The organism is Cypionkella sp., from assembly GCF_030652235.1.
GTDB lineage: Bacteria > Pseudomonadota > Alphaproteobacteria > Rhodobacterales > Rhodobacteraceae > Cypionkella.
Genome location: NZ_JAUSBA010000045.1, coordinates 113,652 through 200,000 on the forward strand (window position 1 = coordinate 113,652; position 86,349 = coordinate 200,000).

Below are 86,349 nucleotides of genomic sequence, written 5' to 3' on the forward strand. Positions count from 1 at the left end.
TTGTCCACGGCGGCTCGTCCGGCATCGGCACCACGGCGGTGCAGATCGCAAGCGCCTTGGGCGCGCGGGTGTTTGCCACCGCAGGCAGTGATGACAAATGCCGCGCGGTCGAGGCTTTGGGCGCAGAGACCTGTTTTAACTACAAAACCGCCGATTTTTCCGAAGAAGCCAAGCAACTCGGCGGCTTCGATCTGATCCTTGATATGGTCGGCGGCCCTTATTTGCCGCGCAACGTCCGCGCGCTGTGCGATGACGGCCGCCTTGTGCAAATCGCCTTCCTGCAAGGCCCCAAGGTAGAGTTGAACTTTGCCGAAATGATGATGCGCCGCCTGACCCTGACCGGCTCCACCCTGCGCCCACAATCGGATGCCGCCAAAGCCGCCATCGCGCATCAGGTCGAAACCAACATCTGGCCGCTGATCGCGCAAGGTAAATTCCGCGTGGTGATCGACAGTGAATACGCCCTGACAGACGCGCCCGCCGCACATTGGCGGCTGGAAAGCTCGGGTCATATCGGCAAGATCGTGATGAAGATACCGGATTAAACCGCAGACAATCCAAACAATTTATCTAAAATTGTCATCCTCTGTGCTCAAATATCCCACGGGGGTCTGGGGGTGTGAAACCACCAGCGCCAACGCCAAACTCAGTCGCCCAGCTTGGCATGCACCTCGTCCAGATCCACCTCGGCCAATGGCATCTTGTTGCCCGGATTGTCGAAGTCGTACTTAAACAGTTGGAAATCGCGCTTGTAGATCTCCCAAATCAGATGCCGCGACAGGTCGTCAAAGTAATCTTCAACCGGGTGCAAGCGCTTCGGCCCGTGGCCTTCGCTTTCGTTGAACTTCGGGATCTTGGTCAGATCAACCTTATGCTTTACCTTGATTTTCTTTAGAACCGCGCCCATGCCCTCATCGAATTTCTCGGTGAAGAAAATCTGGTCATAGCGCCCGCCATTGACGATATAGGTCGAGACATGCCCCGCCATCGCCGACCAGTGAATATCTGGCTCCATCGGCTTTTTGAACCGGATGGTGTCGCGGGCAAACAGCAGAAACCGCCGGAAGCTTTCGATCTGATCGAACTCGCCCTGCCCGTCATCACCGCCCACCTGCACGCCGTATTTCTGCACCAGAAGCGGCACCAGATTGCCGCGATAGCGCTTGCCGTTGCGCTGAATGCCGCAAATCTTATCGAAAAATGACGATAGAATGCGCGTGTAGGGGTTACGCACGCAGGTAAACGCGTAAGACTTATGCGTCTTGACGTTGCGCTCAATCAGCGGCTGGCTCGCCTCAATCGCCCATTTGTGCATCCCGCCCGTGGCATCATGGATATCGCCATCGAAAAACGTGCCATGATCGGAATAAAACATGATCTGCCCGATCGTCGAGCAAGCGCATTTCGGCACCACCCGGTAGACCACCGATTCCGACTCTGTCATCCAAGTTCCGGGGAAACCCATCCGCACACTCCCAAACGCTCGCGCCTTATCCGGCACAAACTCAATCCAGCACAAAAAAGCAAACAAACTCTGTCTTTTCAATGTGTCTTCAAGGTATTCAGGGAAACAATGTCGCGTTCAAGGGTTTAATGTTCATCAAATGGCCAGAATCGCCTACATCCTGCTTTGCCACAAAGATCCCGAGGGGATCATCGCTCAGGCCCAGCGCCTGACAGCGGTGGGGGATTATGTCGCCATCCACTTCGATGGCCGCGCCAAGCCATCCGATTTCGACAAAATCCGCGCGGTGCTGGCCGCAAACCCCAATGTCACCTTCACCAAGCGCCGCGCCAAATGCGGCTGGGGCGAATGGTCGCTGGTCGAGGCCACGCTGATGGCGGTTGAGGCTGCGGTCGAGACCTTCCCGCGCGCTACCCATTTTTACATGCTGTCCGGCGACTGCATGCCGATCAAATCCGCCGAATTCGCCCATAAATTTCTCGACCGCGAGGAAGTCGATTACATCGAAAGCGTCGATTTCTTCAGCTCTGACTGGATCAAGACCGGCATCAAGGAAGAACGCCTGATCTACCGCCACTATTTCAACGAGCGCACCCACAAGGCGCTGTTTTACGCCTCGATGAGATGGCAAGACAAACTCGGCCTGACCCGCCACGTCCCCGCCGACATCGCCATGCAGATCGGCAGCCAATGGTGGTGCTTGCGGCGCCGCACCGTGGAATCCGTGCTGGAATTCACCAAGAAACGCCGCGACGTGATGCGGTTCTTCCGCACCACCTGGATCCCCGATGAGACGTTCTTCCAAACCATCGTCCGCCACCTGATCCCCGAACACGAACTGCGCACCCGCACGCTGACCTTCCTGATGTTCACCGATTACGGCATGCCGGTGTCGTTTTATAACGATAATTACGACCTGCTGATCAGCCAAGACTATCTGTTCGCCCGCAAAATCAGCCCAGACGCCACCGATCTGAAAGACCGCCTCGGCAAGCTTTACGCCGCCAAAGGCGTGCGTTTTGCGATCTCGAACGAAGGCCGCAGCCTGTTCAAATTCATCTCCGGCAGGGGCCGGGTTGGCCGCCGTTTTGCGCCGCGGTTCTGGGAGACCGAAAGCTCGCTCGGCCGCCACCGCACGCTGATGATGGTCACCTGCAAGAAATGGCATGTCGCGAAACGCTTGGTCGAACGCGTGCGCCAAGTCACCAACCTGCCCGCGCTGGACTATCTGTTCAATGAGGCCGCCACCCCGCTGCCTGACTTGGGCGGCATCCAATCCACGCTGGAAAAACGCACCCGCCACCGCCGCGCGCTGATGCGGGTGTTGTTCGATTACTGGAAAACCGATCAACTGGTGATCTGCATCGACCCAGCCAATGTCGATCTGATGCAGGATTTCTACAACGACAAGGCCAAGGTGCGGCTGCTGGAAATCGAGTGCGACTTCACCGATGAATACTTGATCGGCCATGCCATCCGCGTCGGTCTGGCTGCAGAGTCGACCCCCAAAGCCACGATTGAGCGGTTGCTGCCTACCATCCGCTATGACGTGAAATTTGAGGGCGACCGCATCCGCGACGCGGGTTTTCCCAATCTGCTGCGTGTCCGTCAAAGTGCGAGCATTGATGAAAACACCGTGCCTCTGGCCGAGTTCCTTGATATCTCGCCCGAGAAGGCCCGCGAAATCGCCGCCACCGCTTATCTGTTTGTGGATTGAACATGCCCTACACCTATGACCCGCAAAACATCTTCGCCCGCATTCTGCGCGGCGAAATTCCCAACAAAACCGTACTGGAAACCGAGCATAGCTTGGCCTTCCACGACATCGCCCCACATGCCCCGGTGCATGTGCTGGTGATCCCGAAAGGCCCCTACGCCACTTTCGATCACTTTGCGGCCAAAGCCTCCGCCGAGGAAATCCTCGACTTCCACCGCACCTGCGCGAAAGTCTGCGAAATCGTCGGCGTCGCCCCCGGTCAAGGCTACCGCGCCATTACCAACGCAGGCCCGCATGGCATGCAAGAGGTGCCGCATTACCACCTGCACATCTTGGGCGGCAAAGTGATGGGGCCGCTGATCCAGCGTTAAGGTGGTTTGCGTTGCAGTCTCATCAAGATCATCAGACCCCGTTCGCTCTAAGGTGAACTCCGATCAAGCATAACGCCAAACCATTAACCGCAGGTTTCGGGTCGCCTGAACCCTGATCGCGGCGCTATTTGGGCCAACCCTAACCCGGAGGCTCAAATGATCCGCTTCACCGCCATCGCCACCGAAATCGCCCGCGCCTATCAGGCCGGCGGCCCTGACGCCAACGGCCAAAAACCCGAGCACCACATCTCTGACGGCGCAGGTAACCCGTGCCGCCATTGTCTAGAAATGATCCCTAAGGGCGCGGGCATGCTGATTCTCGCCCATCGCCCCTTCCCCGCGCTGCAACCCTATGCCGAACTTGGCCCGATCTTCCTCTGCGCTGATGCTTGCGCAGCGGGCGGAGGCGCAAATATCCCTGAAATCCTCGCCTCCCCCGACTACATCATAAGGGGCTACTCCGCCGAAAACCGCATCGTCTACGGCACAGGCGCTGTCGTCCCCACCGCGACGATCCCAACCGAGGCCGAAGCCCGCCTGAACGACACGCGGGTGGCCTATGTGCACATCCGCTCTGCGCGCAACAACTGCTACCAACTCCGGGTTGATCGCGCCTGATCGCTTATCGGCCCTCTCGGACCTCTCGCTGCCATTAGCGTAAGGTGCCCGACAGAAAGCGATAAGCGGTCTGAGAATAAATCATCCATTCTCAATGGTTTGAGATTGATCGCCCTCAAGTCGAAAAGATTCTCTCAGCGTCACGGCATAAAGCGCAAACGGTGCGAATTTCAAAAGTAAACGGCGCGTGAAACGCACGAAATGCGTTCGCAATTGCGAGGCAAACACTTGCTGCCAGAACAACGACGAAGGCGGTCGCGCGATAAGCCAATCCGGATCTCATAGACGTCACCCCTTAACCTATGCCAAACCCGAAAAAGCCAGCGACGTCATCGTGCATCCCAGTCTTTCAAAAACCGCTTCGGTGCCGCATCCCGCCATTGCTGGATCAGCCGTGCGCGTGCCCAAGCCCGATCAATCCGCCCCGCCCGCACCAGAACCAGATTATGCGGCGCATAATGTGGATGCAGAAAAAACGTCGCGGGCTCTGCCGCCATCAACATTTCCCGCTCGTCCCGGCTGGCTTTGAACACCGCCGCATCCTCATAATACGACCAATAGCACCACATCTTGCCAAAAGCCTTCAGCGCCTCATGCCCCCAAGGTGTGGCCAAAGTGATCTTGGGCAACGCCAGCGCCAAGGCAAATGCCTTCAACTCCGCCCAGTTCTGGATCACTTCGGTCATCCTCTGTGCTCAAATATCCTCGGGGTCTGGGGGGCGAGCCCCCCAGCCTTCACCTTAATGCGCCGCCGCCCAAGTCGCCCCCACGCCCGCCTCAACCGTCAACGGCACCTTCAGATGCACTGCCGGATGCGAAGCCCCCTCCATCACATCCTTTGCCACCTTGATCAGCGCGTCGGCAGCACCTTCATCAACCTCAAACAGCAATTCGTCATGCACCTGCAACAGCATCGTCGCCGGAATATCCGCAATCGCCGCAGGCATCCGGATCATCGCCCGCCGGATCACATCGGCCGCGGTGCCTTGGATCGGCGCATTGATCGCCGCCCGTTTGGCAAACCCCGCCCCCGGCCCCTTGGCGTTGATCTCGGGCGTGTGGATTTTGCGGCCAAACAAAGTCTGCACAAAGCCGTTCTTCTGCGCGAACGCCACGGTGTCGGACATGTATTCCTTGATCCCCGGAAACCGCTCAAAATACCGATCAATAAAGCCCTGCGCTTCCGCCCGAGGGATCCGCAAATTCCGTGCCAGACCAAAGCCGGAAATCCCGTAGATCACCCCGAAATTGATCGCCTTGGCGCGGCGGCGAATATCAGACGTCATCTGATCCAGCGGCACGTTGAACATCTCTGACGCCGTCAGCGCGTGAATATCAATGCCATCCTTGAACGCCTGTTGCAGCGACGCGATATCGGCCACATGCGCCAAAATCCGCAACTCAATCTGGCTATAGTCCAGCGAGACCAACACCTTGCCCTTCGGTGCCACAAACGCCTCACGTATCCTGCGCCCTTCCTCGGACCGGATCGGAATATTCTGCAAATTCGGATCGGTCGAAGATAACCGCCCCGTCACCGCCCCGGTGATCGAATACGAGGTATGCACCCGCCCGGTTTCCGGGTTGATATGGTCCTGCAACGCATCGGTGTAGGTCGATTTCAGCTTGGCCAACTGCCGCCAATCCAGCACCAACCCCGGCAGCTTATGCTCGGTCGCCAGATCCTCCAGCACATCCGCTCCGGTGGCATAGGCCCCGGTCTTGCCCTTTTCGCCGCCCGGCAGACCCAGCTTGTCAAACAAGATCTCGCCCAATTGCTTCGGGCTGCCCACGTTAAACGGCTGCCCCGCCATCTCTTGAATCTCGGCCTCCAACCCCGCCATCTTCTGCGCAAAGGCGTTCGACATCCGGCTTAAAGTATCGCGGTCCACCTGAACCCCGGCCATCTCCATCCGTGCCAGCACCGGCACCAAGGGCCGCTCCAGGGTCTCATACACCGTGGTCACCCGCGCCTTATGCAACTGCGGCTTGAACAACGCCCACAGCCGCAGCGTCACATCGGCATCCTCGGCGGCATATTTCACCGCATCCTCGACCCCAACCCGATCAAACGTCACCGCCGACTTGCCCGAGCCGATCAACTGCTTGATCGGAATACAGGTATGCCCCAAATACTTCTCGGACAAAGCATCCATGCCATGCCCATTTAAGCCCGCCTGCATTGCCGAAGACATCAGCATGGTGTCGTCAAACGGGCCGACCTCGACGCCATAACGCTTGAAAATCTTCCAATCATATTTCATGTTCTGGCCGATTTTCAGCACCGAAGCATCTTCCAGCACTGGCTTCAACGCCGCCAGCACGGCCCCCAAATCCAACTGACCCGCCACCAGTTCGGATGATCCAAACAGATCGCCGCCGCCCTGCTTATGCCCCAGCGGAATATAGGCAGCCTTCCCGGCATCGACGCACAAAGAAATCCCCACCAGTTCCGCCTGCATCTCATCCAAGCTGGTCGTCTCGGTATCCACCGCCACATGCCCAACCTCGACAATCCGCGCGATCCAGCCCTGCAACGCGGCCATGGTGTCGATCTTCTCATAGCCTGCCACATCAAACGCCACCTGCACGGTCTCCACCGCATCATGCGCGCCTGCAACATGCATCCCGCGCGCCGGGTCCGCCACCGGAGCCGCCACCTTCAACCGCTCGGCCACCCGCTTGGTCAGGGTAGAAAACTCCATCTCTTGCAGGAAGCCCATCACCACGTCGGGTTCAACCGCGCGCAACTCCAACCCCTCCAACGGCCAATCCAACGGCATGTCGCCATCAAGCTGCACCAAGCGCTTAGAAATCCGGATCAGATCGGCGTTATCTACCAAAGCCTCGCGCCGCTTCGGTTGCTTGATCTCGCCCGCCCGCGCCAAAAGCGCTTCCAGATCGCCGTATTCCTGAATAAGCAGCGCCGCCGTCTTGATGCCGATGCCCGGCGCGCCCGGCACGTTATCGACCGAATCTCCGGCCAAGGCCTGCACATCAACCACGCGGTTCGGAGCCACGCCGAACTTCTCAAACACCTCGTCCAGCCCCAGCCGCTTGTTCTTCATCGGGTCGAGCATATCAACGCCGTCGCCGATCAACTGCATCAGGTCTTTGTCTGACGATATAATCGTCACCGTCCCGCCAGCCTCGCGCGCGCGCCGCGCCAAAGTGGCGATAATGTCGTCGGCCTCATAGCCCTCAACCTCGATGCAGGGCACATTGAACGCCTGCGTCGCCTTGCGGGTATAGGCGAACTGCGGCCGCAAATCCTCGGGCAATTCCGGGCGGTTCGCCTTGTAGGCGCTGTAAATCTCATTGCGGAAGGTCTTCGATCCGGCATCGAAAATCACCGCCAGATGCGTCGGCGCGGTCTCTTTCCGGGTCGCGGTCAACTCGCCCCACAGCAGGTTGCAAAACCCCGCAACCGCGCCCACCGGCAGGCCATCCGACTTGCGCGTCAGCGGTGGCAGCGCATGATACGCCCGGAAAATAAACGCCGAGCCGTCGATCAGATGCAGGTGATTGCCCTTGCCGAATGCCATGATCTGCCCGCCTCTTTAACCGATATGAGGCGCAGTATTGCCACGAAGCAGCCCGGCGTTCTAGAGCGTGTCAGGTTTTGATAGCAGACCACTTATCGAAAAACGCGTTCGAGCGGATGCGAGAGGCAGTGGTTTTCGATTCAATCTAAACCTGACACGCTTAGCCTTGATGCCAGCGCAACGACAGTTCCACCGCCTGCGGCGTCGGTGTCCAAATTCCAAACGGCACCCCCGCCGCGCGCAGAGTTTCGCCCAGCCAAGCATTGCAGGGATGCAGGAGGTTAAAATCACCCTCGGCGGCAAAAAACGCGTCGTGATCGTTGAAATGTGCGTCCAAAGCCAGCGGAGCCCCGGTCTGATCGCGCTGAAAATTCGCCTCCAGACTGCCCAGCAGCGCCTGATATTGCGCGTCCGACAGGGTGAAATAGCTGATCCCCTCCACCCCGCTGACATCCCCCGCCACATCCAGATGCAGCACGGCTTTATCGCCGGTTACGGCCGTCCAAACCGCCCCCGGTTTCATATCCGCGTAGCTGCCAGCACTGGTGTAAAACGCCTCTGATCCCCAACCGACCAGCAACCACTCGGCTTGCGGCGCGTTCACGGGCACCCCCGCAGCTTCAGCAAAGCCAAAACGTGCGCGCAGTTCCGGCGACATTGGCAGCAGGAAATCATAATGGATCGGCGCGCGCGCAAGCCCGATCAGCACATCGGTGCCGGGGGCCAGATCCGCATGTTTGCCGGGGATCACAGCACCGACAAATCCAGCCGCGAAATAGACCAGCGGCAGGCAGATGATCGCCGTGATCGCCCGCAAAAACCACCGGGCGCGCAATCGCTTAGACCTTAGTGATCATCATGCGCATGGGCGCGGTCGATCTCAAAGCGTTTGTCGCAATAGCCACATTCGACAAAGCCGGTAGCTTCCGGGATGGTCAGCCAAACCCGCGGATGGCCCAAAGCCGCCTCACCGCCATCGCAAGCGATTTTCCAATGGGTGACAATCTGGGTTTCCGGGGCGTTGATCGACATGGATGCGTCCTTGGCTTGGGTTGCGGGTATTGTAACCGCTATCGCCTTACGGGCAAGAGGCGCTGCGGCTGAAAGCGCCGAAGCGCGCCGCGCGGGAGTATTTTTGCCAAGATGAAACTGCGCGGGTTTCACATTGGCCTAAATATTCCCCGCCAAAGGCTTCAACAGCGCGCCGCGCGCGCGTTAACAAAGCATGAAGATCAGGATTTTTGCCACAATTTAATCCATAGAAAACAATGGTCCCGAGTTGGGACCGCTCACGAAACCCGCTTCGGCACCTCTCCGCCAAGTGAACGCGAGGGGGGTGCAGGCGCGCCTCTGATGCCCTATATATATGGCATGAAACCGCTTCGCACCCTCCTCGCCCCGCTCGCCCTGATCCTGTCGGTCGCCCCTGCTTGGGCCGATAAGATCCCGTTGAACGATCTTTCCGCCTATCTGAACAGCCTGACCTCGGCGGAAACCCCGTTCACCCAAGTCAACGCCGACGGCTCGATCGCCACCGGAAAGCTGATCATCAAACGCCCCGGCCGGGTCCGTTTTGAATACGCCCCGCCAGATAAATCCTTGGTGCTGGCCTCCAGCGGCAACGTTGCGATCTTCGATGCGAAGTCCAACCAAGCGCCCGAGCAGTACCCCCTGAAGCGCACGCCGCTGAACCTGATCCTCGCCGCCAACGTCAATCTCGGAAGCGCCAAAACCGTGGTCGCCCATACCGAAGATAAGAACGCCACCCAAGTCACCGCCCAAGATCCGCAGCATCCCGAATACGGCCAGATCGCGCTGGTGTTCACCGCCAACCCGATCACCCTGCGGCAATGGGTGATCACCGATGATCTTGGCCAGCAAACCACGGTGATTTTGGGTGATCTAAAGACTGGCGGCAATTACAGCGCCAGCCTGTTCAACATCACCGACGAGATCGAGCGCCGGGGCCGCTAACGGCGGCAATAGCTTAGCTGTTCCTGATACATCGTCGCCCGCCGCCCAATCGCGGCGGCGACATCGACCAACCAAGGCTTCTCCAGATAGGATTGCTTGGCATACCCCGTCCGCCCCTCATGGTAAGCCAGATACTGCGCCTCAGCATCGTTGAGTGATATGCCCAACCTCTCGCTGCTTTGGCTCATGTACCAGCCCATGAAATCCGTGGCATCGTTGATGCGGTCGCGCTTGGCGCCACGGCGGCGCTGTTCGCTTTGGTATTCTTCCCAAGTGCCATCCAGCGCCTGACTGTAACCATAGGCCGAAGATTGCCGCCCCATCGGGATCACCCCCAGCGCAAACTGGTGTGGGGTACGCGCATTGCCGATAAACTTCGATTCCTGATATATCGCCGCCATCTGCACATGCACCGGCACGCCCCATTTCCGCTCTGTCGCCCGCATGGCGCTGAAATAAGCGGGGCGCTGCTGCACAATCGCGCAGGCGTCATCCATATTTTTCGGCGCCGATGAGTTTCCACCCCCGCAAGATGCAAGGGCCAGCAACAGGATCGACGCACGGAGAGTTCTGCTCATTTGCCCCTCGCGTTCTTATTTTGTAGCAAAGATACGAGAAAATCACTGCAGATGAAATGGGCATGTCTGCGTTTTCACATGACAATCCCGTGCGAAACCCGGTTTCGGCGGATTTTCGGATCGGCAAGACACTGCCAGACTAGGCCGCAGCCCAATACAGACTGTTTCCCTCGCAGCGCGCCTGTGGAATAGACACTGCCTGCGCAACCGATTACTAACCCTTATGGGGGCACATATGCTATGCTGAAGACTGCGGCCAAATATCACATCGGTCAGGTGCTTCGTCATCGAAAGCACCCGTTTCGTGGTGTGGTCTTCGATGTGGACGCGATATTTTCCAACACCGAGGAATGGTATTACGCCATTCCGGAAGACGCCCGCCCGTCGCGCAATCAGCCCTTTTATCACCTGCTGGCTGAAAACGACCAAAGCTACTATGTCGCCTATGTCTCCGAGCAGAATTTGGTGCCGGATGAGACGGGTGAGCCGATTACCCACCCCGATCTGCCCGATCTGTTCGGCGATTTTGAGAATGGTCGCTATCCGCTGCAATTCCAGTTGAATTAATTGCTCTATTGTCGACCCTGCTTACGGATCAGTAACCTCTTGAGCCTAACCTGACCCCAGTTTTCCAACAAAGGGGCCAAGCAGATGGAGCTTGTGGCAGAACACCGTGGCGAAATGATTGTGGTCAGCGCTTTGGGCGACCGTATCGACGCTGCAGGCGCGATCCAATTCAAAGACCGGATGCGCGAACTCACTCAAACGCCGTCACAGCGGGTGGTCTTGGATATGTCGCGGGTGGCATTTCTGGACAGCAGCGGTCTGGGCGCGGTGGTGGCGGTGATGAAGGCTTTGGGGCCCGATCGAAAACTGGAACTTTCGGGCCTGACCGCGACGGTGCAAAAGGTGTTCCGGCTGACCCGGATGGACAGTATTTTCACCATCCATGACCACCTGCCCGACGGTTTGCGGCAGGCGGGGTAGACCGATGGATGCCGAAGCGGTCGACTTCTCCTCGAGCACCCGACTGACGATTCCGGGGCGTCAAACCGCCGTGCGCGATGGTTTGCGCGCGTTGCTGGACACGCTTTTGTTGCGCAGCCTGCCCGAAGACGGTCGCGGCACCGCCGAAATCGTGCTGGCAGAGGCGTTGAACAACATCGTTGAACATGCCTATGCCCATCATGACGGCGAAATTGAAATCTCGCTGCAACTGCGGCGGAACGAACTGCTGTGCATGATATCGGACACCGGCGCGCCGATGCCCGGCGGCCAGTTGCCCGCAGGAGTGCTCGCCCCGCTGGGGGATTTTGCCGATCTGCCCGAAGGCGGTTTTGGTTGGCATTTGATTCGCAGCCTGTCGAAAGACCTTAGCTATCGTCGGGAAGGCGGGCGCAACCTGCTCAGCTTCCGGTTGGACACGCTACAATCGCCCGCTTGAGGCGCGATTGCTCTAACTTCGTCAGAATTGCCCCCCTTTGCCAAAATTTCCCCCCAATACAACCGCCGATAATGCCGATATCGGACCTGTAGCTGTATAGAACTTCCTTCGGCCTTGCGGATATTGCCCCAACCCAGTTCGTGGCGTCGAGGTTCATCTCTTTTTTGGAAGTCCCACAAAAACTGCTTAAATGTATGACCACGGTCTTTGATAGTGCAATCTTTTCCTTGAAATGGAAGATGGCGCGGTCGAACGGATGAACCGAGCGATCAAGAAAGCGACGCTCAAACGCTTCCACTAAGACGGCCATGATCAATTGCCAAATCACCTCGCCAGCCTTAGCAGCGCCTACCGCTTCAGGCGAAGGTTGAAGACCCCCACAGATCTTACACCCTACGAGTTCATCTGCAAACAATGGACAATCGACCCCGAAAGGTTCACCGTAAACTCCATCCATCAAATGCCGGGACTGAACACCTGGGCTTGCCGCCAACGGGAGAGTTTTTCTATGCGCGATTTTCAGGCTCCAGGCCGCTCGGCGATCTATGCCAGCAATGGCATCTGCGCCACCTCGCATCCCTTGGCCGCCAAAGTTGCGGTTGAGGTGCTAGAGGCGGGCGGCAATGCGGTGGACGCCGCCATCGCAGGCGCGGTTTTGCTGGGGATCTGCGAACCGCAAATGACGGGAATGGGTGGCGATTGCTTTGCCCTGATCAAACCTGCGGGCGAAGAACGAATTGTCGCGCTGAACGGCTCTGGTCGCGCGCCCAAGGCTTATTCGGCGCAAGCGATGCGCGACCGTGGTCTTAATGCCGTGCCGCTGCGCGGCGTCGATCCGGTCACAGTGCCCGGCGCGATGGACGCGTTTTGCCGGCTGTCCACCGATTGGGGCAAATTGGGCCTCGACCGCGTACTGGCACCGGCGATTCGTTACGCCGATGAGGGTGTTCAGGTTGCCCCCCGCGTGGCCTTCGACTGGGCGGCAGATGGCCCGGACCTGACAGGCGACGCCCGCAAGTTTTACCTGTTGGATGGTCGGGTGCCAAAAATCGGTCAAGTTTTCCGCGCCCCCGGCCAAGCCGAAGTGCTGCGCCGCGTTGCCCGCGAAGGCCGCGCCGGATTTTACGAAGGCGAGGTTGCCGCAGATATGGTCGCCTCGCTGCAGGCCATGGGCGGGCTGCACACGCTGGACGATTTTGCAGCCACCGCTTGCACTTACACCGACCCCATCGCGGGCGAGTATAAGGGTATCGAACTGGTCGAGCATCCGCCAAACGGTCAGGGTGCCACCGCCATCCTGATGCTGAACATCCTCAAGCATTTCGATCTGGCGGCGATGGAGCCGTTCGGCACCCAGCGCGCGCATATCGAGGCCGAGGCCGCCAAGCTCGCCTATGACGCCCGCAACCGCTTCATTGCCGAGGCCGCGCCCCGGCTGGATCATATGCTGTCGCCTGAAACCGCCGCCAAGCTGGCGGTGCTGATCGACCCCAAGCGCGCGATGGCAAGCGCAGCACCCCTGACCGAAGCTGTGCACAAAGACACGATTTACATCACTGTGGTGGACCGCGACCGCATGGCCGTTTCGCTCATCTATTCGATTTTCTGGGGATTTGGCGCGGGCATTGCCTCGCAAAAGTTCGGTATCAACTTTCAGAATCGTGGCGCGGGCTTCAGCCTTGAAGCGGGTCATCCGAATGAGGCTGGTGGCGGCAAACGCCCAATGCACACGATCATTCCCGGCATGTTGCGCAAAAATGGCAAGGTGATCATGCCCTTCGGTGTGATGGGCGGCGCTTATCAGCCCTGCGGCCATGCCCGCTTTGTCACCAACATGGTCGATTACGGCCTAGAAACCCAAGCCACCATTGACGCGCCGCGCTGTTTTTCGGGGGCGGAGGGGATGCAGGTGGAAAGCGGTTATTCGGCCCAAGTCCGCGCCGAACTGGCGCAGTTGGGGCATAATGTGTCGCTGTCACCCGAGCCGATCGGTGGCGCGCAAAGCATCTTGATCGACGAGTCTGGCATCCTGATCGGGGCGTCTGATGCGCGCAAAGACGGCTGCGCTTTGGGATATTGATATGCAAACAGTTACCGAAACCATCCGCGCCTTAACGCATGGCGAAACCGACACTGTGGCCCTGATGGCAACGGTGGCGTGTGAGCTGCATCACGCCCACCCCTTCGCAGACTGGACCGGATTTTACCGTGTCACTGAACCTAACCTGCTGAAAATAGGCCCCTATCAAGGTGGCCACGGTTGTCTTGTGATCCCGTTTTCGCGCGGCGTCTGTGGGGCCTGCGCGCGCACAGGTCAGGTACAGAACGTGCCGGATGTCGATGCTTTTCCCGACCACATCGCCTGTGCCACCTCGACCAAATCCGAACTGGTGCTGCCGGTCTGGAACGGCGCCGGCAAGCTGCTCGGCGTGTTGGACCTCGACAGCAACACCCCCGCCGCCTTCACACAGGCCGATGAAGATTGGCTGGTGCCGCTGTTGGCCGAAATCTTTAAGGACGCCCAATGAAGGGCGGTTGTCTCTGCGGGCAGGTGCGGTTTGAGGCCGACGCGCCCTTACGCGACGTGTTTGCCTGCCACTGTTCGCAATGCCGCAAAACCTCGGGGCATTTCTGGGCCGCCACTTCGGTTCCGCTTGATCGCTTCCGGCTGACGGAAAGCGCGGGCCTGCGTTGGTTCCAATCCTCGGCACAAGCCCGACGCGGGTTTTGCGGCACCTGCGGCTCCAGCCTGTTTTGGGACCCTGTCGGTGAAGCCCGCATCAGCATCGCCGCGGGCGCGCTGGAGGGTGCGACTGGGCTGCAAATCACCCAAGAGCTGTGCGTCGAAGACAAAGGTGATTATTACGATATTTCAATGCCTTAACTAGGATTTTTTATGTGGGATATCATCAACGGCATCGGCCTGCATAATCTGCTCGCTTTCATCGGCGGCGGCTTGGTTGTGAACCTGACTCCGGGACAAGATGTGTTCTTTGCCACCGCATCGGGCATCCAAGGTGGCCCGCGCGCTGGGGTTATGGCGGGGCTTGGCGTCGGCTTGGGTGCCTTGTGGCATGTGGTGCTTTCGGCGCTTGGCCTCTCGGCGCTGATTGCCGCCAACCCCGGAGCGCTGTCGGCGATCAAATACGCAGGTGCCGCCTATCTGCTTTATATCGCTTGGAAATCTTGGCGCGACACTGGCGAAATCACCCCCGGTAAAGGCCAACGCACAGGCTGGGCGGCGTTTCGCAAGGGGGCGCTCACCAACATGTTGAACCCCAAACCTATCTTGTTCATGCTGGCCTTCCTGCCGCAATTCGTGAACCCCGGCCTTGGCCCGGTCTGGCCGCAAATCCTGCTGCTTGGTACGATCTTCGGGCTGACCGGCACCCTGATCACCGTTGGCTATGGCTATTTGGCAGGGCGCGCGGGCCATGCTATTGGCGCGCACATGGGGCGATTGAACAAGCTCGCAGCGATACTTTTCGCGGGTCTGGCGGCCCGGTTGATCACGGAGTGAATGATGCAGATTACCCTTCTCGACGGCGGCATGGGCCAAGAACTGGTCGCGCGCTCGGGCGATGAACCCACCCCGCTCTGGGCCACCCGAGTGATGATCGACCATCCCGGCTTGGTGAAGGCCATTCATGATGATTACTTTGCGGCGGGCGCTTCTGTCGCCACCACAAACACCTACAACATCCTGCATGATCGGCTTGAAGGCGTCGGCCTCGACGCTTTGTATCACGCGCTGCACCTGCGCGCTTTGATGGAGGCCCATGAGGCGAAAGCCCAAGCCGGACGCGGGATGATCGCCGGTTCGATGGGGCCTTTGGGCGAATCCTATCGCCCCGATCTAACGCCGCCCGTCGCCGTCTCCGCCCCACTGTACGCCGAAAAAGCCCGCATCCTCGCCCCGCATGTCGACGTGATCCTGCTGGAAACCATGTCATCGCTGGACCTTGCGCGCGGCGCGCTGCAAGGCGCGCAGGCGGCGGGCCTGCCGGTCTGGCTTTCGGTCTCGGTGCATGATCGTGATGGCAGCCGCCTGCGCTCGGGCGAACCCATCACTGGCCTGCGCGATCTGATCGCCGAACACCCGACCGCCGCCGTGCTGGCAAATTGCTCGATGCCCGAGGCGATGCTGGCTGCACTGCGCGAACTGTCTACCATGGGCCTGCCCTTCGGGGCCTATGCCAATGGCTTCAGCGAAATCTCTAGCCTGCCGCTGCCCGGTGCCGTCGCTGCCCCCGATTACACCCACCGCCATGACCTGTCGCCCGAGAAATACACCGCCTTTGTGCTGGAATGGATCGCCCTTGGGGCCACCATCGTCGGCGGTTGCTGCGAGGTTGGCCCCGCCCATATCCGCCACCTTGCCGACAGCCTGAAAGCAGCAGGCCATAGCATCGTATGATCCCGGATTTTATCTACAATCCACCCGAAGTGCCGCTGGATATCTTATATCAGGATGCGCAAATCATCGTGGTGAACAAGCCTGCGGGTCTGCTGTCGGTGCCGGGCAAGCTGGAAGGGCGTGAAGATTGCCTCACATCCCGCCTGCAAGCGGCGCATTGGGATACGTTGTTGGTGCATCGTCTGGATTGTGACACCTCTGGCGTGATGATTTTTGCCCGCACCAAACAAGCACAGGGCTTTCTGGGACAGGAATTTGAAAAGCGGCGCGCCAAGAAAACGTATATCGCAGAGGTTTACGGTCAGTTAACGCCCGATCACGGACATATTGACCTGCCTCTCTGCGCCGATTGGCCAAACCGTCCGCGCCAGATGGTCGATCACACCCACGGTCGTCCGGCGCAGACCGATTGGCAGGTGATCTCGCGCGACCCCGACGCCACCCGCGTCCGCCTGTTCCCGCTGACCGGGCGCAGCCATCAGTTGCGCGTGCATATGCTGGCGCAGGGCTGCCCGATCTTGGGCGATCCGATCTATGCCACGGGAAAGGCGCGCGATTTTCCGCGCCTGATGCTGCATGCCGAAAGCCTGTCGCTGCACCATCCCGAGACCAAAGACTGGATCACCTTCAGCGCCCCGCTTCCCTTTTAATGTGACAAGACTCTGTGACATTCCGGCGTTAACCTGACTGCAATTTATTTGGCACTATATGGCGGTCAAAGGGCTGCCCAAAGGATCACAATGCAATTTCTGCGCTATCCGTTCGAGCCTCGCTATTCTGCGATTACGCTGTCAGTCGTGCTTGCTGTGATTTTTGCCGCCCTCAGCCAGCGCTGGCTGGCCTATGCCGATGTACTGGAACTGCTGGCCGTGGTGATGCTGGGGCTGCTGGCGTTGGGGGTTTATGACCTACTGCAAACCCGCCACGCCATCCTGCGCAACTACCCGATTGTGGCGCATATGCGCTTCATTTTAGAAGATATTCGCCCCGAACTGCGGCAATATTTCTTTGAGGGCGATAAAGACGGCGCGCCCTTTCCGCGCGACAAACGCGCCATTGTCTATCAGCGCGCCAAGCGCGAGTTGGACAAGCGACCGTTCGGCACGATGTATGACGTGTATCAGGAACAATACGAATGGCTGCATCACTCCATTGCCCCCAAACCTGCCGCCGCGATTGAGGCGATGCGGGTTGATATCGGCATCGGCCCGCGCGCCTATTCGGCGTCGCTTTTGAACATTTCCGCGATGAGCTACGGCGCGCTCTCAGCCAATGCGATCCGGTCTCTGAACAAAGGCGCGCAGGCTGGCGGCTTTTTTCATGACACGGGCGAGGGCGGGGTTTCGCCCTACCACCGCGAATTTGGCGGCGATCTGGTGTGGGAATTGGGTTCTGGCTATTTCGGCGCGCGCAATCTGGCGGGCGGCTTTGATGCCACGCTGTTTGCCGAGGCTGCGGCCGATCCACAGATCAAAATGGTAGAATTGAAGCTGTCGCAGGGGGCCAAACCCGGCCATGGCGGCGTGTTGCCCGCGGCGAAAGTCAGCGCAGAAATCTCAAAGATTCGCGGCGTGCCGATGGGGCAGGATTGCGTCTCGCCCGCCAGCCATTCCGAATTTTCCACCCCCGCAGGCCTGTTAGAGTTTGTCGCCCGGATGCGGGAATTGTCAGGCGGCAAGCCTGCCGGATTCAAGCTGTGCATCGGCCATCCGTGGGAGTTTATGGCGATCTGCAAGGCGATGCTGGAAACGGGCATCACCCCGGATTTCATCGTGATTGACGGCAAAGAAGGTGGCACCGGCGCCGCCCCGCTCGAATTCATGGATCATGTCGGCATGCCATTGCGCGATGGATTGTCCTTTGCGCACAACGTGTTGATCGGCGTCGGCCTGCGCGACAAAATCAAGATCGGCGCTTCTGGCAAGATCACCTCGGCCTTTGATATGGCCAAGGTGATGGCTTTGGGGGCCGATTGGTGCAACGCCGCGCGCGGCTTTATGTTTGCGGTCGGCTGTATTCAGGCGCAGTCTTGCCATACCGGGCTGTGCCCCACCGGCGTCACCTCGCAAGACCCCGCCCGCCAACGCGCCATCGTGGTCCCCGACAAGGCCGAAAGGGTGGCCAATTTTCACCGCAACACGCTGCATGCTTTGGCCGAACTGGTCGCTGCCGCAGGGCTTTCGCATCCACAAGATCTGCGCCCGCATCACTTCCAACGCCGCGCTTCGTCCGACAAAGTAATCTCGTTTGCCGAACAATATGAGCAGCTTAAACCCGGTCAACTGCTGGCTGACCCCGCATCCTCGCCGCATTTCCGCGATGCTTGGGCGCTGTCTTCGGCCAGCAGTTTTGCGCGGGTGGGTTAAAGATCAAGCGCCAGCTTGCGGCCTTCATAAAACGCATAGGCTGCCAACCGAGGGGCCACGCAGTCGCCGATGCGCAGCACTTTCTTGCCAGAAAACCCCTCGGGGAACGGATCAAACGCCCGGTTGGTGGTTGCCATCACCAGACCCGAGGCGGCAATAATCTGCTCCTCGCCCGTCAACAAATTAACCAATGTCGCGCCATTGCCATGCCAGCGCGCGATGCACGCTTCGGTTTTGAACACCACCCCCAGCTTTGCCAACCTGCGCCGCGCCGCGCCATCTGCCGCCGTCCGGGCAATTTCTTTACCGACAAACGCTTCTGGCGTCACGATCGTCACCGATTTTCCAGCCTCGGCCAAAGCCCAAGCCGTGCCAACGCCGCGCCAGTTTGACCCTTCATCATAGACAATCACCGCATCGCCCAACCGCGCCTGGCGCCGCATCACATCCTCGGGCGACCACACGCCGCCCAGTTCCAGCCCTGGCAGGCTTTCCAGATGCGGCAACCAGCGCTGAAAGGCTTTTTCGTCTGGCAGAGAGCCCGTCGCCAGCACCACCACATCCGCCTGATGATCTGCTATTGCATCAGCGTCGAGATAGGTATTCAGCCGCAGCGTCACAGCCAGTTTTTCAAACTGCCGTTCATACCAATCCATCAACTCCAATATCTGCGCCCGGCGTGGTTGCATACCGGCCAGCCGGAACTGCCCACCAATCACCGGCAAAGCCTCGGCGATTTCCACACGGTAACCACGTTCCGCCGCAGCCCGCGCAGCCTCTAGCCCAGCCGGACCGGCCCCCACCACCAGCACCGATTTCGGCACGACAGCCGCCTGAAACCGATCCCCGCCCCATTCAAACTCACGCCCCACCGAAGGGTTAACCAAGCAGGAAATCCAATAATCCCGGCTGCGCCGGCCCCAGCACATCTGATTGCACGAGATACAACCACGAATATCCTCGGCCCGACCGTCCGTCGCTTTGCGCGCCAAATGTGGATCGGCAATCTGCCCGCGCACGATAGAAACCAGATCAGCTTCGCCCGCAGCGATGATCGCCTCGCCGTTTTCCGGCGTACGCACCCCAGCCTCTGAGGTGATTTTGGCATGCTTCACCAGCGCTTTTAGCTGTGCTGTCAGTGGCGTCGTCAGCTTTTCACCATGGGTGAACGGCGGAATGATCGCGTCAAATTCCAGATAGCTGCCGGCGCCGACGGTGACATAGTCCAGATGCCCCGTCGCATCATGCAAGGCGATAATTTCACACATATTCTCGGCCGATAGCGTCGCGGAATAGGCGGTGGAATAGCTAACGGCCATGCCAACGATGAAATCTTCGCCACAGGCCCGGCGGATATTTTCGATCAAAACACGCGAAAATCGCGTCCGGTTCTCTAGCGAGCCGCCCCATTTGTCATCGCGCTGGTTCGACCACGGCGTCCAAAACTGATCCAAAAGCGAATGATAGGCTGCCCAAACCTCGACTCCCTGAAAGCCAGATTTCTGCGCCCGTACCGCCGCCGCCAGATGCGCCGCCAGCAGTTCTTCAATCTCGGCTTCGGTCATCTTATGCGAGCCGTCGCTGTCGTGATACGACGGCCCGCCCGAGGGCGACCAATGCGGCGCAAAGCTGAGGTCGGAATCGCCGTGCGCGCCGACATGGTAAAGCTGTTGGCAAATTACCGCACCCGCATCTTTCACCTTTTCGGTAATGCTCTGAAAAGGCTTGATAATATCGTCTGATCCATGCAGCATGTTGCCACGCGTCAGCACCCCGGTGCGATGTACAGGAACAGGCTCGGTCACGATCATGCCTGCACCCCCTAAAGCACGTTCAAGAAAATAGCCTTCCATCCGCGCACCCGGCAGGCCTTGATCCGCCATATTGTTGGTATGGGCACCGAAGACGATCCGATTGCGCAGGGTCTGGCCCCGCATGTGCAACGGCGAAAGCAAGCGGGGATGCGAGGTCATGTTGGCTCCTGCAGTGGCTGCCTATAGCAGAACCCGAATCGACATATGTGTCAAGTTTTGCAGTAGCCCCAGAAATGCAAAACGCCGCCCCGTGAAGGGCGGCGCTTTTGGCGATCTTTAGCGCCTAAGCCAGTTCAGGATCCCAGCCCGAGATCGCCTTGACCTCAAGGAACTCCTCAAGCCCCCAATGGCCGCCCTCACGCGCCCGACCCGACGATTTCACGCCACCAAAAGGCGATCCTGCCCCGCGCGAATTGCCGTTCATCTCAACCATGCCAGACCGCAGCTGCCGCGAAAGCCGATTGCGCCGCGCGCCGTCACTCGATTGCACATAATTGGCTAAGCCATAGGGCGTATCATTTGCAATCCGCACGGCGTCTTCTTCGGTATCGAAAGGAATTATCGACAGCACCGGGCCAAAGATTTCTTCGCGCTCAATCGTCATGCCCGGCACAACATCAGCGAACACCGTCGGCTTCACGTAGAAGCCCCGGTTGAAACCGTCTGGCAGACCCGGACCACCGGCCACCAGCCGTGCCCCCTCGTCGATGCCCTTCTGGATAAAGCCCTGAATCTGCTCCCACTGGCGTTTGTTCACCACCGGGCCGATGTGCTTGCCCGCATCATGCGCCGAGCCAACCTTAATGGAATCCGCGACTTGTGCGGCGATCTCAACCGCGCGGTCATAAATAGGGCGTTCCACCAGCATCCGGCTGGGCGCATTACAGCTTTGCCCGGAATTGTTCATCATATGCCGGACGCCACGCTCCACCGCTTTGTCATCGGCATCTGCGAAAATCAGATTGGCACCTTTGCCGCCCAATTCCAGCGTCACGCGCTTCAACGTCTGCGCTGCGGCCGCTGAAATCGCCCGGCCTGCGCGGGTCGACCCCGTGAAGGAAATCATCTCAACATCCGGGTGCGCCGACAGCACGGCGCCCACCCCCGGGCCATCGCCATTCACCAAGTTGAACACGCCAGCGGGCACACCCGCGTCATGACAAAACTCGGCGAACAGCAGCGCATCCAATGGGCTTTCTTCCGACGGCTTCAACACGCATGTGCAGCCCGCCAAAATCGCCGGGATCACCTTCAGCGCGATCTGGTTCATCGGCCAGTTCCACGGTGTGATCAGCCCCACCACGCCAATCGGTTCCAGTGCAATCCGGTCATTCGGCGCGTGCGGGCCCAGCGGGCGCACCCATTCCAGCGCATCAAACGCCGTCAGAAAGTTGGTCGCGTGCCACGGCAGGCAGGGCGCCTGAGATCTACGCGCCATATCAATCGGCGCACCCATCTCAATCGCGATGGCATGCGCAAGTTCTTCCAGACGCAGCTCGTATTGCTGCAAAATCTTCACCACAACCTCACGCCGCACCGCAGGCGGGGTCGCAGCCCAAGCCGGGAACGCTGCCTTCGCCGCCGCTACCGCCGCGTTGGTATCAGCCTCGGACCCAAGTGAAATAATCGCGCAGGCTTCCTCGGTTGAGGGGTCAATCACCTCGCAATCGCGCGGGGTGACCGGGGCGACCCATGTGCCGTTGATGTAGAAATCGCGCTTGATGATCATGCCAGGCTCCTAAGATTTGATCATAATATGGCAGTGGAAACCCATCCGTACAAGTGTGTGCCCGACAGAAAATGTCGCGAAACACCCCCCGTAAATCAAGGCAGCTTTCCTAGCATCGCAGAACAGACAGAATTTCCTTCCCTTCTGACGGCAAAGTCACGCGACATGGTGAAATTCCGTTCCAAATCGCTTACATAAACCGCATCAGACAGCCGCAGGAGAACTCATGTCTATCCGCATCAACGACCTAGCCCCCGATTTCACCGCTGAATCCACCGCTGGCACCATCCATTTTCATGATTGGCTGGCAGGCGGCTATGCGATCATCTTCAGCCATCCGCGCGATTTCACGCCCGTTTGCACCACGGAATTTGGTGCGGTCGCCCAACTTGCGCCCGAATGGGCCAAGCGCAACACCAAGGTGATCGGCGTTTCGGTCGACTCAGTCGCCGATCATGGCAAATGGAAACGCGATATTGAGGCGTTTGGGGGTGCCCCCGCCGATTTTCCGATCATCGACGACACCAACCTGACCGTCGCCAAAGCCTTCGACATGCTGCCCGCCGATTACTACCTGCCAGCCGAGGGCCGCACCCCCGCCAACACCGCCACAGTGCGCACGGTTTACATCATCGGCCCGGATAAGAAGGTTCGCCTGTCGATGACCTATCCGATGTCGGTGGGCCGCAACTTCGCCGAGATTCTACGCGCGTTGGATGCCGTACAAGCCACCGACGGCGTCCCGATTGCCACCCCAGCCAACTGGCAACCCGGCCAAGATGTGATCGTGGCACTGAGCCTGAACAACGAGCAAGCCACCGAGAAATTCGGCGCGCTGGATATCAAACTGCCGTATCTGCGGTTTGCGAAACAGCCGAAGTAACCAACGGATCCATTGCGTCCCATCGTGCGATTTCTGCAAGCATGACCGGATTGCACTCTGGTCCGACTGACTGAATAAAATAGGGGCGGTGCTGTGCAAAGCGCCGCTCTTTCGATTTTTTGAGAAACGGGAAATTCAGCGGCAGCCACACCGAAGGGTGGAGCAGCAGAATGAATTTGCGGAATTTTGGCGAGTTGATATAGGCCTCGACCTCAACACGCCAGCCGGGCTGACCATGCCGGGCAACCAGCGGGCCAATCACCTCGCCACGCTTTTGTTCCAGTTTCGCCTCTAACTGAAGCACCGCGATCAAATCAGCATCGCCGAGTTGACGCAACGCCTTCTCAACATCCGGGAAATCCCAGCGCGCGCCAATCTTGTGGCCAGCAGAGCGGAAAACAGCTGTCATTTTGCGTTCACAGCGCCGAATGGTCCACTCCCGATCACTTTGCAGGTTCAGATGCTGCCAGTAGCGCTTGAACAGCGCCGTCTCAACCAGTTTGCCGCTGAACCCAAAGGCATAGGATTGCACATAGCGGTCACTCACATGACGTTTTCGTTGTGACATGATCGCGCCGTAAAGATCGCAATCGCTGGCAAGAAGTTGCGCCAGAAAATCCTCACCGGGCAACGTCGGAAACCAGACAGAATCGTTCAGCAGCAGCAGACGGGTCACGGGCCCCGGATTATCCAGCAACCACAGGACACCGTCACGATAGCCGCCAAAATCATAGCCGAAATTCGGACGTTCGATCATGGCGAAACAATACGGGGCAAGCGCTTGGCGATCCGCTTCCGCAAGCGGCGTGTTCGACACGATCAGCGTAGAAAACCCTTTTGCGGCAAGATGCTGGCAGGTTTCAAAGGTAGAAGCCAGCAGGGCGTCTTTCTGATGCAACAGATACAAAGCCAGTTGCGCACCACGCGGCTGCAAACCCGGTGTAAAACGGCTGTTCTGGGCTTTGCTGCGATCATGCAGGTAGCGCTGGATCGGCGCAGCAATGGCATAGAACGGAAACTTCAGGTGCCGCGCGCTGCGCGCCAACTCGCGCTTGATCACCCATTTTTGCACCATAGTCAGCTCCGCTTCCCGTACCAATCCGTGTGCAGACGTATCGCAAAGGCGCTGGCAGTCCAAGCGCACAGCGCGCGCATCGCTGATGCAAAACGGCGCCAGAAAGCTCTGGCGCCGTTTCATCTGTCACAAAAACTTACGCCTCGGCAGCTTCTTCTTTGCCTTCAGCGATTTCCAGACCAGTTTCCTGATCGACCATCTTCATGCCCAAACGCACCTTGCCGCGATCGTCGAAGCCCAACAGCTTGACCTTCACTTCTTGGCCTTCTTTCAGGATTTCGTTCGGGTGGTTCAGGCGCTTGTTGGCGATCTGGCTGACATGCACCAGACCGTCACGCTTGCCGAAGAAGTTCACGAAAGCACCGAAATCGACCAGTTTTACCACTTTGCCGGTGTAAACTTGGCCTTCTTCCGGCTCTGCCACGATCGACCAGATCATGTCATAGGCCTTCTTGATCGACGCCGCATCCGACGAGGCAATCTTGATCACGCCGTCGTCGTTGATATCAACCTTGGCACCCGAAAGCTCGACGATCTCACGGATCACTTTGCCGCCCGAGCCAATCACTTCGCGGATTTTGTCGGTCGGGATTTGCAGCGTTTCGATTTTCGGAGCGTATTCCGAGAAACCTTGCGGAGCCGACAGTGCCTTGTTCATCTCACCAAGGATGTGCAAACGCCCGTCTTTGGCCTGCGCCAAAGCCTGCGCCATGATTTCCGGCGTAATGCCAGCCACCTTGATATCCATCTGCATCGTGGTGATGCCGTTGGCGGTGCCTGCAACCTTGAAGTCCATGTCGCCCAAGTGATCTTCATCACCCAAGATATCGGTCAGAATAGCAAAGCGGCCATCGTCTTCCAGAATCAGACCCATCGCGACGCCAGCCACTGGCGATTTCAGCGGAACGCCCGCGTCCATCATCGACAAGCTGCCACCGCAAACCGAAGCCATCGAGGACGAGCCGTTCGATTCGGTGATCTCGGACACCAAACGGATGGTGTAAGGGAAGTCGGTCGATGCTGGCAGAACCGCCTGCAACGCGCGCCATGCCAGTTTACCATGGCCAATCTCACGACGACCCGGGCTGCCCACACGACCAACTTCGCCGACCGAATAGGGAGGGAAGTTATAGTGCAGCAGGAAGTTCGAACGCGAATTGCCGTGCAAAGCGTCGATGATCTGCTCGTCTTCGCCAGTGCCAAGCGTGGTCACAACCAGACCTTGAGTCTCGCCACGGGTGAACAAAGCCGAACCATGGGTGCGCGGCAAAATCCCGGTTTCCGACACGATCGGACGCACGGTTTTGTTGTCACGCCCGTCAATCCGCGCGCCACCGTTGATGATGTCGCCGCGCAGGATCGAAGCTTCCAGCTTTTTGATTGCCGAACCTAGGTTCGCATCGGCCTTGTCCTCGTCAGACAACACGCCTTTGATCGCCGCAACCGCCGCCGAAATTGCCCCCGTGCGTTCTTGCTTATCGCGAATAGCGAAAGCCGCGCGCATCTGCACTTCGCCAGCCGCTTTCACGCGACCATAAAGCTCGGAATAATCCGGCGCATGGAAGTCGAACGGCTCTTTGGCGCAATCTTCGGCAAAATCGATGATCAGGTCGATCACCGGCTGCATCGCCGCATGGCCGAACTTTACAGCGCCCAGCATTTCTTCTTCGGTCAGCTCATAGGCTTCCGATTCCACCATCATCACGGCATCTTTGGTGCCAGCAATCACCAGATCCAACCGCTGATCCGGGTTGTTGCGCAGCTGATGCATGTCATCCACGCTTGGGTTCAGCTTGTATTCACCACCCGAGAAACCAACCCGCGCGGCGCCAATCGGCCCCATGAACGGCACACCAGAAATCGTCAGCGCCGCCGAAACCGCGATCATTGCAACGATATCCGGGTCATTCTCAAGGTCATGGCTCAGCACGGTCGCCATCACCAGAACTTCGTTTTTGAAGCCTTCGACAAACAGCGGACGGCACGGACGGTCGATCAGACGCGAGGTCAGCGTCTCTTTCTCGCTCGGACGGGCTTCGCGTTTGAAAAAACCGCCCGGAATTTTCCCAGCGGCGTAGTATTTCTCTTGATAATGCACGGTCAGCGGGAAGAAATCCTGCCCCGGTTTCGGCGCGCGCGCATAGGTCACGTTGGCCATGACACTGGTTTCGCCCAGAGTGGCGATCACCGAGCCGTCAGCCTGACGGGCAACCTTGCCCGATTCCAGCGTCAGCGTTTCTTCGCCCCACTGGATTGATTTTTTAGTCACGTTGAACATCTATCGTTCCCTGTATGAGAGCACCCACGACCCCTGTCGTGTCTCCCGTTTGCTAAAGCGGCCCCATTGCCGCCGCCCCCTATCCTGATGCATGCGGCCGGGGGCAGGCCTCATATCGCAGATTGCGCGCGTTTACAGGAAAAGCGGGGGTTTGGGAAGGGGGAGGGTTGACTACTGGGCCCGAGGTTGCGGCACCGAAACCCCATTGGGATAGGCGGCGCCTCGACTGCACGACCCAGTGTAGTGTGTTGTGTGCGTCGTGAGGATTGTCAGGCGGTAGGCATCATAAGTATTGTCGTAAACCTGCATCCGAGCCGATCCATCCGTCGCAATTCTAATGGTCTTGTAAGTCGGGAGGTCAAAAACTTCGACTCCACCGCGAACGGTGCGATCAAAGCAGGCCATCCCGTCGGTAAAAGTTGGCTCGCAATACAGGATATTCGGCGCTCCATCTCCATCAGAAATATACTGGCGCAACGGTTCAGCCTTTTGACCCTTTACCACAGGGTCGAAAAGACAGTCATAGATCACGCCCTCTTGAAACTCCGGCGACGAGAGATGCGCTTTGATTTCCGATTCAGAAGAATGAGGAAAGCCCATTTGAGACTGCGACCCAACACAAGCGCACAGAACACCGAGGGCAGCGACACAGAAAAATCGTTCGACTGAGATGTACACTGATTACCCATGCCCAAGACCACTAAGGCTACAAGATGTTCAATCAGCCAAGCTGTCAACTAATCCCCAAACGCAAAACGCCCGCAGCTTGCACCACGGGCGTTCCAACAAAACCTAAGCGAAAAGCTTAGCGACGCAGGCCGAGGCGTGCGATCAGCGAAGCGTAACGGGGCTCATCTTTGCCCTTCAGATAGTCCAACAGCTTACGACGCTGAGCAACCTGCATCAGCAGGCCGCGGCGCGAGTGGTTGTCTTTCTTGTGGGTTTTGAAGTGCTCGGTCAGCGTAGCGATACGCGACGACAGAATGGCAACCTGAACTTCCGGCGAGCCGGTGTCATGTTCTTTGGTGGCATATTCTTTGATAAGGCGGGCTTTTTCTTCGACGGTGATCGACATCGAAATCTCCTGTTAAGAGGGTTGCGGCACAAGCCGGGATGTCGTCCAGCAGGGCCAATGACACCGCCATCGCTGACGGATGCACGCATATAGGGGGATTCTGCGGCAAAGAGAAGCCGATTCGTCGACTACAGCCAGCTGCGCGCGCCCTGCACCTTTTCTTTACCAAGGACAGATTATCCAGACCGTCGCCCACAAAACCCTTTTGAACCACACGGGATTCTGTGATAGCGTTTCGACTGAAATATCCCATATAACCAGAAGGTTAACGGGAAATATGGTTAACGAAAGGTTAACACCACCCGTTCCCGCCGGAGGTTATCATCATGCTTGGTTTGCTCGGTCTGCTCGGAGCGGTGTTCGCTGGCGTCATGGTCGATTCGTTCACCGCACCGGATGACAGCCCGGAGGGAACCGATGATCACCCCGATGAAGCCCAAGACGACAGTGGCGATGAAAGCAACATCTTCCAGATGTTGTCTTCCCGCGATACCAACGCTGCGGCTTCTGATAATACCCCCATTGAAGGCGATGATCCCGAGCAAGACGGCGTGATCCCCTCCAATGACGGGATCGTCGCCCCCCCCGAAGACCTCTGGCTCACCGGTGATGACCTCGCCAATATGCTAAGTGGCGATGCGGGCGATGATCTGATCAGTGGCCAAGGTGGCGATGATGCGCTGGCCGGCAATGCTGGCAATGATCACCTCGATAGCGGCGATGGCGCTGATGCCCTGAACGGTGGCGCGGGCGAAGATAGCCTGTCAGGCGGTGCAGGCGCTGATCTGCTGCATGGCGAGGCGGGTAATGACAGCCTCGACGGCGGCACCGATGCCGACACCCTGCAAGGCTGCGAGGGCGACGATAACCTCGTCGGCGGCGATGGCAACGACAGCCTGACGGGCGGCGAGGGCGAAGACACCCTCCACGGCGATACAGGCGACGATCACTTGGACGGCGGCTATGGCAACGACCTTCTGGAAGCCGGGGTGGGCAGCGACACGCTCGACGGCGGGGCGGGCAATGACACGATCTGGGGCCAGACCGAAGACCCATCCGACCACACACAGGATTTCATCAACGGACAGTCGGGCGATGACACTCTGATGCTGGGCGCGGGCGATTACGGCAATGGTGGAGAAGGCGCGGATAGCTTCCACCTGCTCGACATTTGCGCGGATGACCCGCCGATGCAAATCACCGACTTCAACCCACAAGAAGATTCGCTGCTGGTAATGTATGACGCCGCCTTGCACCCCGACCCACAACTGACGATGGAAACCTCCGCCTCCGGCACCACCTTGCTGCTCGACGGCGTACCACTCGCCAATCTGCAATCCATCGCCGGGCTTGATCTGGGTAGCATCACGCTGCAGGCGGCTTAAAAAAATTGGCGCTTTCAGTTGCCAAGCACCAGAAAGCGCACTCCGCTAAGGCCAAAGGCCGCGCTTGCCGATTCCATGCCAGAGGAATGACCTATGGCCACAGCTCCGGCTGCACCTGATAGCCAATATACAACGGATGCTTCGGCGCGCCTGCAAGGGTCAGCCCCAGATGATACAGCGGCAGCCCCGTGCCCCGCAGCAATGACGTCACAGCGTCACCCCGCGCCAGATGGGCACCATGCGCGCCCCAACCGCACATCACCTGATCCGCCCAAGCTGCACCTTCAGCAATCGCCTGATCATTGAGCGGCCCCACCGGGTCCACTTGCGCCCGCATCACCTTCGGGTCGGTCGCCCGGTAAGCAAAGATATTGGTCACCCGAAACGCGCCAAACCCCAAAGCCCGCGCGCGGCGCTCACAGCGCTCTACCGTCGGATCGTTCTGCACCTCGGTGGCGGTAGATGGGTTTAGCATCACAAACAAAGCCTTACGCCCGCTCGGCCGCCAAACCCGCGTCAAACTATACCGAAATGCCTCGCAGGGCGAATACACTGCCACACTTTCCGCATCCCCCTTCAGAAACCGCCGCGTGATCATAAGCGCCCCTCACATCACCCCTGGTGCCGTCCAAACCGCCGGAGCGCGCCGCGCGGGAGTATTTCAAAAAGAGCAATTGCTTCAGGTTTGCTCTTTTCAAAATACTCCCCGCGGAGCGTCCGCACGCACAACCTGCGCACCACCCCAAACCCATCCCCCGGCAGCGCCGCCGCGTGGGGCCTCGATGGCCCCCAAGGCGGCACCCCGTTTCAGTTAAACACCCGGCTTGGGTGCAACTCGCCGGATCTATAAATCCCCACCGCCACCGCCCGACCCTGATAACTCGCCCAAGCCTCATCGCCGTAGCCAACCGACGAGGCCAAAACCATCCCCGGATTGCCATTCTTCAACCGTGCAGCACCCTCGGGCGTGCAGGGCAGTTCTGGCAAATCCGCCAGCCCCAACTCCAACGGCTTCAAAAACGCATCCAACTCCGCAGTTTTGGCCAAAGCATCAATCTGCTCCAACGAAATCCCCTCAGCCGCCGTAAACGGCCCCGACCACTCCCGCCGCAGCCAAGCCACATGCCCCAGACAGCCCAAAACTGCCCCCAGATCGCGGGCGATTGAGCGGACGTAGCCGCCCTTGCCACAAACCATCTCCAGCTCCACTTGATCCGCCGAGGGCCGCGACAGAACCTCCAGCCGCTCCACCCACAACGGCCGCGCCGCCAAATCCATCGCCTCGCCCTGCCGCGCCAGATCATAGGCGCGCTCGCCATCAACCTTCACAGCCGAAAACTGCGGCGGCACCTGCTGAATATCGCCGCGAAACGCCACCAGCGCCGCTTCAATCGCACCGTCCGAAGGCCGCAGTGCAGATTCCGAAATCACCGTCCCCTCGGCATCATCCGTCGTCGTCGTCGCCCCCAAATTCACCGTGAAGCGGTAGCATTTCAGCGCATCCGTCACATAGGGCACGGTCTTGGTGGCCTCGCCTAAAGCAATCGCCAACACCCCGGTCGCCGCCGGATCAAGCGTGCCCGCATGGCCCGCCTTCTGCGCGTCCATCGCCCATTTCACCTTGTTGACCACGGCCGTCGAAGTGATTCCGGCAGGCTTGTCCACCACCAGCCAGCCCGAAACCGCCCTACCCTTTTTGCCGCGCGCCATCGTGATCTCCTGTTGCAAACCGCCCGATAGCCCCCGCCCCCGCGCGCGTCAACGCCGAACGACAACGCCCACCATCGGCCCCATCGGAAACCCGGCATCATGCCGCCCGCTGTCGTGGTCATACAGCCGCGAGATCGAGCCATCGAAATACAGCGCATCCGGCATCCCCAGCCCATCGCGGAACAACCGCGCGAAGGTGTAGAAATTGACCTGATCATTCGAAACCGCAAACACCGCCCGGCTGCCATCGACAGAAACCCCAACGCCATTGCGGATATTCAACGAATCCGAATCAGCCAAAAACTTCGGATGCAGCTTGCCGGCAATCACCAGCATCGGCCCCGATTGCGTCGCAAAGCGGCAGGCAGGCTTTTCAGCGGCAAACGCCAAAGTCTCAATCACCCGCAGCCTGTCAGCGATACAAAACACCCCGTTCGGCACCAGCCCGAAATTTCCCGGCCCCGCCCGCGTCACCAGTGGCGTAGCCTGCACGCCATCCTCAACATAAAGCCCTACCGGCGCCAAATCGCGGTGATACATCCCGGCATTCATCGCGAAATCCAGCCGCAAACCCTGCGGCTCCAACGCCTGATCCACCGCCGCGAAACTGCCCAAAGCCCCCTCCGGCCCGGCATGAAACAGCTGCAGATCGTCAGCAGCGCTCACCTCGCAAACGGTATAAGAAGCGCCCTCAAACGCCACAACCCGGCAGCCCGCCGCAGCGTGTTCCGCCCAAACAGCCAGCATAAACGCCAGCCGCCACATGGTTATTCTTCAGTTGCAGCGGGCTTGTCACCCTCAGCCGCATCATCCGGCTTGGCAATATCCGCCTGCACTTTGGGGTCGGCAAACAACCGCCGTGCTTCTTCCAGCCGATCAAACGTATCATCGGGCCGAAAGCGCAACTCGGGCGAGTGCCGCAAAGTCATCTCGGCCGAAACCCGCTTGCGCAGCTCCCAAGCGTTCTTGGCAAGCGACGCAATCGCCTGCTCGACCGTCGCGCCACCCAGCAGCGGCATCACATACACCGTCGCCACTTTCAGATCGACCGAGACGGAAACTTCCCCCACCGTGATCGACATGTCGTTCAAGACCGGATCATGCACCTCGCCGCGTGCCAAAATCTCCGACAACGTGCGCCGGATCAATTCGCCAACCCGAAGTTGACGCTGCGAAGGCCCCTTGGCCGAATAAGAACGTGTGTTTGCCATGCCGCCCCATACGCCAATCTGCCCCGGCCCGCAACGGCGGGCTTTCATGCCCCCATCAAAACCGCTAAACCGCACAAAACTTCGGAGCACCCCCATGACCTACACCCCCGGCATCACCGTCACCGGAGCCTCAGGCCGCATGGGTCAAATGCTGGTCAAAGGCATCACCGCCCACCCAAGCGCCCACCTTGTCGGCTGCATCGAGCGCCCTGGCCACGCTTGGATCGGCCAAGATATCGGCCTGTGCATGGGCGGCCCCGCCCTCGGCGTCAAAGTCACCGACGATCCGCTGGAAGCCTTCGCGATCTCGCAAGCCGTGATCGACTTCACTGCCCCAAGCGCATCGGTCGCATTCGCCGCCCTCGCCGCCCAAGCCCGCGCCGTGCATGTCGTCGGCACCACCGGGCTAGAGCCTGCGCACCATGCCAAGCTCGATCTAGCCGCGCATCATGCCGTGATCATCCAAGCCGGCAACATGAGCCTTGGCGTCAACTTGCTCACTCGTCTCACGCAAAAAGTCGCCGCCGCCCTCGATGAAGATTGGGATATCGAAATCATCGAAGCCCACCACCGCATGAAGGTCGATGCGCCCTCGGGCACCGCTTTGATGCTCGGTCATGCCGCCGCGACAGGCCGTGGCATCGACTTCGATCAGGCGAAAGTTTCAGGTCGCGATGGCATCACCGGCGCGCGCAACCGTGGCGATATCGGCTTCTCCGCCATTCGCGGCGGCGATATCGTCGGGGAACATGACGTGCTGTTCGCCGCCGACGGCGAGCGAATCATGCTGCGCCACCTCGCCACCGATCGCTCGATCTTCGTGCGCGGCGCGTTGAAAGCCGCGCTCTGGGGCCAAAACCAAAAACCCGGCCGGTACGATATGATGGACGTGCTCGGCATCTAACTGCCTAAAACTTATCTAAAATTTGCGCTTCATACTGGCTTAACTATCCTGGGGGTTTGGGGGCGAGCCCCCAATCCACGCCTCCCAAAAATCACCCTATAATCTGATCCAAACCACTTTCCCCTACGTAAGCGCAAGGTACCCACAACAGGTGTCATCATGCGCAGCCTCGCCGCTTTCGTGCTTCTAACCGCGCCGGCTTTGGCGGAAACCTACCAGCCCATCACCGATCGCACCGCTTTTGTGGACATCATTGCCAAGCACGAGTTGCGCATCGGCCTCTATAATCTCAGCCTCATCATCACGCCCAAAGGCCAAATCACCGGCAGTGCTTTGGGCTGGCAGATTACTGGCGATTGGACATGGAAAGACGGCTATTTCTGTCGCAAGTTGGATTGGAGCGGCACACAGATCCCCTACAACTGCCAGCTTGTTGAAGCCAAAGGCACCAAAAAACTACGCTTTACCACGGACAAAGGCGCAGGCGATTCTGCCGCTTTTGATTTGCGGTGAAAACTGCACAAGCTTTTGTCACTACCAGATTTTGTAGTTAATAGGCGATAGACCACAAGTCACTCCCCGTGGGGAAGGCCAAGATCAAAAATCGACCGCAAGGCCCTTCTTCTCCCAATCGCCATAGCGCACAGGCTCTGGCCCGTTGCGCCCGCCCAGTTCTACGGGCCGCTCAACAAGATCCGCCAAACGACGACGCTCCTCGGCTTCGGCCAAAGCCCGCAGCGCTGCAGGCGGAAGTTCAGATGTGCTCATCGCGGTTTCCTTGCGGCTTCATCTTTGTTGATATACGGCCAAGCCAGACAATCTCAAGGGTGAGCAGATGGCAGAGGCAAACGCAGGCTTGGCAGCACGGGCCGCCACCTTGGCAATTCTGTCCGCAATCATGGAGGAAGGCCAGACCATGGCCGTGGTCCTCGCCAACAAAAACGGTGCGCTAAAAGGCACAGGCCCGCAAGACCGCGCCCGCGCCCAGCGCCTTGCCTTGCAAGTCATCCGCCTGCTGGAACCGATTGACCGCTTGCTGGAACCGCATTTGCGCAAAGCGCCGCCACTGGCCGTGATGAACATCCTGCGGTTGGCCGTGACAGAGTTGCATGAGGGCACAGCCGCGCATGGCGTGGTCAACGCCGCTGTTGAACTCGCCCGCAAGGGTCAGAAAACCACGCATATGGCGGGCCTGATCAACGCAGTGCTACGCAAAATCCCCGAAGGCGCGCCGCTGACTGGCCCTGCGCAGATGATGCCGCGCTGGTTGCGGCAGCCCTTGGTTCACGCCTATGGGCGCGAGGTCGTCACCGCCATTGAAACCCTGCAAGCCAAGGCCCCGCCCCTCGACATCACCCCGCGGGGCCAAACCCTGCCCGAAGGCACCGCACTGCCGACAGGCTCGATCCGCCTGACGGAACCCGGCCAAGTCTCCACCCTGCCGGGCTTCGCCACTGGCGATTGGTGGGTGCAAGACGCCGCTGCCGCATTGGCGGCACCGCTGCTGGGCGCAAAACCCGGCGAGAAGGTGCTAGATCTCTGCGCCGCCCCCGGTGGCAAAACCCTGCAACTTTCCGCCGCTGGTGCGCATGTCACCGCGCTGGATATTTCCGCGCCTCGGATGGAAAAGTTGCGCGAGAACCTTACCCGCACCCGTCTGCAAGCCAAACTGGTGGTCGCAGATGCGCTGCATTGGCAGCCCGAGCATCTGTTCGATGCCGTCCTGCTTGATGCCCCCTGCTCGGCCACAGGCACCATTCGCCGCCACCCGGAATTGCCGTTCCTGAAAGATGGCTCAGAGCTCGCGGAACTCACCGCGCTGCAAGCGGCGCTGATCGACCGCGCCTTGATGTTCCTGAAACCCGGCGGGCGTTTGGTGTTTTGCACGTGCTCGCTTTTGCCCGATGAGGGTGAGGCGCAGTTGACCGCAGCTTTGGCCCGCCACCCCGGTCTCACGGTGCAGCGCCCCGATCTGCCGGGACTAGATCCGGCTTGGATCACGCCTGAAGGCGGGCTGCGCCTGCGGCCGGATTATTGGGCCGATATTGGTGGGATGGACGGATTTTTCATGGCGCGGGTTTCGCGGCGATAATGGATGGTCCCGCGTTGGGACCTTTTCACACTCGTTTTATTTCAATGCCTTGAGAAGCCAATTTAGGGAATTTTTAATACGCTGTCCTGTCAGCTGGCCTTTTTCGGTGCGAAAATCCGATAGTAAAGCCAATCCGGCAGCAACTGACTGCCGCGGAATACCCATGAGAATACCCTCGGAAAGCTGCGCTTAAAGCGCCCCGACTTCATCAAAGCCAGCATCTCTGCCGCCGCCTGTTCAGGTTCCATCAAAAACGGCATTGAAAAGTCATTCTTCGCGGTCAGCCGTGTGCGGATAAACCCCGGGTTGGCCAGCTGCACACGCACCCCAGACCCCCGCAAATCCGCGTATAGGCTCTCGGCCAAGACCATAACCCCCGCTTTGCTGGCGGCATATCCCAAAGCCCCCGGCAAGCCTCGAAATCCAGACAACGACCCGGTAATAACCAGATGCCCAGCCCCTCGCGCAACCATCGCGGGTAGCACCGCCGCCACCACCCGCGCGCAGCCCGTGAAGTTCACATCGCACATCGCCTCTAGCTGCACGGCATCCACCGTCTGCGCGGTCATCGGCCAGTAAACCCCTGCCAAAAACACCATGCCATCGACTGCGCCCACTTCCGCCACCGCCGCCTTGACCGAAAGCCCATCGGCGACATCGACCACCACAGCAGAAGCCCGAGGCACTTTGCCACAAGCTTCGGCCAGCCGTTCGGGATCGCGGGCGGACAGGATCACCTTCGCCCCCTCCGCCGCCAAAGCCTGCGCCAGCGCCAAACCAAGGCCTTCACTTGCTCCGACCAGCCAATACCGTTTGCCTGCGAAATACATCGCCATTTCCTAACGTGAGATTTCATCGCGGGGCGGCACAGGCGGACTGCGGTAGCGCGCGCCTTTCCACCACAGTTTCAGCGCCTGCCAATGGATCAGCGCCTGCACCCGGCGCGAGCCAAACGGGCGCCGCAGACAGGCCAGCAGGATCGCCCTGTTGGTCAGCGGCGTACGCGGCCCGGTCAGGGTGGCAATCAAGCCGTTGTCACCCGCGCTATAGTCGATCCAGATGCCAATCTTGTCGGCGGCAATGTCAAAGCGGAAGCGATAGTTGCCCTCAACCGGCTGAAACGGTGAAACATGGAAGATTTTCTGTGCCGTCACCGTGTCGTCGCGGGTCAAGGGCGCCAGATCATCGCGGTGGCAAAGATAGCAGTGCCGCTGACCAAAGGTGTTTGACACTTCGGCAATCACCACCCGCAAGCCTTTGGCATCGCTGCATAACCAGAATGACACCGGATTGAAGACGTGACCCAACACCCGCGGCTGTGCGAGCAACAAAATCTGAGACGCCGCGGGTAATCCCGCTTCCGCCAACACCTGCCGCACCCAAGCCACACCGCGCCCGGCTTTTGGCGCGCCGCCATGATCGATGTCATGCAGCGAAGTCAGATTGCCACGGTTGCGCGAAAACAACCAAGGCCCGCGCGCAGTTTCCGGATTGAGCAGCACATAATCAACGCCATAAGCGAAACGGTTTTTTGTACTGCCGCGCCGACCGTGAAAGGTCATACCCGCGATATAGTCTACGCCACTCATCCAGCCAGAACCCGCGCCGCGTTCGGTTGGGCGCGCATCGCCTGCACCACATCGACCGCACTGGCAAAGCCATCTTCATGGAAGCCATTGCGCATCCACGCGCCACAGAACCAAGTATTATGCTTGCCGTTCATCGCCCGAATATCCTTCTGCGCCCGTAGCGCAGCCCCATCATAGACCGGATGCCGGAACGTCACCTGATCATAGATCAGTTTTTGACGAATTGGTTGATTGGCGTTCAGGGTCACGAACAGCGGATCATCCTGCGGGATCGGTTGCAGCGAGTTCATCCAATAGGTCAGATCAATCTTGTCTGGTCGCGCACCTTTCGGTTCGGTGTAAACCCATGACGACCAGCACTTGCGCAGACTTGGCATCACATTGGCGTCGGCGTGCAGGATCGCATGGTTTGGCTGATAGCGGATCGCCGAAAGGGCAGCGGTTTCAGCCTCGGTCGGATCAGACAACAGCCGCAACGCATCATCGGAATGAGTGGCGAGGATCAGATCGTCAAACAACTCCCACTCCCCGCCCTTCGCGCGCACCAGCACACCGTCAGGCAGACGCTTGATGCCCGCGATCGGGGTGGACAGGCGAAGTTCGACACCGTGGCGTTGCAGATGATCCGAAAGGCGGCTGACGTATTGGACAGAGCCGCCCTGCACGGTAAACCATTGGTGTTGGTCAGAGATTTGCATCAGCGCGTGGTTTTGGAAGAACGCGATCAGGGCTTGGGCTGGAAAGTCGAGAATGCCTTGCGGCGGGGTGGACCAGATCGCACCAGAAAGCGGCAAGATATAGTAATCGCGGAAATAGGGCCCCGTGCCCAGGGCTTGCAGCAGTTCAGCGATGGTCATGCTGGGGTCTTGGGCAAGAGCGCCTGCGTGTTTGTTGAAATGGGTGATGTCACGACACATCCGCAGGAATGCCGGACTGAAAAGGTTGCGGCGCTGCGCAAACAGGCTGTCGAGATCGCGCAACGCATATTGCAGCCGACCGCCGTTGATTGAGGCACCAAAGCTCATGTTGCTGGGTGCGATGGGGACGTTGAGGCTTTCGAACATCTTCAACAGATGCGGATAGTTCACCTTGTTGAACACGATAAAGCCGGTATCGACGGGCTGATCGCCACGCTTTCCGGCGAGAACGGTGCGAGCATGGCCGCCCAAACGCGGCGCGGCTTCAAACAGCACCACGGCGTTGTCGGACGCCAGTTGATGTGCGGCTGCCATGCCAGAGATGCCGCCCCCGACGATGGCAATCCGGCGTGGCGCTTGGCCGAAAGTCTCGAAGGGCATGGGGCATCCTGTGCTGCTGTTTGTAGTGATACGCGGGTGCTCTGGCGATGGATCATCTTTTATTGTGATCCAGATACGCAATCCCTGCGTAAAGGTCTTATGTTGCTTGACCTTGCCCCTCATGCGCCCATGTATGGGTCAATACCCCCGCCGATGCGGGTCGTTTTGCGTGGAATGGGTAATGCAGTGATTGAGATCGTGACCGAAACCGACTTTACGGCGCTTATGATCGCTGTGCGGGATCGTCAGGACAAGACCGCCTTTGCGGCGCTGTTTCAGCATTTCGCGCCGCGGGTCAAGGGATTCTTGATGAAATCCGGCACCGATGCGGCTTTGGCCGAAGACTGCGCGCAGGATGTGATGGCGGTGCTGTGGCACAAGGCCGCGCTTTATGATCCGGCGCGGGCGTCAGTGGCGACTTGGGTGTTCACCATTGCCCGTAACCGCCGCATTGATGTCGCCCGCAAGGCGCGCAGGCCGGAACCTGAGGAATTGGATTGGGGCGAGACTGAGCCTGATCAGGCGGATGTTTATGAGGCCGGTCAGGAAACCGCGCGGCTGGTGGCGGCGATGGCCGATCTGCCTGAAAAGCAACGTGCACTAATCCAGCGCGCCTTTTACGCAGATCTGTCACATTCCGAAATCGCGGCTGAGACCGGTCTGCCCTTGGGCACGATCAAATCTCGGATCCGGCTGGCGCTGGACCGTCTGCGTCAAAATCTAAGCTGAGGCATGTATATGAGCATCCGTCACCACCTGTCTGACCCTTTGCTGATGGCCTACGCAGCGGGAAACCTGCCCGAGGCGTTTAGTCTTGTGGTCGCCACCCATGTATCGATGTGCGACGGCTGCCGCGCCCAGTTGGCCGCGTTCGAGGCTGTGGGCGGCGCCGTGTTGGAAGGCACGGTGTTGGAAGGCGATTATGTGGCTATGGCGGATGGCGCTTTAGAATCACTGATCGCCCGACTGGGCGTGCCAGATATGGCTAAACCATTGCCAAAACGTGGTGATTTTCCGGCTCCTTTGCAGGATTACATCGGCGGCGGTCTGGCGGAAGTGAAATGGCGCAACTTGGGGTTGGGCGTGCGGCAGGCCATTTTGCCCACCGCAAAAGGGGCCACCGCGCGGCTTTTGTATATTCCGGCGGGCCAAGCCGTGCCCGACCACGGTCATCGTGGCACCGAGTTGACGCTGGTTCTGCGCGGTGCCTTCCGCGATGCCGCTGACCGCTTCGGGCCGGGCGATGTTGAGGTTGCCAATGAAGATTTGCAGCATACGCCCGTGGCGGAAGCGGGCGAGGCTTGCATTTGTCTGGCAGCCACCGACGCGCCCTTGCGGTTTAACGCACTGATTCCACGCTTGTTGCAGCCGTTGTTTCGGATTTAAACCGGTGGAGCGCTGAAGCCCACCCTACCGAAAAAGCCTGACAGCGATCATTTGGCCAGCCAGAATGGCGGGTTGATCTGTTAGAATCATGTCATAGGGGCCTATCGCGCGGCCATTCACCGTAGCTTCGGTCAGCGCGAAGATCGCCAGCATATCGCCGCCGCGCAGCTGCGCGAAGCCTGTGATAACGGCCACGTCGGGGCGTGGCAAGTGGCGGGCGGTCATCACGTTGAAATCGTCGCTGGGTGCGGTAACGGCTGCGGCGAAGATCGGGATGTCTCCCGGAAAAGCCACGGGGATCAGCGGCTTGGCGGGCAGATGCAGGCCGTCGCTGATCAGATCAAAGCCGGGGCCAGTGATGACGGTCAGGTTACGCTCGATGCCTGGAAATAGCGAGAAATCACCGTTCTCAACCACGGAAGCCCGCGACAGCCGCCACAGAAATTGGCCGTTCTCCTCGTCCTTCAACATCTCGACCGTGACACCTTTGCCATTGGCCCAAGGCATGGTCTTGTAGTCGGCGGGGGTCAGGTGACGGATCATAGGCGGATACTCTGCTAGGGTTATTCTGCGGCCTGCGGCCCTAAAAGAGGCGTCGGATCGCTGGCCTTCACGTCGACCGGGCCGAGTTCCTCAAAATCGAAATTATCCAAGCGCGCCGCACGTTTGCCTGCGCGCTCGGCGGCGGTTGAGATGCCCTCCAGATCGGCGCGGGCTTGGTTGAAATGGGTCGAGAGTTTCTCGACCCGTTCGACCACCAGTTCCACATCGCGGTGCAACTGCCGCAGGGTCATGCGGATGGCGCCCGCCTGTTCGCGCATCCGCGCATCTTTCAGCACGGCGCGCATGGTGTTCAGCGTCGCCATGCAGGTGGTGGGCGAGACGATCCAGACCCGTGCGGTGAAGCCATCGCGCACCACTTCGGGGAAGTTGGCGTGCAACTCGGCATAGACGGCTTCCGAGGGCAAAAACATCAGCGCGCCATCGGCGGTTTCGCCGTCGAGGATGTATTTCTCGGAAATCGCTTTGATATGGACGCGCACTGCCGCGCGCAGTTGCGCTTGGGCTTCGGTCACAGCACGCGGATTGTCGGCGCGGCGCAAAGCCTCATAGGCCTCCAGCGGGAATTTCGCGTCGATCACGATCGGGCCGGGTGGATTGGGCAGGTGGATCAGACAATCGGCACGCTTGCCGTTCGATAGCGTCGCTTGCATCGTGTAGGCGTCCGAGGGCAGCGCCTTTTGCACGATGTCGTTAAGTTGAATTTCGCCGAAAGCCCCGCGTGCCTGCTTGTTTGCAAGAATGTCTTGCAGGTTCAGCACGTTGCCCGACAGCTTTTCGATATTGGCTTGGGCTTTGTCGATGGTCAGCAGGCGTTGCTGCAACTCGCCCAGACTGTGCGCGGTGCGGGTGGCGGTGCCGTGCAGGCTTTCGCCCATCGCGCGCTGCACTTCGGCAAGACGCTTTTCCATCAGTTGCAGCATGGCAGTTTGGGCGTTGGTTTGGTTTTCGCTGACATGATGCAGACCACCTGCGAGGCGTTCTTGCCCCTCACCCAAAGCCTGCACCCGGCTGCCCAGCCAACCCATTTCCCGCATCAAAGGTGCTGCCATAGTGGCAGAACGACCAGCGGCACGCAGGATCAGGATGAGGAGGGCCGCAAGCGCCAGAACAGCCCCGCCAACCAGCAGGACTTCCGGCGCGTTCCACGCGTAGGTTTGGCCAAAAAGAGTGATCATCTGCGCCCGAAAAGCCTTTCGATGTCGTGCAGTTTCAGTTCGACATAGGTGGGACGTCCATGGTTGCACTGGCCGGAATGGGGGGTCGCCTCCATCTCGCGCAGCAGCGCGTTCATCTCCTCGGCGCGCATCTGGCGACCCGAGCGGATCGAGCCGTGGCAAGCCATACGGGACAGGATCGCCTCCATCTTGGTTTGCAGCGATTGGCTTTGGCCAAGGTCGGTAAGTTCATCCAACACGTCGCGCAGCAGCGCGGCAGCCGAGACATTTCCAAGGATGGCGGGGGTTTCGCGCACAGCGATGGCATTGCCGCCAAAGGGTTCGATGGTCAATCCCAATGCCGTCAAGTCTTGCGCTATGTCAAGCAGGCGGGTGGCATCGCTGGGGGAAAGTTCAACGATTTCAGGGATCAGCAGGGCTTGGGCTGTGATGCCAGTTTCCACCATCTGACGTTTCAGCCGCTCGTAAACCAGCCGCTCATGCGCCGCGTGTTGATCAACGATCACCATGCCGGTGGCGGTTTGGGCGATGATGTAGTTCTCATGCACCTGCGCGCGGGCGGCCCCCAATGGGCGGTCGGTGGTCTCTTCCAAAGCGGGTTCGATGCGCGCGGAGGGGGCTTCGGCAAAACCTGGGGTCTGAAAGCCATGCGCCTCGGGCGCTTGATAGGCGTAGGCGCGGCCCAAGCTGGCGGCGCTGGGGCGGTGCATTTGGTAGATGCGGGGGGAGTTGAGACTGGTTTGCGCTGTGGCTTCCGGGCGCATTGCGGCCAAGGTGGCATCGGCGACGGTAGAGCTGGCGCGGTGGCCTGCGGTGGACAGGGCGGTGCGCAACCCGGTGATGATCAGGCTGCGGGCGGCTTCGGGTTCACGAAACCGCACCTCGGATTTGGCGGGGTGGACGTTAACGTCAACCCGCTCGGGGTCGCAGATCAGGTTCAGCACGGCGGCGGGGTGGCGATCCCGGCTGAGAAAGTCGTAATAGGCGACGCGCAGCGCCCCGAGCAGATTGCGGTCCAGCACCGGACGACCGTTGACGCAGACGAATTGTTGCACCGAAGATCCGCGCGAATAGGTCGGCAGGGCGGCGTAGCCTGTCAGACGCAGGCCATCGCGTTCCACGTCGATTTTCAGGGCATTGTCGATGAAATCGCGGCCCAAGACATGGGCAAGGCGGCTGTGCAGCGCGTCGAAGAAATCCCCCGATTGGCGATCGGCGCGGAACAGGATGCGGGGGGAGTCGGCTTCGCTGATTTCCGTCAGGGTGAAGCCGACTTGCGGTTCGGCCATCGCAAGGCGTTTGATCACTTCAGCAATGGCTTGGGATTCGCTGCGGTCGGTGCGCAGAAATTTCAGCCGGGCCGGGGTGGCGTAGAACAGATCGCGCAGTTCAACGGTGGTGCCACGGGTGGCTGCGGCGGGGCGAACTTCGGCTTGGCGGCCGCCAGAGACGGTAAGGCTGGCCCCGTCGTAGCCTTCCGCGCGGGAGGTCAGGGTGAGGCGGCCGACAGAACCGAGGCTTGCCAGCGCCTCGCCCCGGAAACCGAAAGAACGGATGTTCAGCAGGTCGGAGCCGTCGATTTTCGAGGTGGCATGGCGGGCGATGGCAAGCGGAAGGTCATCGGGCGTCATGCCGCAACCGTCATCACTGACCCGAATCAACACCTTGCCGCCTGCGGAATATTCGACCGCGATGCGCTGAGCGCCTGCGTCTAAGGCGTTTTCGACCAGTTCTTTGACGGCAGAAGCCGGACGTTCGACCACTTCCCCCGCTGCGATGCGGTTGATGGCGGCTTCATCCAGCGCGCGAATGATGGGGCGTATGTTGGGGGCATGCAGCGTCATGCCCCCAGTTCTAGCAGCCTGCGGGGAAAACCTCCACAGATTCGCTATTCGTTCGCCACGCCAGTCGGTTGGCCCACCACGATGAAATGCAGATCATCGGGTTTGATCAAGCGGGCGGCGACGCGTTTGACATCTTCCAGTGTGACGGCTTCAACCCGGGCGTTGCGGGTTTTCGCATAGTCAGACGGAAGACCCAGATCTTGCATCCCGACAAGAATCGACGCGATGGTGTCGTTGCCGTCAAACCGCAGCGGATAGGCCCCGGTCATATAGGTTTTGGCGTTGGCGAGTTCGTCAGCCGTCACGCCATCCATGGCGATTTTCGCCCATTCGTCGCGGATGACCTTGATCGCTTCGGCGACCTTTTCATTGCTGGCTTGGAACTGGCCCACCAGCACTTCGGCATGATCATAGGCCGCCAAGCTGGTGCCGATGCCATAGGTAAGGCCGCGTTTTTCACGCACTTCGGACATCAAGCGGGCAGAAAAACGCCCGCCGCCCAGAATTTCGTTCAGCAGGCTTGCGGCGAAATAATCGGGGTCAGAGAACTTCAGACCACCTTGGCCGAAAATAATCATCGACTGCGGGCCGGGGAAGTCTTGCACGGTGATGCCGCCTTTGGTCTGCAAAGTGGCATCTGGCGGCTGCGGTGCGCCCTGAGCGGGCAGATCGCCAAGCAATTTGTCGAGAAGTTCGCCCAACTCGATCGCGGTAATGTCGCCAGCAGCGGCAACGGTGATGCGATCGCGCGCGATGGCCTCGTGAAACGCCAGTTCAATGTCATCGCGGGTGAGGGCGGTGACGCTTTTGATCGTGCCAGAGCCATCCGATGCGTAGGGATGGTCGCCAAAGCTGCGCGCGCGCTCAAGGTTTGCGGCAATGGCGCCGGGGTCTTTGGCATCAGAGCGCAGACCCGACAAAACCTGTTCGCGCACCCGGTCTACCGCGTCTTGGTCAAAGCGCGGTTTGGTCAAAGCCTCGTGCAGCAGGGCCGTCGCCTGATCCCGATTCTCGGTCAGGAAATGGCTTGAAACAGAAATGCCATCCTGATCGCTGCTGAACTGGAAGCTGGCGGCAAGGCCATCACGGGCGGCGGCAAAACCCTGGCTATCCAGCGCGCCGGCACCTTCCTCGATCAGCGCGGTCATCAGATTGACCGCACCACGGGCCTCGGGCGCATCCAATGACGTGCCGCCCTTGAAGCGAATTTCCAGCGCGGTGAACGGGATGCCGTGATCTTCGACCAGCCAGGCTTTGATGCCACCCGGAGAGGTGACAGGCTGGATATTCACCTCGGCGTGCAAAGGCGAGGTCAAGGCCAGCAGCACGGCAGCCGCGCGCCAGATCATACGCGGGAAGATGTGGCGGGTCATTGTGCGGCCTCCTTGGTGGTCAACCAGCCGGTCACGGCCTGATCGCGGTTGAAGACCAGCTTGGCTGCGGCCATCACATCTTCGGGCGTCACGGCTTGCAGCACATCGGGCCAATCCTGCACATCCTTGACCGAAAGCCCAACGGCGAGCGCCTCACCATAGCTGCGTGCCAAGCCGCCTGCATCGTCGCGGGCATAGATTTGGCCGGCGCGAATTTGGGTTTTGATGCGGGCGAAATCGTCGGCGTTGACGCCATCCTTCATGAATGTGGCGATCACTTTGTCCATCGCAGCTTCGGCATCTGCCAAGGACACACCCTCGGCAGGCACCACAACAAGGCCGAAGGTTTGCGGATCTACCGAAACGCCATCGTAATAGGCCGAGGAATAAACCGCAGTTTGGCTGTCAAACTGCAAGGCTTTGGTCAGCACCGAGGTGGTGCCAGAGCCACCCAGAAGATCGGCCAGCACCGCCAAAGCGGCGGCCTGCTTTTGGTCGCCGGGGTTGCGCTCGGGGGCCATATAGCTGCGCGCGACATAGGGTTGGGCGACACGCTGATCTGCCAGCACCAAGCGGCGCTCGGCCAGTTGTGGCGGCTCTTGCGGGCGCTCACGCGGCTTGATTTTATCAGATGGCGGCAACGGACCGTAGTATTTTTGCGCCAAAGCCAACACATCATCCGGCTTCACATCGCCCGCGACAATCAGGATGGCGTTGTTCGGCGCGTAATAGGCGCGATAAAAGTTGATCGCATCGTCGCGCGTCAGCCCCGCGATTTCTGCGCGCCAACCGATCACCGGGATGCCGTAGGGGTGGTTCAGATATTGCGCGGCGGACATTTGTTCTTGCAGCAGGCTGCCGGGATCAGAATCGGTGCGCTGACCGCGTTCTTCCAAGATCACCTGACGCTCGGTGGTCACATCTTCTTCCGACATGTTCAGATTGAGCATGCGGTCGGATTCCATCTGCATCATCAGATCAAGCCGATCAGCAGCAACCCGCTGGAAATACGCTGTATAATCCTGAGTGGTGAAGGCGTTGTCATTGCCGCCCTGCTTTTCGACCGTGGCCGAAAACTCACCCGTGGGCACTTTCGCGGTGCCTTTGAACATCAGATGTTCAAAGAAATGCGCGATGCCGGAATGGCCTGCGACCTCATCAGCGCGGCCGATCTTGTACCAGACCATTTGGGTGACAACAGGCGCGCGGTGATCTTCAATCACCACAACTTGCAGGCCGTTATCTAGGGTGAAACTGCTGACCGTGTCGGCGCTTGCGGGCATAGACAGGCAAAGAAGGCCGAGCATAGCGCGGCCAAGGGGGCGAAGCATCGCGGTCCTCCGTGGATTACAGGACGCACGCTAACCGCAATGCCCGCCCTGCGAAAGCCGGGGCAACGGGGTTGTGATCACTCGCCCTTGTTGCGCGGTGGGGCCGAGGGGGTGCGCGCACCGGCTGCCCGCCAACGTGCCAGTTCGGCATGCTGGTCCAGCGACTGTTTGGCATAGGCTTTGTAATAGACGTTCAGGTTGAACAGGCGCTCTAACGGGCGGCCATTGTTCTTCTTGCGGAATTCCAGATCTTCAGAGGCCAGCGTGGCGCGGATACCGGGGGTCACGCCCTGCCGGGTGGCATAGTTGTACAGCCCCGCATCGCTGACGCCGTTGGTGGCGGGGGGGGTGCCGCCCAAAGCGGTGATGGCGTCGCCCTGCGGGTTCGGATCTGTCAGGTTGGCACCGCCCGGCGTGGGGGCGGGCAGGTCGGCAAGCGAGATCGGCAGATCCAACGCCTTCGGCGGCAGAATTGCGAATTCATCCGGGCCGTTGCTGTCAGACCGCAGGTTCATCAGATCGGGCGCTTTGTCGCTGCAGGCCGCAAGCGCCAACAACGCTGCGCCCGCGAACGCGAGAACCACCTTTGCTGATCGCATATTGCTGCCTCCACCAAGCCTTACCATCGTCGTCTTAGCCTATGATCCCGCCCGCGTCACGGGGTCTTTCGCCGCTTGACGCGCGCGGGCTTGGTGGATTTGCCGCCAAACACCACCAAACCCAAGGCACCTGCAAAGATTGCGATATCGGCGACGTTGAACGAATAGGGGTTTTCATACCCGCAGCACGACATCGTCAGAAAATCCGCGACATAACCGTAAGCGATGCGGTCCACCACATTGCCCAAAGCGCCACCGATCAGCAGCCCGCCCGAGATCATTGCCCATTTGCCGGGGCGTTCGCGCCGCAACCAGATCAGCACCCAAGCCGAGATGGCTATGGCCACCGCGATCAGCACCCAGCGCATGAGATCAGCGCTGTTGGCGAACAGGCCAAAGTTGACGCCGCGATTCTCGGCCCAGCGGAAATTGAGCAGCGGATCAAGCACTTCGATCTCGCCACGCTCGCGGATCGACAGCAGGCGGATGACGCCGAGTTTGCTCAGCTGATCCAGCAGAAACACGACAATCGCGGTGAGGGAAAGTGCGCGCATCCTAGTGCCGGAAATGCCGCTGATCGGTGAACACCATGGCAAGGCCCGCTGCATCGGCTGCCGCAATCACCTCATCATCGCGCATCGAGCCGCCGGGTTGGATGATCGCCGTAGCGCCTGCTTCCGCCGCAGCCAACAGCCCATCGGCGAACGGGAAGAACGCATCCGACGCCACAACCGACCCCACCGTGGGGCTTTGGCTTAGGCTCAAAACGTCGGCCATATCACCGGCTTTGCGCGCCGCGATACGGGTCGAATCAATCCGGCTCATCTGGCCTGCCCCCACACCCACGGTCGCGCCATCCTTCACATAGACGATGGCGTTCGATTTCACATGCTTGGCAACTTTCCATGCAAACAACAGGTCCGCAAGCTCTGCCTCGGTCGGTGCGCGTTTGGTGACCACTTTCAGATCGGCAGCGGTGATGCTGTCCACATCGCGGTCCTGCACAAGAAACCCGCCCGCAACCTGCTTGAAAGCCAAAGATTTCTCGGCAGGGTCCGGCAGGCCCTTGGTGGTCAACAGCCGCAGGTTTTTCTTGGCCGCAAAGATCGCCTTGGCTTCATCTGACGCCCCCGGCGCAATCACCACTTCGGTGAAAATCTTCACGATCTCCTCGGCGGTTTCGGCATCCAGTGGCTGGTTCAACGCGACAATACCACCAAAAGCACTGGTCTGATCGCAGGCATAAGCGCGCAAGTAAGCCTCTTTCAGCGACGCCGCCTTACCCACCCCGCACGGGTTCGCATGCTTGATAATCGCACAAGCCGGGCCCGCCCCCGCAAACTCTGCCACCAGTTCAAACGCCGCGTCGGTGTCGTTGATGTTGTTGTAAGACAGTTCCTTGCCCTGCCATTGCTTTGCGGTCGCCACACCTTCGCGCTTCGATCCATCGGTATAAAACGCCGCCGCCTGATGCGGATTCTCGCCATAGCGCAAGCCCTGTGCCAGCACACCCCCGAAGGATTTAGAGCGCGTGAACGGCTGATTGAACTGCCCCGACAACCAGCCCGCAACAGCAGTATCATAGGCAGCAGTGCGGGAATAAGCCGCCAGCGCCAGCTTTTGACGGAAGGCCAAAGTGGTCGCGCCATCATGCGCCTTCATCTGATCAATCAAACCCGCATAATCGGCAGGATCGGTCACAACCGTGACAAAGCGGTGGTTCTTTGACGCCGCCCTGATCATCGCAGGCCCGCCGATGTCGATATTCTCGATGCAGGTGTCATGATCGGCGCCTTTGGCGACGGTTTCCTCAAACGGGTAAAGATTGACGATCAGCAGATCAATCGGCTCAATGCCATGCGCCGCCATCGCCAGCAAATGCTCATCATCGTCGCGCAGCGCCAGCAAAGCGCCATGCACATTCGGGTGCAGGGTCTTGACCCGGCCATCCATCATCTCGGGGAAACCCGTCACATCAGACACATCGCGCACTTTCAGCCCTGCGGTCCGCAACATGCCGCTGGTGCCGCCGGTAGAGATCAACTCCACCCCTTGTGCGGCCAACGCGCGGGCAAGGTCCAACAATCCAGATTTATCGGATACGGAAATCAGCGCGCGGCCAATGGGAACAAGATTGGTCATGTCAGCCCTTTCAAGTCAGATCGGAACCGGCATCTCGTCGCGGTCCAGATCCCGGATGGCCAGCGGAGTATCCTGTGCTTTCGCCAAGGTCCAGCCGATCTGCGTCTCTAACTCCGTCGCGCGGGCCGAAAGGACGATCTGCCGCGTCAGACGCGGTTTCAGACGACCCTTTTCCAGAAAAACCGAAGGCTCCAGCGTCAAAGTCGCGATACCATCATGTCGGAACACCCAAATTTCGCCGCTTTTTAAGGCAAGGGAAACCGCCGCCCCACCCATATCCAGCGCCGCATCGACATCCGGGTGCAAATGGAATCGCACGGCAAAGCCCGCGCCCTGCAGTTGCGCTTCATTCATCAGCCGCTCAAACCGGGCGCGCTCGGCCTGCGTACGGGCAGTCAGCGCATCAAGTCCCGACAACTTCCGCCCGTTCGTCGTCAGCAACAATTCGCGCGAATGCGTCAACCCGTGCGTGGCCGACCAGCCCGAATGCGCCATATATAGGTGCAGGCCATCGGACATCTGGCCCTGACGCAGCGACGTGACCTGCGCGCGCTCCACCAAAGCATCCTGCCCAAACGCCAGCCTCGGCCCCGGCTTCAAGCGGCTTGAAGAATAGCCCTCCACCGCCAAAGTCGCATGCGACGCCGTGGCCCGCCCCGCCTGCCGCCACTCCGCTCCAAACGGCGCACCTGATCCACAGTTGACGATCACCGGACGCCGCCCCGAAGTCAGCTCAAACGCCGCAGTCGAGGCATGCGCCCAGATCCCCGCCGCCCCCCCCGGCGGGCGCGCCGCATCCACAATCACCGTGGTGCGCGCTTCCGCCAACCGCGCAAACCCCATGGCCAAACCAAGCCCCACACTCGGCCCCGGCTTTACCCCGGTTGCCGCCAGCGCCAGATCCAGCCGCCCCTCCATCCCGCGCCCGCCGCCATGAAACCGCGCCAGCCCACCATCGGCATGCCGCAATGCCCGCAATGACGGCGCAATCCGCTCCAACGCCGCGACCAAAGCAGGCGGAGGCGTATGCCCGGCTTCCGACAACGCCTGCTCGGCCCAAGTCAGCAGCGTGAACACCTCCAGCAACTCCTCAGGGTTCCGCGTTGGAATCCCGCCCATTGCGTCAATCTCGCGGCCACATTCCAGCGCCAGCGCCGCCACCGCAGGCCGCACCCGCGCCTCCATCCCGGTCAGCGCCAACCCGGCATAGATCAGCCCGGTCAGCGCCTCAAACCGCGGCAACCCCGGTGCCGAATAGGCCCAGCGCCGCGACAAAAACACCACCTGCGCCGACAGACTGCGATAATACGCCTCTGATTGTGCCCGATCCCGCCCCTGCAACAACAGCAGCGCATGGTTGATCCAGCGGATCAGCCGCCGACCCGTCAGATCCGGCGTCCACCCCGGCCCCTGACCCCGACCAAACCGCGTGATCCAGCCCCAAGTCCAGTCCTGTGCGCGGGTTCGGGCGGCGAAATCGCCCAAGGCTGCCAGATCATCCAGCCACAAAAACCCGTGCGTCTCGGCAGGTGCCCCCGGATCATCCAGCGCTACATCCCAAATCGAGGCCCCCGGCGCTGCCACCAACTGCCCGGCAAACTGGAAATTCCCCGCCACCAACTGCCGCCCGCGCGCGTAAAGCCCGATCGAGCGCGGCTCTGGCTGCGACACAAACCCGGTCGCAGCTTGGGCCCGCAACGCGCGCCACATCGCCAGCCGATTGCCAAGCCTTGCCCTGCCGGGGGTGCGTTTCATACTGTTCCTGTAACCTGCCAGCCCGCTTATACGCGGATCATAGGCAGCCAGCATAGCGCCGCCCGGCCAATATGTCACCCGCCCCGGCGATTGCTCTTTCTGAAATACTCCCCGCGGAGCGTTCAGCCGCCGATGCCAGCCAAAGGCCGGGCATCACGCCCGGCCCGCCAACCCGCGCCAAAGCCGCCGAGCGGGGGCTCGATGCCCCCCAAGGCGGCACCGCCTATCAGGTCAGTGCTGCACCCGCTCCATATACTGCGCCAACCCGCGCACCTGACCCAACCAGCCGTCCAGCAATTTTGGATCATGTGGCGCACCATGCACGCCCACCGCAATCTCGCGCTTCATCACCGATTCCACCGCGAAAGACACCGGGGTCGACACCAGCCGCGCCATAGCAGAACCCCGTGCATCGCCCCAGGCATCCATCGCCCAGGTCTCATGGAACACCGGGCGACCATCGCGCTCGGCCTTCAGCGACACGAACAAGATCACCCGATCCGGCTCGCCCGGCGCGTAGGAGTTCTCGGCGACAAACTGCGCCGCCATCTCGGCCAACCGCGCATCACCCGACGGGCCTTCCAGCGTTTCAATTTCGCGGAACACCGGGGTCCACGCGTCCTGCCAGCCGTTCAAGCGGATGGTGCCACGCACAAAATCCTTGACCTTCCAGTCGGGATCAAACCGGTAATCTTCCATGAACGGATAGCTGTCGCGGTTGGGATACACCTCAAAGCTTTCCGGCACCGGCAGCGGCGCGTCATACTTGGTGATCGCATCCCAAGGCCGGTTGACCCGCAACTCGCTGAAATTCCGCAGGCTGCGCGACGGCGAACGCAACGCCTTCAACACTCCCAGCGGAGCCCAGGAAAACTTATAGCGGAACGGGTTCGGAATCTTCGGCACACCGCCGCAATAGCTGGTGAAAGACAGCACGTTATCAACGTGATAGGCTTTTGAAGCCCGATAGCGCGCCACCAGATCATGCGCCATCAAATGGTCAATGCCGGGGTCTAAGCCCACCTCATTGACCGAGACCAAACCCGCATCGCGGAACGCCTGATCCAACGCCTTCATCTCGGGGGCGATGTAGGACGACGACACAAAATGCGCGCCTTTATCCAGACAAGTCTGCGCAATCGCCACATGCTGATCGGCGGGCAGCATCGAAATCGCAATATCGCCCGGCTGCAAAGCGCTCGCCAAAGCCTCTAGCGAATAGGCGCGAATATCCGCGCCCAGATCGCCCACCGCCTCCTGCGCCTTCTCAACGGTGCGGTTCCACACCACAACCTGATGGCCATTCTCAATCAGCCGCCGCAGACCCGGAGCCGAGGACAACCCCGTACCGCACCAATGAATCGTCATATTCGCACTCTCCCTAAAGGCCCGCCGAATGACGGATATATTCCGCCTCAGCCCGACCCCAAACCCCAGAATTCAGATCACCCAATGTCGCCAAAGAAGCCAACAATTGTGCCGCATAATCTTCGCTGCTTTCCACCGGCAACAGCGATGGCAGGTTGTCAATCGCTGTGACATCCAGCACCGGATGCTCCGCCACCCGCAACGCCGGCGCATCCCATTCCGTCACCCGGTCATAAACCTTGATCGGTGAGAAATCTGATGTCGGATCGCAGGCAATATCGCCAATCACCGTCAGTTTTCGCGCGGTATCCTGCTTGGCCGAGGCGGGCACAAACACCGGGCAACCGGGCCGCGCAAGGATGCAGTTCAGGAAAATCTCGTGCTGCAAAATTTGCGGAAACGGCCCGCCGCTGGCGGTTTCCGCCTGATCCCATTGCGTCACCGCCACCCCCAGCGCCGCACATAGGTCCGACGCCCCGGTGCCGACCCGACCCAGCGCCCCGATCACGATGGCTTTCGGTCGGTTGAAGCCCGCCAGTTCCGCCTCTAAATCCGCCAGCAACGCCGCCTTGCCGGGATACTTCGCCACCGGCCCCGCTATGCCGCCGCGCTGCTGCGCCGCCCAGCATTTCAGACTGACAGCAGCCCCCGCATATCCCGCCCAATAGCCAAACGCCGCCACCCGGCGACCGTCTGCGCCCACCAGATACTCCAGATCATACAAAGTGCCACCGCCCGCCTTGAAGCGTTTCAGCAACACCTGCCCGGCAGGCTGGCCCTTATAGGCATGACCAAACATAATGTGGCGATGGGTCAGCTGCGTGCCATCCTCTGGCAGCTCTTTCAGCCCAAAGATAATCGCATCGGCGGGGGCTGCTGGCCACAGGTTCTGCGCCGCAATCTCACAGCCCGCCGCCTTGTACCCCTCAATCGCAATGGCGCGGACCGAGCTTTGCTCGACCGTCACCCGGATGCCTGCCTTGACCAGCGCCGCAGCGCCGTCTGGCGTCAGGCCAACGCGCTCCTCATTCGGACGCTGCTCTGCCCGGACCCAAAGATGCGTCATGCCAATCCCTCGCGCTGTCATCGTTTGGCGGCTGAATACCAGATCAGGGGGCAAGAAACAGGGGGGGCGTGACCGCATGGCCCGAATTTCGCCCAAACTGCGGCAACACGCAACGTACTCAGGCCGCACTTCTGTTGTATTTCCTTCGATCTGATTCAGATCGACAGAAATCCGCTCTAGTCAACGTGGCAAGGCGGCGGCGTTCCGGCTATCGTCATCGCAATCCGTTTCAAAGAGGCGCGTCATGTCCCTGTTGTCTTTGCTGACCGATGTGCTGTTCATTGGTCATTCGCTGGTTGGCCCGACGTTGCCCACCGTGCTGGATGCCACGTTGCGCGCGATGGGCCAGCCCTCGGTGGTGCAGGCGCAGATCATCAACGGCTCATCTCTGGCCTATAACTGGGACAATTCCGCCAATGCCGAAGGCGTCGATGCCAAAGCCCGGCTGAAAGCTAAAGCGACCGATGTGCTGATCATGACCGAAGCCCAGCCGCTCAAGGGCCAAATTCAGTATAACGACACAGCGGGTTACGTCGCAAAATTCGCGGGCCTCGCTTTGGAGGCCAATCCCCACACCCGGCTTTATGTCTATGAAACCTGGCCCAGCCTGAACTCTGGCCCCGGCAATATCACCAAGGACGATCCCGATGCGGGTATTCCGTGGCGCGAACGCATCGCGCTGGATGTGCCGTTGTGGGAAGGCATCGTCGCCGATGCGTCAGCCAAGGCGGGGCATGAGGTCAAGCTGCTTCCCGTCGGCCAAGCGATGGGGCATTTGGCCGATGCGATCAAGGCGGGCCGGGTGCCGGGGGTCAGCGATATCAAACAGATGTTCGTCGATGACATTCACCCCAACGGCAAGGGTTTGTATTTTGTCGCCATGGTGCAGGCGGCAGCTATTGTCGGCAAAAGCCCCGAAGGCGTGCCTGCCAAAGTCACCCGCGCCTGGACGTCGCGCGATGCGGTGATCACGCAAGAGCAGGCAGAGGTGTTTCAGCGCATCGCATGGGAGGCCTTGGAGGGCTATGTTCCCGGCCAAATCGCCGCCCAGATCGCGCCTGTGGTGGTGCCTGAACCCACCTCGACCACCACTTCAGACGCCCAGAACCCGCCGTTCCCGGCCTTCAAACCGATCACCAACACCCACCTTGCCTTGGGTCTGGCGGGCGTCAACGACTGGTCGGTGCAGCAACCCTTCCTGAACCTGATGAAAACCGCGCGGCCTTGGATCGGCCATCTGCCCGACCAGTTCGGCGGCTGGACCGAAGCTGATCTGGCTAAAGCAGGCGCCTTGGGGCCAAACGGCTGGCCCACCAAAATCCCGCCGGAACTGGCGAAGATTTCCACCCTGATCCTGACCGATTTGCCCGAAGATGCCGCAGGCGTCGCCGGGCGCTACCTGTTGACCTACCAAGGCAAAGGCACGCTGAAAGTCGAAGGCCGCGCGCAGGTGGTCGAAGAAACCTCCGGCAAAATCCTGTTCGATTACACCCCCGGCGAAGGCCTTGTTGCCGTCACCCTGCTGGCCTTGGACGCCACCGATCCGATCCACGACATCGTGGTCGTCCGCGCGGCGCGGGCGCAGATGCTGGCGGATGGCGCGATCTTCAACCCCGATTGGCTGGCCCGCATCCGGGGCGTCAAGGGCATCCGCTTCATGGATTGGATGATGACCAACGATTCCACCTTGGCCGCGGTCAAAGATCGCCCGAAACCCGAAGACTACTCCTACGCCCGCAACGGTGTGCCGATCGAAGTCATGGTGACACTGGCCAACGAACTGCACGCCGACCCGTGGTTCACCCTGCCGCATCTGGCCTCGGATGACCTGATCCGCACCTACGCCCAGATCACCCACGACCACCTTGACCCCAGCCTCAAAGCCCAAGTCGAATACTCCAACGAAGTCTGGAACTGGCAATTCGCCCAAGCCCGCTGGGCCGAAGAACAGGGCATCGCGCGCTGGGGCCAAGATAAAACCTGGGTGCAATTCTACGGTCTGCGCGCGGCACAAGTGATGGCGATCTGGTCGGATATGTTCAAAGACGCCCCCACCCGCCTGACCCGCATCGTCTCGGTGCAAACCGGCTGGCTGGGGCTGGAAGAGCAAATTCTCGATGCGCCCTTGGTGGTGGCCGAAGGCTTGCCACCCCCCGCAGCCAGCTTTGACGCCTATGCGATCACCGGCTATTTCAGCGCCGAACTCGGCGGCGACCAGAAATATACCACCGTAAAGGGCTGGCTGAAACAATCCGCTGATGCCGCCCGCAAAGCCGCGACAGATGCCGGATTGACAGGGACCAAGGCAGACAGCTATTTCGCCCAACACCGCTATGATCTGGCCGATAAACTGGCGGGCCAAGACCTCCGCGATGGGTCGCTCACCGGTAATCCCGCCAACAGCCTGACGCAAGTTTTGGCCGAAACCCTGCCCTATCACGCCGCAATCGCCGCCAACCGGGGGTTGCAACTGATGATGTACGAGGGCGGCAGTCATGTGGTGGGCTACGGCGCATTGGTCGATGATGAGGAGTTGACCGCGTTTTTCACCCATTTCAACTTCACCCCCGAAATGGGCGCGCTTTACGCCGAACTGCTGGCAGGCTGGCAGTTGGTCAGCGACCAGCCGTTCAATGCCTTTGTCGACACCTACCGCCCCGGCAAATGGGGAAGCTGGGGCGCATTGCGGCACTTGGGCGACAACAACCCGCGCTGGGATGCCTTGGCGAAGGGCTGCATTACGTGTTGAACCCTAGCCTCAGCGTCATCATTCCGGCGTCAAACGAGGCGGGCTACATCGGCACCTGCCTCGCCGCAGTATTGGCCTCGGGCCCAATCAATGCCGAATGTATCGTCGTCGCCAATGGTTGCCGCGATGCAACCGCAGATATAGCACAGGGATTTGCCTTGCAGGCCGGTGCGACAGGCTGGGCGCTGTCTGTGTTGGACTTGGCAGCAGGCGGCAAACCGAACGCATTGAACGCAGGCGACCAGATCGCCCGCGCGCCGCTGCGGGCTTACCTTGATGCCGATGTCATCGTCTCGCCCCACCTGATGGCCGAACTGATCGCAGCCCTTGGCGGCACTGCCCCGCTTTATGCCACCGGAACCGCGCGCATCCCCCGCGCCAAAAGCGCCGTGACCCGCGCCTATGCCGGTTTCTGGCAGCGCCTGCCCTTCGCGCAAAGCCCTGCCCCCGGTTATGGGCTGTTCGCCACCAATGCCGCAGGCCGCGCGCGCTGGCGGGATTTTCCGGCGATCATCTCAGACGACACCTTTGTGCGGTTGCAGTTCGAACCGCACGAGCGGGTACAGGTGGCCCCGACCTATGATTGGCCGATGATCGAGGGCTTTGCCGCACTCACGAAAGTGCGCAGACGCCAAGATGCGGGCGTGGCCGAGATTGAACGGCTTTACCCCGGCCTTCTGCTGCGCGAAGCCAAAGCCCGGCTCAGCAAAGCCCGCCTGTTGGCTCTGGCCCTGCGCGATCCTGTGGGCTTTGCCACTTACGTCGCCGTATCGCTCGTGGTGCGCCGCACATCGGGCCAAGACTGGGCGCGCGGTCGTTGACGGGTTGGGGGCCAGAAAACCACACTTACAAGTCACCTTACCACAATATATTGTGGCGGATGCCCTGAAAAACACAAGTCCCTCCCAGCTGGGAGAGCCTCAGCTAAATCCAAACATGCGCGCCACGAAACCGGAATTCGCACGAATTCCGTGCACGATTTCCGCGCGAAAATCGCTTTACAGATCAAACGTCGCGAACACCGGGGCATGGTCAGAGGGTTGCTCCCATCCGCGCACGCTGCGCAAAATGCGGCTGCCATGGGCGGATTTGGCAATATCAGGTGTGGCCCAGATGTGATCCAGCCGCCGACCTTTATCGGCAGCATCCCAATCGGGCGAGCGATAGCTCCACCAACTGTAGAGATTGCCGGTTGGAATATCGGCACGGGTCACATCAACCCAAGCCCCCGAGTCCATCGCCGCCCCAAAATGCTCGACCTCAATCGGGGTGTGGCTGACGATCTTCAACAGCGCCTTGTGGTTCCACACATCATCCTCACGCGGAGCGATGTTCAGATCGCCCACCAGAATGGATTTGCTGGGTTTTTCACCATGAAACCAATCCCGCATCTCGGTCAGGAAATCCAGCTTTTGGCCAAATTTCACGTTCAGCACGCGGTCTGGGATATCACCCCCTGCTGGCACATAGCAGTTGTGGATCACCACGCCGTTTTCCAGCCGACCTGCAACATGCCGCGCATGACCCATGGCGACGAAATCGCGGCCACCCGCATCCTCCAGCGGCAGCTTGGAAAGAATTGCCACGCCGTTGTAACCCTTCTGGCCGCGCGCCACCATATAATGGTAGCCCAGCGCGCGGAACTGCTCGACCGGGATCAACGCGACCGGGCTTTTACATTCCTGCAAGCACAGCACATCAGGGGATTCATCCGCCATCAGCTTGGCCACCAGCCCTTCGCGCAGACGGACCGAATTGATGTTCCAAGTGGCAAGGGTGAAGGTCATTGGCTGCTCCTGATCCAGACCAATCAGCCTAAGCCGCACCGCCACCGTTCTCAAGAGGGCAAAGCCCCCGACGATAAGCTAAGGACCCGGCACACAAAAAGTCGCCCAGCCAACGTGGCCGGGCGGAAGGTCCAACAGGGAGGTAATGTCCAACATATATCATAGAATACCGGGCATTTTCGCGCGCTGTTACAAATTACCCAAGCCATGGCTTTTTGGCCACAACCCAAGATTGCGCCGGGCTTTGCGCCTATTTGGTCAGGATCAGCTTCGCCGATTTGGTGATGCGCAGGGTGTAAATCTGCCCGTCCAACTCGATCAACGCGGTGCCCGCCCCGCCAGTCAGCGCCCGCGCGTCGTAGCGAAGAGTCCGATCAGAAGGAACAAGTTCCGGCGCAGGGTTCTGGGGCGAAAGAATTTGAGTTTCGTACATGATGTGCTCCGCAGCAGCTAGGATTGGCACTGAAAGACCGGCTTCCCAAAGGCGGGTGGCATGGCAATACTTAATACTTATCAAATTAGTCAGGAATGTAAATCCCGATTCTTTTACTTGTCTTTCACAAGCTGCCCTGATGTGGGGAGGGCGACGGGCGAGCCAGACAGCAACAGCCAAGTGCCGCTTCTTGGCAGTGGTGGGCTTTGCAATCTCAGCCAACGGCGGTCTGTCACTGATGAAGATCGTCAAAAGTTTCAGCGCAGCAACGTTCGACGCAGCAGCGTTGAAGCATATCCAAGGCTCCGCCCCTTTCGCGCCGCCGCCTGCGGGTGCCTCAGCCCGGTTTCGCCTGAGTTTGTTGGGAGGTAATTAGCTAAGGGCGATCAAATGGTTATCCCAAGCCGTCGCATTGCGGCTGAGGGATGCCAAACCAGTGCGGCCATAACTCCACACCCCGCCTTGCCCATCGGTTAGCCGCAACCCGTCGCCCACAGCCGCAGCGCCCGAGACATCGGCACGCGGGTCGGTTGCAAGCCACTGGCCCGTGCCGTCAAACAGCATCACCACCCCCGCCGGGGCCGAAGTCAGCGCAATCAGATCACCCGCACGGGCAACAGCAATCGACCCGGCATAGCCCTTCATCGCAAACGACTGCTCGTCCGGTGGTGGGCACAACAGCGGCGCGGCACCCGGCACCCAAAGCCCCAGTTGCGCGACAGGCTCAGATTTATCCCCTTCCCACTGCATTGCAAACGCCACGCCGTCGCCATGCAAAGCCAGGTGGCGGATCGAGTTTTGGTGAAACTCATCCGCCAAGGCCACCTGATCCAGCACCGCGCCATCGGCCGAGAGTAGCGTCAGATTGGGTCGCATCGTGTCGATGTTCAGCTTGGTGCGGTCGCCCGGATCCGTTTCAATCCCGCCATTGGCGACCACAATCCGGCCATCCGCCAGCCGCCGGATATCATGCGGGCCAATGCCACCACTGTTCCATTCACCGATGCGCGTGAAACCCGCCGTCTCCCACAGCCCAATCCGCCCTGCCGAGCCTTCTGCCACCACTTCGGACGTCATCAGCAGCGCGCCATCCGCCGAGAACGCACCATGGCCATTGAATTGCCGCCCCTCTGGCGGGGCCAAGCGGTGCCGCACCACCCCGGTCAAACAATCCAGCACCAACGCAAAAGTGCCGGGACGGCGGGCAAACGCAACCGCCAAGGCCTGCGATGGATGCGCCGCCGCCGCATGACCGCGCGCGGGCAAGGCAATCTCGAACAAGCTTTCGCCCGCGGCACTTAGCCCATGCAGGACAAATTCATCGCCCAGCTTTCCTGCCGCAAGGCAAGCAGGCCAGCCGACCTCCGCCCAAGACACCCGCGGCAAACTGGCCACAGCCAACCCTGCCAGAAACACCCGCCGCGTTGCCATCTTAGTCTCCATCCGCCGCGTTAAAGCCGATGCCGACATCCAGTTCCGGCCCAAGTTCAGCCACCACGGTATCGGTCAAAGCGCTGATCGCCTGCTGCAAAATCTCTACCTTCAGATGGCCCTGTGGCGTGGCAACCCCCGCAAAGGCGGGATCGTCAAACGTTTCGGCCAGCTTGATCGCGTGATCAAACCCGGCCAAAGTCAGCGACGCATCCGGCGTCAGCGTCACCACCATCGCGCGCAAGCTTTGCAGTGAGATCAACACGTTGCGCTGACTGCGCGCCGAGGCAACTGCCTCAGCGCGTTCCGGACGTGGCTTGTCAAACGTGCCCAAGGGGCGGCCAAGCCGTTGATCTTTATCAAACTCCAATGCTGACACTATTTGCGTGAACAGCGTCTGGCGCACTTCGGGTCGGGTTTGGAATGTGGTGTTGCCCAAATCGCCCGCCGTCAAAATGGTCGTGGAATAGGTATTGATCCAGTTGTCGTTGATGATCTTCGCCATCCGGGCCAAATCCAGCGTCGTCGCTTGGATCAACGCGCAGGGGTCGGCGGGCAAAGCCTCTGCCGGATACAGCAACCGCTCCAACCCGGTCAGTCCGCGCGCGGCGACCGATTGATCTGGGAAATGCGCAGGGGTCAGTTGCGACGGATCGCCCTGCAGCAAAGCCCGCTGCGATTTCGCACCCGAGCCCTTTGGGTCAGGCCAAAACGCAATAGCCACCGATAGCCCATCTGCCTCGGCAGGGCCAAAGCGCAGGTGCTGCACAGCGGCCCAGGCATCATAGGCGGTGTGGAATGCGGGTTTCAGGCTGTCGGCCTTACAATTCTTTGCGGCGGCGTCGGACAAAGCCTGCGTGCTGGCCGCGAAAGCCGCGTAACCGGGCAGGATATGGTCGGACAAGGTCTGTTCAAAATCCGCCAGTGCTGGGGTGGCGAGGCATACAGACAGCAAGAATGAGCGCAGCAGCATGATTACAAACTTTCCAGAAATGCGAGAATAGCGTCGCGGTCGTCTTTCGGCAAAGCCACCACGGCATCGCGGCTGGCCTGCGCCTCGCCGCCATGCCACAGCACCGCTTCCAAAAAGTTCCGCGCCCGCCCGTCGTGCAGAAATTCAGTGTGGCCCGAAACTTGGCTCGTCAACCCGATCCCCCACAAAGGTGGCGTTTTCCATTCCTGCCCGGTCGCGCGACCTTCGGGGCGGTTGTCGGCAAGCCCCACCCCCATGTCATGTAGCAGCAGATCGGTATAGGGCCAGATCAGTTGGAAACTTTGCTCGGGCTGGTCTTTCAGACGATTGGTGACATATTTCGGCGTATGGCAGGACGTGCAGCCGATGTCATAAAACACCCGCTTGCCGCGCAAAACCATGGGGTCATCAATGTTACGCCGCGATGGCACGCCCAGATTACGGGCATAAAACGTCACCAGATCAAGGCTTTGATGATCCACTTCCAGCCCACCCCGCACGCCCGGCTCTTGCCCGCTGATCGCCACGCGGCAGGCATCCTGTGCCGTGGTGCAGTCGCCCCACGGATCAGGATGCAAAGCGGTGGAAAGCCCCATATCGCCCTGAAACGCCGCCGCCGACTGATCGCGGATCGTGGCTTTGCCGCCTTTGAAACCAAAGCGGCCCAACATCGGCTTGCCGCCAGACCCGCCCGGCACAATGCTTGCGCGGCCCGAAATGCCATTGCCATCGGCGTCAGTCTCGTCGACGCGCGCCAGAATATCGGCCTCGGGGATCGCCTCTAGCAGCCCCAAGCCGATCATCTGCGGCGCGACACGCGGCGACAGCATGACGTGCGCAGCCATCGGGCCATAAGCCAAATCCGCCACCGAATACGCAGGCGCGCGCAAGCGGACCACGGTGCCATCGCCCAGCGTCACCGGAACCTCGGTATAGTCGATCACCATACGGCCTTCAGAGGCAACGCCAGCCGAAGCGAAGTCCTGGAATTGCCCGCCATAGGTCGGCTCATCCTGCGTCGCCAGCCAATCCTTGATCGCGGCCGGGTTACTTCCCCCCGGAACCGAAAGCCGCAAGAACATCGACACAGCACTTTCGTCGGGGCCCGCGGGCACATGCCCGCGCCCGTCTTTCAGGTGGCAATCCTGACAACCACGCGCGTTGAACAATGGCCCCAGCCCGTCCGACGCTAAGGTTGAAGCCGGTGCTGGCACCCATGTCTTGGTGAATAAAGCATTGCCAAGGTTGAAATTCATCTGCCGATCAAATGGCATATTGCCGGAGTATTGCGAAAACGCATCCGCCGTAGGCCGTGCCCGCACCGTCGCAGCCCCGCCCGGTTTCGCCTCAAACTTCTCAGATGCGCTAAAATCTTTAAGGGCCGCTAGCACGCCTGCAATTCGCGCAGCCTCGGCCTTGGTGCGGGGGATCACTGTCAAAGACTGATCCTGTAGGCCTTGCGCAAAGGCAGGCCCTGCCAACAGCGGCAGTATCAATAGGACGCGCAGCATCCAGGTCTTTCCTATATCAGTTGGCAGCGCTGTGTCCCGTTTCCTGCCCGGACCCGCAGCACCACCTGCTTACTCAGAGTGGGTTTCAGCAAACTTTGTCAATCGCAGCTTACGACCGACAAAGCCCCGTTAAGCCAAGCGTTACTGGAACACAGCACCCGGATTATCAAGACTTTCCGAGCCTTCAATGCTGGTGCCGGTCAGCCCCAAAGTGGTGATCGCGCGCTCAATCGAGGCGGTTTGCGTGACCAAAGTGTTTACGCCGCCCATCACCAAAGCCTCACCCTCTTTGTTGCCCGCCGCCAGCATCTGATCATAGGCCATTCCGCCATCCGACGCTGCTTTGATCGCGCCCAAAGCGGTGACCGTAGCCGCCAATTCGCCCTTCAACTGCGTATCCACCGCAGGGTCCGCCGCCGCGACCAGCTCCGAAATCGAAGCCCCCGACACCACGCTGCCATCGACGCGCGTATACTTGCCCAGATAGACGTTCTGAATTCCAACGCCGTCATAATAATGGCTGTTGGCGGTGTTGTCCGAGAAGCAATCGTGCTCCTCCTCTGGGTCGTTCAGCATCAGGCCCAAACGCATCCGCTGGCCCGCAACCTCGCCATAAGACAGGCTGCCCATACCGGTCAGGATCGCCGACAAAGCCGCCTTAGGGTCTTTTTCAATCACCGCGCGCGCCGCGCCGCCAGCAGCCCATTGCCCGGCCATATCTGCCAAATCCATCACCAACAAATCGGTCGCCGCCTTTAAATACGCCGCGCGACGATCACAGTTGCCGCCCGTACAGCCCTCGCCCTGAACGTAATCCGTGAACGGCCGATTGCCCGCTCCCGGCCCGGTGCCGTTCAAATCCTGCCCCCAGAGCAGAAATTCAATCGCGTGATAGCCCGAAGCCACATTCGCCTCGATCCCGCCCGCCTCTTGCAACGTGCCCGAGATCAATTCCGGCGTGAGCGTGGTCGCATCCACCTCAACACCCGAGATGGTAAACTTCGGGGTCGCAATCACGTTCAGCGTCGCAAGGTCGTTTTCCTGTGACTTGCCATAAGACGGGTCAACATAGTCGATCAGCCCCTCATCCAGCGGCCAAGCGTTGATCTTGCCCTCCCAATCATCCACCGCAACGTTGCCAAACCGAAACGCCTCGGTCTGCATGTAGGACGGGCGCGAGGCGATCCATGCGGCGCGCGCGGCTTTCAGGTTGTCTTCGCTGGGCGCTGCGGTCAACGCATCGACGGCCCCTTGCAGCGCCTTGGCAGTGATCAGGCTGTCGTCATAGCCCGCAGCGGCGATATCGGCGTAAGTCTTTGCAACCGCTGCCGGATCGGCGGCAAACACGGGCTGGACAGCCGACACAAAGGCGGTGGTGGCAAGCAGGGCTAAAAACGAGTTGCGCATAAGGGGTCTTTCCTAGTGACGTGTGGCTGAAGGGACGGAATATCCGTCGTTGGCAGAGGTGCGGTGAAGGATATCCAGCATCGCGCGGCCGACATATTCGGCGATCTGCACAGCCTCATATGCAATGTCGGGTGGCAGCATAGTCAACGCAAAGGCCATCGCATCTTCGCGATCCCCCGCTGTGGCAGCCGCCACCATCTGGGCAAACGCACTTTCGTCACCGCCGAGGCAAGCGCATTGGGTGTGGTGCCGCATCAGGGGCCTGCGCCCCATCTGCACCATCAGCCTGATCAAATGCGCGAGGTTGTTCACCTCAATCGCCGCCTGATCTGCCCCAAAAATCGCGGTGAAATCTTCGGCGACCGCGATCCGGCCCGCCTCGCCATCACACCATTGCCGCAACAGTTGTATCACGCCGCGCTCCAATGCTGGCATATCGGCCAGCATCCCCACCGCAGCACCGCCCCGCACTGGGCTGGCATCGGTGACCTTCGACGATTTGAACCAAGAATAGCTCATAACTTCCAACTGCCTTTCGAGACTGCACGTTGCAACCAACGCCCTGCCGACAGGTTGGGCCTTGCGGTATTAGCTGACGGATTCTCTCGGAAATGTAAATCCGATTCTTTCTGTCGGCTAATCGCAGCCAAAGCCAGCTTGACCCGTCCCCGCAGGGCATGCAGTCATGCCGCCATGACCCAAATCTCGCTCTGGCAAAACCGCAACTTCCGCCTGATGTTCGCCTCATCCGCCGCCACCAACCTTGGCGATGGCTTGATCACGGTTGCGGTGGCATGGCTGGCGACGCTGCTGACGCATGATCCTTTCCTGATCGGCCTTGTCGCCACCGCCCGCAGCTTGCCATGGTTTCTGTTCGCTTTGCCCGCAGGCGTGATCACCGACCGAGTCGATCACCGCCGCTTGATCATCGGCGCCGATTGCCTGCGGATTGTGATTTCAGTGGCCTTGCTGACTTTGGCGCTGACAGCCAGCCCCGGCACGGGTCCGGTGCTGCTGATGGCCGCCCTATCCTTCGTCTTAGGCAGCGCCGAGGTGTTGCGCGACAACACAGCACAAACCTTCACGCCCGCCGTTGTTGAGAAATCGCAACTGGAGCAAGCCAATGGCGCGATGTGGAGCACAGAACAACTTGCAGGCCAGTTCATCGGCCCACCGCTTGCGGGCCTGCTGATCGGCATATCTGTGGCGCTGCCGTTCGGCATCCAAGCCGCGATGCTGGTCACAGCCGTCGCCCTGATCGCAAGTGTCAGGCTGCCAGAACGCGCCCCAACCTCCCCGCATCTGCCCATGCTGGCTGCCTTAAAAGAAGGCATGCTCTGGCTCTGGCGCGACATGCCCCTGCGCCGCCTTGCCTTCATTCTGGGCGGCTTCAACTTCATCGGCTACGGTTTCGCCGCCGTACTGGTGCTGTACAGCCAACGCGTTCTCGGCTTGGATGCTTTCGGTTTCGGCATCTTCCTGACCCTTCCGGCGATTGGAGGCCTCGCCGCCACCCTGATCGGCCCGCGCATCCTGCGCCACGTTACCCCAAGAACGGCCATTCTGCTTGGCATGACTGGATTCACCGCCGCCGCTTTGGTTTTGGCGCTGCAATCTCCGCTCTGGCTGATCGCCATTTTCTTGGTACTCGACGGCTTTTCCGGCATGCTGTGGAACATCGCCCAAGTCAGCTACCGCCAACGCCACATCCCCGCGCCGCTGCTGGGCCGCGTCAACTCCGCCTTCCGCTTCATCGGCACAGGCCCTGCGGCGTTTGGTGCCTTCACCTTCGGCGGTCTGATCGCATGGGCGGGTTCGGGGGCAGAGCCTTGGGGCACGGCGCAAGCCGTGTTGCTGCCCTACTGGGTGGCCGCCGCCATCGCCGGGGCATTGACGCTTTACGCCGCCGCCCGTCTGCAGCTGCGATAGCAAGATCGGGATAAAAAAGACCGGGCACAAGGCCCGGCCAGGTCCAACAGGGAGGGTGCTGTGCCATAACCCCGACACAGCAAGGGGAACTTTTGGCCGCCGGGCGGGGAGGACGCGCTTTGGCCTGATCCGTAGATAGTCATTCAATCGGGCAACAATAAGACCCGTAAGGGACGAAAATCTTACCTGAAGCGCCCAATCTTAAGCTTACGCGACCAGCTTATAGCCGCCATTCTCGGTCACCAGCAGCCGCGCGTTGCTTGGATCAGACTCAATCTTCTGCCGCAGACGGTAGATGTGGGTCTCAAGTGTGTGCGTTGTAACGCCAGCATTATAGCCCCAAACCTCGTGCAGCAGCACATCGCGCGCCACCACGCCTTGTTGCGCGCGGTAGAGATACTTCAGGATGTTGGTTTCCTTTTCAGTCAACCGCACCTTCTTATCCTTGGCATCGACCAGCATTTTCTGCGCGGGCTTGAACGTATACGGCCCCATCTGGAACACCGCGTCTTCGGATTGTTCATGCGTGCGCAACTGCGCGCGTATCCGCGCTAACAGCACCGGAAACTTGAACGGCTTGGTCACATAATCATTGGCACCCGAATCAAGGCCCAAAATCGTGTCGCTGTCGGTGTCATGCCCGGTCAGCATCATGATCGGGCATTTCACCCCGGCCTTGCGCATCCGGCGACACAATTCGCGCCCATCCGTATCGGGCAAGCCCACATCCAGAATAACCAGATCGAACAGACCCGCCTTGACCTTCTCCATGCCCTCAGCCCCGGTGCGGCCCTCAAACACGTCGAAATCTTCGGTCATCACCAACTGCTCGCTCAGCGCTTCGCGCAGATCGTCATCGTCATCGACCAGCAAAATTTTCCGCAACGTTGCCATGTGGGCCTCCATCAGCCGAGCGGTTTGCTCTTGCGCTAACACATGCGCCCCCCTCACGGTTCCGACAAGATTTGCTACAATCGTCTCACGCGGTCGTGTCGCGCGCATGGCAAATGTTTCAATCCGTTCCAGTTTCGCCTATGTAGCCTGCATGAGCCTGCGCCCCTCCACCCCCGAAATCCTCGCCCGCGCCCGCGCTGACCTGCGGCTTGGGCTGGCCATTGTGTTGACGGGCGGTGGCCAAGCCATGCTGTGCGCCGCTGTTGAAGAGCTGACCGAAACCCGCCTCACAGCATTGCGCGCCGAGGGCCAGCCAGAACTGGCGCTGACTACGCGGCGCGCTGAGACGCTGAAAGCCATCCCCTATGACGGCGATCTCGCCCGCCTGCGCGTGCCAGTGGATGCCGATCTGCGCTGGCTGCGCGCCGTGGCTGATCCCGCTGACGATTTGAACGTGCCGATGAAAGGCCCGCTGGTCGCCTTGCGCGACGGCCCCGCCACCCTGCACCGCACCGCCATCGCGCTGGCAAAATCCGCACAATTGCTACCCGCGATGCTGCTGGTTCCGATCAACGATGGCTTGGCGCTGGCCGCCCGTAACAACCTGACCCTGCTGGCGCATACTGATTGCGCCGACCTTGACCGGCTCGCGCCCTTGGCCCCGGTGATCTCTGCCCGCCTGCCGATGGCCGCAACGCAGGCAGGCCGCTTGCACATCTTCCGCCCCGACGATGGCAGCGCCGAGCATTACGCCATAGAAATCGGCCGCCCTGACCGCAACAAACCCGTCCTCGCCCGCCTGCATTCTGCCTGCTTTACGGGCGACGTTTTGGGCAGCCTGAAATGCGACTGCGGCCCACAACTCCACGCCGCCCTCGCACGGATGGGGCATGAAGGCGTAGGCGTTCTGCTTTATCTGAACCAAGAAGGCCGCGGCATTGGCCTGGCCAACAAAATGCGCGCCTATTCGTTGCAAGATCAAGGCTTTGACACCGTGGAAGCCAACCATCGTCTCGGCTTTGAAGATGATGAACGCGACTTCCGCATCGGTGCTGAAATCCTGCAAAAGATGGGTTTCAACCAAGTCCGCCTGCTCACCAACAACCCCAAAAAGCTGGCCATGTTGCAAGCCTGCGGCCTGACTGTGACCGAACGCGTGCCGCTGAAAGTCGGCCAAACGGCGCACAACCAAGGCTATCTCGCCACAAAAGCCGCCAAATCCGGGCATTTGCTATGAAATCATCCGACATGATCCTGACCCCTATGGGTTTGCGGTTCCAAAACCGCCGCTTCCCCTGCACCGTGGGGCGCGGCGGCATCACAACAGACAAGCGCGAAGGCGACGGCGGCACCCCCACCGGAACCCACCGCATCGTTGGCATGCTTTACCGACCCGACCGCATCGCACGCGCAGCACTGCCCGATTGGGCTCTGCCGATCCGCCCGAATGACATGTGGTCCGATGATCCCAACGACATCGACTATAACCAGATGGTGCGCGCACCCTATCCCTACAGCCACGAAAATCTGACGCGCAGCGATCCACAGTATGACCTGATCCTGATCACCGATTGGAACTGGGTAGAGCCGACCCCCGGTCGCGGCTCGGCCATTTTCATCCACACTTGGCGCAGCCCAAGCCACCCCACCGCCGGCTGTATTGGCCTTGCCCGCCAAAGCCTGCTTTGGATCGCAAACCGTTTGCGCCACGAGTCTCGGCTGGTCGTGCGCTGACACTTTCCAAAGCGGTTCGACCATCCTATCCTGACCCAAATGGGGGACACGATGGCCAAAACTGTAAAACCGGACGACCAGATTTTTGCCCTGCGCATGGCGCGATCGGCCCCTGATCTGTGGCCGATGCTGGATCAGCTTTACGGCCAACACCCCGGCTACAACCAATTCTGCACCGATCTGAAGACCGTCCTTGCCGAGGGTTGGAAAGACCGCCCCGCCGACCTTAAACTGCTGGACCTAAAGCGCGATTTGGAACCCGACTGGTTCCAGCGCGCTGATATGGCGGGCTATGTGTTCTACATCGACCGTTTTGCAGGCAACCTGCGCGGCGTGCTCGATCACCTCGACTACCTCGAAGATCTCGGCATCACCTACGTTCATTTTATGCCCTGCCTGACCCCCCGCCCCGGCGATTCCGATGGCGGCTATGCGGTGATGGATTACCGCAGCATCAACCCGGCTTACGGCACGCTTGACGATTTCAAAGCGGTTTCAACCGAACTGCGCAAGCGTGGCATCTCGCTGTGTATCGACCTTGTGCTGAACCACACCGCCAAGGAACACCCTTGGGCGCAGGCGGCGGCCACTGGCGACAAAGCGGCGCAAGACCTGTATTGGATGTTTGACACCACCGACGAACCGCAGGCTTTTTCCAGAACCTTAGTCGAGGTTTTCCCCGACAACGCCCCCGGCAATTTCACCTACTACCCCGATTTCGATAAATGGGTCTGGACCACCTTTAACGAACATCAATGGGATCTGAACTGGTCTAACCCGCAGGTTTTCCTTGAGATTACGAAAATCATGTTGCACCTCGCCAACGCAGGCGTTGACGTTCTCCGCCTCGATGCCGTGGCCTTCATGTGGAAGCGTCTTGGCACCCTCTGCCAGTCGGAACCCGAGGTGCATATGCTGCTTCGCGCCTTGCGCGCCTGTTGTCGGATTACGGCGCCTGCGGTGATCCATCTGGAAGAAGCCATCGTTTCCCCGCAAGAAATGCTGCCCTATTTCGGGCGCGGCACGCATGACGGGCGCGAAGGCAATCTGGCTTATCACAACTCGCTGATGGTGCAATTCTGGAGCGCGCTTGCCACCCGTGACACCCGCCTGATGACGCATGTGCTGGCCAGCCACTTTCCGGACCGTTTGACCAACGCCACCTATGCCACCTATATCCGCTGCCACGATGACATTGGCTGGGCGGTCACCGACGAAGATGCAGCCGCCTGCGGGCTTTCCGGCGCAGCGCACCGCCGCTTTCTGTCCGATTTCTACCAGGGCAGCTTTCCGGGCAGTTTCGCCGAAGGGGCCCCGTTTCAGATCAATGAGGCCACCGGAGACAAGCGGATTTCCGGCAGCTTTGCGTCGCTTGCTGGGCTAGAGGCGACAGACGCGCATGACCGGGAAATGGCCGTGCAACGGATGTTGATGGGCCATGCGCTGATCGCGGCGTTTGGGGGGATTCCCTTGATCTATATGGGCGATGAATTGGCGATGCTGAACGACCACAGCTATCTGGCCGACCCCGCCCACGCCCATGACAGCCGCTGGATGCACCGTCCTCAAATGGATTGGGCGCTGGCGCAAGCGCGCCATTCAGGCAATTCCCTGTCGTCGCAATGCTTTCTTGGCACCCAACACATCCTTGCCAGACGCCGCGCCACGCCGGGGTTGCATGGTGGGCATCCGACGCAGATCGTGCAAACTGGCAACCCCACCCTGTTCGCGGTGCAAAGGGGCGCCCCAACTGGGCCGATTCTGTGCCTGTTCAACTTTTCGCATCACTGGCAGCATGTCGCGGGTGGCTGGTTGCAAGCCCACGGCATCACGCATTGGCATGATGCCTTGTCGGATCAGATCGTGACGCTGCATGGCGATTATCTGGCGCTGCCGCCCTATGCGCGGGTTTGGCTGACTTAGCCGTAACTCCGCGCGCCGAAAATCGCGCTGCCGACCCGCACATGGGTGGCACCCGCCGCGATTGCGGCTTCAAAATCGCCGCTCATCCCCATCGACAAGCCCGTCAGCCCGTTGCGCGCGGCCATCCCGGCCAGGGCCGCAAAATGCGGGCCTGCATCCTCGCCCTCGGGGGGGATGCACATCAGGCCCGCCAAGCTGAGATCCATCGCGCGGCAGTCGGCGATAAAGCCATCCAGCGCTGCGGGCAAAACCCCGGCCTTCTGCGGCTCGGCCCCGGTATTCACCTGCACGAACATCTGCGGACAGGCCCCGCGCGCCTGCGCCAGTTTCGCCAGTTTGTCAGCCAAAGAAGCGCGATCCACGGTATGGATCGCATCGAACAACTCGACCGCCAGTTTTGCTTTGTTGGTTTGCAGTGGCCCGATCATATGCACCTGCACCGCGTCAAATTCGGCGCGAAACCCCGGCCATTTCGCCTGCGCTTCCTGCACATAATTTTCGCCAAACAGCCGATGGCCGGCAATCAGCACGTCACGCACCCGCGCGTCGGGTTGCACTTTGCTGACTGCGATCAGGTGTACCGAACCAAGGCCACGTCCCGCCAGTGCCTCGGCCGCCCGCACCCGCGCTAAAATTGCCTGCAACGCCATGCCATCCCCCCTGTGTGACGGCACTTGATCACTGCGCCGCACAAAAGAAAAGAGCGGGCACAAGGCCCGCTCTTTCCGAAGTGTTTTGATCGGTTAGATCAGAACGACATACGCACGCCGAGGTCAGCGTAGGTTTCGCCAGCGAAGCCCGAGTGGATTGCGCCAGCAAGGGTTGCGCCGCCGAGGTCGTAGGCAGCGCCCAGACCGTAAGCGGTGTCAGCTGCAGCAGCGTCCGAGTCAGACACATATGCACCCAAGGTGATGCCGTTGATGGTGTAGTTGCCATAGATCGTGGTGGTTTTGCCGAAACCGGACGTACCGTTGTCGTTGTAGTTCAAGCCAACGTTTGCGACGTCGTTCACTTTGTAAGCCACGCCAACGAAGGTCACGTAGTTGCCGACAATGCCTGCGCCTTTGTCAGCGTAAGCCGCTGCAACGGTGAACTGACCCATGGTGTAGTCAGCTGCGATCGAAGTTTCGTTCGCGTCATCGGTCGTGTCGTTCTGGTCTGCTTGAACGTACGAAGCTTTCAGGTTCACACCCGAAACCGAGTAAGCTGCATAGACACCAACGCGATTTACTGCGTATGGGCCGCTGCTGAACGAGAAGAACGAGCCTTGCGGATCGCCGTAGGACGATTCGGTGAAGCCAATTTCCGGGTTGTACATCAGAGCAACCGAGTCGATTGCGGTGTTGGCGTTACCAACTTCGACGCGAACGCCGCTTGCTTCAACGTACAGCATTGCCGGGCTGAACTCAGCAGCATTACGGTCGCCGCCAGTGTCCGCCACGGCGGTGTTTTGGGCGTTCTGGAAACGGATACGACCACCGTAGGTGACGCCGTTGTCAGCTTCGAATTTTGCGTTCACGTTCACACGCAAACGGTAGGCCAGTGTGGTTTCGGCTTGGCCGACACCAGCTGTGTCGTCATAGACCAGACCGAAACGGCCCGAACCGCTCAGGGTGATTTCAGCCGAAGCTGCGCCAGCGGTTGCTGCGAGCAGCGCGGTGGTGAGAAGAAGTTTGTTCATGGTGTTTCCTCGTTTTTTCTCAAAGACGCGACCATACTCAAGCGATGCTGAAGCAGGTATGACGCCGTTTTCCCCTGCCACGGGCCTGATTGCAACGGCAAGCGCAGCAATCGGGCCAATCGGGCAATCGGTGATGCACGCTTGCCACAGTCGCAGCGCCCGCCACGGCCGCAGCTTTTGGTGCAAAAACCTTGAACTGTGGATGCGTGCAGGCGCGCTTTTACCAGAAGCGCGGTTGGTTGCGCGCGATTCTTAAGTCTTTCCCCGCGGGGAAGGCCTATGGTTTTTTGCATACAGGGCACCATGCGCAGACCTAAGCCCCACTTTTGGTAGAGAGGCCCTGCTGTGCCACAAGCTGTGCGTGGGCTGAAACCCTGCGTCCGGCGGAAAAGCCTTGGCACGCCCGAGGCTGTCAGTATAAACAGCGACAGGTTGGCATGGGGAAACCGGATGATCTTGCGTCGTATCATGGGTAAAGCGCTGAATTTTGGGCTGATGGCCGCGCTTTTGACCGGGATTTCCGCCTGTGGCCTGTTGGGTAAAGCTGGCGGCGGGTCGTATGACCCGAAAGTGCAGGCCGAACTGTCGCGCGAAAACCGCGAAGCGGCGAAGGGTCGCCAAACCGGGATCGGTCAGTTGTTTCGCAAATCGGACAACCCCAACACCACGGTTGAAGTCAACAAATACCTCTGGAAGGCCAGCCTCGACATTCTGAACTTTCTGCCCATCGAATCGGTAGACCCGTTCACCGGGGTGATCGTGACCGGGTATGGCACGCCTCCGGGTGGGGGCCGCTCGGTGCGCGCGACGATCTATGTGCAGGACCCGGCCCTGGATGCGCGCAGTCTGAAAGTGGCGATGCAGGGCAGCGGTGGCGGTGCGGTGTCGCCTGAAACCATCCGCGCGGTGGAAGATGCGATTTTGACCCGCGCGCGTCAGTTGCGTATTCAAGACAGCGGGCTGTAAGCGCGCTTCTTTGCTCAAGTTGGGGCCAGCCCCCGCTTCAGCGTTTCTTCGCTGCTACGCAGCAAACGCCTACGTACCCCGGGATATTTGAGCACAGAGGATGTGGGCAGGCTGGACCTTGGCCCCCAAGCCAGTGTAATTGCGCCAAGGAACTAGCCTGAGGGGCCTGATATGTCGCGCTACGAACCCAAGACCATCGAAGCTAAATGGCAAGCGGCTTGGGATAGCGCCGAGACGTTCAAGGCGCGGCGCGACCCGTCCAAGCCGAAGTATTATGTTTTGGAGATGTTTCCCTATCCGTCGGGCCGCATCCATATGGGCCATGTGCGCAACTATACCATGGGCGATGTGGTGGCGCGCTATAAGGCGGCGCAGGGGTTCAGCGTTTTGCATCCGATGGGCTGGGACGCCTTCGGGATGCCCGCCGAAAACGCCGCGATGGAACGCGGCGGTCATCCGAAAGAATGGACTTACGGCAACATCGCCGAGATGCGCAAGCAGATGAAGCCACTGGGCCTGTCGATTGACTGGTCCCGCGAATTCGCCACCTGCGATCCGGAATATTACGGCCAGCAGCAGGCAATGTTCATCGACATGATGGCCAAGGGCCTTGTGTACCGCAAGAACGCCGTGGTGAACTGGGACCCGGTCGATATGACCGTGCTGGCGAATGAACAGGTGATTGACGGCAAGGGCTGGCGCTCGAATGCCGCCGTTGAGCGGCGTGAGTTGACGCAATGGTTCTTCAAGATCAGCGATTATTCCGCCGAATTGCTGAGCGCGCTGGACGGGTTGAAGGATTGGCCCGAAAAGGTCCGCTTGATGCAAGCCAACTGGATCGGCCAATCGCGCGGCCTGCAATTTGCGTTTAGCACCACAGGCGCGCCGGATGGCTTTGACCGGATTGAGGTGTACACCACCCGCCCCGACACCCTGCTGGGTGCGTCGTTTGCGGCGATCTCGCCCGATCACCCGTTGGCAAAACACCTGGAGCGTCACGACTCTGCCGTGGCCGCCTTCACCGCCGAATGTCGCAAGGGTGGCACCACCGCCGAAGCGATGGAAACCGCCACGAAGATTGGCATGGATACTGGCATCCGCGTGCTGCATCCGTTTGATAACACCGTCGAACTTCCGGTTTATATCGCCAATTTCGTGCTGATGGATTACGGCACCGGGGCGATCTTTGGTTGCCCCGCGCATGACGCCCGCGACTTTGAATTTGCCACCAAATACGGCCTGCCGATCCCTGCGGTGTTCCTCCCCGAAGGCGCAGAAGAAGTGGCACTGGATGAAGCCTACGTCCCGATGAAATCCGAGCGTGTGCAGTATATCCGCGGCTTTGCAGGCAATGATCTGCAAACTGGCGAAGACGCCGTCGCCGCCGCCATCGCGGAATGTGAAGCCCGGGGCATCGGTCGCGGTGTGACCAACTACCGCCTGCGCGATTGGGGCATCAGCCGTCAACGCTATTGGGGTTGTCCTATTCCGGTGATCCATTGCGCGGTTTGCGGTGTGGTGGCCGAAAAGAAAGAAAACCTGCCCGTCAAGCTGCCGGATGATGTCACGTTCGACATCCCCGGCAATCCGCTGGACCGTCACCCGACATGGCGGAACTGCACCTGCCCGAATTGCGGCGCCGATGCCCGCCGCGAGACCGACACGATGGACACCTTCGTGGACAGCAGCTGGTATTACGCCCGCTTCACCGCCCCCCATGCGACAACGCCAACCATCGCGGAAGATGCCGACTACTGGATGAACGTCGATCAATACATCGGCGGCATCGAACACGCGATTCTGCACCTGCTGTATTCCCGCTTTTTCGCCCGCGCTATGCACGCCACGGGCCACTTGCCCGCGAAAGCCATCGAACCGTTCAACGCCTTGTTCACCCAAGGCATGGTGACGCATGAGATTTACAAAACCACCGACGCCAACGGCCGCCCAGTCTATCATTTGCCGGAAGATGTGACGAGTTTCAGCTTGGCTGACCGCCGCATCACCGTGCTCGGCGATGTGCCGCCGCCCGATCCCGATATGATCGCCGACATTGACGCATGGCTTCAGGGCCTGAACGACGAAGGCGCGCTGGTTGAGGTGATCCCCTCTGCCAAAATGTCGAAATCGAAGAAAAACGTTGTCGATCCGATGAATATCATCGAGGCGTTCGGGGCCGATACCGCCCGCTGGTTCGTGATGTCCGACTCTCCCCCGGAGCGCGATGTGGAATGGACAGCCTCGGGTGCCGAAGCCACCTTCAAACATCTGTCCCGCGTCTGGGCCCTGTGTTCGCGCATCGGCGACATGCCCGCCGACCATCAGGGCGTCGGTGATCAAGACATCGCAAAAGCCACCGCCCGCGCCGTCGAGGACGTCACCCGCAGCATCGAAACCTTCGCCTTCAACAAGGCCATCGCGGCGCTTTACGGCCTGACCAACACGCTGGCCAAAGCCAACGGCTCTACCCATGCTATGAAACATGCCATCCGCACGCTGGCGCAACTGATGTGCCCGATGACGCCCCACATCGCCGAATCGATCTGGACCTATCAGGGCGGCGCGGGCCTGTGTGCCACAGCCCCCTGGCCGAAAGCCGACCCGGCCCTGCTGGTGGATGATACCGTCACTCTGCCGATCCAGATCAACGGCAAACGCCGCGCGGAAATCAGCGTGCCAAAAGATATGCCCGCGTCCGAGGTTGAAAAGATCGCGCTGGCGGATGAAGCTGTGGTGAAGTTCCTCGCAGGTGCGCCTGTGAAGAAGATCATCGTTGTGCCGGGGCGCATCATCAATGTCGTCATTTAACCGCCGCCTGTTCCTGCTAATGCCGCTTGCCGTTACGGCCTGCGGCTTCACGCCCGCCTATGGCCCAAATGGCCCCGCCCAAGGCATCCAATCCAGCATCCGCGTCGCCGACCCCAACGACAAAAACGCCTTCGACCTTGTGGAACGTCTCGAAGAACGCCTCGGCCGCCCCAGTGCCGACCGCTTCGATCTGACCTACACGATCAAAACCACCGCCACCGGAGTAGGCATTACCCCCGACAACGCCATCACCCGCTATAACCTGAACGGCGTGATCGACTGGGCCCTGACCAACCGCGCCACAGGCACCCGCGTCAGTGGCGGGCAAGTGAAAAGCTTCACCTCCTACTCCGCCACCGGATCGACCGTCGCGGGCCTCGCTGCCCAGGAAGACGCCGCCCGCCGCCTGATGCGCATCCTCGCTGACCAGATCACCGCAAGACTGCTGGCGACCTCTGGCAGCTGGAACACATGAAACTCGCCGGCATTGAAGCCTCCCGCTACTGCGCCAAACCCGACCCCAACCGCGCAGGGCTCTTGATTTTCGGGGCCGACACCATGCGCGTAGCGCTGAAACGGCAAGAGGCGATCGCTGCCCTGATCGGCCCACAAGGCGAGGCTGAAATGCGCCTGACCCGCATCCAAGCCTCAGACCTCCGCAAATCCCCCAGCCTGTTGACCGACGCCACCCGCGAAGCAGGCTTCTTCCCCGGCCCCCGCGTGGCTTTCTTGGAAGATGCCACCGATGGCCTCACCGCCTCCATCGCCGCCACCCTGCAAGACTGGCGCGCGGGCGATGCGCAGATCGTGGTGACAGGGGGCAATCTGACCGGAAAATCCACCCTGAAAACCTTGTTCGAGAAACACCTGAACGCCGTCAGCATCGGCCTTTACGACGATCCACCGACCCGCGAAGAAATTGAGGCTGAACTTACCAAAGCTGGCCTGAAAAACTTCGCGCCGCAAGCGATGGCCGACCTCGCCACCCTCGCCCGCGCCCTCGACCCCGGTGATTTCCGCCAAACCCTGGAAAAAATCGCGCTTTACAAATACAACGACCCCACCCCCCTCACCCCCGAAGAAATCCAAGCCCTCGCCCCCGCTACGATTGAGGCTGAGGTCGATGATCTGATCGCCGCCGCCGCTGATCAAAACGCCAAGCTGATCGGGCCGCTGCTGCGCCGACTTGAGGGCCAAGGCATCCTGCCCGTCACCCTGTGTATCGGCGCACTTCGCCATTTCCGCAGCCTGCATATCGCCGCTTCTGACCCCGGCGGTATTTCTTCGGGAATCATGAAAGCCCGCATCTTTGGCCCCCGCCGCGACGCCATGCAACGCCAAGCCTCCAACTGGGGCATGCTGCGCCTTGAAGATGCGCTCAGCCTGCTTGTGGAAACCGACCTCACCCTGCGTTCGACCTCGCGCGCGCCCGCGATGGCGGTGATGGAGCGCGCGCTGATCCGATTGGCGATGATGAAGCGCGGCTAAATCCCTACGATTTATCTAAAATTTGCTTTCACACTGGCTCAAACATCAAACGGGGGTCCGGGGGTGTGAAACCCCCGGTTCCATGCCAGCCGCAAGCGAAACCTTGACCCCGCCCGTCCCACCTGCTTCAACCCAACCAAACCACAGCAGGCCCACATGCCCAAATCCTCCTCGCCGATCGAGATTTTCCTCGCCCCTCTCACCAAACTTGCCCTCAAACACCCCGAGGTCGAGGCCGAAGTGATCTGGGCCAACAGCACCGAATGGGAACCCCAGCAAGGCACCGATGCCCTGCTAGAAGCCGAAGAAATCCCGTTCTACGCCGAGGGCTTGCTGCTGGAAGGCTTCCAGATGCACTACCAAATCCTAGCGGATAGCGACCTACCGAAAGACGCAGCCCATGTCCGGTTGTTCTTCTGGCAAACCGATCCTCCGACACTGCCGACCCCAGAGTCCGAACTCACTTTGATCGCAAGCGCCACATGGCCCAGCTAAGCAAAACCCTGAAACACATCCTGCACGGCCTCGGCCCCTCGATGCCCGCGCCAAAGCCGACCGAGGCCCTGCGCTCAGGCCTCGGAGCCGCGCTTGGCCTTGCCCTCACCGCCGCAGTGCTCTGGCTGCTTAACCCCAGCGCCAGCCTGATGACACATCCCGCCCTGATCGCCCCTTTCGGGGCCTCCAGCTTCCTGATCTTCGCGGTGCCGAACAGCCCGATGGCGCAGCCTTGGGCGGTGGTCTTGGGAAACATTGCCTCCGCCCTCGCCGCCATCGTGATCCTGCATGCGGGCCTGCCCGCGCTGCCCGCGGCAGCAACCGCCGTGATGCTGGCCGTCTTCGCCATGGCTGCTTTGCGCGCCATGCACCCGCCGGGCGGTGCCGTCGCCCTCGCCACCGTGCTTTCGGCCCAAGCCGATCACCTCCCCGGCCTGCCCTACCTTCTCCTCCCCGTCGCCAGCGGCAGCCTTGCGCTTGTTCTGCTCGGCATAGCATGGAACCATGCGACCGGTCGGCGCTACCCGTTCCGCATCGCCGCTGAACCCGCGCAACATGGCACCAAAGACAATGCCCCAGACCGCCGCTTTATCCCCTCGCCCGAAGTGCTCGCCGCCACCCTGACCCGGCTCCGCCTCGGTTCAAACCTTGGCGTCGAAGACCTTGCCCGCCTGATCGAGACGGCCGAAACCGAGGCCAACGCCCGCAACCTTGGCCCCACCAACGCCGCACAAATGATGTCGCGCGACCTGATCCAGATCGCCCCAAACACCAAGCTTCCCGACCTCGCCGAAAGCTTCCGCAGCCACCGCTTCAAGTCCCTGCCGATCCGCAACCCCGATGGCAGCTTTGGCGGCCTCGTCTCACAATCCGCCCTTGTTGGCCGAGCTGACCCAAACCTCTCTGCCCGCCAACTGCTAGACACCAGCACCCGAACCGCGACCCAACACACCCCGCTGGCCGAGCTTATCGCCCTCCTTGCCGACGGCGGCCAACAGGCGATCCCCATCCTTGAAGGCACCACGCTTGTCGGCCTGATCACCCGCTCTGATATGATCGCCCTGCTGTCAGGCCACATGCCCAGCTAAGACCCCACGGAGACTGCAAATGCCCCATGTCTACGACACCCTGCACCAAGCCTGCGCTGCGCTTGGCACCCGCCTGTTCACCGTCACCGTGCAAGATTTAACGCTGGATGTGGCGCGCCGCGCCTATACCTCGCATCCGGTCGAATACCCGGTATCGGGCACCAAACCGCTGACCCGCGACGGCTGGTATGACTTCTGCATCACCGGGCAACACACTTTTGTCGCCAACACCACGCCCGAGTTTGCGAAATACTTTTTCGACCACGCCCTGATCACCTCGCTGGGCCTCGGCTCTTGCATCAACATCCCGCTGGTGGAGGCGGGTCATGTCCTCGGCACCGTCAACCTGCTGGCCGAAGAACACCACTTCAGCCCAGAAAAACTGGCGGCTTACGAAGCCCTCGTGCGCAAATACCACGCTGAACTTGCGGCCGAACTCGCCAAAGGCTAAGGCATCGGGCCAGCCTCCGTGCGCAAATATCCTTGGGGTCCGGCGGGCTAGCCATCGGCTAACCCGTCATTCCGCATCGCGCCTTTATTGTTTGATCAAAATACTACCGCCACGCCGCGATTTTTTGTTGCGAAACCGCGCCGCCCCGCTACCCTGATGCGATGACCGGGAACCCGGCTTTGCTCAATCACAGGGAGCTTTCGATGACCAAAACCCACAGATCCGCCACGGCTGCAGCGCTTCTCGCCAGCCTCGCCACCGCCATCACCCCCGCCTTCGCCGAGATGACCGAGGTTGGCGCCTCGGAAGGCCAAGTCAATATCGTCGCTTGGCCGGGCTATATCGAGCGCGGCGAAACCGACAAAGCCTATGACTGGGTCACCAAATTTGAGGCCGAGTCGGGCTGCAAGGTCAACGTCAAGACCGCCAACACCTCGGACGAAATGGTCGCTTTGATGAACGAAGGCGGCTTCGATCTGGTCACCGCTTCGGGCGACGCCTCGCTCCGGCTGGTGGCAGGCAAGCGCGTGCAAGCAATCAACACTGCGCTGATTCCGTCTTGGTCGAAAATCGACCCGCGCCTGCAAGATGCCAAATGGTTTACCGTCGATGGCGTCCACTACGGCACCCCCTATCTGTGGGGACCTAACGTGTTGATGTACAACACAGATGTGTTCAAAGAAGCGCCAAAGTCGTGGAACATCGTGTTCGAGAAGATGGATCTGCCCGATGGCAAATCCAACGAAGGCCGCGTGCAGGCCTACGATGGCCCGATCCACATCGCCGATGCCGCGCAATATCTGATGTTCCACAAGCCGGAACTGAAAATCACCTCGCCCTACGAGTTGAACGAGGATCAATATAAAGCCGCTCTCGATTTGTTGCGCACCCAACGCACTTTGGTCAGCCGCTACTGGCACGACGCCTATATCCAGATGGATGACTTCAAGAACGAAGGCGTCGTCGCCTCGGGCTCGTGGCCGTTCCAGGTCGGCCTGCTGCAATCTGAAAAACTCCCGATCGCCTCGACGATCCCCGAGGAAGGTGCCACCGGCTGGGCCGACACCTCCATGCTCGCCGCCGATGCTGCCAACCCGAACTGCGCTTACAAATGGATGGAGCATACGCTGAACTCCAACCTGCAATCGGATCTTTCGGTCTGGTTCGGTGGCAACCCAGTGGTGCCCGCCGCCTGCACCGATAAATCGGGGATGCAGACGGCTGAGGGTTGCACCGCCAACGGTCTGGATAACTTCGACAAAATCCGGTTCTGGACCACCCCTACTGCCAACTGCGCCCAAGGCGAGGGTGCCTGCGTGCCCTACTATCGCTGGGTGTCGGATTACATCGGCGTGATCGGCGGCCGTTAAAACCAGCGGTGCGTGAGATCACGCACCCTACCCCTGTGGCAGGGGCCAACGCCCCTGCCTGTCCCTCCCGCCTTGGCGGATAAAGGCCCCACAACATGCCCGCAGCCGTAGAATTTCGTAGCGTTTCCCGCCACTTCGGCCCCGCTTCCGCCCCGATCAAAGCCGTAGATGGCGTCGATCTGACCATCGCCGAGGGCGCATTCTTTGCCATGCTCGGCCCCTCGGGTTCCGGCAAAACCACCTGCCTGCGGCTGATCTCGGGCTTTGAATCGCCCACTGCGGGCGAGATTTGCATTTTCGGCCAGAATGTCTCCAACACCCCGCCACATCTGCGCAACGTCAACACGGTGTTTCAGGATTACGCTCTGTTCCCGCACATGAACGTCCGCGACAACGTCGCCTACGGGTTGATGGTCAAAGGCATGGGCCGCGCCCAGCGCTACGCCAAAGCCGAGGAAATGCTCGCCCTCGTTCATCTCGACGCCTACGGCAGCCGTAAACCCGGCCAACTGTCGGGCGGTCAGCGCCAACGCGTCGCCCTCGCCCGCGCCTTGGTCAATGAGCCGAAAGTGCTGCTGCTGGATGAACCCCTCGGGGCGCTGGATCTGAAACTGCGCGAAGCGATGCAGGACGAGCTGAAATCGCTGCAACAGCGCCTCGGCATCACCTTCGTCTTCGTCACCCACGACCAACATGAAGCCCTCTCAATGGCCGACAGCCTCGCGGTGTTCAACGACGGCAAAATTGCCCAGATCGGCACCCCCGCCGAAATCTACGCCCAACCCAAAACCCGCTTCGTCGCCGATTTCGTCGGCTCTTCCAATGTGCTACCGCCCGCCCTTACCCAAAGCCTCGGCGGCCCCGCCAAATGGTCGTCCTTGCGCCCCGAAACCCTGCATATCGACCCAGCCGGTGCACTTTCCGGCATTGTCACCTCACTACGCTACCTCGGCTCCGGCCACCGCGTCGCGATCACCACCCAAGGCCAAGACATCGCCGCCATCCTGCCCTCCGGCACAGCCCTCCCTGAACCCGGCCAAGAAATCCGCCTCGGCTTCCCGCCCGAGGCCCTGCACGTCATGGTTGATCCCTAATGCGCCGCAATTTCACATTGGTGATAAATACTTCCGCCGGAGGCTCCCGCATCCGCGTCAGGAGCCTCCGGCTGGAGTATTTCAAAAAGAGCAACTGCAAGAGGGTCGCACCATGACAGCCATCCTCCCCGCCAAATCCATAGCTGACCGCCTGACCACCCTGTTCTGGCGCAAGCCCAAGCTGCTTCTGGCGCTGCTGATCACCCCGCCACTGCTGTGGCTTGGCGTGATCTACCTTGGCTCTCTCGCCGCGCTCTTGCTGCAATCCTTCTATTCCATCGACGAATTCTCCGGCATGGTGGTGCGCGAATTCACCCTGAAAACCTATGGCGAACTGCTGCGCCCGCAGAACTATGACATCATCCTGCGCACCCTTACGATGTCCGCCGCGGTCACCATCGGTTCGGTCATCCTTGCCTTCCCCATCGCTTACTATGCCGCCCGCTATGCCAAGGGCCGCTGGAAAGCCGTATTCTACCTTGGCATCATGCTGCCCTTGTGGTCGTCCTACCTTGTCAAAGTCTACGCCTGGAAACTGATCCTCGCGAAAGAGGGCATCCTCACCTGGGCCGTCACGCAAACCCACACCAACTTCCTGCTCGACGCTGCCCTCGCTTTGCCCGGTATTGGCGGCAATTCCCTGTCCACTAGCTATATCGGCATGTTTCTGGTGTTCACCTACGTTTGGCTGCCCTTCATGATCCTGCCGATGCAGGCCGCGCTGGAGCGTGTCCCCACCTCGATGCTGGAGGCCAGCCAAGACCTTGGCGCCACCAGCAGCCAAACCTTCCGCACCGTGATCGTTCCCCTCGCCCTGCCGGGCATCATCGCAGGCTCGATCTTCACCTTTTCCCTCACCATGGGCGATTACATCATCCCGCAGATCGTCGGCAATTCGGCCAATTTCATCGGCATGGCGGTCTATCAACTGCAAGGGACCGCCGGGAATACCCCGCTCGCCGCCGCTTTTGCCGTCATCCCCATCGTGATCATGCTGATCTACCTCAGCCTCGCCAAACGCGCCGGAGCTTTCGATGCGCTCTGACCCCAACGCAGCCCCACTCTCGCTCAAAATCGCAGCCATCGGCGGCCTGCTGTTCCTGCACCTGCCGATCCTGCTGATCTTCCTCTACGCCTTCACGACCGAGGAACGCACCTACGCCTTTCCGCCGCCCGGCCTGACCTTGAAATGGTTCGCCGCCGCATGGGAGCGCCCGGATGTCTGGCAAGCCCTATCGCTATCCCTGCAAGTCGCCTTCGCCGCCACGGCATTGGCTATGATCCTTGGCACGCTGATTTCCGCCGCCATGGCGCAAGCCCGCTTCTTCGGGCGCGAGCAAATCTCTCTGCTGATCATCCTGCCCATCGCGCTGCCCGGCGTGATCACCGGCATGTCGTTGCGTTCCGCCTTCGGCTTGATGGACATTCCGTTCTCGACCCTGACCATCATCCTCGGCCACGCCACCTTCTGCATCGTCATCGTCTACAACAACGCTGTCGCGCGCTTCCGCCGCCTGTCAGGGGGGGTGCTAGAGGCCTCGGCCGATCTAGGTGCCAATGCCTTTCAGACCTTCTGGCATATTCTGCTGCCCAACCTTGGCACCGCGCTGCTGGCAGGCGGGATGCTGGCCTTCGCGCTGTCGTTCGATGAAGTTATCGTGACCACCTTCACCGCAGGCCAACAAGCCACCCTGCCGATCTGGATGCTGGAGGAACTGATCCGCCCCCGCCAACGCCCGGTCACCAATGTCGTCGCGATGGTGGTCTTCGCCGCCACCTTCTTCCCGATTTTGCTGGCCTATTACCTGACCCGCAACGGCTCCGAGACTGCCGGGTCAGGCAAGTAACCCCGCCGCAATTCGGTCGAAACTATGAAATATAAGGTGGAAACGGCCCCCCCGACCTCTGCGGCGTGGCCCCAGCACTGATGCGGCACCAGCAAGGCCCGCCGCATCAGCGCGCCTTAAAGCCCCAGCACCATATCGCGATGATCAATTCCGGCATCATCGTAAACCGGCCCCATCACTTCAAACCCCAACCCCTTGTAAAACCCAAGCGCATGCACCTGCGCGCCCAGCTTGGCCTTCGTCACACCCTCAACCCCGCGAAACCGCGCCACAGCCGCCTTGATCAACGCGGCGCCAATTCCCGCCCCTCGCGCTTGGCTTAAAACACAAACCCGGCCAATCTTGCCGACCTCGCCCTGCACCAGCAGTCGCGCTGATCCGACCGCCTGACCATCCAGCAACGCCAGAAGATGCAGCGCCACATCGTCGAGATCATCGACCTCGTCGGCCTCTGAAACACCCTGCTCCTCGATGAACACCACCCGACGCAACTGCCGACACAGCGCGATGTCCCGAGTCTCGACAATCGCTAGCGTCACGCGAAGTAGTCCCGCAGCACCCGCGTATAAATCGCCTTCAGCGCATGGATCTGCGCCACCTCGACCCTCTCATCGACCTGATGCATGGTCTTGCCGACCAAACCAAACTCTACCACCGGGCAATGATCCTTCACAAACCGAGCGTCTGAAGTCCCCCCCGAAGTCGAATACTCTGGCACCCGCCCGGTTTCCGCCTGCACCGCCTTTGCGACCAAAGCCGAAAACTCCCCCGGCAAGGTCACAAAACTTTCGCCCGAGATCGTCACCCGCAAAGAAATCTTCACCCCGCTCAAAGCCTGCACGGCCTCTGCATGACCCTGCAACCATTCCGTCAAAGACGCCCCAGAATGGCTGTCATTAAACCGGATATTCACCGTAGCCATCCCGCGTGCCGGAATCACATTCGTCGCTTTATTGCCGCAATCAATCGTGGTGATCGCCAGCGTCGAGGCGTCAAAATGCGCTGTCCCCGCGTCCAACGGCTCTGCCTCTAGTCGCGCCATCAGGGCGACCAATGCACTCATCGGATTCTTCGCGCGATGCGGATAGGCCGAATGGCCCTGCACCCCCACTGCCGTAAAATAACACGTCATCGAACCGCGGCGCCCGATTTTCATCATCTCGCCCATTTCATTCGGGCAAGTGGGTTCCCCCACCAGACAATGCGTCATCCGCTCGCCATTCAGCGCCATCCAGTCCAGCAATGCCACCGTGCCATCCAGCGCATCAGCCTCCTCATCGCCCGTGATCGCCAAAATCACCGCGCCATCGGGCGGCGTCTGCTGCACAAAATCCACCGCCGCCGCCGCAAAGGCCGCAACGCCCGACTTCATATCGGTGGCCCCCCGGCCATACATCCAGCCATCGACCACTGCCGCGCCAAACGGGTCCTGCGTCCAAGCCGCCAGATCGCCCACCGGCACCACATCGGTATGACCGTTAAAGCCAAACGATTTGTTCGCCCCCGCCACACCCCAGCGCGCATACAGGTTGGCAATCCCGCCGCGATCCACCCGCGTGCAGGTAAACCCCGCGGCCTGCAAAACTCCTGCCAGCAGCACCAAGGCACCACCTTCCTCCGGCGTGACCGAGGCACAACGGATCAGATCAGCAGTCAGTTTTTCAGGATCGAGCGGGAGATGTGCAGCCATGACAGACGCCTTTTGCTAAGAAACCATACCGCCCCGAGATACCGCCGCGTCCAAATCAATGCAACGGCCCGCAATTGTGTGCCCCACGCGCAACCATTGTGCCCCGGCAGACCTCTGACGCCAAAAGACAATGGCCGCGCCGCCGCATCCCGACTAATCTAAAGATACAAAATTGCGATAAAGATATTTCATGCGACGGGGCCAACGAGCCCTTTGGGCGGCAACGCACGTCACAATGGCAACCGAGGCAAAGATGACTGCGGGCGACTTGCACACCCAGACCACGGCCCCCTTCCGCCCGATAGCCCCGGGTCAATCGGGCATAGGCAGATGACGGACAGCTTGCACCAAGGCTGGGTCGCGCTGTCGGATCGCGGTCTGTTTGCGCCCGCCACGCCGGATGCCATGCTGCACCAAGGCCTGTTCGTGATGGAACTCGCACTGCCGCTGCAAAACGCAAGCCTTTTGCTGGACCACCAATCCAACGCCGGCTGGCCACGCACCTTCGCGATCTTCCACGACCCCGCCACCGGCATCGTCATCCTGCACCGCCAAGGCAAAGCCGTCGCCCGCCATGTCCTGCCCGGCCCCCTGCCGCAAGGCAAAGGCACCGCCCGGCTGTCGTTCCATTTCAACGCTCCCGCTAGGCATTGGAGCCTGTCCTTTGAACTTCTCGGCACCGACCCGCCGATGGCGATCACCGCCGAGGGTCAGAACCCATTGCCAATCCCGCTGTCCGATCTGCACACGCTCTGCACCCAACACCGTCCCTCTGGCCCGGTGCTGTGGTTTGGCCTGACCGAAGGCGCGGCCCCGCCCCGAGTGGCCCCCTGGATTGGTCTGCGCACTCCGGTGCAAACCAGCCTCGGCCCGGTTCTTGCAGGCCATCTGAAACCCGGCGACATCCTGATCACCGAAGACGGCCCGATGCCACTGCGCGCCGCCCAGCGCCTCGCCCTGCCCGCCCGTGGCAGCTTCGCCCCCGTCCTGCTGCGCGCGCCGTTTTTCGGCCAAACCCAAGACATGCTGGTCTCCGCCGATCAACTTTTGGCAATCTCTGGCCCCGAGGTGGAATACATCTTCGGCACCGACGCCGTGCTGATGCCCGCCGGAGCCTTGGTGGATGGCCGCACCGCGCTTTCAGACCAGCGCCGCGCCATCACCGGATCGGTCGCGCTCGATTTGGGCGGCCCCGCGCTGATTGAAGCCAACGGCTGTCAGCTTGCCATCGGCAAAGACCCTGCTTGCGATCTGCCGCTGCGTTGCTTGCGAACTTACGAAGTGCTCACCTTAATGACCCTTCTGGGCCGTGCCCCCCGGCGGGCTGCCTGAACCAGATAGACATCAGGCAGCAACCAATCGGCACCAGACTTTGATGCTTGGGTGCGTTGGACGATGGAAAAGCAACAAGCCTGCGCCGCTGCGGACTTCTGTGCCGCCCGTATGCTTTACCAGTGTCTGGCTTGCGCTGTGGTCATCGCCATTGCGCTTGCAGGACAAGACCCGACGGGCGCTTTTTAGCAGAATACGCTACGGCATCATCACCCCCGCCAAGCATTTACCAATCTTGAACACTCATCGCAAAAATGCAGATGCAACATGGCGAAACGTTGGGGTGTCACACTAAAGTCACCCCTCAGATTTGCGTTGACTGCCCGTCAACGCAATAAAACCTAAATTTAGATATCAATCAAAAAATGGCGTCATCTGCGATTGATCCCCCTAAGCCATTGTACTCAATAAAATAAGGGCCTAGTGCTTGCCATGTACCCAAAACTGTACCATAAACTGTACCAACTCGACTTGGTACACAGCACAGAAAAATGGCATCGCAAAAGGTCGAAGGCACCCGGATTCGTGGCGGGCGTTACTTCCTAAACCTACATATTCCAGCCGAGTTGCAGCCCGCTTTCGGTGGCAGGGACCGCCTCACCACCAGCCTCAAAACTGCCGATCCTACTATGGCAAAGGAAGGCGTTATCACGGCCCAAGCAGAGCTGATCAAACGCAAAAGACGGGTTGAAATTATCGCCACCCTGCCAACCGATCAAAGGGCCTTGATCGAAGAGGCCGGGACCGTGGAAGCCCTCCGCAAGCAGTTTGATCGCTCCGAAATGGCGCGTGTGTTCCTTGTCGCTGGCGGGGCTATCACCGCGTCAGACCTTCAAATAGCTGTGGTGAAGGAAGACCCTAGGCGTGTCAGCATACCTCGCCACGAACGCCAGCACCTTATGCCTCAACCGTCCAAGATCGCAGAACGCGACATGGCGGAAGCTGCCCACAAGGCTGAACTTGAGTCCTTTGACCGGACCGTGGACCTAGGCTCTGGACTCATTGATCATATCCAGAAGATGACGATGGCCGCGATGGCGATGGCTGACATGAAGGTGTGGGCGCAGCGGTCGTAGCGGGTGTGGATGCGCCGCCAATCCTTCAGCTTGCCAAACATGTTCTCGATT

General features: G+C 60.3%; 85 protein-coding genes and 3 pseudogenes (1 of these 88 cut by a window edge). 43 read left to right on the forward strand and 45 right to left on the reverse strand.

What is annotated here, in order from left to right; genetic code table 11:
- Positions 1-545 carry the 3' portion of an NAD(P)H-quinone oxidoreductase gene (locus tag Q7V03_RS15990; RefSeq protein ID WP_304926591.1) on the forward strand. It extends 460 nt beyond the left edge of the window, so the window shows 545 of its 1,005 coding nt (coding positions 461-1,005); the start codon falls outside the window, past its left edge; the stop codon is at positions 543-545.
- Positions 546-646: 101 nt separating this feature from the next.
- On the opposite strand, the gene Q7V03_RS15995 is transcribed toward Q7V03_RS15990, so the two are convergent.
- On the reverse strand, positions 647-1,465 hold the full coding sequence (locus Q7V03_RS15995) for a sulfotransferase family protein (protein ID WP_304926592.1): 819 nt from the start codon (positions 1,463-1,465) through the stop codon (positions 647-649).
- A gap of 139 nt (positions 1,466-1,604) precedes the next feature.
- Here Q7V03_RS15995 and Q7V03_RS16000 point away from each other — a divergent pair, with 139 nt between their 5' ends.
- The 3 genes from Q7V03_RS16000 (at position 1,605) to Q7V03_RS16010 (ending at position 4,171) form a co-directional block, all read left to right on the forward strand.
- Positions 1,605-3,182, forward strand: a complete 1,578-nt coding sequence (locus Q7V03_RS16000) for a DUF5928 domain-containing protein (protein ID WP_304926593.1) — start codon at positions 1,605-1,607, stop codon at positions 3,180-3,182.
- A 2-nt stretch (positions 3,183-3,184) separates the two neighbouring features.
- Positions 3,185-3,553, forward strand: coding sequence for an HIT domain-containing protein (locus Q7V03_RS16005; RefSeq protein ID WP_304926594.1), 369 nt, complete (start codon positions 3,185-3,187; stop codon positions 3,551-3,553).
- Between the two features lie 156 nt (positions 3,554-3,709).
- Positions 3,710-4,171: a DUF1203 domain-containing protein gene (locus Q7V03_RS16010; RefSeq protein ID WP_304926595.1), complete on the forward strand. Its 462-nt coding sequence runs from the start codon at positions 3,710-3,712 to the stop codon at positions 4,169-4,171.
- 329 nt (positions 4,172-4,500) lie between these two features.
- On the opposite strand, the gene Q7V03_RS16015 is transcribed toward Q7V03_RS16010, so the two are convergent.
- From Q7V03_RS16015 to Q7V03_RS16030, 4 genes are all read right to left on the reverse strand, one after another.
- Positions 4,501-4,857: an MmcQ/YjbR family DNA-binding protein gene (locus Q7V03_RS16015; RefSeq protein WP_304926596.1), complete on the reverse strand. Its 357-nt coding sequence runs from the start codon at positions 4,855-4,857 to the stop codon at positions 4,501-4,503.
- A 54-nt stretch (positions 4,858-4,911) separates the two neighbouring features.
- Positions 4,912-7,716, reverse strand: coding sequence for a DNA polymerase I (polA, locus tag Q7V03_RS16020; protein WP_304926597.1), 2,805 nt, complete (start codon positions 7,714-7,716; stop codon positions 4,912-4,914).
- Positions 7,717-7,876: 160 nt separating this feature from the next.
- Positions 7,877-8,551: a TIGR02117 family protein gene (locus Q7V03_RS16025; RefSeq protein ID WP_304926598.1), complete on the reverse strand. Its 675-nt coding sequence runs from the start codon at positions 8,549-8,551 to the stop codon at positions 7,877-7,879.
- 11 nt (positions 8,552-8,562) lie between these two features.
- Positions 8,563-8,748 carry a zinc-finger domain-containing protein gene (locus tag Q7V03_RS16030; protein WP_304926599.1) on the reverse strand — a complete coding sequence of 62 codons (186 nt, stop codon included), beginning with the start codon at positions 8,746-8,748 and terminating at the stop codon, positions 8,563-8,565.
- A 321-nt stretch (positions 8,749-9,069) separates the two neighbouring features.
- On the opposite strand from Q7V03_RS16030, the gene Q7V03_RS16035 reads away from it, so the two are divergent.
- A complete protein-coding gene (locus tag Q7V03_RS16035; RefSeq protein ID WP_370651145.1) occupies positions 9,070-9,690 on the forward strand; it encodes an outer membrane lipoprotein carrier protein LolA in 621 nt (206 codons plus the stop codon).
- Here Q7V03_RS16035 and Q7V03_RS16040 read toward each other — a convergent pair.
- Positions 9,687-10,268: a lytic transglycosylase gene (locus Q7V03_RS16040; RefSeq protein ID WP_304926600.1), complete on the reverse strand. Its 582-nt coding sequence runs from the start codon at positions 10,266-10,268 to the stop codon at positions 9,687-9,689. The two genes, Q7V03_RS16035 and Q7V03_RS16040, sit on opposite strands and share 4 nt — an antisense overlap.
- Positions 10,269-10,508: 240 nt before the next feature.
- On the opposite strand from Q7V03_RS16040, the gene hspQ reads away from it, so the two are divergent.
- From hspQ to Q7V03_RS16055, 3 genes are all read left to right on the forward strand, one after another.
- Positions 10,509-10,835: a heat shock protein HspQ gene (gene hspQ / locus Q7V03_RS16045; protein WP_304926601.1), complete on the forward strand. Its 327-nt coding sequence runs from the start codon at positions 10,509-10,511 to the stop codon at positions 10,833-10,835.
- An 84-nt stretch (positions 10,836-10,919) separates the two neighbouring features.
- On the forward strand, positions 10,920-11,255 hold the full coding sequence (locus tag Q7V03_RS16050) for an STAS domain-containing protein (protein WP_304926602.1): 336 nt from the start codon (positions 10,920-10,922) through the stop codon (positions 11,253-11,255).
- A gap of 4 nt (positions 11,256-11,259) precedes the next feature.
- Entirely contained in the window at positions 11,260-11,712 is a 453-nt protein-coding gene (locus tag Q7V03_RS16055; RefSeq protein WP_304926603.1) for an ATP-binding protein, read from the forward strand.
- On the opposite strand, the gene Q7V03_RS16060 is transcribed toward Q7V03_RS16055, so the two are convergent.
- Positions 11,675-12,022: a hypothetical protein gene (locus Q7V03_RS16060; protein WP_304926676.1), complete on the reverse strand. Its 348-nt coding sequence runs from the start codon at positions 12,020-12,022 to the stop codon at positions 11,675-11,677. The genes Q7V03_RS16055 and Q7V03_RS16060 overlap by 38 nt on opposite strands.
- On the opposite strand from Q7V03_RS16060, the pseudogene Q7V03_RS16065 reads away from it, so the two are divergent.
- The 8 genes and pseudogenes from Q7V03_RS16065 to Q7V03_RS16100 form a co-directional block, all read left to right on the forward strand.
- Positions 11,951-12,190 (forward strand): annotated as a pseudogene (locus Q7V03_RS16065) (IS481 family transposase); the annotation flags it as partial. The gene Q7V03_RS16060 and the pseudogene Q7V03_RS16065 sit on opposite strands and share 72 nt — an antisense overlap.
- 30 nt (positions 12,191-12,220) lie before the next feature.
- On the forward strand, positions 12,221-13,792 hold the full coding sequence (locus Q7V03_RS16070) for a gamma-glutamyltransferase family protein (RefSeq protein WP_304926671.1): 1,572 nt from the start codon (positions 12,221-12,223) through the stop codon (positions 13,790-13,792).
- 1 nt (position 13,793) lies between these two features.
- Positions 13,794-14,240 carry a GAF domain-containing protein gene (locus Q7V03_RS16075; RefSeq protein ID WP_370651146.1) on the forward strand — a complete coding sequence of 149 codons (447 nt, stop codon included), beginning with the start codon at positions 13,794-13,796 and terminating at the stop codon, positions 14,238-14,240.
- A complete protein-coding gene (locus Q7V03_RS16080; RefSeq protein ID WP_304926604.1) occupies positions 14,237-14,596 on the forward strand; it encodes a GFA family protein in 360 nt (119 codons plus the stop codon). Before Q7V03_RS16075 ends, Q7V03_RS16080 begins: the two co-directional genes overlap by 4 nt.
- Positions 14,597-14,608: 12 nt before the next feature.
- On the forward strand, positions 14,609-15,232 hold the full coding sequence (locus tag Q7V03_RS16085; protein ID WP_304926605.1) for a LysE family translocator: 624 nt from the start codon (positions 14,609-14,611) through the stop codon (positions 15,230-15,232).
- Positions 15,233-15,235: 3 nt separating this feature from the next.
- Positions 15,236-16,129 carry a homocysteine S-methyltransferase family protein gene (locus tag Q7V03_RS16090; protein ID WP_370651147.1) on the forward strand — a complete coding sequence of 298 codons (894 nt, stop codon included), beginning with the start codon at positions 15,236-15,238 and terminating at the stop codon, positions 16,127-16,129.
- Entirely contained in the window at positions 16,126-16,779 is a 654-nt protein-coding gene (locus tag Q7V03_RS16095; RefSeq protein WP_304926607.1) for an RluA family pseudouridine synthase, read from the forward strand. Before Q7V03_RS16090 ends, Q7V03_RS16095 begins: the two co-directional genes overlap by 4 nt.
- A 90-nt stretch (positions 16,780-16,869) precedes the next feature.
- Entirely contained in the window at positions 16,870-18,495 is a 1,626-nt protein-coding gene (locus Q7V03_RS16100; protein ID WP_304926608.1) for an FMN-binding glutamate synthase family protein, read from the forward strand.
- Here Q7V03_RS16100 and Q7V03_RS16105 read toward each other — a convergent pair.
- Both Q7V03_RS16105 and Q7V03_RS16110 read right to left on the reverse strand, forming a co-directional pair.
- Positions 18,492-20,468, reverse strand: a complete 1,977-nt coding sequence (locus Q7V03_RS16105) for an FAD-dependent oxidoreductase (RefSeq protein ID WP_304926609.1) — start codon at positions 20,466-20,468, stop codon at positions 18,492-18,494. The genes Q7V03_RS16100 and Q7V03_RS16105 overlap by 4 nt on opposite strands.
- Positions 20,469-20,592: 124 nt before the next feature.
- Positions 20,593-22,038 (reverse strand): aldehyde dehydrogenase family protein, encoded by a 1,446-nt coding sequence (locus Q7V03_RS16110; protein ID WP_304926610.1) that lies wholly within the window; start codon positions 22,036-22,038, stop codon positions 20,593-20,595.
- A gap of 226 nt (positions 22,039-22,264) precedes the next feature.
- Between Q7V03_RS16110 and Q7V03_RS16115 the strand changes: the two genes are divergently transcribed.
- Complete coding sequence (locus tag Q7V03_RS16115) at positions 22,265-22,921, forward strand: peroxiredoxin (RefSeq protein ID WP_304926611.1); 657 nt, start codon at positions 22,265-22,267, stop codon at positions 22,919-22,921.
- On the opposite strand, the gene Q7V03_RS16120 is transcribed toward Q7V03_RS16115, so the two are convergent.
- The 4 genes from Q7V03_RS16120 to rpsO all read right to left on the reverse strand — a co-directional run bounded on the left by Q7V03_RS16120 (position 22,881) and on the right by rpsO (position 27,349).
- Entirely contained in the window at positions 22,881-23,996 is a 1,116-nt protein-coding gene (locus Q7V03_RS16120; RefSeq protein ID WP_304926612.1) for a rhamnan synthesis F family protein, read from the reverse strand. The two genes, Q7V03_RS16115 and Q7V03_RS16120, sit on opposite strands and share 41 nt — an antisense overlap.
- Before the next feature lie 136 nt (positions 23,997-24,132).
- On the reverse strand, positions 24,133-26,274 hold the full coding sequence (pnp, locus tag Q7V03_RS16125) for a polyribonucleotide nucleotidyltransferase (RefSeq protein ID WP_304926613.1): 2,142 nt from the start codon (positions 26,272-26,274) through the stop codon (positions 24,133-24,135).
- Between the two features lie 171 nt (positions 26,275-26,445).
- A complete protein-coding gene (locus Q7V03_RS16130) occupies positions 26,446-26,874 on the reverse strand; it encodes a hypothetical protein (RefSeq protein ID WP_304926614.1) in 429 nt (142 codons plus the stop codon).
- 205 nt (positions 26,875-27,079) lie between these two features.
- Positions 27,080-27,349, reverse strand: coding sequence for a 30S ribosomal protein S15 (rpsO, locus tag Q7V03_RS16135; protein WP_304926615.1), 270 nt, complete (start codon positions 27,347-27,349; stop codon positions 27,080-27,082).
- 326 nt (positions 27,350-27,675) lie between these two features.
- Here rpsO and Q7V03_RS16140 point away from each other — a divergent pair, with 326 nt between their 5' ends.
- Positions 27,676-28,734, forward strand: a complete 1,059-nt coding sequence (locus tag Q7V03_RS16140; RefSeq protein ID WP_304926616.1) for a calcium-binding protein — start codon at positions 27,676-27,678, stop codon at positions 28,732-28,734.
- 91 nt (positions 28,735-28,825) lie between these two features.
- Here the strand turns inward: Q7V03_RS16140 and Q7V03_RS16145 are convergent, their stop codons facing one another.
- The 4 genes from Q7V03_RS16145 to rbfA form a co-directional block, all read right to left on the reverse strand.
- The gene (locus tag Q7V03_RS16145) at positions 28,826-29,332 is read right to left on the reverse strand and encodes a DUF1643 domain-containing protein (protein WP_304926617.1); all 507 of its coding nucleotides are present in this window, start codon (positions 29,330-29,332) and stop codon (positions 28,826-28,828) included.
- A 209-nt stretch (positions 29,333-29,541) separates the two neighbouring features.
- Positions 29,542-30,444, reverse strand: a complete 903-nt coding sequence (gene truB / locus Q7V03_RS16150; protein WP_304926618.1) for a tRNA pseudouridine(55) synthase TruB — start codon at positions 30,442-30,444, stop codon at positions 29,542-29,544.
- A 48-nt stretch (positions 30,445-30,492) separates the two neighbouring features.
- On the reverse strand, positions 30,493-31,209 hold the full coding sequence (locus Q7V03_RS16155) for a phosphodiester glycosidase family protein (protein ID WP_304926619.1): 717 nt from the start codon (positions 31,207-31,209) through the stop codon (positions 30,493-30,495).
- Positions 31,210-31,211: 2 nt separating this feature from the next.
- Complete coding sequence (rbfA, locus tag Q7V03_RS16160) at positions 31,212-31,655, reverse strand: 30S ribosome-binding factor RbfA (protein WP_304926620.1); 444 nt, start codon at positions 31,653-31,655, stop codon at positions 31,212-31,214.
- Positions 31,656-31,749: 94 nt separating this feature from the next.
- Between rbfA and dapB the strand changes: the two genes are divergently transcribed.
- Positions 31,750-32,559, forward strand: coding sequence for a 4-hydroxy-tetrahydrodipicolinate reductase (dapB, locus tag Q7V03_RS16165; RefSeq protein ID WP_304926621.1), 810 nt, complete (start codon positions 31,750-31,752; stop codon positions 32,557-32,559).
- Positions 32,560-32,718: 159 nt separating this feature from the next.
- Positions 32,719-33,072, forward strand: a complete 354-nt coding sequence (locus Q7V03_RS16170) for a dihydrodipicolinate reductase (protein ID WP_304926622.1) — start codon at positions 32,719-32,721, stop codon at positions 33,070-33,072.
- 84 nt (positions 33,073-33,156) lie between these two features.
- On the opposite strand, the gene Q7V03_RS16175 is transcribed toward Q7V03_RS16170, so the two are convergent.
- Complete coding sequence (locus Q7V03_RS16175) at positions 33,157-33,327, reverse strand: DUF1674 domain-containing protein (protein ID WP_304926623.1); 171 nt, start codon at positions 33,325-33,327, stop codon at positions 33,157-33,159.
- A 67-nt stretch (positions 33,328-33,394) separates the two neighbouring features.
- On the opposite strand from Q7V03_RS16175, the gene Q7V03_RS16180 reads away from it, so the two are divergent.
- Complete coding sequence (locus Q7V03_RS16180) at positions 33,395-34,651, forward strand: RsmB/NOP family class I SAM-dependent RNA methyltransferase (RefSeq protein ID WP_304926624.1); 1,257 nt, start codon at positions 33,395-33,397, stop codon at positions 34,649-34,651.
- A gap of 89 nt (positions 34,652-34,740) precedes the next feature.
- Here Q7V03_RS16180 and Q7V03_RS16185 read toward each other — a convergent pair whose 3' ends face one another.
- Genes Q7V03_RS16185 through Q7V03_RS16195 form a run of 3 tightly spaced genes read right to left on the reverse strand, consistent with a single transcriptional unit; the run spans position 34,741 to position 37,538 of the window.
- Positions 34,741-35,481 (reverse strand): SDR family oxidoreductase, encoded by a 741-nt coding sequence (locus tag Q7V03_RS16185; protein ID WP_304926625.1) that lies wholly within the window; start codon positions 35,479-35,481, stop codon positions 34,741-34,743.
- A gap of 9 nt (positions 35,482-35,490) precedes the next feature.
- Positions 35,491-36,240, reverse strand: a complete 750-nt coding sequence (locus tag Q7V03_RS16190; RefSeq protein WP_304926626.1) for a DUF1365 domain-containing protein — start codon at positions 36,238-36,240, stop codon at positions 35,491-35,493.
- Positions 36,237-37,538 (reverse strand): NAD(P)/FAD-dependent oxidoreductase, encoded by a 1,302-nt coding sequence (locus Q7V03_RS16195; RefSeq protein ID WP_304926627.1) that lies wholly within the window; start codon positions 37,536-37,538, stop codon positions 36,237-36,239. Before Q7V03_RS16195 ends, Q7V03_RS16190 begins: the two co-directional genes overlap by 4 nt.
- A 174-nt stretch (positions 37,539-37,712) precedes the next feature.
- On the opposite strand from Q7V03_RS16195, the gene Q7V03_RS16200 reads away from it, so the two are divergent.
- Together Q7V03_RS16200 and Q7V03_RS16205 are read left to right on the forward strand one after the other, a co-directional pair.
- Positions 37,713-38,267, forward strand: a complete 555-nt coding sequence (locus Q7V03_RS16200; RefSeq protein ID WP_370651148.1) for a sigma-70 family RNA polymerase sigma factor — start codon at positions 37,713-37,715, stop codon at positions 38,265-38,267.
- 9 nt (positions 38,268-38,276) lie between these two features.
- Positions 38,277-38,924: a ChrR family anti-sigma-E factor gene (locus Q7V03_RS16205; RefSeq protein ID WP_304926628.1), complete on the forward strand. Its 648-nt coding sequence runs from the start codon at positions 38,277-38,279 to the stop codon at positions 38,922-38,924.
- Positions 38,925-38,948: 24 nt separating this feature from the next.
- On the opposite strand, the gene Q7V03_RS16210 is transcribed toward Q7V03_RS16205, so the two are convergent.
- The 11 genes from Q7V03_RS16210 to Q7V03_RS16260 all read right to left on the reverse strand — a co-directional run bounded on the left by Q7V03_RS16210 (position 38,949) and on the right by Q7V03_RS16260 (position 52,141).
- Positions 38,949-39,467, reverse strand: coding sequence for a HutD family protein (locus tag Q7V03_RS16210; protein ID WP_304926629.1), 519 nt, complete (start codon positions 39,465-39,467; stop codon positions 38,949-38,951).
- Between the two features lie 20 nt (positions 39,468-39,487).
- Positions 39,488-40,663, reverse strand: a complete 1,176-nt coding sequence (locus Q7V03_RS16215) for a DNA recombination protein RmuC (protein ID WP_304926630.1) — start codon at positions 40,661-40,663, stop codon at positions 39,488-39,490.
- Positions 40,660-42,507, reverse strand: coding sequence for a DNA mismatch repair endonuclease MutL (gene mutL, locus Q7V03_RS16220; protein ID WP_304926631.1), 1,848 nt, complete (start codon positions 42,505-42,507; stop codon positions 40,660-40,662). Before mutL ends, Q7V03_RS16215 begins: the two co-directional genes overlap by 4 nt.
- 44 nt (positions 42,508-42,551) lie before the next feature.
- On the reverse strand, positions 42,552-43,856 hold the full coding sequence (locus Q7V03_RS16225) for a pitrilysin family protein (protein ID WP_304926674.1): 1,305 nt from the start codon (positions 43,854-43,856) through the stop codon (positions 42,552-42,554).
- A gap of 20 nt (positions 43,857-43,876) precedes the next feature.
- The gene (locus Q7V03_RS16230) at positions 43,877-45,211 is read right to left on the reverse strand and encodes a pitrilysin family protein (protein ID WP_304926632.1); all 1,335 of its coding nucleotides are present in this window, start codon (positions 45,209-45,211) and stop codon (positions 43,877-43,879) included.
- Positions 45,212-45,288: 77 nt separating this feature from the next.
- Positions 45,289-45,810, reverse strand: coding sequence for a DUF3035 domain-containing protein (locus Q7V03_RS16235; RefSeq protein ID WP_304926633.1), 522 nt, complete (start codon positions 45,808-45,810; stop codon positions 45,289-45,291).
- A 56-nt stretch (positions 45,811-45,866) separates the two neighbouring features.
- Positions 45,867-46,364, reverse strand: a complete 498-nt coding sequence (lspA, locus tag Q7V03_RS16240) for a signal peptidase II (RefSeq protein WP_304926634.1) — start codon at positions 46,362-46,364, stop codon at positions 45,867-45,869.
- Position 46,365: 1 nt separating this feature from the next.
- Positions 46,366-47,952 carry a bifunctional phosphoribosylaminoimidazolecarboxamide formyltransferase/IMP cyclohydrolase gene (gene purH / locus Q7V03_RS16245; RefSeq protein ID WP_304926635.1) on the reverse strand — a complete coding sequence of 529 codons (1,587 nt, stop codon included), beginning with the start codon at positions 47,950-47,952 and terminating at the stop codon, positions 46,366-46,368.
- Positions 47,953-47,967: 15 nt separating this feature from the next.
- Positions 47,968-49,707: a heparinase II/III family protein gene (locus tag Q7V03_RS16250; RefSeq protein WP_304926636.1), complete on the reverse strand. Its 1,740-nt coding sequence runs from the start codon at positions 49,705-49,707 to the stop codon at positions 47,968-47,970.
- Positions 49,708-49,938: 231 nt separating this feature from the next.
- A complete protein-coding gene (locus Q7V03_RS16255) occupies positions 49,939-51,075 on the reverse strand; it encodes a saccharopine dehydrogenase family protein (RefSeq protein WP_304926637.1) in 1,137 nt (378 codons plus the stop codon).
- 13 nt (positions 51,076-51,088) lie between these two features.
- A complete protein-coding gene (locus Q7V03_RS16260; RefSeq protein ID WP_304926638.1) occupies positions 51,089-52,141 on the reverse strand; it encodes a saccharopine dehydrogenase in 1,053 nt (350 codons plus the stop codon).
- Positions 52,142-52,385: 244 nt separating this feature from the next.
- Here Q7V03_RS16260 and Q7V03_RS16265 point away from each other — a divergent pair, with 244 nt between their 5' ends.
- A complete protein-coding gene (locus tag Q7V03_RS16265) occupies positions 52,386-54,890 on the forward strand; it encodes a hypothetical protein (RefSeq protein WP_304926639.1) in 2,505 nt (834 codons plus the stop codon).
- A complete protein-coding gene (locus Q7V03_RS16270; RefSeq protein WP_370651149.1) occupies positions 54,884-55,711 on the forward strand; it encodes a glycosyltransferase family 2 protein in 828 nt (275 codons plus the stop codon). Before Q7V03_RS16265 ends, Q7V03_RS16270 begins: the two co-directional genes overlap by 7 nt.
- A 177-nt stretch (positions 55,712-55,888) precedes the next feature.
- Here the strand turns inward: Q7V03_RS16270 and Q7V03_RS16275 are convergent, their stop codons facing one another.
- Both Q7V03_RS16275 and hemP read right to left on the reverse strand, forming a co-directional pair.
- Positions 55,889-56,677 carry an exodeoxyribonuclease III gene (locus tag Q7V03_RS16275; protein ID WP_304926640.1) on the reverse strand — a complete coding sequence of 263 codons (789 nt, stop codon included), beginning with the start codon at positions 56,675-56,677 and terminating at the stop codon, positions 55,889-55,891.
- 250 nt (positions 56,678-56,927) lie between these two features.
- On the reverse strand, positions 56,928-57,110 hold the full coding sequence (gene hemP, locus Q7V03_RS16280) for a hemin uptake protein HemP (protein WP_304926641.1): 183 nt from the start codon (positions 57,108-57,110) through the stop codon (positions 56,928-56,930).
- Positions 57,111-57,249: 139 nt separating this feature from the next.
- Here hemP and Q7V03_RS23915 point away from each other — a divergent pair, with 139 nt between their 5' ends.
- Positions 57,250-57,486 carry a TonB family protein gene (locus Q7V03_RS23915; RefSeq protein ID WP_370651151.1) on the forward strand — a complete coding sequence of 79 codons (237 nt, stop codon included), beginning with the start codon at positions 57,250-57,252 and terminating at the stop codon, positions 57,484-57,486.
- Here Q7V03_RS23915 and Q7V03_RS16285 read toward each other — a convergent pair.
- The 5 genes from Q7V03_RS16285 to Q7V03_RS16305 form a co-directional block, all read right to left on the reverse strand.
- Positions 57,483-58,541, reverse strand: a complete 1,059-nt coding sequence (locus Q7V03_RS16285) for a DUF1513 domain-containing protein (RefSeq protein ID WP_304926642.1) — start codon at positions 58,539-58,541, stop codon at positions 57,483-57,485. The genes Q7V03_RS23915 and Q7V03_RS16285 overlap by 4 nt on opposite strands.
- Position 58,542: 1 nt before the next feature.
- Positions 58,543-59,514 carry an imelysin family protein gene (locus Q7V03_RS16290; protein ID WP_304926643.1) on the reverse strand — a complete coding sequence of 324 codons (972 nt, stop codon included), beginning with the start codon at positions 59,512-59,514 and terminating at the stop codon, positions 58,543-58,545.
- A gap of 2 nt (positions 59,515-59,516) precedes the next feature.
- Positions 59,517-61,025: a di-heme oxidoredictase family protein gene (locus Q7V03_RS16295; RefSeq protein ID WP_304926644.1), complete on the reverse strand. Its 1,509-nt coding sequence runs from the start codon at positions 61,023-61,025 to the stop codon at positions 59,517-59,519.
- A 141-nt stretch (positions 61,026-61,166) separates the two neighbouring features.
- Positions 61,167-62,432: an imelysin family protein gene (locus tag Q7V03_RS16300; protein WP_304926645.1), complete on the reverse strand. Its 1,266-nt coding sequence runs from the start codon at positions 62,430-62,432 to the stop codon at positions 61,167-61,169.
- 12 nt (positions 62,433-62,444) lie between these two features.
- Positions 62,445-62,951: a hypothetical protein gene (locus Q7V03_RS16305; RefSeq protein WP_304926646.1), complete on the reverse strand. Its 507-nt coding sequence runs from the start codon at positions 62,949-62,951 to the stop codon at positions 62,445-62,447.
- Positions 62,952-63,125: 174 nt separating this feature from the next.
- Here Q7V03_RS16305 and Q7V03_RS16310 point away from each other — a divergent pair, with 174 nt between their 5' ends.
- Positions 63,126-64,361: an MFS transporter gene (locus Q7V03_RS16310; protein ID WP_304926647.1), complete on the forward strand. Its 1,236-nt coding sequence runs from the start codon at positions 63,126-63,128 to the stop codon at positions 64,359-64,361.
- Positions 64,362-64,568: 207 nt separating this feature from the next.
- Here the strand turns inward: Q7V03_RS16310 and Q7V03_RS16315 are convergent, their stop codons facing one another.
- On the reverse strand, positions 64,569-65,255 hold the full coding sequence (locus Q7V03_RS16315) for a response regulator transcription factor (RefSeq protein WP_054008531.1): 687 nt from the start codon (positions 65,253-65,255) through the stop codon (positions 64,569-64,571).
- 151 nt (positions 65,256-65,406) lie between these two features.
- Between Q7V03_RS16315 and ribA the strand changes: the two genes are divergently transcribed.
- The 3 genes from ribA to Q7V03_RS16330 are packed head-to-tail and all read left to right on the forward strand — an operon-like array spanning position 65,407 to position 68,912.
- Positions 65,407-66,492, forward strand: coding sequence for a GTP cyclohydrolase II (gene ribA / locus Q7V03_RS16320; RefSeq protein WP_304926648.1), 1,086 nt, complete (start codon positions 65,407-65,409; stop codon positions 66,490-66,492).
- Positions 66,489-66,989, forward strand: a complete 501-nt coding sequence (locus Q7V03_RS16325) for a L,D-transpeptidase (RefSeq protein WP_304926649.1) — start codon at positions 66,489-66,491, stop codon at positions 66,987-66,989. Before ribA ends, Q7V03_RS16325 begins: the two co-directional genes overlap by 4 nt.
- Positions 66,990-67,040: 51 nt before the next feature.
- Positions 67,041-68,912 carry an alpha-amylase family protein gene (locus tag Q7V03_RS16330; protein WP_304926650.1) on the forward strand — a complete coding sequence of 624 codons (1,872 nt, stop codon included), beginning with the start codon at positions 67,041-67,043 and terminating at the stop codon, positions 68,910-68,912.
- On the opposite strand, the gene Q7V03_RS16335 is transcribed toward Q7V03_RS16330, so the two are convergent.
- Together Q7V03_RS16335 and Q7V03_RS16340 are read right to left on the reverse strand one after the other, a co-directional pair.
- Positions 68,909-69,562: a YggS family pyridoxal phosphate-dependent enzyme gene (locus Q7V03_RS16335; protein ID WP_304926651.1), complete on the reverse strand. Its 654-nt coding sequence runs from the start codon at positions 69,560-69,562 to the stop codon at positions 68,909-68,911. The two genes, Q7V03_RS16330 and Q7V03_RS16335, sit on opposite strands and share 4 nt — an antisense overlap.
- 98 nt (positions 69,563-69,660) lie before the next feature.
- A complete protein-coding gene (locus tag Q7V03_RS16340; protein ID WP_304926652.1) occupies positions 69,661-70,593 on the reverse strand; it encodes a porin in 933 nt (310 codons plus the stop codon).
- A gap of 450 nt (positions 70,594-71,043) precedes the next feature.
- Between Q7V03_RS16340 and Q7V03_RS16345 the strand changes: the two genes are divergently transcribed.
- The 11 genes from Q7V03_RS16345 (at position 71,044) to Q7V03_RS16395 (ending at position 82,200) form a co-directional block, all read left to right on the forward strand.
- On the forward strand, positions 71,044-71,559 hold the full coding sequence (locus tag Q7V03_RS16345; protein WP_304926653.1) for a DUF3576 domain-containing protein: 516 nt from the start codon (positions 71,044-71,046) through the stop codon (positions 71,557-71,559).
- Between the two features lie 171 nt (positions 71,560-71,730).
- Complete coding sequence (gene leuS / locus Q7V03_RS16350; RefSeq protein ID WP_304926654.1) at positions 71,731-74,367, forward strand: leucine--tRNA ligase; 2,637 nt, start codon at positions 71,731-71,733, stop codon at positions 74,365-74,367.
- Entirely contained in the window at positions 74,354-74,842 is a 489-nt protein-coding gene (lptE, locus tag Q7V03_RS16355; protein ID WP_304926655.1) for an LPS assembly lipoprotein LptE, read from the forward strand. The genes leuS and lptE overlap by 14 nt, the downstream gene beginning before the upstream one ends.
- Complete coding sequence (gene holA / locus Q7V03_RS16360) at positions 74,839-75,855, forward strand: DNA polymerase III subunit delta (RefSeq protein WP_304926656.1); 1,017 nt, start codon at positions 74,839-74,841, stop codon at positions 75,853-75,855. The genes lptE and holA overlap by 4 nt, the downstream gene beginning before the upstream one ends.
- Positions 75,856-76,011: 156 nt before the next feature.
- Entirely contained in the window at positions 76,012-76,350 is a 339-nt protein-coding gene (locus Q7V03_RS16365) for a hypothetical protein (protein ID WP_304926657.1), read from the forward strand.
- A complete protein-coding gene (locus Q7V03_RS16370) occupies positions 76,338-77,438 on the forward strand; it encodes an HPP family protein (protein WP_304926658.1) in 1,101 nt (366 codons plus the stop codon). The genes Q7V03_RS16365 and Q7V03_RS16370 overlap by 13 nt, the downstream gene beginning before the upstream one ends.
- Positions 77,439-77,457: 19 nt before the next feature.
- Positions 77,458-77,889 carry a GAF domain-containing protein gene (locus Q7V03_RS16375; RefSeq protein WP_304926659.1) on the forward strand — a complete coding sequence of 144 codons (432 nt, stop codon included), beginning with the start codon at positions 77,458-77,460 and terminating at the stop codon, positions 77,887-77,889.
- Positions 77,890-78,092: 203 nt separating this feature from the next.
- Positions 78,093-79,259, forward strand: a complete 1,167-nt coding sequence (locus tag Q7V03_RS16380; RefSeq protein WP_304926660.1) for an ABC transporter substrate-binding protein — start codon at positions 78,093-78,095, stop codon at positions 79,257-79,259.
- Positions 79,260-79,354: 95 nt separating this feature from the next.
- Positions 79,355-80,353, forward strand: a complete 999-nt coding sequence (locus tag Q7V03_RS16385; protein ID WP_304926661.1) for an ABC transporter ATP-binding protein — start codon at positions 79,355-79,357, stop codon at positions 80,351-80,353.
- A 112-nt stretch (positions 80,354-80,465) separates the two neighbouring features.
- Complete coding sequence (locus Q7V03_RS16390) at positions 80,466-81,398, forward strand: ABC transporter permease (protein WP_304926662.1); 933 nt, start codon at positions 80,466-80,468, stop codon at positions 81,396-81,398.
- Complete coding sequence (locus Q7V03_RS16395; RefSeq protein ID WP_304926663.1) at positions 81,388-82,200, forward strand: ABC transporter permease; 813 nt, start codon at positions 81,388-81,390, stop codon at positions 82,198-82,200. Before Q7V03_RS16390 ends, Q7V03_RS16395 begins: the two co-directional genes overlap by 11 nt.
- Positions 82,201-82,316: 116 nt before the next feature.
- On the opposite strand, the gene Q7V03_RS16400 is transcribed toward Q7V03_RS16395, so the two are convergent.
- Positions 82,317-82,739, reverse strand: a complete 423-nt coding sequence (locus Q7V03_RS16400) for a GNAT family N-acetyltransferase (RefSeq protein WP_304926664.1) — start codon at positions 82,737-82,739, stop codon at positions 82,317-82,319.
- Entirely contained in the window at positions 82,736-83,890 is a 1,155-nt protein-coding gene (gene dapE, locus Q7V03_RS16405; protein ID WP_304926665.1) for a succinyl-diaminopimelate desuccinylase, read from the reverse strand. The genes Q7V03_RS16400 and dapE overlap by 4 nt, the downstream gene beginning before the upstream one ends.
- A 330-nt stretch (positions 83,891-84,220) precedes the next feature.
- Between dapE and Q7V03_RS16410 the strand changes: the two genes are divergently transcribed.
- Both Q7V03_RS16410 and Q7V03_RS23920 read left to right on the forward strand, forming a co-directional pair.
- Entirely contained in the window at positions 84,221-85,222 is a 1,002-nt protein-coding gene (locus tag Q7V03_RS16410) for a Hint domain-containing protein (RefSeq protein WP_304926666.1), read from the forward strand.
- Between the two features lie 491 nt (positions 85,223-85,713).
- A pseudogene (locus tag Q7V03_RS23920) lies at positions 85,714-85,878 on the forward strand (DUF6538 domain-containing protein); the annotation flags it as partial.
- Between the two features lie 350 nt (positions 85,879-86,228).
- Here Q7V03_RS23920 and Q7V03_RS16415 read toward each other — a convergent pair.
- Positions 86,229-86,349, reverse strand: a pseudogene (locus Q7V03_RS16415) (IS5/IS1182 family transposase); the annotation flags it as partial.

Coding starts and splice junctions, on each gene's coding strand:
- Q7V03_RS15995 (WP_304926592.1), bottom strand. CDS start 1,465: ATGGGTTTCCCCGGAACTTGGATGACAGAGTCGGAATCGGTGGTCTAC.
- Q7V03_RS16000 (WP_304926593.1), top strand. CDS start 1,605: ATGGCCAGAATCGCCTACATCCTGCTTTGCCACAAAGATCCCGAGGGG.
- Q7V03_RS16005 (WP_304926594.1), top strand. CDS start 3,185: ATGCCCTACACCTATGACCCGCAAAACATCTTCGCCCGCATTCTGCGC.
- Q7V03_RS16010 (WP_304926595.1), top strand. CDS start 3,710: ATGATCCGCTTCACCGCCATCGCCACCGAAATCGCCCGCGCCTATCAG.
- Q7V03_RS16015 (WP_304926596.1), bottom strand. CDS start 4,857: ATGACCGAAGTGATCCAGAACTGGGCGGAGTTGAAGGCATTTGCCTTG.
- polA (WP_304926597.1), bottom strand. CDS start 7,716: ATGGCATTCGGCAAGGGCAATCACCTGCATCTGATCGACGGCTCGGCG.
- Q7V03_RS16030 (WP_304926599.1), bottom strand. CDS start 8,748: ATGTCGATCAACGCCCCGGAAACCCAGATTGTCACCCATTGGAAAATC.
- Q7V03_RS16035 (WP_370651145.1), top strand. CDS start 9,070: ATGCCCTATATATATGGCATGAAACCGCTTCGCACCCTCCTCGCCCCG.
- Q7V03_RS16040 (WP_304926600.1), bottom strand. CDS start 10,268: ATGAGCAGAACTCTCCGTGCGTCGATCCTGTTGCTGGCCCTTGCATCT.
- hspQ (WP_304926601.1), top strand. CDS start 10,509: ATGCTGAAGACTGCGGCCAAATATCACATCGGTCAGGTGCTTCGTCAT.
- Q7V03_RS16050 (WP_304926602.1), top strand. CDS start 10,920: ATGGAGCTTGTGGCAGAACACCGTGGCGAAATGATTGTGGTCAGCGCT.
- Q7V03_RS16055 (WP_304926603.1), top strand. CDS start 11,260: ATGGATGCCGAAGCGGTCGACTTCTCCTCGAGCACCCGACTGACGATT.
- Q7V03_RS16060 (WP_304926676.1), bottom strand. CDS start 12,022: ATGGCCGTCTTAGTGGAAGCGTTTGAGCGTCGCTTTCTTGATCGCTCG.
- Q7V03_RS16070 (WP_304926671.1), top strand. CDS start 12,221: ATGCGCGATTTTCAGGCTCCAGGCCGCTCGGCGATCTATGCCAGCAAT.
- Q7V03_RS16075 (WP_370651146.1), top strand. CDS start 13,794: ATGCAAACAGTTACCGAAACCATCCGCGCCTTAACGCATGGCGAAACC.
- Q7V03_RS16080 (WP_304926604.1), top strand. CDS start 14,237: ATGAAGGGCGGTTGTCTCTGCGGGCAGGTGCGGTTTGAGGCCGACGCG.
- Q7V03_RS16085 (WP_304926605.1), top strand. CDS start 14,609: ATGTGGGATATCATCAACGGCATCGGCCTGCATAATCTGCTCGCTTTC.
- Q7V03_RS16090 (WP_370651147.1), top strand. CDS start 15,236: ATGCAGATTACCCTTCTCGACGGCGGCATGGGCCAAGAACTGGTCGCG.
- Q7V03_RS16095 (WP_304926607.1), top strand. CDS start 16,126: ATGATCCCGGATTTTATCTACAATCCACCCGAAGTGCCGCTGGATATC.
- Q7V03_RS16100 (WP_304926608.1), top strand. CDS start 16,870: ATGCAATTTCTGCGCTATCCGTTCGAGCCTCGCTATTCTGCGATTACG.
- Q7V03_RS16105 (WP_304926609.1), bottom strand. CDS start 20,468: ATGACCTCGCATCCCCGCTTGCTTTCGCCGTTGCACATGCGGGGCCAG.
- Q7V03_RS16110 (WP_304926610.1), bottom strand. CDS start 22,038: ATGATCATCAAGCGCGATTTCTACATCAACGGCACATGGGTCGCCCCG.
- Q7V03_RS16115 (WP_304926611.1), top strand. CDS start 22,265: ATGTCTATCCGCATCAACGACCTAGCCCCCGATTTCACCGCTGAATCC.
- Q7V03_RS16120 (WP_304926612.1), bottom strand. CDS start 23,996: ATGGTGCAAAAATGGGTGATCAAGCGCGAGTTGGCGCGCAGCGCGCGG.
- pnp (WP_304926613.1), bottom strand. CDS start 26,274: ATGTTCAACGTGACTAAAAAATCAATCCAGTGGGGCGAAGAAACGCTG.
- Q7V03_RS16130 (WP_304926614.1), bottom strand. CDS start 26,874: ATGGGCTTTCCTCATTCTTCTGAATCGGAAATCAAAGCGCATCTCTCG.
- rpsO (WP_304926615.1), bottom strand. CDS start 27,349: ATGTCGATCACCGTCGAAGAAAAAGCCCGCCTTATCAAAGAATATGCC.
- Q7V03_RS16140 (WP_304926616.1), top strand. CDS start 27,676: ATGCTTGGTTTGCTCGGTCTGCTCGGAGCGGTGTTCGCTGGCGTCATG.
- Q7V03_RS16145 (WP_304926617.1), bottom strand. CDS start 29,332: ATGATCACGCGGCGGTTTCTGAAGGGGGATGCGGAAAGTGTGGCAGTG.
- truB (WP_304926618.1), bottom strand. CDS start 30,444: ATGGCGCGCGGCAAAAAGGGTAGGGCGGTTTCGGGCTGGCTGGTGGTG.
- Q7V03_RS16155 (WP_304926619.1), bottom strand. CDS start 31,209: ATGTGGCGGCTGGCGTTTATGCTGGCTGTTTGGGCGGAACACGCTGCG.
- rbfA (WP_304926620.1), bottom strand. CDS start 31,655: ATGGCAAACACACGTTCTTATTCGGCCAAGGGGCCTTCGCAGCGTCAA.
- dapB (WP_304926621.1), top strand. CDS start 31,750: ATGACCTACACCCCCGGCATCACCGTCACCGGAGCCTCAGGCCGCATG.
- Q7V03_RS16170 (WP_304926622.1), top strand. CDS start 32,719: ATGCGCAGCCTCGCCGCTTTCGTGCTTCTAACCGCGCCGGCTTTGGCG.
- Q7V03_RS16175 (WP_304926623.1), bottom strand. CDS start 33,327: ATGAGCACATCTGAACTTCCGCCTGCAGCGCTGCGGGCTTTGGCCGAA.
- Q7V03_RS16180 (WP_304926624.1), top strand. CDS start 33,395: ATGGCAGAGGCAAACGCAGGCTTGGCAGCACGGGCCGCCACCTTGGCA.
- Q7V03_RS16185 (WP_304926625.1), bottom strand. CDS start 35,481: ATGTATTTCGCAGGCAAACGGTATTGGCTGGTCGGAGCAAGTGAAGGC.
- Q7V03_RS16190 (WP_304926626.1), bottom strand. CDS start 36,240: ATGAGTGGCGTAGACTATATCGCGGGTATGACCTTTCACGGTCGGCGC.
- Q7V03_RS16195 (WP_304926627.1), bottom strand. CDS start 37,538: ATGCCCTTCGAGACTTTCGGCCAAGCGCCACGCCGGATTGCCATCGTC.
- Q7V03_RS16200 (WP_370651148.1), top strand. CDS start 37,713: ATGGGTAATGCAGTGATTGAGATCGTGACCGAAACCGACTTTACGGCG.
- Q7V03_RS16205 (WP_304926628.1), top strand. CDS start 38,277: ATGAGCATCCGTCACCACCTGTCTGACCCTTTGCTGATGGCCTACGCA.
- Q7V03_RS16210 (WP_304926629.1), bottom strand. CDS start 39,467: ATGATCCGTCACCTGACCCCCGCCGACTACAAGACCATGCCTTGGGCC.
- Q7V03_RS16215 (WP_304926630.1), bottom strand. CDS start 40,663: ATGATCACTCTTTTTGGCCAAACCTACGCGTGGAACGCGCCGGAAGTC.
- mutL (WP_304926631.1), bottom strand. CDS start 42,507: ATGACGCTGCATGCCCCCAACATACGCCCCATCATTCGCGCGCTGGAT.
- Q7V03_RS16225 (WP_304926674.1), bottom strand. CDS start 43,856: ATGATCTGGCGCGCGGCTGCCGTGCTGCTGGCCTTGACCTCGCCTTTG.
- Q7V03_RS16230 (WP_304926632.1), bottom strand. CDS start 45,211: ATGCTTCGCCCCCTTGGCCGCGCTATGCTCGGCCTTCTTTGCCTGTCT.
- Q7V03_RS16235 (WP_304926633.1), bottom strand. CDS start 45,810: ATGCGATCAGCAAAGGTGGTTCTCGCGTTCGCGGGCGCAGCGTTGTTG.
- lspA (WP_304926634.1), bottom strand. CDS start 46,364: ATGCGCGCACTTTCCCTCACCGCGATTGTCGTGTTTCTGCTGGATCAG.
- purH (WP_304926635.1), bottom strand. CDS start 47,952: ATGACCAATCTTGTTCCCATTGGCCGCGCGCTGATTTCCGTATCCGAT.
- Q7V03_RS16250 (WP_304926636.1), bottom strand. CDS start 49,707: ATGAAACGCACCCCCGGCAGGGCAAGGCTTGGCAATCGGCTGGCGATG.
- Q7V03_RS16255 (WP_304926637.1), bottom strand. CDS start 51,075: ATGACGATTCATTGGTGCGGTACGGGGTTGTCCTCGGCTCCGGGTCTG.
- Q7V03_RS16260 (WP_304926638.1), bottom strand. CDS start 52,141: ATGACGCATCTTTGGGTCCGGGCAGAGCAGCGTCCGAATGAGGAGCGC.
- Q7V03_RS16265 (WP_304926639.1), top strand. CDS start 52,386: ATGTCCCTGTTGTCTTTGCTGACCGATGTGCTGTTCATTGGTCATTCG.
- Q7V03_RS16275 (WP_304926640.1), bottom strand. CDS start 56,677: ATGACCTTCACCCTTGCCACTTGGAACATCAATTCGGTCCGTCTGCGC.
- hemP (WP_304926641.1), bottom strand. CDS start 57,110: ATGTACGAAACTCAAATTCTTTCGCCCCAGAACCCTGCGCCGGAACTT.
- Q7V03_RS23915 (WP_370651151.1), top strand. CDS start 57,250: ATGTGGGGAGGGCGACGGGCGAGCCAGACAGCAACAGCCAAGTGCCGC.
- Q7V03_RS16285 (WP_304926642.1), bottom strand. CDS start 58,541: ATGGCAACGCGGCGGGTGTTTCTGGCAGGGTTGGCTGTGGCCAGTTTG.
- Q7V03_RS16290 (WP_304926643.1), bottom strand. CDS start 59,514: ATGCTGCTGCGCTCATTCTTGCTGTCTGTATGCCTCGCCACCCCAGCA.
- Q7V03_RS16295 (WP_304926644.1), bottom strand. CDS start 61,025: ATGCTGCGCGTCCTATTGATACTGCCGCTGTTGGCAGGGCCTGCCTTT.
- Q7V03_RS16300 (WP_304926645.1), bottom strand. CDS start 62,432: ATGCGCAACTCGTTTTTAGCCCTGCTTGCCACCACCGCCTTTGTGTCG.
- Q7V03_RS16305 (WP_304926646.1), bottom strand. CDS start 62,951: ATGAGCTATTCTTGGTTCAAATCGTCGAAGGTCACCGATGCCAGCCCA.
- Q7V03_RS16310 (WP_304926647.1), top strand. CDS start 63,126: ATGACCCAAATCTCGCTCTGGCAAAACCGCAACTTCCGCCTGATGTTC.
- Q7V03_RS16315 (WP_054008531.1), bottom strand. CDS start 65,255: ATGGCAACGTTGCGGAAAATTTTGCTGGTCGATGACGATGACGATCTG.
- ribA (WP_304926648.1), top strand. CDS start 65,407: ATGAGCCTGCGCCCCTCCACCCCCGAAATCCTCGCCCGCGCCCGCGCT.
- Q7V03_RS16325 (WP_304926649.1), top strand. CDS start 66,489: ATGAAATCATCCGACATGATCCTGACCCCTATGGGTTTGCGGTTCCAA.
- Q7V03_RS16330 (WP_304926650.1), top strand. CDS start 67,041: ATGGCCAAAACTGTAAAACCGGACGACCAGATTTTTGCCCTGCGCATG.
- Q7V03_RS16335 (WP_304926651.1), bottom strand. CDS start 69,562: ATGGCGTTGCAGGCAATTTTAGCGCGGGTGCGGGCGGCCGAGGCACTG.
- Q7V03_RS16340 (WP_304926652.1), bottom strand. CDS start 70,593: ATGAACAAACTTCTTCTCACCACCGCGCTGCTCGCAGCAACCGCTGGC.
- Q7V03_RS16345 (WP_304926653.1), top strand. CDS start 71,044: ATGATCTTGCGTCGTATCATGGGTAAAGCGCTGAATTTTGGGCTGATG.
- leuS (WP_304926654.1), top strand. CDS start 71,731: ATGTCGCGCTACGAACCCAAGACCATCGAAGCTAAATGGCAAGCGGCT.
- lptE (WP_304926655.1), top strand. CDS start 74,354: ATGTCGTCATTTAACCGCCGCCTGTTCCTGCTAATGCCGCTTGCCGTT.
- holA (WP_304926656.1), top strand. CDS start 74,839: ATGAAACTCGCCGGCATTGAAGCCTCCCGCTACTGCGCCAAACCCGAC.
- Q7V03_RS16365 (WP_304926657.1), top strand. CDS start 76,012: ATGCCCAAATCCTCCTCGCCGATCGAGATTTTCCTCGCCCCTCTCACC.
- Q7V03_RS16370 (WP_304926658.1), top strand. CDS start 76,338: ATGGCCCAGCTAAGCAAAACCCTGAAACACATCCTGCACGGCCTCGGC.
- Q7V03_RS16375 (WP_304926659.1), top strand. CDS start 77,458: ATGCCCCATGTCTACGACACCCTGCACCAAGCCTGCGCTGCGCTTGGC.
- Q7V03_RS16380 (WP_304926660.1), top strand. CDS start 78,093: ATGACCAAAACCCACAGATCCGCCACGGCTGCAGCGCTTCTCGCCAGC.
- Q7V03_RS16385 (WP_304926661.1), top strand. CDS start 79,355: ATGCCCGCAGCCGTAGAATTTCGTAGCGTTTCCCGCCACTTCGGCCCC.
- Q7V03_RS16390 (WP_304926662.1), top strand. CDS start 80,466: ATGACAGCCATCCTCCCCGCCAAATCCATAGCTGACCGCCTGACCACC.
- Q7V03_RS16395 (WP_304926663.1), top strand. CDS start 81,388: ATGCGCTCTGACCCCAACGCAGCCCCACTCTCGCTCAAAATCGCAGCC.
- dapE (WP_304926665.1), bottom strand. CDS start 83,890: ATGGCTGCACATCTCCCGCTCGATCCTGAAAAACTGACTGCTGATCTG.
- Q7V03_RS16410 (WP_304926666.1), top strand. CDS start 84,221: ATGACGGACAGCTTGCACCAAGGCTGGGTCGCGCTGTCGGATCGCGGT.